Source organism: Clostridium sp. DL1XJH146, from assembly GCF_054819755.1.
The window spans coordinates 173,015-288,357 of record NZ_JBTVVN010000001.1; the positions used below are offsets into that span (position 1 = coordinate 173,015).

At 28.9% G+C, this 115,343-nt stretch carries 111 protein-coding genes and 1 other annotated feature (2 of these 112 running past the window's edge); of the genes, 11 read left to right on the top strand and 100 right to left on the bottom strand.

Annotation, left to right across the window (positions count from 1 at the left end; genetic code table 11):
• The 10 genes from smc to pta all read right to left on the bottom strand — a co-directional run.
• Positions 1-2,624, bottom strand: the 5' portion of a protein-coding gene (smc, locus tag ACVHXK_RS00880) for a chromosome segregation protein SMC (protein ID WP_461204450.1). Its footprint begins 943 nt before the window's first position; 2,624 of the gene's 3,567 nt are visible here — the first part of the coding sequence; it begins with the start codon at positions 2,622-2,624; its stop codon lies off the left edge, out of view.
• 211 nt (positions 2,625-2,835) lie between these two features.
• Complete coding sequence (locus tag ACVHXK_RS00885; RefSeq protein ID WP_461204451.1) at positions 2,836-3,096, bottom strand: stage V sporulation protein S; 261 nt, start codon at positions 3,094-3,096, stop codon at positions 2,836-2,838.
• Positions 3,097-3,194: 98 nt separating this feature from the next.
• Complete coding sequence (locus ACVHXK_RS00890; protein WP_461204452.1) at positions 3,195-4,259, bottom strand: elongator complex protein 3; 1,065 nt, start codon at positions 4,257-4,259, stop codon at positions 3,195-3,197.
• Positions 4,252-4,959 carry a ribonuclease III gene (gene rnc, locus ACVHXK_RS00895; RefSeq protein WP_461204453.1) on the bottom strand — a complete coding sequence of 236 codons (708 nt, stop codon included), beginning with the start codon at positions 4,957-4,959 and terminating at the stop codon, positions 4,252-4,254. The genes ACVHXK_RS00890 and rnc overlap by 8 nt, the downstream gene beginning before the upstream one ends.
• A gap of 50 nt (positions 4,960-5,009) precedes the next feature.
• Positions 5,010-5,243, bottom strand: a complete 234-nt coding sequence (gene acpP, locus ACVHXK_RS00900; protein ID WP_461204454.1) for an acyl carrier protein — start codon at positions 5,241-5,243, stop codon at positions 5,010-5,012.
• Positions 5,244-5,343: 100 nt separating this feature from the next.
• Positions 5,344-6,342 carry a phosphate acyltransferase PlsX gene (gene plsX, locus ACVHXK_RS00905; protein ID WP_461204455.1) on the bottom strand — a complete coding sequence of 333 codons (999 nt, stop codon included), beginning with the start codon at positions 6,340-6,342 and terminating at the stop codon, positions 5,344-5,346.
• Between the two features lie 114 nt (positions 6,343-6,456).
• A complete protein-coding gene (gene rpmF, locus ACVHXK_RS00910; RefSeq protein ID WP_461204456.1) occupies positions 6,457-6,639 on the bottom strand; it encodes a 50S ribosomal protein L32 in 183 nt (60 codons plus the stop codon).
• Between the two features lie 12 nt (positions 6,640-6,651).
• A complete protein-coding gene (locus ACVHXK_RS00915; protein ID WP_461204457.1) occupies positions 6,652-7,149 on the bottom strand; it encodes a YceD family protein in 498 nt (165 codons plus the stop codon).
• A gap of 104 nt (positions 7,150-7,253) precedes the next feature.
• Positions 7,254-8,444, bottom strand: a complete 1,191-nt coding sequence (locus tag ACVHXK_RS00920; protein ID WP_461204458.1) for an acetate kinase — start codon at positions 8,442-8,444, stop codon at positions 7,254-7,256.
• Between the two features lie 21 nt (positions 8,445-8,465).
• Positions 8,466-9,464 (bottom strand): phosphate acetyltransferase, encoded by a 999-nt coding sequence (pta, locus tag ACVHXK_RS00925; protein WP_461204459.1) that lies wholly within the window; start codon positions 9,462-9,464, stop codon positions 8,466-8,468.
• 190 nt (positions 9,465-9,654) lie between these two features.
• Here pta and ACVHXK_RS00930 point away from each other — a divergent pair, with 190 nt between their 5' ends.
• Together ACVHXK_RS00930 and ylbJ are read left to right on the top strand one after the other, a co-directional pair.
• Entirely contained in the window at positions 9,655-10,875 is a 1,221-nt protein-coding gene (locus ACVHXK_RS00930; protein ID WP_461204460.1) for a nucleotidyltransferase, read from the top strand.
• Between the two features lie 53 nt (positions 10,876-10,928).
• Positions 10,929-12,143 (top strand): sporulation integral membrane protein YlbJ, encoded by a 1,215-nt coding sequence (ylbJ, locus tag ACVHXK_RS00935; protein WP_461204461.1) that lies wholly within the window; start codon positions 10,929-10,931, stop codon positions 12,141-12,143.
• Here the strand turns inward: ylbJ and ACVHXK_RS00940 are convergent.
• The 6 genes from ACVHXK_RS00940 to ACVHXK_RS00965 all read right to left on the bottom strand — a co-directional run bounded on the left by ACVHXK_RS00940 (position 12,096) and on the right by ACVHXK_RS00965 (position 17,856).
• Positions 12,096-12,623, bottom strand: coding sequence for an ATPase (locus ACVHXK_RS00940; protein ID WP_461204462.1), 528 nt, complete (start codon positions 12,621-12,623; stop codon positions 12,096-12,098). The genes ylbJ and ACVHXK_RS00940 overlap by 48 nt on opposite strands.
• Positions 12,624-12,632: 9 nt before the next feature.
• Entirely contained in the window at positions 12,633-13,115 is a 483-nt protein-coding gene (gene coaD, locus ACVHXK_RS00945; RefSeq protein ID WP_461204463.1) for a pantetheine-phosphate adenylyltransferase, read from the bottom strand.
• A gap of 1 nt (position 13,116) precedes the next feature.
• On the bottom strand, positions 13,117-13,674 hold the full coding sequence (rsmD, locus tag ACVHXK_RS00950) for a 16S rRNA (guanine(966)-N(2))-methyltransferase RsmD (RefSeq protein WP_461204464.1): 558 nt from the start codon (positions 13,672-13,674) through the stop codon (positions 13,117-13,119).
• Positions 13,675-13,770: 96 nt separating this feature from the next.
• The gene (gene recG / locus ACVHXK_RS00955) at positions 13,771-15,804 is read right to left on the bottom strand and encodes an ATP-dependent DNA helicase RecG (RefSeq protein ID WP_461204465.1); all 2,034 of its coding nucleotides are present in this window, start codon (positions 15,802-15,804) and stop codon (positions 13,771-13,773) included.
• A gap of 46 nt (positions 15,805-15,850) precedes the next feature.
• Positions 15,851-17,491, bottom strand: coding sequence for a DAK2 domain-containing protein (locus ACVHXK_RS00960; RefSeq protein ID WP_461204466.1), 1,641 nt, complete (start codon positions 17,489-17,491; stop codon positions 15,851-15,853).
• Positions 17,492-17,505: 14 nt separating this feature from the next.
• Complete coding sequence (locus tag ACVHXK_RS00965) at positions 17,506-17,856, bottom strand: Asp23/Gls24 family envelope stress response protein (protein WP_461204467.1); 351 nt, start codon at positions 17,854-17,856, stop codon at positions 17,506-17,508.
• A gap of 301 nt (positions 17,857-18,157) precedes the next feature.
• On the opposite strand from ACVHXK_RS00965, the gene rpmB reads away from it, so the two are divergent.
• Positions 18,158-18,349: a 50S ribosomal protein L28 gene (gene rpmB, locus ACVHXK_RS00970; protein ID WP_461204468.1), complete on the top strand. Its 192-nt coding sequence runs from the start codon at positions 18,158-18,160 to the stop codon at positions 18,347-18,349.
• A 193-nt stretch (positions 18,350-18,542) separates the two neighbouring features.
• Here the strand turns inward: rpmB and ACVHXK_RS00975 are convergent, their stop codons facing one another.
• From ACVHXK_RS00975 to ACVHXK_RS01230, 52 genes are all read right to left on the bottom strand, one after another.
• On the bottom strand, positions 18,543-19,181 hold the full coding sequence (locus tag ACVHXK_RS00975; protein ID WP_461204469.1) for a thiamine diphosphokinase: 639 nt from the start codon (positions 19,179-19,181) through the stop codon (positions 18,543-18,545).
• Positions 19,178-19,831, bottom strand: a complete 654-nt coding sequence (rpe, locus tag ACVHXK_RS00980; protein ID WP_461204470.1) for a ribulose-phosphate 3-epimerase — start codon at positions 19,829-19,831, stop codon at positions 19,178-19,180. Before rpe ends, ACVHXK_RS00975 begins: the two co-directional genes overlap by 4 nt.
• Positions 19,825-20,694 (bottom strand): ribosome small subunit-dependent GTPase A, encoded by an 870-nt coding sequence (gene rsgA / locus ACVHXK_RS00985; protein ID WP_461204471.1) that lies wholly within the window; start codon positions 20,692-20,694, stop codon positions 19,825-19,827. Before rsgA ends, rpe begins: the two co-directional genes overlap by 7 nt.
• Positions 20,695-20,831: 137 nt before the next feature.
• On the bottom strand, positions 20,832-22,784 hold the full coding sequence (gene pknB / locus ACVHXK_RS00990; RefSeq protein ID WP_461204472.1) for a Stk1 family PASTA domain-containing Ser/Thr kinase: 1,953 nt from the start codon (positions 22,782-22,784) through the stop codon (positions 20,832-20,834).
• A gap of 2 nt (positions 22,785-22,786) precedes the next feature.
• Entirely contained in the window at positions 22,787-23,536 is a 750-nt protein-coding gene (locus tag ACVHXK_RS00995) for a Stp1/IreP family PP2C-type Ser/Thr phosphatase (RefSeq protein WP_461204473.1), read from the bottom strand.
• Between the two features lie 2 nt (positions 23,537-23,538).
• Positions 23,539-24,585: a dual-specificity RNA methyltransferase RlmN gene (gene rlmN, locus ACVHXK_RS01000; RefSeq protein ID WP_461204474.1), complete on the bottom strand. Its 1,047-nt coding sequence runs from the start codon at positions 24,583-24,585 to the stop codon at positions 23,539-23,541.
• A gap of 5 nt (positions 24,586-24,590) precedes the next feature.
• Complete coding sequence (gene rsmB, locus ACVHXK_RS01005; protein WP_461204475.1) at positions 24,591-25,922, bottom strand: 16S rRNA (cytosine(967)-C(5))-methyltransferase RsmB; 1,332 nt, start codon at positions 25,920-25,922, stop codon at positions 24,591-24,593.
• An 11-nt stretch (positions 25,923-25,933) separates the two neighbouring features.
• Positions 25,934-26,614: a zinc metallopeptidase gene (locus ACVHXK_RS01010; protein WP_461204476.1), complete on the bottom strand. Its 681-nt coding sequence runs from the start codon at positions 26,612-26,614 to the stop codon at positions 25,934-25,936.
• A gap of 12 nt (positions 26,615-26,626) precedes the next feature.
• Entirely contained in the window at positions 26,627-27,556 is a 930-nt protein-coding gene (fmt, locus tag ACVHXK_RS01015) for a methionyl-tRNA formyltransferase (RefSeq protein ID WP_461204477.1), read from the bottom strand.
• Positions 27,557-27,568: 12 nt separating this feature from the next.
• Positions 27,569-28,024 (bottom strand): peptide deformylase, encoded by a 456-nt coding sequence (gene def, locus ACVHXK_RS01020; protein ID WP_461204478.1) that lies wholly within the window; start codon positions 28,022-28,024, stop codon positions 27,569-27,571.
• A 13-nt stretch (positions 28,025-28,037) separates the two neighbouring features.
• On the bottom strand, positions 28,038-30,242 hold the full coding sequence (priA, locus tag ACVHXK_RS01025; protein WP_461204479.1) for a primosomal protein N': 2,205 nt from the start codon (positions 30,240-30,242) through the stop codon (positions 28,038-28,040).
• A 50-nt stretch (positions 30,243-30,292) separates the two neighbouring features.
• Positions 30,293-31,507 (bottom strand): bifunctional phosphopantothenoylcysteine decarboxylase/phosphopantothenate--cysteine ligase CoaBC, encoded by a 1,215-nt coding sequence (gene coaBC, locus ACVHXK_RS01030; protein ID WP_461204480.1) that lies wholly within the window; start codon positions 31,505-31,507, stop codon positions 30,293-30,295.
• Positions 31,467-31,700 carry a DNA-directed RNA polymerase subunit omega gene (gene rpoZ, locus ACVHXK_RS01035; RefSeq protein ID WP_461204481.1) on the bottom strand — a complete coding sequence of 78 codons (234 nt, stop codon included), beginning with the start codon at positions 31,698-31,700 and terminating at the stop codon, positions 31,467-31,469. Before rpoZ ends, coaBC begins: the two co-directional genes overlap by 41 nt.
• On the bottom strand, positions 31,681-32,322 hold the full coding sequence (gmk, locus tag ACVHXK_RS01040; protein WP_461204482.1) for a guanylate kinase: 642 nt from the start codon (positions 32,320-32,322) through the stop codon (positions 31,681-31,683). Before gmk ends, rpoZ begins: the two co-directional genes overlap by 20 nt.
• Positions 32,322-32,594 (bottom strand): extracellular matrix/biofilm regulator RemA, encoded by a 273-nt coding sequence (gene remA / locus ACVHXK_RS01045; RefSeq protein WP_461204483.1) that lies wholly within the window; start codon positions 32,592-32,594, stop codon positions 32,322-32,324. The genes gmk and remA overlap by 1 nt, the downstream gene beginning before the upstream one ends.
• A gap of 15 nt (positions 32,595-32,609) precedes the next feature.
• Positions 32,610-33,491 (bottom strand): YicC/YloC family endoribonuclease, encoded by an 882-nt coding sequence (locus ACVHXK_RS01050; protein ID WP_461204484.1) that lies wholly within the window; start codon positions 33,489-33,491, stop codon positions 32,610-32,612.
• 426 nt (positions 33,492-33,917) lie between these two features.
• The gene (locus ACVHXK_RS01055) at positions 33,918-34,901 is read right to left on the bottom strand and encodes an asparaginase (protein WP_461204485.1); all 984 of its coding nucleotides are present in this window, start codon (positions 34,899-34,901) and stop codon (positions 33,918-33,920) included.
• A 183-nt stretch (positions 34,902-35,084) separates the two neighbouring features.
• Complete coding sequence (gene spoIVA, locus ACVHXK_RS01060; protein ID WP_461204486.1) at positions 35,085-36,563, bottom strand: stage IV sporulation protein A; 1,479 nt, start codon at positions 36,561-36,563, stop codon at positions 35,085-35,087.
• Positions 36,564-36,659: 96 nt separating this feature from the next.
• A complete protein-coding gene (locus tag ACVHXK_RS01065) occupies positions 36,660-37,652 on the bottom strand; it encodes an NAD(P)H-dependent glycerol-3-phosphate dehydrogenase (protein WP_461204487.1) in 993 nt (330 codons plus the stop codon).
• A 1-nt stretch (position 37,653) separates the two neighbouring features.
• A complete protein-coding gene (der, locus tag ACVHXK_RS01070; protein WP_461204488.1) occupies positions 37,654-38,970 on the bottom strand; it encodes a ribosome biogenesis GTPase Der in 1,317 nt (438 codons plus the stop codon).
• A 2-nt stretch (positions 38,971-38,972) separates the two neighbouring features.
• Positions 38,973-40,319: a DUF512 domain-containing protein gene (locus ACVHXK_RS01075; RefSeq protein WP_461204489.1), complete on the bottom strand. Its 1,347-nt coding sequence runs from the start codon at positions 40,317-40,319 to the stop codon at positions 38,973-38,975.
• A gap of 82 nt (positions 40,320-40,401) precedes the next feature.
• Complete coding sequence (gene pnpS, locus ACVHXK_RS01080; protein ID WP_461204490.1) at positions 40,402-42,105, bottom strand: two-component system histidine kinase PnpS; 1,704 nt, start codon at positions 42,103-42,105, stop codon at positions 40,402-40,404.
• A 2-nt stretch (positions 42,106-42,107) separates the two neighbouring features.
• A complete protein-coding gene (locus ACVHXK_RS01085; RefSeq protein ID WP_461204491.1) occupies positions 42,108-42,803 on the bottom strand; it encodes a response regulator in 696 nt (231 codons plus the stop codon).
• Between the two features lie 40 nt (positions 42,804-42,843).
• Positions 42,844-43,311: a transcriptional regulator NrdR gene (nrdR, locus tag ACVHXK_RS01090; protein ID WP_461204492.1), complete on the bottom strand. Its 468-nt coding sequence runs from the start codon at positions 43,309-43,311 to the stop codon at positions 42,844-42,846.
• Between the two features lie 48 nt (positions 43,312-43,359).
• Entirely contained in the window at positions 43,360-43,623 is a 264-nt protein-coding gene (locus tag ACVHXK_RS01095) for a YlmC/YmxH family sporulation protein (RefSeq protein WP_461204493.1), read from the bottom strand.
• A gap of 267 nt (positions 43,624-43,890) precedes the next feature.
• Positions 43,891-44,664, bottom strand: coding sequence for an RNA polymerase sporulation sigma factor SigG (gene sigG, locus ACVHXK_RS01100; RefSeq protein WP_461204494.1), 774 nt, complete (start codon positions 44,662-44,664; stop codon positions 43,891-43,893).
• A 69-nt stretch (positions 44,665-44,733) separates the two neighbouring features.
• Positions 44,734-45,441 (bottom strand): RNA polymerase sporulation sigma factor SigE, encoded by a 708-nt coding sequence (sigE, locus tag ACVHXK_RS01105; RefSeq protein WP_461204495.1) that lies wholly within the window; start codon positions 45,439-45,441, stop codon positions 44,734-44,736.
• Between the two features lie 15 nt (positions 45,442-45,456).
• Entirely contained in the window at positions 45,457-46,260 is an 804-nt protein-coding gene (locus ACVHXK_RS01110; protein ID WP_461204496.1) for a sigma-E processing peptidase SpoIIGA, read from the bottom strand.
• A gap of 145 nt (positions 46,261-46,405) precedes the next feature.
• A complete protein-coding gene (gene ftsZ, locus ACVHXK_RS01115) occupies positions 46,406-47,518 on the bottom strand; it encodes a cell division protein FtsZ (protein WP_461204497.1) in 1,113 nt (370 codons plus the stop codon).
• A gap of 15 nt (positions 47,519-47,533) precedes the next feature.
• Positions 47,534-48,787: a cell division protein FtsA gene (gene ftsA / locus ACVHXK_RS01120; RefSeq protein ID WP_461204498.1), complete on the bottom strand. Its 1,254-nt coding sequence runs from the start codon at positions 48,785-48,787 to the stop codon at positions 47,534-47,536.
• Positions 48,788-48,954: 167 nt separating this feature from the next.
• Positions 48,955-50,013, bottom strand: a complete 1,059-nt coding sequence (locus tag ACVHXK_RS01125) for a type IV pilus twitching motility protein PilT (protein ID WP_461204499.1) — start codon at positions 50,011-50,013, stop codon at positions 48,955-48,957.
• A gap of 118 nt (positions 50,014-50,131) precedes the next feature.
• Positions 50,132-50,839 carry an RNA polymerase sporulation sigma factor SigK gene (gene sigK, locus ACVHXK_RS01130; protein WP_461204500.1) on the bottom strand — a complete coding sequence of 236 codons (708 nt, stop codon included), beginning with the start codon at positions 50,837-50,839 and terminating at the stop codon, positions 50,132-50,134.
• A 65-nt stretch (positions 50,840-50,904) separates the two neighbouring features.
• A complete protein-coding gene (locus tag ACVHXK_RS01135; RefSeq protein WP_461204501.1) occupies positions 50,905-52,596 on the bottom strand; it encodes a penicillin-binding transpeptidase domain-containing protein in 1,692 nt (563 codons plus the stop codon).
• Between the two features lie 47 nt (positions 52,597-52,643).
• Positions 52,644-53,276 carry a uridine kinase gene (udk, locus tag ACVHXK_RS01140; protein WP_461204502.1) on the bottom strand — a complete coding sequence of 211 codons (633 nt, stop codon included), beginning with the start codon at positions 53,274-53,276 and terminating at the stop codon, positions 52,644-52,646.
• The gene (locus ACVHXK_RS01145; RefSeq protein ID WP_461204503.1) at positions 53,276-54,502 is read right to left on the bottom strand and encodes a peptidase U32 family protein; all 1,227 of its coding nucleotides are present in this window, start codon (positions 54,500-54,502) and stop codon (positions 53,276-53,278) included. The genes udk and ACVHXK_RS01145 overlap by 1 nt, the downstream gene beginning before the upstream one ends.
• Positions 54,499-55,152, bottom strand: coding sequence for an O-methyltransferase (locus ACVHXK_RS01150; RefSeq protein WP_461204504.1), 654 nt, complete (start codon positions 55,150-55,152; stop codon positions 54,499-54,501). The genes ACVHXK_RS01145 and ACVHXK_RS01150 overlap by 4 nt, the downstream gene beginning before the upstream one ends.
• Positions 55,153-55,168: 16 nt before the next feature.
• Positions 55,169-56,185, bottom strand: a complete 1,017-nt coding sequence (gene mltG, locus ACVHXK_RS01155) for an endolytic transglycosylase MltG (RefSeq protein ID WP_461204505.1) — start codon at positions 56,183-56,185, stop codon at positions 55,169-55,171.
• A 189-nt stretch (positions 56,186-56,374) separates the two neighbouring features.
• Positions 56,375-58,195 carry a translational GTPase TypA gene (gene typA, locus ACVHXK_RS01160; protein ID WP_461204506.1) on the bottom strand — a complete coding sequence of 607 codons (1,821 nt, stop codon included), beginning with the start codon at positions 58,193-58,195 and terminating at the stop codon, positions 56,375-56,377.
• A 148-nt stretch (positions 58,196-58,343) separates the two neighbouring features.
• Positions 58,344-60,011 (bottom strand): ribonuclease J, encoded by a 1,668-nt coding sequence (locus tag ACVHXK_RS01165; protein ID WP_461204586.1) that lies wholly within the window; start codon positions 60,009-60,011, stop codon positions 58,344-58,346.
• A gap of 13 nt (positions 60,012-60,024) precedes the next feature.
• Complete coding sequence (locus ACVHXK_RS01170) at positions 60,025-60,489, bottom strand: Fur family transcriptional regulator (protein ID WP_461204507.1); 465 nt, start codon at positions 60,487-60,489, stop codon at positions 60,025-60,027.
• A gap of 33 nt (positions 60,490-60,522) precedes the next feature.
• A complete protein-coding gene (locus tag ACVHXK_RS01175; protein WP_461204508.1) occupies positions 60,523-60,774 on the bottom strand; it encodes a DUF1292 domain-containing protein in 252 nt (83 codons plus the stop codon).
• Positions 60,764-61,195: a Holliday junction resolvase RuvX gene (gene ruvX, locus ACVHXK_RS01180; RefSeq protein WP_461204509.1), complete on the bottom strand. Its 432-nt coding sequence runs from the start codon at positions 61,193-61,195 to the stop codon at positions 60,764-60,766. The genes ACVHXK_RS01175 and ruvX overlap by 11 nt, the downstream gene beginning before the upstream one ends.
• A 51-nt stretch (positions 61,196-61,246) precedes the next feature.
• Complete coding sequence (locus tag ACVHXK_RS01185) at positions 61,247-61,495, bottom strand: IreB family regulatory phosphoprotein (protein WP_461204510.1); 249 nt, start codon at positions 61,493-61,495, stop codon at positions 61,247-61,249.
• Positions 61,496-61,570: 75 nt separating this feature from the next.
• Positions 61,571-64,210 carry an alanine--tRNA ligase gene (gene alaS / locus ACVHXK_RS01190; protein ID WP_461204511.1) on the bottom strand — a complete coding sequence of 880 codons (2,640 nt, stop codon included), beginning with the start codon at positions 64,208-64,210 and terminating at the stop codon, positions 61,571-61,573.
• Positions 64,211-64,268: 58 nt separating this feature from the next.
• Positions 64,269-64,495: a binding site (T-box leader), on the bottom strand.
• A 47-nt stretch (positions 64,496-64,542) separates the two neighbouring features.
• Positions 64,543-65,556: an AI-2E family transporter gene (locus ACVHXK_RS01195; RefSeq protein ID WP_461204512.1), complete on the bottom strand. Its 1,014-nt coding sequence runs from the start codon at positions 65,554-65,556 to the stop codon at positions 64,543-64,545.
• Positions 65,553-66,044, bottom strand: a complete 492-nt coding sequence (locus tag ACVHXK_RS01200; RefSeq protein WP_461204513.1) for a PRC-barrel domain-containing protein — start codon at positions 66,042-66,044, stop codon at positions 65,553-65,555. Before ACVHXK_RS01200 ends, ACVHXK_RS01195 begins: the two co-directional genes overlap by 4 nt.
• Before the next feature lie 82 nt (positions 66,045-66,126).
• Positions 66,127-67,173, bottom strand: a complete 1,047-nt coding sequence (gene mnmA / locus ACVHXK_RS01205; RefSeq protein WP_461204514.1) for a tRNA 2-thiouridine(34) synthase MnmA — start codon at positions 67,171-67,173, stop codon at positions 66,127-66,129.
• Between the two features lie 3 nt (positions 67,174-67,176).
• Positions 67,177-67,614, bottom strand: coding sequence for a Fe-S cluster assembly scaffold protein NifU (gene nifU / locus ACVHXK_RS01210; protein ID WP_461204515.1), 438 nt, complete (start codon positions 67,612-67,614; stop codon positions 67,177-67,179).
• 1 nt (position 67,615) lies between these two features.
• Entirely contained in the window at positions 67,616-68,806 is a 1,191-nt protein-coding gene (nifS, locus tag ACVHXK_RS01215) for a cysteine desulfurase NifS (protein ID WP_461204516.1), read from the bottom strand.
• Positions 68,799-69,236 (bottom strand): RrF2 family transcriptional regulator, encoded by a 438-nt coding sequence (locus tag ACVHXK_RS01220; protein ID WP_461204517.1) that lies wholly within the window; start codon positions 69,234-69,236, stop codon positions 68,799-68,801. The genes nifS and ACVHXK_RS01220 overlap by 8 nt, the downstream gene beginning before the upstream one ends.
• Before the next feature lie 124 nt (positions 69,237-69,360).
• Positions 69,361-70,629 carry a replication-associated recombination protein A gene (locus tag ACVHXK_RS01225; RefSeq protein WP_461204518.1) on the bottom strand — a complete coding sequence of 423 codons (1,269 nt, stop codon included), beginning with the start codon at positions 70,627-70,629 and terminating at the stop codon, positions 69,361-69,363.
• A 50-nt stretch (positions 70,630-70,679) separates the two neighbouring features.
• Complete coding sequence (locus tag ACVHXK_RS01230; RefSeq protein WP_461204519.1) at positions 70,680-71,900, bottom strand: EAL domain-containing protein; 1,221 nt, start codon at positions 71,898-71,900, stop codon at positions 70,680-70,682.
• 209 nt (positions 71,901-72,109) lie between these two features.
• Between ACVHXK_RS01230 and ACVHXK_RS01235 the strand changes: the two genes are divergently transcribed.
• The 3 genes from ACVHXK_RS01235 (at position 72,110) to ACVHXK_RS01245 (ending at position 73,775) form a co-directional block, all read left to right on the top strand.
• Positions 72,110-73,186, top strand: a complete 1,077-nt coding sequence (locus tag ACVHXK_RS01235) for an NAD(P)H-dependent flavin oxidoreductase (RefSeq protein ID WP_461204520.1) — start codon at positions 72,110-72,112, stop codon at positions 73,184-73,186.
• Between the two features lie 106 nt (positions 73,187-73,292).
• The gene (locus ACVHXK_RS01240; protein WP_461204521.1) at positions 73,293-73,499 is read left to right on the top strand and encodes a hypothetical protein; all 207 of its coding nucleotides are present in this window, start codon (positions 73,293-73,295) and stop codon (positions 73,497-73,499) included.
• An 18-nt stretch (positions 73,500-73,517) separates the two neighbouring features.
• Positions 73,518-73,775 carry a spore coat protein gene (locus ACVHXK_RS01245; protein WP_461204522.1) on the top strand — a complete coding sequence of 86 codons (258 nt, stop codon included), beginning with the start codon at positions 73,518-73,520 and terminating at the stop codon, positions 73,773-73,775.
• A gap of 24 nt (positions 73,776-73,799) precedes the next feature.
• On the opposite strand, the gene ACVHXK_RS01250 is transcribed toward ACVHXK_RS01245, so the two are convergent.
• From ACVHXK_RS01250 to ACVHXK_RS01270, 5 genes are all read right to left on the bottom strand, one after another.
• Positions 73,800-74,765, bottom strand: a complete 966-nt coding sequence (locus ACVHXK_RS01250) for a YbgA family protein (RefSeq protein ID WP_461204523.1) — start codon at positions 74,763-74,765, stop codon at positions 73,800-73,802.
• Positions 74,766-74,931: 166 nt separating this feature from the next.
• A complete protein-coding gene (locus ACVHXK_RS01255) occupies positions 74,932-75,429 on the bottom strand; it encodes a hypothetical protein (protein WP_461204524.1) in 498 nt (165 codons plus the stop codon).
• A 74-nt stretch (positions 75,430-75,503) separates the two neighbouring features.
• A complete protein-coding gene (locus ACVHXK_RS01260; protein ID WP_461204525.1) occupies positions 75,504-76,139 on the bottom strand; it encodes a CAP domain-containing protein in 636 nt (211 codons plus the stop codon).
• Between the two features lie 110 nt (positions 76,140-76,249).
• On the bottom strand, positions 76,250-76,957 hold the full coding sequence (locus tag ACVHXK_RS01265) for a ribonuclease H-like domain-containing protein (RefSeq protein WP_461204526.1): 708 nt from the start codon (positions 76,955-76,957) through the stop codon (positions 76,250-76,252).
• A 175-nt stretch (positions 76,958-77,132) separates the two neighbouring features.
• The gene (locus ACVHXK_RS01270) at positions 77,133-78,218 is read right to left on the bottom strand and encodes an undecaprenyldiphospho-muramoylpentapeptide beta-N-acetylglucosaminyltransferase (RefSeq protein WP_461204527.1); all 1,086 of its coding nucleotides are present in this window, start codon (positions 78,216-78,218) and stop codon (positions 77,133-77,135) included.
• 213 nt (positions 78,219-78,431) lie between these two features.
• On the opposite strand from ACVHXK_RS01270, the gene ACVHXK_RS01275 reads away from it, so the two are divergent.
• Together ACVHXK_RS01275 and ACVHXK_RS01280 are read left to right on the top strand one after the other, a co-directional pair.
• On the top strand, positions 78,432-78,614 hold the full coding sequence (locus ACVHXK_RS01275; RefSeq protein ID WP_461204528.1) for an alpha/beta-type small acid-soluble spore protein: 183 nt from the start codon (positions 78,432-78,434) through the stop codon (positions 78,612-78,614).
• A gap of 392 nt (positions 78,615-79,006) precedes the next feature.
• Complete coding sequence (locus tag ACVHXK_RS01280; protein WP_461204529.1) at positions 79,007-79,186, top strand: alpha/beta-type small acid-soluble spore protein; 180 nt, start codon at positions 79,007-79,009, stop codon at positions 79,184-79,186.
• Positions 79,187-79,205: 19 nt separating this feature from the next.
• Here the strand turns inward: ACVHXK_RS01280 and recJ are convergent, their stop codons facing one another.
• Both recJ and ACVHXK_RS01290 read right to left on the bottom strand, forming a co-directional pair.
• A complete protein-coding gene (recJ, locus tag ACVHXK_RS01285) occupies positions 79,206-80,990 on the bottom strand; it encodes a single-stranded-DNA-specific exonuclease RecJ (protein WP_461204530.1) in 1,785 nt (594 codons plus the stop codon).
• Between the two features lie 73 nt (positions 80,991-81,063).
• A complete protein-coding gene (locus ACVHXK_RS01290) occupies positions 81,064-82,140 on the bottom strand; it encodes a sensor domain-containing diguanylate cyclase (protein WP_461204531.1) in 1,077 nt (358 codons plus the stop codon).
• Positions 82,141-82,440: 300 nt separating this feature from the next.
• Between ACVHXK_RS01290 and ACVHXK_RS01295 the strand changes: the two genes are divergently transcribed.
• On the top strand, positions 82,441-83,019 hold the full coding sequence (locus tag ACVHXK_RS01295; protein ID WP_461204532.1) for a flavin reductase family protein: 579 nt from the start codon (positions 82,441-82,443) through the stop codon (positions 83,017-83,019).
• Positions 83,020-83,196: 177 nt separating this feature from the next.
• Here the strand turns inward: ACVHXK_RS01295 and ACVHXK_RS01300 are convergent, their stop codons facing one another.
• A complete protein-coding gene (locus ACVHXK_RS01300; protein WP_461204533.1) occupies positions 83,197-84,429 on the bottom strand; it encodes a M16 family metallopeptidase in 1,233 nt (410 codons plus the stop codon).
• 113 nt (positions 84,430-84,542) lie between these two features.
• Here ACVHXK_RS01300 and ACVHXK_RS01305 point away from each other — a divergent pair, with 113 nt between their 5' ends.
• Complete coding sequence (locus tag ACVHXK_RS01305; protein WP_461204534.1) at positions 84,543-84,971, top strand: GtrA family protein; 429 nt, start codon at positions 84,543-84,545, stop codon at positions 84,969-84,971.
• Between the two features lie 37 nt (positions 84,972-85,008).
• Here the strand turns inward: ACVHXK_RS01305 and ACVHXK_RS01310 are convergent, their stop codons facing one another.
• Positions 85,009-87,576: a calcium-translocating P-type ATPase, PMCA-type gene (locus ACVHXK_RS01310; RefSeq protein WP_461204587.1), complete on the bottom strand. Its 2,568-nt coding sequence runs from the start codon at positions 87,574-87,576 to the stop codon at positions 85,009-85,011.
• 138 nt (positions 87,577-87,714) lie between these two features.
• Between ACVHXK_RS01310 and ACVHXK_RS01315 the strand changes: the two genes are divergently transcribed.
• Positions 87,715-89,358, top strand: a complete 1,644-nt coding sequence (locus ACVHXK_RS01315; protein WP_461204535.1) for a putative manganese-dependent inorganic diphosphatase — start codon at positions 87,715-87,717, stop codon at positions 89,356-89,358.
• 36 nt (positions 89,359-89,394) lie between these two features.
• Here ACVHXK_RS01315 and ACVHXK_RS01320 read toward each other — a convergent pair whose 3' ends face one another.
• From ACVHXK_RS01320 to ruvB, 23 genes are all read right to left on the bottom strand, one after another.
• Positions 89,395-90,213, bottom strand: a complete 819-nt coding sequence (locus ACVHXK_RS01320; protein ID WP_461204536.1) for an aminotransferase class IV — start codon at positions 90,211-90,213, stop codon at positions 89,395-89,397.
• Positions 90,214-90,224: 11 nt separating this feature from the next.
• Positions 90,225-90,866, bottom strand: a complete 642-nt coding sequence (locus ACVHXK_RS01325) for an HAD-IB family hydrolase (RefSeq protein ID WP_461204537.1) — start codon at positions 90,864-90,866, stop codon at positions 90,225-90,227.
• Positions 90,867-90,907: 41 nt separating this feature from the next.
• Entirely contained in the window at positions 90,908-91,198 is a 291-nt protein-coding gene (locus ACVHXK_RS01330; protein WP_461204538.1) for a DUF1292 domain-containing protein, read from the bottom strand.
• Between the two features lie 384 nt (positions 91,199-91,582).
• Entirely contained in the window at positions 91,583-95,095 is a 3,513-nt protein-coding gene (gene nifJ / locus ACVHXK_RS01335; RefSeq protein WP_461204539.1) for a pyruvate:ferredoxin (flavodoxin) oxidoreductase, read from the bottom strand.
• Between the two features lie 598 nt (positions 95,096-95,693).
• Positions 95,694-96,965, bottom strand: coding sequence for an ammonium transporter (locus ACVHXK_RS01340; RefSeq protein WP_461204540.1), 1,272 nt, complete (start codon positions 96,963-96,965; stop codon positions 95,694-95,696).
• A 356-nt stretch (positions 96,966-97,321) separates the two neighbouring features.
• Entirely contained in the window at positions 97,322-98,554 is a 1,233-nt protein-coding gene (glyA, locus tag ACVHXK_RS01345; RefSeq protein ID WP_461204541.1) for a serine hydroxymethyltransferase, read from the bottom strand.
• A 123-nt stretch (positions 98,555-98,677) separates the two neighbouring features.
• On the bottom strand, positions 98,678-98,938 hold the full coding sequence (locus ACVHXK_RS01350; protein WP_461204542.1) for a metal-sensitive transcriptional regulator: 261 nt from the start codon (positions 98,936-98,938) through the stop codon (positions 98,678-98,680).
• A gap of 19 nt (positions 98,939-98,957) precedes the next feature.
• Positions 98,958-100,733, bottom strand: coding sequence for an aspartate--tRNA ligase (aspS, locus tag ACVHXK_RS01355; RefSeq protein ID WP_461204543.1), 1,776 nt, complete (start codon positions 100,731-100,733; stop codon positions 98,958-98,960).
• A 27-nt stretch (positions 100,734-100,760) separates the two neighbouring features.
• Complete coding sequence (hisS, locus tag ACVHXK_RS01360) at positions 100,761-102,014, bottom strand: histidine--tRNA ligase (RefSeq protein ID WP_461204544.1); 1,254 nt, start codon at positions 102,012-102,014, stop codon at positions 100,761-100,763.
• A gap of 12 nt (positions 102,015-102,026) precedes the next feature.
• The gene (locus ACVHXK_RS01365) at positions 102,027-103,457 is read right to left on the bottom strand and encodes a coproporphyrinogen III oxidase (RefSeq protein WP_461204588.1); all 1,431 of its coding nucleotides are present in this window, start codon (positions 103,455-103,457) and stop codon (positions 102,027-102,029) included.
• A gap of 15 nt (positions 103,458-103,472) precedes the next feature.
• Entirely contained in the window at positions 103,473-104,081 is a 609-nt protein-coding gene (locus ACVHXK_RS01370) for an MBL fold metallo-hydrolase (protein ID WP_461204545.1), read from the bottom strand.
• A gap of 29 nt (positions 104,082-104,110) precedes the next feature.
• Positions 104,111-104,560, bottom strand: a complete 450-nt coding sequence (gene dtd / locus ACVHXK_RS01375; protein ID WP_461204546.1) for a D-aminoacyl-tRNA deacylase — start codon at positions 104,558-104,560, stop codon at positions 104,111-104,113.
• A 31-nt stretch (positions 104,561-104,591) separates the two neighbouring features.
• A complete protein-coding gene (locus ACVHXK_RS01380; protein ID WP_461204547.1) occupies positions 104,592-106,766 on the bottom strand; it encodes a RelA/SpoT family protein in 2,175 nt (724 codons plus the stop codon).
• Positions 106,767-106,892: 126 nt separating this feature from the next.
• Positions 106,893-107,411, bottom strand: coding sequence for an adenine phosphoribosyltransferase (locus tag ACVHXK_RS01385; RefSeq protein WP_461204548.1), 519 nt, complete (start codon positions 107,409-107,411; stop codon positions 106,893-106,895).
• Between the two features lie 22 nt (positions 107,412-107,433).
• Complete coding sequence (locus tag ACVHXK_RS01390; RefSeq protein ID WP_461204549.1) at positions 107,434-108,282, bottom strand: DHH family phosphoesterase; 849 nt, start codon at positions 108,280-108,282, stop codon at positions 107,434-107,436.
• A 111-nt stretch (positions 108,283-108,393) separates the two neighbouring features.
• Positions 108,394-110,535 carry a protein translocase subunit SecD gene (gene secD / locus ACVHXK_RS01395; RefSeq protein WP_461204550.1) on the bottom strand — a complete coding sequence of 714 codons (2,142 nt, stop codon included), beginning with the start codon at positions 110,533-110,535 and terminating at the stop codon, positions 108,394-108,396.
• Positions 110,536-110,615: 80 nt separating this feature from the next.
• Positions 110,616-111,983: a thioether cross-link-forming SCIFF peptide maturase gene (gene scfB / locus ACVHXK_RS01400; protein WP_461204551.1), complete on the bottom strand. Its 1,368-nt coding sequence runs from the start codon at positions 111,981-111,983 to the stop codon at positions 110,616-110,618.
• Positions 111,984-112,035: 52 nt separating this feature from the next.
• Positions 112,036-112,176 carry a six-cysteine ranthipeptide SCIFF gene (gene scfA / locus ACVHXK_RS01405; protein ID WP_461204552.1) on the bottom strand — a complete coding sequence of 47 codons (141 nt, stop codon included), beginning with the start codon at positions 112,174-112,176 and terminating at the stop codon, positions 112,036-112,038.
• A 64-nt stretch (positions 112,177-112,240) separates the two neighbouring features.
• Positions 112,241-112,606: a TIGR04086 family membrane protein gene (locus ACVHXK_RS01410; RefSeq protein WP_461204553.1), complete on the bottom strand. Its 366-nt coding sequence runs from the start codon at positions 112,604-112,606 to the stop codon at positions 112,241-112,243.
• Between the two features lie 118 nt (positions 112,607-112,724).
• Complete coding sequence (gene yajC / locus ACVHXK_RS01415) at positions 112,725-113,003, bottom strand: preprotein translocase subunit YajC (RefSeq protein ID WP_461204554.1); 279 nt, start codon at positions 113,001-113,003, stop codon at positions 112,725-112,727.
• A 21-nt stretch (positions 113,004-113,024) separates the two neighbouring features.
• Complete coding sequence (gene tgt, locus ACVHXK_RS01420) at positions 113,025-114,155, bottom strand: tRNA guanosine(34) transglycosylase Tgt (RefSeq protein ID WP_461204555.1); 1,131 nt, start codon at positions 114,153-114,155, stop codon at positions 113,025-113,027.
• A gap of 25 nt (positions 114,156-114,180) precedes the next feature.
• Complete coding sequence (queA, locus tag ACVHXK_RS01425) at positions 114,181-115,206, bottom strand: tRNA preQ1(34) S-adenosylmethionine ribosyltransferase-isomerase QueA (RefSeq protein WP_461204556.1); 1,026 nt, start codon at positions 115,204-115,206, stop codon at positions 114,181-114,183.
• Positions 115,207-115,217: 11 nt separating this feature from the next.
• Positions 115,218-115,343 carry the final stretch of a Holliday junction branch migration DNA helicase RuvB gene (gene ruvB / locus ACVHXK_RS01430; protein WP_461204557.1) on the bottom strand. Its footprint extends 876 nt past the window's final position, so the window shows 126 of its 1,002 coding nt (coding positions 877-1,002); its start codon lies beyond the right edge, outside the window; its stop codon occupies positions 115,218-115,220.

Below are 115,343 nucleotides of genomic sequence, written 5' to 3' on the forward strand. Positions count from 1 at the left end.
TCTATGTTTTCTTTAAAAATAAATATTTCATTCTTAAGATTCTTTACTCTCTCTTCTTTTACTTTTGTAAAATTGTTACATTCGTTAATTTCTTTTATTATTCTACTAAAATCATTGTTTTTTCCATTAATAATTTCATCAATTCTAGCTTGCTCTACTCTTTTATTTCCCAATAATAGTCTATCTTCTGAAAGACCACTATTTATTTCATCCATACTTATTTCTGTTTTTTCAATTATTTTCTGACACGAGGATATTTTTTCTTCTATTTCACTGATTTTAATCTCAATGACCTTAGATTCATTTTGGTTATATTTAATAATCTTATTTATTTCTTCAAGTTCTTCTTCCGTAATAGCTACTTCTTTATTGATTTTGCGCTCATCATTTTTTATTAATTCAATTTTTTCTATTATTTTTGTCATTTGAAAATTTTTAATTTTAATTTTATCATTAATTTCCAAGGAAATTTTTCCCAACTTATTAATAAGAAAATTAATTTTTTCACTATCATTTCTCAAGGATTTTAATAACCTGTCATTAAGTGTTATGTCATCTTTTAATTCTTGAATTTTTCTTTTTCTACTCATAATATTTAAGTTTTTACTAAAAGAACTACCACCAGTTAAAGATCCACCTGAATTAATTACTTCGCCTAAAAGAGTAACTATCCTCAAATTGAAATTATTTTTTTTAGCAATTGCTAAAGCATTATCCATATTATCTACAATAACAGTTCTTCCTAGCACGTAATTAATTGCTATTTCATATTTAGGATTGAACTTAATAATTTTTGAAGCTATCCCGATATACCCGTCCATTAATTTTGTTTCTTCATTAACTTTTATAATAGACCCCTTTATTGTATTAAGAGGTAAGAATGTTGCTCTTCCTAGTTTATTATCTCTTAAATATTGGATTAACAGCTTAGCAACATGGTCATTTTTAGTAATAATATTTGAAATGCTACCACCTAGTGCAATTTCAACAGCCACTTCTAAAGTCTTATCAACTTCTATAATATCCCCTAAAATACAGCTGTCATACTCATTAATATGTATTTTTTTATCCTGGATATGTTGCATTAATACCTTAGTAGCTCTATTATACCCTTCATGCTTGTTTTCTAAATCTATTAAAAATCTTAAATTAGCATCATTTTTATTGAGCACACTAATTATTTTTTCACACTTATTATTAATTTCTCTTAGCTCAGTATTTTTATTATTAATTTGCTTTTTTCTGTCTTTTAAATGCTCTTGTAATTGAATTATTTCTTTTTTGCACTGGTTTATTTCAATATTATATTTAATTATTTCAGATTTATTAAATTCAAGATTTTCTACATGATTTTTTATTATTTTCTTTTGCCTATCTAATTTATCCTCCTCATTGAGGATATTATTATTTAGAATTTTTAAATCATTTTTATAATTAGTTGACATACTAATCAAATTAACAATTTTTTCTTTGTTAAAACTTAAAACTTCTTCATTGCTATTAAACTTATAATCTAATTTATGTATTTTAGAACTTAATCTTTGTACTAACTCATCCGTATCTTTCTTTTGTTTGTTTAATTCTAGCAATTCTTTTTCTAGTTTTTTAAATTCTGCTAAAAACATAGCACCTTTTTCTATTTGTTCATCAATTTCTTTTGTAAGACTATTAATTTTATCATGTGAATTACCAATTTTTTCATTTTCTATTTTTATTTCATTCTCTATATTCTGAATCTTTGTTTTTTTATTATAATAATTTTCTTTATCTAAATCTTTTTCTTTTTCTAAAATTTCAATATTATTATTAAAATTATTCAATTCATTTTTTAACTTATCTTTTTCTTTCATAGATATAATTATTTGAGACTCTATTTCTTCTAGCTTTCTTTTAAAAACCTCTATTTTTGATTGTATTTCATCAATAGAATGGATTAATATATTTATTTCTTTATATTCTAATTCTTCTGACAAAATTAAAAATTGCTTTGCTTTTTCACTTTCTTTTTCTAACGGTTCTAGCCTATCTTCATATGTAGAAAAAATATCATTAATTCTTTGAATGTTTTTTAGAGTGTTTTCAAGTTTTCGTTCTGCTTCACTTTTTCTAGCTTTGAATTTAACAATACCAGCAGCTTCTTCTAGTAAACTTCTTCTATCCTCAGGTTTACCACTTAATATAGCCTCAATTTTACCTTGTCCGATAATTGAATACCCTTCCTTACCAATTCCAGTATCCATAAATAATTCATGAACATCTCTTAATCTGCATTTAGTATTATTAATATAATACTCACTGTCCCCAGATCTAAATAACTTCCTTGTTACTTTAACTTCGTCATAATCCATTTGCAACGTTGAATCTGAATTATCTAATGTAAGTGAAACTTGTGCAAGTCCTACTGGTTTTCTATACTGAGTACCAGCAAATATTACATCTTGCATCGTGCCACCTCTTAAATTCTTTACACTTTGCTCTCCTAAAACCCATTTAACTGAATCAGAAATATTACTCTTTCCACTCCCGTTTGGGCCAACAACGCAAGTGATTCCTTCATTGAACTCTATCAAAGTCTTGTCTGCAAAAGATTTAAAGCCTCTTACTTCAAGTGTCTTAAGATGCATATTAATCTCTCCTAGAATATTTTTATATAACTTAACATAGATAATGCAAATATAGCTATCATTATGTATAATGTCCCTTTTACAACTTTTTGTCTAGTATTTTTTTTCAATTTTATCACCCCTTAATGCGCCACCATATAATTTTATATTAATTTATTAAAAATATCAATAAAGAGTATTATTAATAATAAAAAACCGTGTATCACACGGTTTATCTTGGTTCAACAATAAATTTTATTGCCGTTCTTTCATCACCATTTATATTAATTTGAGAAAAAGCCGGAATAGTTACTAAATCAATACCATTTGGGGCTACAAATCCTCTTGTTATTGCTAAGGCTTTAACTGCTTGATTTACTGCCCCCGCACCAATTGCTTGCATTTCTACGCTTCCATTTTCTCTTATAACTGCTGCTAGTGCACCTGCTACAGATTTTGGTTGTGATTTTGCTGATACTTTTAATACTTCCATTTAATTATTCCTCCCTACAAATTTTGCCTTATATATATAAGTATATCTCTATAGGGAATATATTCTATAAAATATGTAAATATCCTTCTTTTCATAATTTAATTATCTGATGAGTTTATACTATTTAGAGATATTCTTTTGCTATTTTCTCCGAATAACAATAAAATTTCGCCTCTTTTTATAGTCGATATTGTTTTAATTATAAATTTTTTACCTTGAGTTCTATTTTTTAGCATTATAAAATATTTTTTCTTATCTGCATATAACTTCGAAATATCTTTTTCATTGAGTAATATTTCAATTTTATCTTCTTTGAAATCACATATTTCATCATATATCATATCATTAATCAAAGAACCTTCTACAAGCTCTCTTATAGCTGGATGAAAAGGACCATCAATTAAATCATACCCTTCAGAAATCTCGTCTGTAGGTTGCAATCCTATTCTAATTATTTTAATGCCATTATCAGCAAATATTTTATATATTTTTTTTGATACTGTAATGGTTTCTTCTAAGGTATATGGTTTATAAATATTATTATATAACATTTTTTCAAGAGGGGTATCTCTAATCACTAATGTAGGATAAATCCTAGCAATCTGAGCCCCCATAGAAACGATTTGTTTTGCTGTTCTAATACTTTTTTCATGAGTATCTCCAGGTAAACCTAACATCATTTGATGCCCTAAAACAAAACCGTAACTTTTAATTAATTTCGATGCTACAGCTACATCTTCAGCAGTATGTCCGCGCCCAGATTTTTTTAATACTTCTTCATCTAAAGATTGAACTCCTAATTCAATTATATCCACTGTATAGTTTTTTAAATATGTAAGTATCTCATCATTGATATAATCAGGCCTTGTAGAAAGATGTATTTTATTAACTTCACCATTATCTTTGTATTTTTTTGCAATAGCAAGAAGATCCTTTTGTTTTTGTTTATCTATAGATGTAAATGTTCCTCCAAAAAAAGATATTTCAATAATTGCATTTTTGTTTTCAATAGTTTTAAGATACAGAGCAATTATTTCATCTGCTTCTTTTGGTGTAACAGTTTTACTTTTACCCGTTATGCTATTTTGGTTGCAAAAAACACATTCATGTGGACATCCTTCATGTGTTACAAAAATAGGTATAATATAATGACTCTTACCCATTATCAACACCTAGCTTTCTTAAAGCTTCTTTAGCAGCATTTTGTTCTGATTCTTTTTTACTATAACCTTCACCTTTACCCGATACAAGAGAACCAACTTGAACTTCTATATAAAACTTTCTTCTATGTGGTGGACCGTCAAATTTTATTAATGAATAATTTATATTAATCTCACCTTGTTTCTGTGCAATTTCCTGAAGTTTCGTTTTATAATCAAGTATTATTTCATTATTGAAGACTTTTTCAATAACTTCTTCAAAATTGCGAAGAATAAACTCCTTTGCAAATTCAAACCCTTTTTCTAAATACACTGCAGCAATTACAGCTTCTACACAATTAGCTAAATTTGAAGTCCTAGTTCGTCCTCCTGTTAATTCTTCACCTTTACTCATTCTAATATATTTTCCTAAATTCCATTTAGTAGCAATAGTAAACAAAGAAGCTCCACAAACTATCAAGGCTCTTTTTTTAGTTAGTGTTCCTTCTGACTCGTTCATTTTAGTTTTAAAAAGATACTCTGTAATGCTTAATTGTAGAACTGAATCTCCTAAAAATTCAAGTCTTTCATTAAATTTTACTCCTTTTATTTCATTTGCATAAGAACTATGAGTTAACGCTATTTCTAAAAGGCCGATATCTTTAAATTCTACTCCTAACTTATCTTGAAATTCAAGTAAAAGCTTATTTGTGTCCTTCAACATTTGTAAACACTCCCAATTAAAAGTAAAGTCCCAAACTATGGGACTTTATTTTATTCTTCAATATTTTCTTTAATATATTCTACAACATCTCCAACAGTAGACATTTTTTCTGCAACTTCCTCTGATATTTCTATTTCATACTCATCTTCTACGGCCATTATTAATTCAACTATGTCCAAAGAATCAGCATCTAAATCTTCTATTAAAGCAGAAGCTTCAGTTATATCATCAATATCAGTACCTAGTTGTTCCGAAATCATTTCTTTTACCTTTTCAAAAATCATATTAATACCTCCCAATTTATAATGTGAATATGATTACAATATGATATTATTATATCTAATAAATATCGTCAATATATTTTTGAATAAATTTATATTTTTTTTAATTATCTTTTGATTCTATATTACTCTTTATCTTTTCAACAATACTATTATCATAAAAACTAATAGATTGTCTTATTGCATTTTTAAACGCTTTTGCATCTGAACTACCATGCGCCTTAATACATATACCATCTACCCCTAAAAATGCAGCCCCACCATATTCTTTATAATCAAAATCTTTTTTAAATTTCTTAAATACTGGCTTTAAGAGCAGTGCGCCTAGTTTTGTCACTATATTTGACATCATTTCTTCTTTTAGTACTTTAAATATATTTTGTGCAACACCTTCATATAACTTTAAAATAACATTTCCTGTAAATCCATCACATACAAGAACTTGTGTTTCGCCTTCCGGTATTTCTCTTGGTTCAACATTTCCTACAAAATTTAAATTTGTTTCTTTTAACAGTTGAAATGTTTCTTTAGTTAATTCATTACCTTTTTCTTCTTCGCTACCAATATTTACAAGCCCTACTTTAGGGTTTTTTATATCCAATATACTTTCGAAATATACACTTCCCATCTCAGCAAATTGAACTAAGTTAATAGGTTTGCAATCTGCATTTGCTCCTACATCAACAACCATAAACGGTCCTGCTTTACTTGGCATAATCGGTGCTAATGCTGGTCTTTTTATTCCTTTAATTCGTCCCACAACTAGTGTACATCCCGCCAAAAAAGCGCCAGTACTTCCAGCAGAAACAATAGCATCTGCTTCCTTTTCTTTTACCATTTTTAAAGCTTTATACAAACTTGAATCTCTTTTTTTTCTAAGGGCACTCACTGGATGCTCATTGTTAGTTATTGTTTCAGTTGTAGGAACAACTATAACTCTTCCTTTATCAAATGCATATTTACCAAGTTCTTTTTCAATTTGTTCTTTATCCCCAGTTATAAAAATCTTTAAATCAGAAGATATCTCTAATGATTGCACACAACCTTTTACTATTTCACCTGGAGCATTATCTCCACCCATTCCATCAACGACTATTTTCATTTGATTACCTCTCTTTTATTATATAAAAATAATTTATTAATTAAATTATAATATAAAAATTACCATTTTAAAATAGTATATAAAACAAAAAAGAAAGTCAAGTGACTTTCTTTTCTATTTCTCAACATTAAGAACTTCTTTACCTTTGTAATAACCACAACTGTCACATATTCTGTGTGCAAGCTTCATTTCATGGCATTGTGGACATTCAACTATCCCTGGAGCACTTAATTTAAAATTCTGAGCTCTTCTTTTATCTCTTCTTGATTTTGAAGTCTTGTGTTTTGGATGTGCCATTTTTTCACCTCCTTAGTTAGCTGAAAAAAAATCTTTAAGTTTTTCAAATCTAGTATCAATTTCGTTTCGTTCACAATTACATTTGCATTTATTCAAATTGCTGCCACATATGGGACATAAACCATTACAATTTTCTTTGCATAATTTTTTGATTGGCAATTCTAGTATAATATTCTTCTCAATAATTTGAGTGAAATCAACATAATTACCTTCAAGTTCAATTATTTCTTCATCAGAAACATCTTCTCTTGAAAAATTTTCAGCAATTGAAACTTGTATAGGATATTCGAATTTTTCTAAACATCGTGAACATGAAAGTATTAATGTAGTTGTAATAACACCTTCAAAAGTTATCAGATTTTCATTAAGTATAAACTCACCCTCAATGAATACTGGTTTTGCAAATTTTATTTCTTCTTTATCATAAATAAAATCTACTGAATCAACATATGTATTTACTTTTTTTGATTCAACTTTCTTTGAAGTTAAATCTGAAATGTCGATTTTCATTGTTACACCTCTATTATTATAAATGGGCTAACAAAAAAACCAAATTTGTTAGCCACAAACTATTATAATAAAAATATCTATTAAAAGTCAAGAATAATTTTATATTATACTAAAGATTTTGTATCTCTTGCTATCATTAATTCTTCATTTGTTGGAACTATAAGCACTTTAACCTTTGAAGTTTCAGTACTTATATCTTTTAATTTACCCCTACATCCATCATTTGCATCTTTATTAAATTCTACACCTAAGAACTCTAATCCATCACAAATTTGCTCTCTTACTTCGCATCCATTCTCACCAATTCCGCCTGTGAATAAAATACAATCAACGCCACCCATAGCTGCAGCATATGAACCTATATATTTTTTCACTCTATAACAGAACATATTTAATGCTAATCGAGCTCTTTTATTACCTTCTTCAGCAGCTCCTTCAAGATCTCTAAAATCAGAACTTATTCCTGAAATACCAAGAACTCCAGATTTTTTATTTAATAATGTATCAACTTCAGTAATATCCATATCTGTTTCTTTGGCAAGATAAGTTACTACAGCTGGATCTAAATCTCCACATCTTGTTCCCATTACTAATCCTGCTAGTGGAGTAAATCCCATACTAGTATCTATACATTTGCCATTCTTAACAGCAGCTACAGAAGCACCATTTCCTAAATGACAAGTAATTATATTAATATCTTTAATATCTTTACCTAAAAACTCTGCAGCTTCCTTTGATACAAATTTATGTGATGTACCGTGGAAACCATATCTTCTAATTTTGTGCTCTTCATATAATTCATAAGGAATTGCATACATGTATGATTCTTCCGGCATTGTTTGATGGAATGCAGTATCAAAAACTGCTACCATTGGTGTCATTGGCATTAATTCTTTACAAGCATTTATTCCTATTAAATTAGGTGGATTATGCAATGGTGCAAGTTTTGCACAATCTTCAATAGCACTAATAACCTCATCATCAATAACAACTGAATCTGCATATTTTTCTCCACCATGAACAACTCTATGTCCAACTGCATTTATTTCATTTACGTCTTTTATTACACCATTTTCTTCATCTAGTAGAGCTTTAATAACTAACTCTATAGCTTTTTTATGGTCTGTCATTTCTTCTTCTATTTTAAATTTTTCGCCATTTACTTTTTGAGTAAGTATTGAACCTTCTATTCCTATTCTCTCAACTAAACCTACAGCTAAAGCATTTTCATTTGTCATATCGATTAATTGATATTTTAAAGATGAACTTCCACAATTTATAACTAATACTTTCATTGTATTATCCTCCTAGAATTATTATTTAACTTGGGCTTGAACTGCTGTTATTGAAACTAGATTAACTATATCTTCTACTGAACATCCTCTTGATAAATCATTTAAAGGTTTTGCAAATCCTTGACATATAGGTCCAATTGCTTTAGCATTTGCAAATCTTTGAACAAGCTTATATCCTATATTACCAGCATTTAAATCAGGGAATATAAGTACATTTGCTTTTCCTGCAACATCACTGCCTGGTGCTTTTAAATCAGCAACTTTGCTAACTATAGCAGCATCTAATTGCATTTCACCATCAATACAAATATCTGGAGATTGCTCTTTTGCTAAACTAGTAGCTTTTTGCACTTTTTCAACTAATTCATGCTTGGCACTTCCCATAGTTGAAAATGATAACATAGCTACTTTCGGCTCCATATCACATAAAACTTTAGCAGAATGAGCAGTAGAAATTGCTATTGATGCAAGTTGTTCTTCTGTTGGATTAGGGTTAACTGCACAATCACCAAATAATAGTAATCCTTCCTTACCATAATTGCAATCAGGAATAATCATCAAAAAGAAACTAGAAACAATTGAAGCACCAGGCGCAGTTTTAATTATTTGTAATCCTGGTCTTAATAAATCTCCTGTTGTATGGATTGCCCCTGAAACAAGACCATCTACATCATCCTCTTTAAGCATCATTGTAGCAAAATAAACTGGATCTGATATAATTTGTTTTGCTTTTTCTATTGTCACTCCTTTTCTTTTTCTCAATTCGAAAAAATTCTCAGTATATTGGTTGAATTTTTCTGATTTTTGAGGTTCAACGATTACAACACCGTCCAAATTAACCTCAAATTTTCTTGCATTTTCTTTTATTACTTCTTCATTACCTACAAGAACTACTTCTGCAATTTTTTCTGCAGATATTATTCCAGCTGCTTTAATATTTCTTTCTTCTTCACCTTCAGGCAATACAATTCTTTTAACATCTGACTTTGCCTTTTCCTTGATAGATTTCATAAATGGCATTTTTATATCTCCTTTCAAATATGTATACAATATTAAATATTATGTAATATAATAAGAACTACACTATATAATATACACTGTTTATGATAGGTTTTTCAATACAAATAATGATTTTTGTATATAAATTAATAATTTTTTGAATTTTATGAGTTTTTATTTTTCTTAGTGTATAATATAACGAGGTGATAAAATGAAAGTAACAGGTATAATTACAGAATATAATCCAATGCATAATGGTCATTTGCATCATTTAAACGCAACACGCGAAAAAACAAATTCAGATGCCATAATATGTGTTATGAGTGGTAATTTTGTACAAAGAGGCCTACCTTCAATATTAGATAAATGGACAAAAGCTAAATTAGCTATCGAAAACGGAGTAGATTTAGTAATAGAACTCCCTACTGTTTATGCGATATCCTCTGCAGAATTCTTTTCCTATGGGGCAGTTTCTTTATTAGATAACTTAAATATTGTAGATAGCATTTGTTTTGGTAGTGAATATGGTGATATTGAGGAACTCAGTATCATCGCGCGTCTTTTAAGTGATGAACCATTAATTTTTAAAAATAGCTTAGATTTATATCTTGAAAAAGGTAATAGTTTTGCAAAAGCTAGAAGTATGGCTTTATGTGATATTTTAAACATAAATAATACAAATATTGACTTTAATACTATAATAAATTCCCCAAATAACATACTAGGTATTGAATACATAAAAAGTTTACAAAAACTAAAAAGCAAAATACAACCATTCACTATTCAAAGAAAAGGTTCCGACTACAACAGTAAATGTATAGAAAATATTTTTTCAAGTGCTACATCAATTAGAAATCATTTAAGAAATAAAAAAGAGCTTGAAGCTCTTAAAACGCAAATACCTTCTAACACGTATAACCAGTTAGAAAGTTTATTATTTAATAACTTTAAATTCCCTGATGAAAATGATTTTTATGAATTTATAAAATATAAAATTTATAGTAATCCTAACTCTTTATTAAATATTCCGGATATTTCAGAGGGCTTACATAACCGAATAATAAAATCAGTTTTAGTATCAAATAATTATCAAGAATTCATATATAATATTAAATCAAAAAGATATGCACTATCAAGAATACAGCGCATAATCTGTCAACTATTAATAGGATTTAATAATTATGATGTAAAGTCCCTTAGAAAAAATCAATGCTCCTACGCTCGTATTTTAGGGTTTAATAATAAAGGTCAGCAACTACTAAGACGCATAAAAAAAGAAAGTTCAATTGATATAATATCCAAACCACCAAAATACCCCAAAACTAATTCTATGAAAATAGACTTGGATTCTACTAAGATATATAGTTTATTTAATGATAATATTAACCCAACCCATGATTATTATACAAAACCAATAATAATTAAAGAATAAATATTTAAATATAAAATATAAATGTAATATTAATAATTAAAGAGAGGTTATTGATGAATATAATTATTCTTATTACATTTTGTTTTATTATTTATTTAATTTATTACGTTGCAAAAAAATATTTTAATTCAAATTACAATAATTTTATAATAACTCTTATGTGTTCATTTTTACTAATATCAATAATCAGCAATCCAGAAAACTCTATTAAAGCAGCCTATGATGGAACAATTTTATTTTTCCAATCTGTTTTTGTCTCATTATTTCCATTTATGATTATAATAAATATTATGATTAGTTATGGTGGTGTAGATATTTATTCAAAATTACTTGGTAAAATAATATGTACGCCTCTTAGACTTCCAACTTGCAGTACTATAGTAATAATTATAAGCATGCTATGTGGATATCCTTTAGGTGCAAAATATGCCGTCAATTTATATGAAAACAAAGCAATTGATTATAATACCTGTGAAAGACTAGTCACTATAGCTTCAAATCCAAGTCCTCTGTTCGTAATTGGAGTACTTGGCGTAAAGTTATTTCAAAATAAATATATTGGATACTTATTACTTTTTTCATGCTATATGACAAGTGTGATAATGTCATTTATTATTCCACCTAAGACAAAACTTAATGATCCAAAACTTTGTCATTATACAGAAATAAAATCTAATAATTTTGGATATGTACTTAAAAATAGCATTAATGGTGCTATATCTTCAAGTCTTAATATAGGTGGTTTTATAATAGTTTTTTCAGTTTTAATAAGTATAATAAAAAACAATACCATAATAGATATTGTTTTAAAGTATATTTCTCATTTTATAAATATTAATTCTACTAGTTTAAAAGCATATATTTTGATACCTATAGAGCTTACTAATGGATGTTCAATAGTAAATACTATGAATATACTAAGCAACACAAAACTTTGCTTTATAAGCTTTATATTGGGGTTTAGCACCTTTTCAATAATTGCACAAGTTTTTTCTTTTACAGGGAAACTAAATTATTCCTTCAAAAAATACATACTAACTAAATTTATCCACGGTACAATTTGTTCATTAGTAACTTATATTGTAATGCAAATTTTTAATTTAAAACAAATAAGCTTTGTTTTTAATCCTAGTAAATCTAATATTATATATACACCAAAAATATATTCAACACAAATAATAGTTTTAATAGCACTTACACTTCCAGTAATATCTAAACCACTATTTAACACTATCTCTAAGTTCTTTAATGTTAGACCTAATAATTGAAGTTATTCCTGATAAATCAGCATTGATAGCTTTAATATAATTATTACTTTCTTCAGTTAAAGATTGTAACATTTTTTCTCCATTTTTAGCCACTTCATTTTCTAACTGACATAAAATCTCATCAGCATATTCTTTTGCACCTAATCGCATGTTTTTAGCTTCTCTACGGGCAGAAGAAATAATTTCTTCTGCTTTTATTGAAGCTTCTTTTATAATGTCATGATTCTCAATTTCTTTTTTTAATAATGCGTAACCTTCTTTTTTTATTGAATTCGATTCTGTTTTTGCTTCTTTTAATATTCTTTCTTTTTCCTGAACAATCCATTGAGATTTTTTGAATTCATCCGGTAAATAATTAACAATTTCTTCAATAACCTCAAGTATTTCTTTTTTGTCAACCACTGCCTTCCCTGTCAAAGGAAGAGTTTGAGAATTTTCAATTATTTCATTTAAATATTCAATTAACTTAATAACTTCCATAATATCACCCTATTTAGATTTTATCTTATTAATAACATCATTTATTATTTTTTCTGGTATCAAATCTTTCAAATCTCCACCAAACATTGCAACCTGCTTTACAGCACTAGAACTTAGATATGAATACTTTGCACTTGTCATCATAAAAAAAGTTTCAATTGTAGGACTTAGTTTTCTATTCATTAATGACATTTGAAATTCGTATTCGAAATCCGTTACAGCTCTCAATCCTTTAATAATTACATCAGCTTCTTTTTCTTTCATATAATGTACTAATAGTCCTTCAAAAGTTTCAACTTCAACATTACCTAAATCATGCGTTACTTTTTCAATCAGTTCTTTTCTTTCATATATGTCAAAAAGCGATTTCTTTTCTGGGTTAATTAAAACTAAAACTATTAACTTATCGAAAATTCTAGATGATCTCCTAATAATATCTAAATGTCCTTCTGTAATAGGATCAAAACTTCCTGGATATACTGCTGTTTTCATTTTAATCCTCCTTGTACATATAAAAACATACTGTTGTGTTTCCGTACTTACGATGGTCTGTTAAAATTATCTTTTCATTGCCTTCATACAATGTTTCACCAGTATCTATTTTGGTTACAATCAACCCATTTTTCTTAAGAAGATTCGTATCTGATATTATTTCAACTGCCGGGGGTATCATTTCTTTTGCATATGGAGGATCAATAAATATCAAATCAAATTCTTCCTTTTTGCTCCCCAAATCTTTTAAAGCTAAATATGAATCTTTATTAACTAAGATACATTCATCTTGAAATTTTAAATTTCGAACATTTTCTGTTAAAAATCCAAAAGTAGTAGGGTGTTTATCTATCAGATAGCATTTTTTAGCACCTCTACTTACAGCCTCTAACCCTAAGCTTCCTGTTCCTGCAAAAACGTCTATTACAACTGAGTCAACAGTTCTAGTCTGTATAATATTAAATATATTTTCTTTTACTCTATCCAAAGTTGGTCTAGTTTGCATCCCATCAGGAGGTAAAAGATTTTTACCTCTGGCTCTTCCTGCGATTACTCTCATTCTTAATAGTCCTCCTAAAAATTAAATATATCGGTTTAATTTTAACACATATTTCATTTTACTACAAAAAAAAGTATAAAAAATAATTATTAATTATCAATTAAAACAAATTAACTGGCTATAACTTTCTAATCTTACCTTAATATAATATAATATTTTATCTTTTTCATTTGAATTTCCTAACATAAACAATCCAGCTTCATTATTTGCTACTTTAAATATGTCACCATCCTCTATAGGATTTGCAAGTAAAAAGTTTTCATCCCCATGCTGCCTTGCACCTAAAAGTTCACCAGTACCTCTCAATTTCAAATCCTGTTCTGAAATAAAAAAACCATCATTGCTTTTTACCATAATATTCATTCTTTCTTTAGTATAATCTTGTTTACAATCAGCTATTAAAAAGCAATATGATTTATTACTTCCTCTCCCTACTCTTCCTCTTAGTTGATGCAATTGTGATAATCCAAATCTTTCAGCATCCTCAATTATCATTATCGATGCATTAGGTACATTAACACCAACTTCAATTACAGTTGTTGAAACTAATATATCAACTTTTCTAGAGAAAAAGTTTTCAATAATTTCATCTTTTTTATCTTGTTTCATTTTCCCATGGAGCTTTTCCACATTAAAATCTTTAAAAATATCTTTGCTTATTTTTTCATAGTGTTCCTCTACTGAAACTAAATTTATATTTTCATTTTCTTCAATCAATGGGCACACTATATATACTTGTCGCCCCTTGTTTAATTCTTCCAAGGCAAAGTGATATACCTTATCTTTTTTATTTTTTTGGACTAAATATGTATCGATTTTTTTTCTTCCAGGAGGTAATTCATCAATAATAGAAATATCTAAATCTCCATACATACATAATGCTAATGTTCTTGGTATTGGCGTTGCACTCATTACCAAAATATCCATATATGTATTCTTGTTAAATAACTTAGCTCTTTGCTCAACACCAAATCTATGCTGCTCATCTGTTACAACTAACCCTAGATTTTCAAAAATAACATCCTCTTGAAATAGTGCATGTGTTCCAATAACTATGTTAATTTCGCCTTTTTGAATTTTTCTTTTAACATCAAGCTTTTTTTTATTAGATACACTGCTAGTAAGAATTTCAATGTTTAAGTTATAAGGACTTAATATGTTTTTTATATCTTCAAAATGCTGTTTTACTAAAATTTCCGTTGGTGCCACCATAACTGCCTGATAGCCATTTTTAACAACATTAAGAATAGCTATAAATGCAATTATTGTTTTACCAGACCCAACATCACCTTGAAGCAATCTATTCATAGGACTGTCTTTCTTTTGGTCAATTAATATTTCTCTAACAGCCTTAGTTTGTGCTTTTGTAAGATTAAAAGGGAGTCTTTCCTTAAAATCGCTTAACTCTCCGGCAATTTTAAAAGCAATACCTTTATTCTGAGTAATCCTAAAATTCTTAATCATAGCAATTTTTAAAGAATACATAAATAATTCTTGAAATTTTATTCTAGTTAAACTTCTTTTAAGACTATTCTCGTTATCAGGATTATGTACATTTTTCAATGCCTCATTTAAGGAAACTAGATTGTATTTTTTAATAATATATTTAGGCATATTTTCTTTAAATTCATGTTGATTTAATATATTATTTATTGTTTTTATAAGTAAATTATTGGTAACTCCTTTTGTTAAAGAATATTTTGGGGTAATATGGTTTTGATTTAAATTATCATCTACCACTGTAGGGCTCTGCAAAACACGATTTTTACCCTTTATCTGTATTTTACCTTTCAAACAGTATTCCTTGCCAATTTGGAAAATCTTTTTTACGAAAGGTTGGTTAAACCACTTTGCAGTAAAAATATTTTCTCCATCTGTTAAGGTAATACTGGATATAATAAGATTTTTTCTAATATATAAATCATTATTTTTCTTAACCACAGTCACTTTTATAATACAAACTTCACCGTCATTTATATTCAAAATATTATTTTCACTTTTAATATACTCGTATTCGTAAGGAAAATATAATACTAGATCTATTAATTTAAATATCCCTAGCTTATTTAAATTATCTTTTGTTTTTTTTCCAACACCTTTTAAATTACTGACATCATCATTTAAATTCATATAATATCCCCATTTTTATAAAATAAAAAAGCCCGCAGGCTTTTTTTTATTCTACAGAAATTATAAAATAATAAAGTGGTTGTTTACCATTGAAGTTTTGAACATCTATTTCATCAAATTTTTCTTCTATGCTATCCACTAAATCATTAACTTTATCTTCATCACAATCTTTTCCAAAATATATTGATATAAGTTCTGAATCTTCATCCGTCATTTCATCAATTAGTTCTTTTGCTACTTGATAAATATCATCACCCACACATGTTATTTTACCTTCGCTAAGCCCTAGTATATTACCTTCTTTAATCTGTTTGCCATCGAATTCAGTATCTCGAACTGCATAAGTTACCGATGAAGTTTTTACATCTTCAATTATATCTTTCATGTTTTCAATATTGTTTTCCACTGAACTATGTTCATTAAAAACCGTTATTGCAGCAATCCCCTGAGGAATAGTTTTAGTTGGAATTACAAAAACATTTTTTTCGGAAATTTCAGCAGCTTGTTCTGCGGCCATAATTATGTTTTTGTTATTTGGAAGGATAAATATATTCTGTGCATTTATCTTTTCAATTTTTTCTAACAAATCTTGGGTGCTAGGGTTCATAGTTTGACCACCTTCAATAACTGCCTTTACTCCTAAATCATTGAATATGTCTTTTAACCCTTCCCCCATAACTACTGAAACAAATGAATATTCTTTTTCTTCTTCTACTAAACTTTTCGCTTCTTCGCTATAGTTAATTCCTAAAGTTTCTCTATGTTCTTCTCTCATATTATCAATTTTAATTTTTGATAATTCTCCATATTTAACTGCTTGTGATAATACCCAACCTGGGTCGTTAGTGTGTATATGTGTTTTTATTATATCCTCCATGCCAATAACAATAATTGAGTCTCCCATAGGAGCTATAGTTTCTCTAAAACTATCAGCACAAGATACAGCTTCTTCTGTTCTTATAAAAAATTCTGTGCAATAGCCAAATTTTATTGTAGCTGGATCAATGCGTTGTTGTACACTATAATCTTGCTTTGCTTCCCCAGATGTATTTTCTTCATACTTAATCTCGGTGAAATCATTCTTTAATACTTCAAGCATTCCTTTGAATAATATCAACAATCCCATACCGCCAGCATCAACAACTTTAGCTTCCTTTAGTGCAGGTAACATATCAGGGGTTTTATTTAAAACCTCTTCACTATAAGCACATACTTTTTCCATCAATATAGTAACATTTGATTCTTCCACTTCCATTGCTTTTTCGCCTGCTGATCTTATAATTGTTAAAATCGTACCCTCAGTGGGCCTCATTACAGCTTTGTATGCATACTTAGAACCCTGTTCAATTGCTTTAGAAAATTGATCAGCATCAACTTCATTAAAGCCTTCAAGCCCTTTTGCAATCCCTCTAAATATTTGTGATAGAATTACCCCTGAATTTCCTCTAGCTCCCATTAGAGCTCCTCTTGAAACAAGTCTAGCAATTTCGCCTATGTTATCAGTATCTTTATCTTTAATCTCATTCACAGCGCTACTGAAAGTCATTGACATATTTGTTCCTGTATCCCCATCAGGTACTGGGAACACATTTAATGAATTGACATACTCCTTTTGTTTTTCCAGATTATTAGAAGCGTGTATTAGCATATCTTTTAGTTTATTTCCGTTCAATCTATATTGTTCCAACTGCTAGTACCTCCTTATACTCTTACCCCTTGAACATTTACTGTAACACTAGATACTTTCAAACCCGTATGTGATTCAACATTATATTTTATCTTTTGTATAATGTTGTTCGCTATAACAGATATCTTAGTTCCATACTCTACAATTATAAATAATTCAATGCTCAGAACATTATTATTATTATTAATTTTTACACCTTTACTAAACTTGTCACCTTTTGTAATCAACTCCCAAAATCCTTCTGATGCATTTTTAGACGCCATACCTACTACCCCATAACATTCCATAGTAGAAAGCCCTACAATATCTGCAAGAACATCTTCTGAGTAATTAATAGCTCCTAAACTGTTAGAAAGTTCCATCATGATAATTTCCTCCTTATCAACTGGTACCATAGTAATTATTGTATATTATAATACTAAATTTATCAAGAATGTATTAAAATATACTTTAAATTGATTTTAATACATATTTGATAGATTAGCAAGAAACAATAACATAATTTATATACTAATGATGTTTTTAAGTACTCTAAATTACACTATATCTAAAAAATATTTTTTTTCATAAAAATGAAATTTACCGTTGCAAAATACCGTTTTTATATGGTACAATATTACTCGGTTACTTTGAAGTCGAACCATCGAAGTTTTAGGAGGTGTTTTTATGGCAAGAAGATGTGAAATATGCGGTAAGGGTGTTGTAGCAGGTGTGCAATATAGCCACTCTCACCGACAAAGTAAAAGAACATGGGCACCAAATTTAAAGAGAGTCAAGGCTGTTGTTAATGGAACACCAAAGAGAATCACTGTTTGTACAAGATGCCTACGTTCTGGAAAAGTCCAACGTGCAGTATAATTATAAACAAGCTAAATAAAAAAATGCAATTGAATTATCAATTGCATTTTTTTATTTTTTGTTTTTAATAAATATTCTAATAATCGAAGAAATAAATCTAGGTACCTTGACAGCAACAATTTTCATATACTCCTCCTAGTACAGATTAACTCTCTACTATGTTATGCGGATATATAAAAAATGTTACTAATTTTTAGTCAATTGAATAAAATACTATTAATACTCCACTTTTAAAACTAATATTTACAGAAGTATTGTTAAATACATTTGATATTGTCATAGCATTGCCTATAGCTAAATCATAGTCTTTTAAACAATATTTAGCTCCAATTATAGACAATCTTTCTACCTTTTCAGTATAAGGCATTAATGAAAAGGTTTTTCCTTTATGCCCCAAAAGTTTAGTATCTTTACTTATCATGAAAATTTCATTATTATCATCAATAATTTTACCTTTAACGTTCTTTTTTAAGCATTTATACAACATAACTAAGTTACCCATTAAATGGTCCACTCTAGTGCCTGTACAACCTATGAAAGCAATTTCATCAGCACCTAAATCAATTGCTCTATTTAAGGCGAGTTCAGTATCTGTAAAATCTTTTTCAGGTGGATATATTTCTATCTTAACTTTCTCATTAAGAGAAAAAAATTCTAGTATATTGTCATCTATAGAGTCCATATCCCCTATTATAAAATCTGGTGTTAATCCGCACTTATAAGCGCAATTAGCACCGCTATCCGCACATATAATATATTTACTCTCTATAAGTTCTCTTTGAATTAAATCAAGAGAGGGACATTCTCCTCCACAAAACACTACTATTTTCATCTTAAAGCCCTTTTTAATTCATCAATATTTTCCCTCATAGCACCATTTTTAAACACTGCAGAGCCCGCCACAATAAGATTTGCACCACAATTTACAACTTCTTTAATATTATGAGATTTAATCCCTCCATCAACTTCAATAATCAAATCAGGATTTGACTTATTTGAATAATCTCTTAATTCCTTTATTTTTTCAGAACAGTATTCAATATATGACTGGCCACCAAATCCAGGATTAACAGACATTATAAGCACTAAGTCCAAGTTTCCTATTAAATGTTTTATAGTATTAACCGGTGTTGCTGGATTAAGAGCTATTCCAGCCTTTATTCCAAAACTTTTTATATAATTTATAGTTCTATCAATATGTCTATCTGTTTCATAGTGGATAGTAATAATGTCCGCTCCAGCATCTACAAATTCTTTAATAAAATTTGACGGATTCTCAATCATAAGATGAACATCAAAAACCATTTTCGTTATAGGTCTCACCGCTTTAATAATAGGAAATCCAAAAGAAATATTAGGAACAAAGTTTCCATCCATAACATCAATATGCAATACCTCAATGTTATTCTTTTCTAATTCTTTTAAATCTTCTCCTAATTTAGTGAAATCTGCTGACAAAATTGATGGTGCAATTCTTACCATTTTTTACACTCCTTTTTAAACTCTTCTAATGTTTTTATATAAAATTCATATCTTGTTAAATTAATTTTTTTTTCTTCAACAGCATTCTTAACTGCACATTTTGGTTCTTTATAATGTAAACATCCTTTATATTTGCACAGGTAATCATATTCGTAAAATTCTGGGAAGCAATCTTGTATCTGCTTTTCTGATTGAAAAGATACGTTTAGATTTGAAAACCCCGGAGTATCAACTACAAATCCGTCACAAGTATGTATCAATTCACTATGCCTAGTTGTATGCTTCCCACGTTTTAGCTTGGCACTTATTTCTCCAGTTTTCATTACTTCTTTTCCAACTAAATTATTCAATATTGTAGATTTCCCAACTCCTGAAGGTCCACAAAAAACACATACGTTATTCTTTATCTTATCATAAATTTTATCCAAACCAATATTCATTTTCCCATTTGCAAATATATACTCATAGTGAATAGATTCTATCATTTTTACAGCCTCTAAATCCATATAATTTTCATTTAAATCAATTTTATTAAAAACTACACAACATTCAATATCGTTTGTCTCACATTGAAGTAAAAACTTATTTAAAAGATCTAAGTTTATTTCAGGACTTTTAACGGCTACAACTATAAAAGCTAGAGTTACATTAGAAACTAATGGTCTAAGTAATAGATTATTTCTTTTCCCAATCGTTTCTATAACTCCTTTACCATCGTTGCTGATTTTAACACTAACGATATCTCCAACTACAGGAGTCAATCCCTTATTTCTGAAATTCCCTCTAGCTTTACACTCAATTATTTCGCCATTATTTTCTACATAGTAAAATCCACCTATGCCTTTTATAATTCTACCTTGCATAAATCCACCTTTACTTTCGTTATGAAGTTTCCAATTTTAAAATCAATCCATACACACAAAACTCAATCATTAATAAGCATTTTGTACATGCATAAAGCCGGTTTCATTTCTGAAACTCTCTAACTTCAATTTTTTTATTAATTTTCTTCTTGTACTACACCTTCATCAATTGTATTTTCTTCAGTTATAATATCTTCTTCTAGTGTAGGCTCTTCTTCAGTTTTATTATTTATAGTATCTTCAGTTTCAACCACAATTTCTGTTCCTTTTTCCACTTTAGTTTCGGAAGAATACGTTTGGGATACGATAATATAGTCATTCTCCCCTTGATAATTAAGTGATAAACCAATTTCATTTACTATATTTAAAGCCTCTTTTACACTCTTACCAACCAAATCAGGAACCTTAACCATGCTAGGGGTATAAATGTAGTATGATACATCTATCTTAGTGTTAGCAGCTATTTCAATATTTTTAGGAATACTTTGTATAGCCACTTTATTTTCTAAGGTACTGTCATTAGTCTCTATTTCATTTACTTTCCCAAGTTTTAGATTTGAATCTTTTAAAGTTTCAATAGCCTTATCATACGTTTGATCCACAATTACTGGCATAATTACATATTTGACACTACTACCATTGCTTACTACCAAATCAAGAGATGTATTGCTATCCACTTGAATTCCTTGCTTGATTTCTTGGCTTATGACAATATTTTTGTCATATAAATCACTATTTATATATTCAACATCTCCAAGTAATAGCCCATTCTCTTCTAACAAAAATTTTGCCGCTTCAAGATTACTATTAACAAGTTCTGGTACTGTAGTATTTGAAGTTCCTTTACTAATCAAAACTCTAATAACATCCACCGAATTCTTATCTATTTTAGATCCCTCATAAGGGTAACATTGAATTACGGAACCCATCTTTTCTGTGCTAGAAATTTCAATAGGAATCATTTCTAATCCATATGAACTCATCAATTTCTCAGCATCTTCTTCCATCATTCCTGATAAACTTGGAATTTCAACCATTTCTACCTTTTTAGTCTTATCAAATGTAAGTTTACCCGTACCAGCCAAATAAGATAGAGAAAAAGTAGCTACGGCTGCAACTATGACGCCTATTATCATTAGATTTCTTTTTTTGTTTGAATTATTATTTTTTTTATCTTTATTATAATTTTCTTCTAATATTCTTTCCTCATTAAATACAGGTATAACCCTTGTTCTTTCCTGTTCACAAGTTACTTTATCTATTCTATAATTGATATCTGAAATTAAATTTTTTATATCATCAATAACTTTGTCAGCATTACAATATCTGTTATATTTTTCCTTCTGAAGAAGTTTAGCTACGAGATTATTAACACTTTTGGGTATACTTTCATTTATATCATTAGGATTGACTATTTCGTCTTGAATATGCATTATAGCAAGCGTTACTGCACTATCTGCATTAAAAGGCAATTTACCAGTAATCATTTCATATAATACAATACCTAAAGAATATAAATCAGATTGTTCATCAACGATATGTCCCTTTGCTTGTTCTGGTGATATATATTGTGCTGACCCTATTATTTTATCAGAGCTTGTTATTGTATCCTGAGATGGAACTTTAGCTATGCCAAAGTCTGTAACTTTAACTAATCCATCATTACTTATAAGAATATTATGAGACTTAATATCTCTATGAATTATTTGATTATTATGAGCATGCTTAAGCGCCATTGCTATTTGAAGGGCAATTTCCAAAGATTCTTCATAATCTAAAGAACGTCTTTCATTAATAATTTGTTTTAAATCTTTTCCCTCAATATACTCCATTACAATATATATAATATTTTGTTCTTCCACAATATCATACACTTTAACAATATTATTATGTGAGAGTCCAGCTACAGCCGTAGCTTCTTTCCTAAAATTTTTGGTGAAATTTTCATCTTTATAATAATTATCTTTAAGTATTTTAATAGTAACATACCTATTTAGAATATTACATTTACCTTTATAAACCTTGGCCATTCCGCCTTCACCAATTTTTTCGATTATTTCATACCTATTCTGAAGTATAGTTCCTATCATAATTAGCACTCTCCTTCAAATATCATTATAGAAATATTGTCTCTACTTCCATTATTAATAGCTTTTTTATACAACAATTCACAAGCATCAGCAATATTATTTTGTAATATTGTGTCTAGAATCATTTCATCATTTACTACATTAGATAATCCATCAGAGCATAAAAAAACATGAGTAATTTCTTTTAAATCAAACTTAAATGTATCTATTTCAACATCATCTGAAATTCCAAGGGCTCTTGTTATAACATTTTTTTGGGGGTGTACTTGTGCCTGTTCATATGTAATTATACCCAAATCAACAAGTTCTTGAACTAAAGAGTGATCTTTTGTGATTTTTAATATCTCTCCATTCTTGATAAAGTAACAAGAACTGTCTCCTACATGAGCAATTATTATATTATTTTCATTAACAACACTTAATGTTAATGTAGTTCCCATACCATCTAACTTTTTATCATCTTTCGAAAGGCGAAAAATTTCTTTATTACTTTTGGTAAATGCTGTTACTAAAATTTCCTCACATAAATATTTTTCTTCATTTTTTTTAATAGAAGCAAAAGTTTGATCAATAGCTAGTTTGCTTGCAATTTCTCCTGCATTATGCCCACCTAATCCATCAGCTACAGCTAAAACAATGTAGTTTTCCTTCTCTAAAACACCTAAATAATCCTGATTATTTATCCTAACAGATCCCTTATCTGACAAATAAGCAATTTTACCTAATTTATGCTCATGTACATTTGCCTTCATAATCAATCAACCCCACTTTTAGTTACCTCTTTTATGTGTTGGCTTCTAAGCTGTCCACAAGCACCACTTATGTCTGTTCCCATTTCTCGTCTAATAGTAGTTTCAATACCCAAATCTAGCATTTTATGCTGAAAGTTTAGAATAGACTCATTGTTTGATTTCTTAAAATTATTTTCCTCTATTTCATTTATAGGTATTAAATTCACATGACAAGGAAACCCTCTAATAATTTTACTTAATAATTCAGCATCTTTTAACGAATCATTCTTACCTTGTATTAACGCATATTCAAAAGATATTCTTCTTTTAGTTTTCTCATAATAATATTTACAACTATCAATTAATTCTAAAAGCGAATATTTCTCTGAAATTGGCATAATTTCATTTCTTTTCTTATCACTTGAAGCATGTAAGGATATAGCTAATGTAATTTGCAATTTTAAATCTGCAAGTTCAATGATTTTTGGTACAATTCCACAAGTGGATAAAGTTATTCTTCTTTGCCCTATATTAACAGTACTCTCACTGTTAATATTACCGATAAAATGAACAATATTATCAAAATTATCTAATGGTTCACCACTGCCCATCAATACAATATTAGAAATCCTAATATCTAAATTATTTTGTACGCATAAAAGTTGAGCTGTAATTTCTCCTGAAGAAAGATTTCTCATAAATCCTCCAATAGTGGAAGCACAAAATTTACAACCCATTTTACATCCAACTTGTGTAGAAACACATATAGAGTATCCATATTTATACTTCATAACTACAGTTTCAATATACTTGCCATCATATAATTTTAATAAAAATTTAGAAGTGCCATCTTTGGATTTTTGAACTTTCACAATTTCCGGTATTTGAATATTCAATTTTTCTTTTAATGTTTTCCGTAAATCTTTTGGTATATTATTCATTTCTTCAAAATCAGTTTTACCCAATTTATACACCCAATCAAAAATTTGCTTTGCTCTAAATTTTTGATATTTGTTTTGCTGTAACCATACTTTAAACTCTTCTATATTATAATCGAGAAAATTATTCATAAATATTACATCCTTCTTTTTAACTTAGCTATATAAAACCCATCCATGTATTTGTTTGGTAAAATTGTTAAAGTTCCTATTTCATCATATATTAAATTGGGAAGATTTCCAACAAAAATCTTTTCTGTAATATAGTTTTTATTATTCTTCAAAAACCATTGAATATTTTTTTCATTCTCATCTTTATTTAAAGTGCATGTAGAATAAATTAAATACCCTCCAACTTTTACATATTGTGCTGCATTTTTAATTATTTTTCTTTGCATCTCAATTAATGTATCAAAGTTTTTATCCATGTTTATATATTTAATTTCTGGTTTTTTACGAATGATACCAATTCCTGAGCAAGGTACATCTACTAGTACTCTATCTCCTCCGTCAATCAAATATGCATTCTGTATTTCTGCATCATGTATTTGTACATCAGTATTAGATATCCCTAATCTTTTTATATTATCATTAATCAATTTAATTTTATGTTTATGGATATCGAAAGCTTTAACTACACCAGTATTATTAAGGAGTTCCGCAATATGAGTCGTTTTTCCTCCAGGTGCGCTACACAAATCAAATACTGTAATATTGTCTCTAACATCAGAAACTAATCCAACTAGCATTGCGCTTTCATCCTGAACTGTTATTTTCCCATCAACAAATGCAGAATTTTTTTCAATACTGCCACCCTTTTCTATATGTATAGCTTCTGGACAAATAAAGCCTTCCTCAATTTCATAACCATCTTTTTTCAGCAAATTAAAAGTATCATCATAATCACCTTTAAGACTATTAACTCTAACAGTAACATTAGGTACTTCATTTAAACCTTCCATAATTTCTTTTGCTCTATCTATCCCATATTGCTGTTTTAATAATTTTACAAACGGCATTGGAAAGGAATACTCAAAACATAATTCATCCATTTTATTTTTAAAAATAACTCTAGATTCTTTTTCTCTTAAATATGACCTTAAAACTCCATTTACTAACTTAGAAAGCGATTTTTTATTTTTTGAAAGTTGGACACCTTCATTCACTACTGCAAATGAAGGTATTTTATCTAAATATTTCAATTGGTATATTGACATTCTTAAAATATTTGCAATAAACGCCTCTTTTTTCTCTAAATCTTTTATTCCTTTCGTTAAGAAACTATCTAGTATTCTATCAATTGTATTTTTATACTTTGTTGTTCCATAAACTATTTGTGTAATTAATGCTCTATCTTTTATATTAATATCTTCATTTCTTAGGACCTTGTTCAAATAGATGTTTGAATAAGCTCCTTCATTAAATATTTTAGTTAATACATCTGTTGCATAGTACCTAGCATTTTTCATTTTTACCATCCTTAGTCTCTGCTTCTACTTAATAAAATTAATCTTACAAGTTGCAAAATAGAAGTTATTGCTGCTGCAACATACGTTAATGCAGCCGCACTTAAAACAGATTTCGCTCCTTTTACCTCATCTCCATACAATATACCTTTTTGTGAAAGAACTCCTAAAGCTCTACTAGATGCATTAAATTCTACTGGAAGAGTTACTATTTGAAACAAAACTACTGCTGAAAAAAGAAGAATCCCTATATTAATAAGTCCTGAACTACTAAATAAAAACCCTATCATTATAATAATCCATGATGCCCTAGAACTAAAATTAACACCAGGTGCTATAGCTCCTCTTATTTTCAAAGGTACATAGTTATTCTTATGCTGTATTGCGTGGCCTGTTTCATGTGCCGCTACCCCAATTGCTGCAATAGAATTACTATTATAAACAGAATCTGACAATCTCATAACTCTTCCTACAGGGTCATAATGGTCTGTAAGAGAACCTCTTATATGTTGGACCTCTATATCAAATAAGCCTTCACTATCTAATAAATTTCTAGCAACTTCTGCACCTGTCAATCCATTTATACTTTTTACTTTAGAATATTTTTTAAAAGTTGATTTCACTTTCATCTGAGCCCATCCTGATAGAATTATAGCAGGAAGTAAAATAATTATTGTATAATCATAAAAAAACATAAACTCACTCCTTTATATCAAAACTTTGCCTTTTTCAACTGAATTACCTTTCAAATAATCTATTACATCTAGAGCTTTTTTTCCTGGGAACTGAATTCTTTTAATTAATAAAGTTCCATTTCCACAAGATACTTCAATTCCATTTTCACTTACAGCTATTATTGTACCCGGCAACTCATTACAGTCTTTTACTAATACTTCTGCTTTAAAAATTTTCATTGTTTTATTATCTAGACTAGTATGAGTTACTGGCCAAGGATTTAATCCTCTGATTAAATTATTAATATCTTCAGCTTTTTTAGTCCAATCAATTTTAGCTAATTCCTTATTGAGCATAGGTGCATAACAACTCATAGTATCATCTTGTTTTGTTGGAATTATTTCGCCATTATATACGCCTTCAATAGTTTTCAATAGAAGTTCTGATCCTTTTTCTTTTAAAATATCATGTAATTCACCAGCAGTCATTTGCTCACTAATGGCAACTTCTTGTTTAAGTAGCATATCTCCTGTATCTAGTCCCACGTCCATCAACATAGACGTATTACCACTAACTTTCTCTCCACTTATTATTGCCCAATTGAGGGGTGCCGCTCCTCTATATTTAGGTAATAAAGAGGCATGCAAATTTATGCAAGCATACTTTGGTATATCTAAAACTTCTTTTGGAAGTATTTGCCCATAAGCTACTACAATAATAAAATCTGGTTTGATTTCTTTTAATTCATCTAAATATTCTATTTCTTTTCTCAGTTTTACTGGTTGATATACTTTTATATTATTTTCTACTGCAACTTCCTTTACTGGTGATACTGCTAATTTTTTTCCTCTGCCTTTTGGCCTATCCGGTTGAGTGAAAACAGCTATAACATCAAATTTATCTATTAACTTTTTTAATGAAGGAACTGCAAACTCTGGTGTACCCATAAAAACAATATTCATCGAATCACCTCTTTACTCATTTATGTTATTATTAACAATTTTATCAATAAATAATACCCCATTTAGATGATCTGTTTCATGGCATATAGCCCTAGCTAAATACCCTTCTGCTTCTAAAGTAAATTCTTGCCCGTTTTCATTTAATGCTTTTAATGTAAGTTTATTAGGTCTATCAACGTCTCCTTGTTCACCAGGAACACTTAAACATCCTTCAGTATCTATTTGACTTCCTTCTTCATTTGTAATTTCCGGATTAATCAATACTAAAGGTCCTTCCCCGATATCTATAACTGCAAGTCTTTTCAAAATCCCTACTTGTGGCGCCGCAAGACCAACTCCATTTGCATCATACATAGTTTCAAACATATCTTTTATAAGTATTTTAATTCTATCATTGACTTCTTTTACTTTTTTACTTTTTTTTCTTAAAACCTCGTCACCATTTTCTCTGATATTTCTTAAAGCCATTACTTTTCCTCCTCTATAATAAATTGCTAGGATTTACATCGATGCTAATTCTAATTTTATTGCCTGATTTTTTTGAATTTTTATATACTATTTCTTTTATTTCATTAGCTATTTTCACAGTGAATTTACCTTTAATAATTATTTGCCACCTAAAAAAATTTTTAATTTTGTTCAATGAACATGGAGATGATCCTAATATAATTATTTTATCATTGTTTAAATATTTTTGCTTTAAAATATTACTAATAAAATGAATATTTTTTATTAATATTTCCTCCTCTTTACTACTTAAATTTATTAATATTAATTTTGAAAAAGGTGGATAATATAAATTCTTTCTCATTTCTATTTCTCTGTTATAAAATGCAATATAATTGTTCTCTATAGCCATCTGAATTGCATAATTCAGTGGGTCATAAGTTTGAATAACTACTTTACCTTGTTTACTTCCTCTTCCTGCTCTCCCACTTACTTGAGTTATAAGTTGAAAAGTCCTTTCTTCAGATCTGTAATCGGGTATATTTAATGAAATATCTGCGGCTAAGATTCCTACTACCGTAAGGTTATCAAAATCTAATCCTTTTGCAATCATTTGCGTCCCTATTAAAATATCCGCTTCTCTATTTTTAAATTTAAAATACAAATCTTCGTAGGAATTTTTTCCTCTAGTGGTATCAAAATCCATTCTGATAGTTCCCGCTTCCGGGAAAATTTTATTTATAATTTTTTCAACTTTTTCAGTACCAGTACCGAAATATTTTACATACTTGCTTCCACATTTAGGACATTTTTTAACAGGTTCATATTTCTTACCACAGTAATGACAATTTAACTTACCAGTATTATGATGATATGTAAGAGAAATATCACAATTGTCGCATTTAAAAACATAACCGCACTCTCTGCAAGAAACAAAAGTAGAAAATCCTCTACGATTTAAAAATAATAATACCTGCTCCTTATTTTCCAATGCAATTTTCATATTCCCATAAAGCTCTCTACTAAGAATAGATTTATTATCTCCTTTTAGTTCCTCTCTCATATCTACTAGTTGTATTTCAGGCATAGAAATATTCTTCACCCTTTTTTTTAATTCATATAGTTTATATTTTCCAATTAAACTTTTGTAATATGTATCAACAGAAGGTGTTGCAGAGCCTGATACAAGTTTACAGTCTGTTAACTCTGTATAAATTTCAGCGATTTCTCTAGCATCATATTTAGGATTACTATCTGATTTATAACTAGTTTCATGCTCTTCATCAATAATTATAAGTCCCAAATTTTTAAATGGAAGAAACAAAGCTGACCTTGCCCCTACCGCAACTCTTACTTCTCCATTTTTAACCCTCATCCATTCATCAAATCGTTGGCCTTCTGATAATTTAGAATGAAATACAGTTATATCTTTCCCAAACCTTCCTTTAAATCGTTCTACCATCTGTGGTGTTAAGCTTATTTCTGGAACTAAAATAATTGAATCCTTTTTTTCTTTAAGCATAATTTCTACTAAATTTAAATATATTTCTGTTTTACCACTACCTGTAACACCATGAACTAATGACATCTTATTATCACTATTTATGATACCGTTAATTATTTCAGTTTGATTTTTATTTAAACTTACTTTTTTATATTCAGTATATTCTCTATCATTATATCTATTATTTATAAATGTTTGCAATCCCAAATATTCATACTTTATTAAAGTATTTACAGATGATGTGGAAAAATTAAAAAGATTTTTAAGAGAATTTCTATTATATTTTCCTTGATTTTTTTCTACTATATTAAAAATTTCAATATATGGTTCTTTGTCAAACTTTCCTTCTAATGGCTTTATGGCAAATACTTTGTTTTCTATTTTATGAGTTTTGTCTTTTAATAATCCTCTAGGGATAAGTACTTTAATGCAATCTAAATAGGTACAAAGATATTTTAGTTTCATTATCTTTATAAGTTTTATATTTTGCATATTTAAAATGGGTTGTTCTTCTTTGATGTCTATTATTTCTTTTATATTTTTTTTATCATATTGTGGTTTTGGATTATATTCTAACACAAAAGCATCAACTGACTTATTATAAATACCAAAAGGAACAAGTATTCTTTGCCCAAGTTTAATTTTATCCAGTAAAGCATCTTTTACTTTATATGTAAATAATTGGTCTGTTTGAACTGATTCATTGTTTACAACAACATTTATATATTTTTTCAATCAAAACACCCTTTTCTCACTATATATAAGAAAAAAGCGCAATTGCGCTTTTATTTACTCATTATTAGGTCAAATAGATTGATTGCTACTTTTCTTTTCTCCATAACCTCAAGGTCTATTTTTGGGCCATTTTTAGATAAAATCGTTACTTTATTTAAATCAGACCTAAAACCTGTTTTATCAGATTTAATATCGTTTGCGACAATAAAATCTAGATTTTTATTAATAAGTTTCTTTTCAGCATTTATAATTAAATCATTACTTTCGGCTGCAAAACCAACTAATATTTGATTTTTCTTATTTTCCCCAAGTAATTTCAAAATATCACTATCTTTAATTAATTTAATAATAAGTTCTTCATTAGCTTTTTTAATTTTTTCGTGTGAATATCTAATCGTTTTGTAATCAGAAACAGCTGCTGCCATTATAGTGATATCAGATTTTTCATAATTATCCAAAACGGCTTTCTTCATTTGTTCATTTGTAGAAACATCTATTACATCAATGCCAAAAGGTTTTTTTAGCGACGAAGCTCCTAAAACAAGTGTAACATTTGCGCCTCTATCTCTAGCCTCCAACGCTATTTCATAACCCATTTTACCAGAAGATTTGTTGGTTATATATCTAACGGGATCAATAGGAGCATTTGTTGGCCCTGCTGAAACAAGAACATTTTTACCTACTAAGTCTTTCTTTGAATACAATTCTTTTAGTACATAATCAGTTATCATATCAGTTGATGCCAATTTTCCAGTGCCTACATCTCCACAAGCTAATCTGCCATCATCTGGTTCAATAAAATCATATCCAAAATTCCTTAATTTATCAATGTTATCTTTTACTATTAAGTTAGTCATCATATTAGTATTCGCTGCAGGTGCAAATATCACTGGCGCTTTTGTTGCCATAATAGTTGTTGTTAGCATATCATCAGCTATGCCATTGGCTACTTTGCCTAATACATTCACCGTTGCAGGACAAACTAAAAACAAATCTGCTTTTTTAGCTAATGATATATGTTCAATTTCCCAATGCTTAGGTTCATCAAACATATCTACCATAACTAAATTTTGACTTAGTGATTGAAATGCCAATGGCGAAACAAATTGAGTAGCATTTTGGGTCATAATTACATAGACATTAATATTTTTCTTTTTTAGTTTACTTATTACATCTAATGTTTTATAAACTGCAATACCACCAGTCACACCAATAACAACTGTTTTATTTTTCATAATCTTCCTTGCCTGTATATGTTGACTCATAAAAAACTCTTCCTTCATTAACTTCATTAATAGCTATTGATAATGGTTTTCTTATTGCTTCTGTTTCTAACAGTGACTTTTCACCTGCAATTATTTGTCTCGCTCTTCTTGATGTAACTGTAATAAGTGTATACCTATTTTCAGCTTTTTTTAAAAGTTCTACTACTGATGGATTAATCATAGAGTTGTTCATGTAACAACCCCTCCTTTGATAATATATTATGTTTCATTCTTTCAACACTACATTTTTCAGCAACCATTATACTATGTATTTTTTCAGCTGCTGCAACTACTTCATCATTGATTACAGCATAATTATATTTTGAAACAAAATTAATCTCTTTATAAGCTGATTTAAATCTTTTTATTAAAGATTCTTCTGTTTCACTTCCTCTTCCAATAATTCTTCTTTTTAACTCTTCCATTGAAGGCGGTAGTATAAAGATAAAAACTCCTTCTGGATAAGTCTCCTTTACACTAAGCGCCCCTTGTATATCAATTTCTAAAATAACATCTTTTCCCTGTTCTAATTTACTAATAACATTACTTCTAGGTGTACCATAATAGTTATCGTAAACTTCCGCATATTCAAGAAATTCACCTTTATGTATTTTTTCAATAAACTCCTCTTTTTTTGTAAAAAAGTAATTTACACCTTCCTTTTCTCCATATCTAGGCTCTCTTGTAGTAGCAGAAACAGATATCCAAAACTCATCATTAGTCTTTGCCAATTCTTTACATATAGTACCTTTTCCAGCTCCTGAAGGACCAGATATAACAAGTAAAAGACCTTTTTTGCTTTCATTATTAAGCATTATACATCGTCCTCATTCATAGGACCATCTTCTTTATTTGAAAGTCTATGCGCTACTGTTTCAGGTTGCACTGCTGAAAGAATTACATGGTCTGAATCTGTAATAATTACTGCCCTTGTTCTTCTACCATAAGTTGCATCAATCAACATTCCTCTTTCTCTCGCTTCTTGAATTATTCTTTTAATTGGTGCAGATTCTGGACTTACAATTGCAATTAGTCTATTTGCAGATACAATGTTTCCAAAACCAATATTGATTAGTTTTATACCCATTTCTTTCCCCCTCTATTATTCAATATTTTGAACTTGTTCTCTTATTTTTTCTATTAGATTTTTTATGTCTATAACACAATTAACAGTTTCTAAATCAGTAGATTTTGAAGCAATTGTATTAGCTTCTCTATTCATTTCTTGAATAACAAAATCTAGTTTTCTTCCAATCGGTTCATCTAACTTTAAAGTTTCTTTTATTTGTATTAAATGAGACCTTAGTCTTACGATTTCTTCATCAATTGAAGCCTTATCAGCAAAAATAGCAACTTCATTTGCAATTCTTGTTTCATCAATATCTTCTTTTTCAACCAATTCTTTTATTCTTTTTTCAAGTTTATTTTTATACTCTATTACTACTAAAGGAGCTTTAGTTTCTATAGTATACAACAATTTAGAAATTGCATCAACTTTTAGAATAACATCTTCTACTAATTTTTCCCCTTCTTCAGCTCTCATTTTAACTATGCCTTTAAGCGCTGTTTCAACAAGACACTTTAGTTCACTCCAAATTTCTTCTATATCATCTTCTTTTTTCTCTAATGATATTATATCTGGGTACCTAGCTATCAAAGAAATTGAAATATCATCCCTTATATCATATCTATCTTTAATAGATTTCAAACATTCAAAATAGTTATCAGCTAATTCTTTATTGAAGGTTAATTCTAAGTCTTCTGTGTTCAATTTATTATAAGACAGGAAAACATCTACTTTTCCTCTTTTTAATTTAGATTTAATCAAATTTCTAATTCTAGTCTCTAATTGAGTATAGTTTCTAGGCAATTTAACATTAATATCTAAATATCTATGATTTACACTTTTTATCTCAATTGTATAACTTTTAGAACAAATATCTTCAGATTCAGCTCTACCAAATCCTGTCATGCTTTTTGACATAAAATCATCCTTTCTAATATGATTATATCCATATCTTATTTATAATAACATATTTCATTTAATATTTAAACATAAGGTTTTTAAAAAGATAACTTTTCTGTTTCAATATTACATAATAAAAAAACAAAGCAAGACATAATATCTCGCTCATTTTGTTCAATTCTATAAAAATTAATATATTATCGTTCTCTACCTGTCAGGAATAATTTAATTATAAATAATATTACTAATATATACATAAGCATAGAAATTTTTGTAATACTTTCCATTATAAAGAAACTAACAATTATTAAAGCAGGTGCAGTTGCACATTCTCGGTGCTTGGTAGTAACCTCTGCCCATTATAGTCAGATTATATTTGCTAATAATTTTTCAACCAAGTGAGCATAACAAAATTATTTTATTGTGTCAATCACCATCATTTTTCTAATAAAACTCTTTTTCAAATAAATTTCTAATTTCTTTATAGTCAGATGTTTTTCCAAGAGCTAGCATCAATTTAATCCTTGCTTTCTGACCCGGAAGGTCATTCCCGAAAATAACACCCATATCTCTTAGCCCCTTACCCCCGCCATAATATCCATATGTACCAAGTACTCTCCCCATAAAGCATCGTGAAACTAAGACAATAATTATCCCTTTATCTAGTGCCTCTTTTATACCGTCAACCATTTTAGGTGGAACATTTCCTCTTCCTAAGGCTTCTATAACAATACCTTTGGTTCCTTTAGATATACAATATCTCAATAGTGAAGAATCCATACCAGCACCACATTTAATTAGTTCTACCTCTTCAGTAATAGTATTAGTTGTTATATAATCTTTATGAAGAGCTTCTCTATAGAAAATAACTTCATTGTTATCAACGATGCCTAAAGGTCCAAATTCCGGGCTTTGAAAAGTATTCAATTGCATTGAGTGAACTTTAGTAACTTCATAAGCTGAATTAAGTTCATCATTAAGGCATACCATAACCCCTTTATTTTTAGATTCATCTGAAATAGCCGTGCAAATCGATGCTGCCAAGTTTCCTGGTCCATCATATCCTAACTCAGAACTATTTCGCATAGCACCTGTAACAATAACAGGTTTAGAAGTATTTATTCTAAGACTAAGTAAATAAGCAGTTTCTTCCAATGTATCTGTACCATGAGTAACAACTACTCCTGATATATCATCCTTATTCATAATTTTAATAATATAGTCAGATAATTCAAACATATCTTTTGGGGTCATGTGTGGACCTGGATTATTTGAAAAAGTATATGTTTCTATTTTTGCAAAATTTTCAATTCCTGTTACCATAGACATCATTTCTTCTCCACTCAATGAAGGAACAGCGGCTTGTATCCTAGGGTCAATTTTCATCGATATAGTTCCACCATTAAATATTACTGCAACTTTTTTCATATATGATACCCACTTTCATTATATTTACTAAATTATTATAAAATCAAGTAAACGTTTTTGTCAATTGTTGATTTGATAAAAAAAGAAACTTTTCAGTCAAATAATTTCCATTATGGAAAAATTTATACCAAAAAATTTCTAATTTATCATCTTTTAAATTTTAAATTTTAGAAATTAAAAAATTTATAAGATTATACAGATTAGCCCACCATTACCCTCATTTATTATCTTTTCAAGGGTTTTTTGAATTTTAAATTGGATGTCATCAGGCATTTTATACAGTTTATTTTGCAAACCATCCTTTACTAATACTTCTAGTGATCTACCAAACATATTACTTTCCCAAATTTTTGATGGATTACTTTCAAATTGCTCTAAAAGTGATTTCACTAATTCTTCACTTTCTCTTTCAGTACCCATTATTGGAGAAATTTCTGTTTGAATATTTGCTTTGATAAAATGTAAACTCGGAGCACTTGCCCTTAATTTAACTCCATACCTTGTTCCTTGTCGAACAATTTCTGGTTCCTCTAATCTCATTTCTGATAATTGGGGCGCTACTAAACCATATCCTCTTTCTTTTACATCAATTAACGCATTTGATATTTTATCATATTCTACTTTTGCGTAATTTAAATCTTTAATAATTTTTAACAACTGACTTTCTCCAATAATTTCTTCGTCACAAACTTCACTTATAATTCTATAGAAAAGCTCCTTTTTAGGATTTAATTCAATATTAGCTGTACCATTACCTAAATTCACTTCTTCAATTTTAGAGTTTTCTAAAAAATCGTAGGAATTAATTCTTGAAAAAAATTTGTTAATATCTCTAATTTTGTCAATGTTTCTACACATATCACTTATAGTACTAAAATAGTTTTCTTTTAACCAATGATTAACCTCTAATTTTTCTATCCATTCTGGAATATTAATGTTAATTTCTTTTACTGGAAACTCCCTTAATATCTTTTGGAACAGATCAGTTATTTTTGTTTCGTCCATGTTTATTACATCGACAATTTCAACTGGGACATCGTATTTTGCTTCCATTTCTAATTTTAACTGTATTGTTTCTTCTTCCTCTGGTCTTGATGTATTAAGTACAATAACAAATGGCTTTTTGATACATTTTAATTCATTTACTACTCTTTCTTCTGCTTCTAAATACTCATCTCTAGCAATGTCCGTAACTGAGCCATCAGTTGTTACTACGAGTCCTATTGTAGAATGCTCATTAATTACCTTTTTTGTACCAATCTCCGCTGCTTCCTCAAAAGGAATTTCATAGTCATACCATGGTGTTGTTACCATTTTGGGTTTGTCTTCTTCACTATATCCAAGCGCACCTTTCACAATATATCCAACACAATCAACCATACGAACTTTAAATTTACTTTTATCACTAATATTAATTTCTACGGCTTCGTTAGGCACAAATTTAGGTTCAGTTGTGTGTATTGATTTTCCAGAAGCACTTTGTGGCAATTCATCTTTTGCTCTCTCTTTCTTATAACTATTTTCTATATTAGGTAAAACCATAAGCTCCATAAACCTTTTTATGAAAGTTGACTTCCCAGTTCTTACAGGTCCTACTACTCCTACATAAATATCACCCTGTGTTCTTTGAGCGATATCTTCATATATATCATAGTTTTCCAATGATATACCCTCCTATTACTATTATTAACAATATATATATACTTTAAAAAAAAGAATTTATGACAAAAAAAAGCTAATTTGAATTTCAAATTAGCTTTATATCTCATCTTTTTTTTCTCTAGACATTAATTCATAAACTGCATATTTGGGGTCTTTCCCCTCAAACAACACTTTATATAAGGCATCAGTAATAGGCATTGATACTTTTAATTCTTCTTTTAATTCATAGAAAGCTTTGCATGCCTTTATTCCTTCAACAACCATACCAATTTCACTAGTGGCTTCTTCATATGAGCTTCCTTTTCCTATTAAAATACCCGCTCTTCTATTTCTAGAATGCATACTTGTGCAAGTAACAATTAAATCACCCATACCTGTTAAACCATAAAAAGTTTCTGGCTTAGCACCTAATGCCATACCAATACGCTTAATTTCACTCATTCCTCTTGTCATTAATGCTGCCTTTGTGTTATCTCCAAATCCAATTCCATCAGAAACACCTGCTGCTAAAGCAATAATATTTTTAACCGCGCCTGCAATTTCTACACCAATAATGTCATCATTTGTGTATACTCTAAACTTATTTGTCATAAATATTTCTTGAATATACATAGAATAAGCTCTATTTCTACTTGAAGCAACAATAGTAGTAGGAAGGTCCATAGCAACTTCTTCAGCATGACTAGGCCCTGATAAAATCACAACATGATTGGAGGGTATTTCTTCCTCTACTATTTGGGATAATCTTTTATGTGAATTTCCATCTATACCTTTGGCTATAACAACAATTATCTGATAATCTTTTACAATCCCTTTAATCTTAGCACTAATGCTCTTAATTGCATGGGAAGGAACAGATAATACTATAACTTTAGACCCTTGTATCACTTCACCTATATTTGATGAAGCACTTACACTAGAAGGAATTATTACGTGAGGCATATATTTAAAATTTTCTCTTTTCAAATTAATATCATCAACGATTTCCTGAGATCTAGCCCACATTTTCACATTGTAACCTTTTTTTGATAGCATAACCGCTAGAGCTGTTGCAAAACTACCACTACCCAGAAAAGAAATTGTCTCCATATTATTCCTTCCTTTCTCTAAATATCAAATTAACTCCAGTACCGCTAAAGTCAAAACTTTCTCTTAATTTATTTTCTAAATATCTTTCATATGAATAATGAACAAGTGTTGGATCATTAACAAAAAATATTATTGTAGGAGGTTTCGATGCTACTTGAGTTGCATAATATATTTTAAGTCTTCTTGTGCCCATGATTGGCGGCTCATTCATCATTAACGCTTGGCTTATTATATCATTTAAAACTCCAGTTTTTATTCTTTTAGAATAATTATCATAGCATTTTTTAGCAGTCTCAAGCACCTTAGTGACTCTTTGACCAGTTTTAGCAGATATATAAATTATTGGTGCATAACCCAAAAATGATATTTGCGACCTTAAATTTTGTGTATATGTTTTAACTGTATTATTATCCTTTTCTATAAGATCCCATTTGTTTACTAAAATAATAATAGCTTTATTTAATTCATGAGCATACCCTATTATTTTTTCATCCTGATCTGCAATACCATCTTCTGCGTCAATTAACAGGATACATACATCGGCCCTTTCAATTGATGCTATAGTTCTAACCGCACTATAGCGCTCTATTTCTTCTTTTATTTTGCTTTTTCTTCGAAGTCCTGCTGTATCTACTAGTGTAAACTTACCATATTCATTTTCCAAATAACTATGTACAGAATCCCTTGTAGTTCCTGGAATTTCGCTTACAATATGTTTTTCTTCACCAAGAATTTTATTTATCAAAGACGATTTTCCAACATTAGGTCTCCCTACAAAAGCAACTTTAACATATTCTTCATCTTCATCATCCATAGGTAAATCTTTGAAATTCTCAACGACTTCATCTAACATATCACCAAGACCTAGTCCTTGAGCAGCTGAAATAGCCAATGGTTCTCCTATACCTAAATTATAAAATTCAAATTTATTATCTTCTAATGTATTTCTATCTATTTTATTTACAACTAAAACCACTGGTTTTTTAGATTTTCTCAAAATCTGAGCTACTTCTCCATCTGAATCTGTCAGTCCTTGTTTCCCATCAACTATAAATATAATAACATCAGCCATTTCAATAGCTATCTGCGCCTGCCTTCTCATTTGTGCTACAATTATATCATCATTTTTAGGTTCTATACCACCTGTATCAATTATTGTGAAATTATTATTAAGCCAATCACTCTCAGCATAAATTCTGTCTCTTGTTACACCCGGTTGGTCATGTACTATTGCTATTCTTTTACCTGCTAACTTGTTAAACAAAGTAGATTTACCAACATTAGGTCTACCCACTATTGCTACTATTGGTTTTGCCATTATTATTCCTCCTCGCTGTAAAAATTAATTTTATCTATTAAATCTCCACCTAAATAATCACATAAAATAATCTTTTTAGCTATTTTTTTTTCTAGTTCTTCGATTGTAAAATCATCTAAAAGTACTTTATCTTTATTATCTGATATCTCATAGCCTTTTCTTATAATATTATCTGGAAGAATAATATGAGAAAAAGCTTTTGTATCTATATTTGATAAACCTTCTACTATGTCTTTGCCTGTAATTAATCCACTAACAGTAATAGTTTCGCCGAAAAATTTATTAATTATTTTTACAATTTTAATATTTATCATATTGTTAGTTTTCATTATAGTATTCGCAGCAGAATTTATTTCTTCATAAGCTGCAGCACCTGTAATAAATATATAACTACCTTTTTGTGTTTTGTCTAAATAAGAAATATTTTGCATCAAATTATCCCTAAATTTTCTTATTACCCCTACTCCATCTTCTAGTTGACCAAAATCACCATAAAAGTCACTTTTAGGTACATCCTTATTAGCAATAATGTAAAACTCATCACCTAAAAATACAAATGCTTCACCTGTATCTTTTACGAACTTTCTTTGAAATTTTTCAATTTGATCAATTGTTTCCTGTGCCAGTATTTCATCAAACAACTTTAGCTGCACCAAATTATTTTTTTCTCTAAATTTAGTAATTCCTATAGGCACTACTACAATCTTTGAAATACTAGGGTAGAGAGGATATAAATCCATAATTGTTCTATTTAACTCTTCCCTATCATTATATCCAGGACATAATACAATCTGACAATTAATTTCTATACCTGCTTTTGCAAGTTTACTTAACCTATCAAAAACATTACCAGCAAATCTATTATGCATCATCTTTATTCTTAATTCTGGATTAGTAGTATGTACTGATACATTTATTGGGCTTATTCTATATCTTATAATTCTATCAATATCTTCCTCTTTCATATTTGTTAGTGTTACAAAATTGCCTTGAAAAAAAGATAATCTTGAATCATCATCTTTAAAATAAAGAGTTTCTCTCATTCCAGCTGGTAATTGATCAATAAAGCAAAAGATACAATTATTATGACAGCTTCTAGGATTATCAAGTATTGGGTCACAAAACTCTATTCCTAAATCCTCATCATATTCTTTTTCAATTTCTATATCCCAAACTTCACCATCTTGTTTTTCTAATTGCAAAGTCATATATTCATCTGTAATCAAATATTTATAATCAATTATATCTTTAATTTCAGTATCATTTATTGATAATAACTTATCACCTTTCTCCATACCTGCCTCTTCAGCAATGCTACCTTTAATTACCACATCAATAACATTAAACATTTTACCCTCCAACTGATTTTTACGCATTTGTAATAATAACACTAAAGCTCTAATTTTACAAGTATAGATATTAAAATCATAGCTACATATGCACTATAGGGACTTCTACAATAAACTCCGTTCCTTCACCAACTTTACTTTCAACGTTTATAGTACCTTCGAAATTGAGTACACTATGTTTAACAATTGCAAGACCTAAACCAGTTCCTCCTCTAGCTCTTGACCTTGCTTTATCAACTCTATAAAACCTCTCAAATAATCTTGGAATATCTTTTTCTGGTATACCACACCCTGTATCTTTAAATCTAATAATCATTTTATTATAATCAGTTTGAGTTTTTATAGTAATCATATCATTATTTTCTGAGTATTTTATAGCATTATCCACAAGGTTTATTATTATTTGCTTAAATGAATCTCTATTTCCTAGCAATATAGGGTCTTTATCAAATTTATAATTCAATTTAATATTTTTCTTCTCAAATGCTGGTTTCATTAATATTAAAACTTCTTCTATACTTGCATTTACTCTAAATTCTGACTTTTCTTTATTTGCATCAAATTGTTCCATATCTGAAAGGATTAAAATATCATTTATAAGTCTAGTTAATCTATCCGCTTCAATATCAATGATATTAAGAAATTTATCTTTAGTTTCTTTGTCTTCAACATATTTCAATGTTTCAGAAAAGCCTTTGATTGATGTTAAAGGAGTTTTTAATTCATGCGAGACATTTGCTACAAATTGAGAACGCATATTTTCTAATTTTTTTATATCCGTTATATCATTTAATACAATTACAGTTCCTATTTTAGTATTTTCACTTATAATTTTTGCTTTTATAACTTTTAGTATTTTTTCACTTGGTAAACTTATAGAAATTTCATTAATTCCTTCTTTTGTATTAATTAAATTATCTATAGCATCTTTATTTAGTATATTTTCGATTTTTCTGCCAATAACATCATATTCTAATTCAAAAATATTTTTTGCATATGGATTAAACATTATAATAAAATTTTCGGTGTCAATAGCTATCACTCCACTATCCATACTTCTAAGAATAGCTTCAAGTTTATTTTGCTTATCATTAGAATCTTTTAATGTATCCTGTAGCTTATTTGCCATTTTATTGAAGGTTACAGCTAACTCCCCTATTTCGTCATCAGAATATTTTTTAGCTCTTTTATCAAAATTACCTTCAGCTATTTCATGAGTTATTTCTTCTAAATCTCTTATAGGCTTAACTACTACATATGTTAATTTAGACGATATTATTATTGAAATTAATAGAACTATTACCAATACTACTAAATAATATTTCGTGTATTTTCCAACAATACCCTTCATTTCATCTAAAGGTAAAGAACTACGAACTACACTTCCATTTTTACATAATGTTGCATAATAAATCATTGTTTTGTTTAAAGTTTCACTGTACCTAATATTAGATCCATTTCCATTAAGTCTAGCTTCAATTACTTCTTTTCTATCATTATGATTTTCCATTGTTTCTGCATCTGAATCTGTTTCTGCAATTACTGTACCATCTTCATCAATAAATGTAGTTCTTATCGAGATATCTTTAGTAAATTGTTTTGATAAAACGTTATTATAATTCACTCCTGAGTCTATTCTGTTTATTACTAATTGATTATTTAATTTTAATTGTTCCTTTACGCCTTCTTCATTTTGAAAATTAACCAAAGCAACGAACAATAAAGTAACAACGAATAAACTTAAGACTACAGTACCTATAAAAGTTACCATTAATTTCTTTTTCATTGTTATTCTCCTACATTAAATCTATAACCGATACCTCTTATTGTTTCAATAAATTTTGGCTTTTTATCATCCGTTTCAATTTTTTTTCTTAAATGTCTAATATGTACATCTATAGTTCTTGTCTCTCCTATATATTCATATCCCCATATCTTTTCTAATAAATACTCTCTTGTTAATACCCTACCTTTATTTTTTATAAATTCACTGAGTAATTCAAATTCTTTAAATGTCAATTCTATTTTTTCATTATTTTTTTTAACCTCATGCTTTTGAAAGTCAATCGTTATTTCTCCAAAGCTATAGTTATCATCAAAATGTTGGATTTTTGTTCTTCTTAAAACAGCTTTAACTCTCGCTATTAGTTCTTTTACAGAAAATGGCTTTGTAATATAATCATCTGCTCCTATTTCTAAACCATGAATTTTGTCACTTTCTTCTCCTTTAGCTGTTATCATGATAATAGGCAAAGTTGTAATACTACTATCTTTTCTAATTTCTTTACAAACTTTATATCCATCCATACCAGGTAACATAACGTCTAATAAAATCAAATCTGGACTAAAATCTTTAACTATTCCAAAAGCTTCTTTACCATCTCCACATGAAACTACATCGTATCCCTGACTCATTAAATTAAATTTAATCAATTCTTGAATATTAATTTCATCATCAACTACTAATATCTTTTCTTTTAACATAGTTTACCTCCTATAGTTGGGTTTCACACAAAAGAAAGTCCTACTCTAAATTAGGACTTTCTTTTTTAGAAATTAATTTCTTAATTTCTTCAATAAACGTGTTAACATCTTTAAATTGTCTATAAACTGATGCAAATCTCACATATGAAACATCGTCAACATCTTTTAATTTATCCATAATCAATTCACCTATAAATTCGCTTTTAACTTCGCTAACCATAGAATTACAAAGATTTCTTTCTACCTCATCAGCAATTAAATCAATTTGCATCCTTGAAACAGGTCTTTTTTGACATGCCTTTATTAGCCCATTAATAACTTTATTTTTGTCAAAATATTCTCTGTTTTGGTCTTTTTTAATAACTAAAATTGGTATGTTATCTACTTTTTCATATGTTGTATATCTCTTTAAGCAATTAGAACATTCTCTACGTCGTCTAATTGCGCTATCTGTAGACCTAGAATCAACTACCTTGCTATCATTATTACCACAAAACGGACACTTCATAATTACACGCCTCTCAAGTTTATTAATTCCATATTATTATACACTTTTTCAAAGAATTTTGCTAGTTTCTAGTCCGTAATTATCATTTTCTAGATCAACAAGGATTACATCTATACCAATTTTAATTATTTTTTCCCATGGTATTTCTATAAATGCTGACTTATTAAACCATGCCTTTTGTTGATATGGTAAAACTATAGAAATTATTTCAAAATTCTCACAATCTATCTTAATATCGGAAATAAATCCTAGTTTTTTTCCATCCAATACATTTATAACTTCCAATGCCTTTATACAATTTAATGAATACATATTATCACCCCATATAATTATATGTACAAGCCTTTTTAAATATTAGTTCTGTTTTATAATACTTTTGGTATTCATATTGTTGTTTTTAAAATAAAATTCTATTTAAATGTAGTGTGAAGAGTGAAATGTGCAGTGTGAAGTTAAGGATGATTTTGCTACATTTTCACACTTCACTCTTCACATTCCACACTTTTATAAAAACAATAATTTATAGAAGAAAAACTTTTTAAAACAAATCCAAAACATTAAAAAAAGAGCCCTAAGGCTCTATACGTATTTTCTCATATGTTTTAGTGCAGTTTTTTCCAATCTTGATACTTGGGCTTGTGATATACCTATTTCTTCAGCTACCTCCATTTGTGTTCTTCCCTTAAAAAATCGCATATTTAAAATCATTTTCTCCCTAACATTTAATTTTTTCATAGCTTCTTTAATTGATATGTTTTTTATCCAACTATCATCCAAATTTTTAGTATCTCCTATTTGGTCCATTACATAAATCGCATCTCCACCATCATGGTATATTGGTTCAAAAAGAGATACAGGATCTTGAATAGCATCTAGTGCAAATACAACATCTTCACGTGGCACATTTAACTCTTTTGCTATTTGTGAAATACTAGGTTCTTTATTATCCTTAGAAACGAGTCTATCTCTTGCCTGTAATGCTTTATACGCAATATCTCTCAAAGAACGACTCACTCTTATGGAATTATTATCTCTTAAATATCTCCTTATTTCACCTATAATCATAGGAACAGCATAAGTAGAGAATCTCACATTTTGACTTAAATCAAAATTATCAATAGCTTTTATTAAGCCAATACATCCAACTTGAAATAAATCATCAACATTTTCACCCCTATTATTAAATCTCTGAATTACTGATAAAACTAAACGTAAATTGCCCCGTATAAATTTTTCTCTTGTTGAATTATCACCATCTCTCATCTGTCTTAACATCTTTTTCATTTCAGCATCTTTAAATACTGGAAGTTTAGATGTATTTACTCCGCAAATTTCAACTTTGTTTACCATCATTTCAAATCAGCTCCCTGAAAATAGTGCCATTAAAATTATTACCAGAAAGCTATTCTTTTATTCATCTATTTAAACCATCTTATTTATTTCTTTTTTTAGTCTATTTATTATTCTTTTCTCCAATCTAGAGATATATGATTGAGAAATTCCAAGCATATCAGCAACTTCCTTTTGAGTTTTTTCTGTTTTACCATTTAAACCAAATCTTAATTTCACAATTTCCTTTTCTCTATTACTTAATGATTTTAATGCAATAAATAATAGTTGCTTATCTACTTCACCTTCTATCATATTATAAACCATATCATTTTCAGTACCAAGAATATCAGAAAGTAATAATTCATTTCCATCCCAATCTGTATTCAATGGTTCATAAAATGAAATTTCAGCTTTAATTTTATTATTTCTTCTCAAATACATTAATATTTCATTTTCAATACACCTAGAAGCATAAGTCGCTAATTTAATATTTTTTGATGGATCAAAAGTATTTACCGCTTTAATCAATCCAATAGTTCCAACTGAAACCAAATCCTCAACCATTATTCCTGAATTTTCAAATTTTTTCGCAATATATACAACTAATCTAAGATTTCGCTCAATAAGTATCGTTCTAACGCTCTCATCACCATTGCTTAGTCTATTAACAACATCTATTTCTTCATCTTTTGTAAGTGGTGGTGGCAAAGTATCATTTCCTCCAATAAAATAAATATCCTTTGCAAACAATCTGAATTTAACTATTAAATTATTAAGTATTGATGAAATAAATTTCATTTAATCCCTCCATATCTAGAATATACCTCTTGATAATAGTGCATTGTAATCATTAAAAGCACTAAGTTTTCTATCACATAACGCAATTATAGCTTTTTGTCGTTTTATACCAGTAATACCACAATCATCAATAATCTCAACATAATCGGGCAAAAAACCTTCGAATTTACTTATTTCTCCATTAATACCTTTATATGGAATTAAATATGTGTTAGGATTATTAATATTAATTTCTTTAAAAACATTCTTTTCAACAATAATTACTGGTAAATTAGTCGACGGTTCTCTTAATTCATTACCTGTATCCATAAAAGCTGTTACTGTTTTCATTGTATTTTTATAATAAATATTCGTTTGAAAAATCAAAACTTTAAGTGATTTTCTATCTCTAATAAAAACAAAAAATCTATTAACAAATAAATAAAAAATTATAAGCGCTAAAATTAGTTTTTTATATGAATAACTTTCTATTGTGGTATGTATAGAGGAATAATTCAAATAATTTAAAGAAATACAAATTCCTGACATTATAAAGGAAATAAAAATAAAGGTAACCAAACCTTTAAAATACAAAATGTATTTTTTCCTATAAAATAATAATATTATCATTAATAATGCAGTAATTAATTTAAAAATAAAGGAATATATAAAATTAAATTTATCATAAAGGCCTATAACCGCTATAAATGATCCTACAGAAGCACTTAAAATTGCATTTTTTATCTTATACCTTAATTCCATAACTTTAGTTGTCATTACTAAAAGAAAATAGTTAATGATAAGATTTTCAATAAATACAATATCAGCAAAAATAACCAATTAATTAACCACCCCCTTATATATATTATAAAGGCTTTCCTATTAAAAATTTGTCATTTTATAATTCAAATAAAATATTTTATAAGCTATAAAATACAGAAATTCAACAAAATTTTTGTATAAAAAAAAGTGCTTAATAAGCACTTTATTTCCTATATTTTCTTAAAAAAGCTGGTATTTCTAAATCTGACTGGTCATATTCAATTTCTTTCTCTACAGTTACTTCTTCTACCTGTTTATCTTCAATAGGTTGTTTGTTTTCATCATTAATTAACTCTTCATTACGCACAACATTTTGTCTATGAGTATCTTCAAAACCGGTCGCTATAACAGTAATCCTTATCTCATCTTTTAAATTCTCATTAACTACAGCTCCAAAAATAATATTTGCATCAGGATCTGCAGCTTCTTGAACTATTGCAGCAGCTTCATTTATTTCAAACAGTCCCATATCAGCTCCACCTGTAACGTTAAGTAATACTCCAGTGGCTCCTACAATTGAAGTTTCGAGTAAAGGACTGGAAATTGCTAGTTTAGCTGCATCTTGAGCTCTATTATCCCCTGTTCCAATACCGACACCCATATGTGCTAATCCACGATTAAGCATAATTGTTCTTACATCTGCAAAATCCAAATTTACTAATCCAGGAATTGTAATCAAGTCAGATATACCTTGTACACCTTGTCTTAAAACATCATCAGCTAGTTTAAATGCTTCTAATAATGGTGTTTTTTTATCAACCATAGTTAATAATTTTTCATTTGGTATTGTAACTAGAGTATCAACTACATCTTTTAATTCTTTAATACCTTGGTCTGCATTAAGCATCCTTTTTCTTCCTTCAAAAGGGAATGGCTTAGTAACAACACCTACAGTTAATATCCCTAATGACTTTGCAATTTCAGCAACTACAGGAGCTGCTCCGGTTCCAGTACCTCCACCCATACCTGCAGTAATAAATACCATATCAGCACCTTTAATAGCACCCATAATTTCATCTTTGCTTTCTTCTGCTGATTTTTTCCCAACTTCAGGATTTCCACCAGCTCCTAAACCTCTTGTCAATTTATCTCCTATTTGAATTTTCTGAGAAGCATGTGACACAGTAAGGGCTTGTTTGTCTGTATTTATTCCGATAAACTCTACATTCTTTAATCCTTCTTTTATCATTCTATTAACTGCATTGTTTCCACCACCACCACAGCCAATAACTTTTATTTGCGCAAATGATTGTACATCAACATCAAAATCTAACACATTTAGACCTCCCTACTAAAAAAAATAATCGCTAAAAAAATTTCTAATTCTATTTATAAATCCTTCTGCTTGTTCACCATTATTCATACCATGTTTTAAACCAAAATTATCTTTTTCATTATCTTGTGATAACTTCATATTCTTACATAACGAATTGTAGACATCAATTATCACTCCAACAGAAAGAGAAAATTTAGGATTTGAAGCCCCAAAAATATCTGGATATCCCACACTAACCTTTTTATTATAAATCATTTTAGAAAACTCCACAATATCACTAAATAAAGCTAAACCCCCACCTACAAAAACAACAGAATTTATATCTTCAAATAATAAATTCTTTTCAAGCTCATTTCTAATAGTATTCAAAATTTCTTCTGCTCTCGCATTAATAATACAATTTATAAATTGCTGTTTATCTTCTTCAGCTTTATAGGAATCAATATTATTAAATTTACTTTCTTTTATAATATCATTACTTATACTTAATTGTCCATATTTGTTTTTTAATTTCTCTGCTTCTTGATGAGAAATCTTCATACAATATGCAATATCTTTAGTAATGCTATTGCCACCCATGCTTATTTGATTGATTAGTATTAATTTACCATTTTTAAATACGGAATAATCCGTTTTATCAAAACCGCAATCAATTAGTAATACAGAAGAACTCTTATCAAAACTATCAATACTAATATGACTTAACGCTTGAGCTGCAGATATTTCTCCTATAATTGAAACGCCCGCTTTTTCTACACTTTTTCTGAAATTACTAATAATATTTGATTTCGCCGTAACCACAAAAGCATCTAATTCTAAGCGAGTTCCACTCATTCCAACTGGTTCATTAATATTTCCAAAACCATCTACTAAATATTGTTCCGGAATTAACCCTACAATTTCTTTTTCAGTAGAAAGTGATAATATTTTAGTTGCGTCTATAACACGATATAAATCTTTCTCTTTAATTTCTTTATCTGAAGATGCAATTGCTATAATTCCTTTGTTCCTTACTATTTCTATGATCCCATTGGATAATGATACAAAAACCTCATCAATTTTAATATCTGTTATTCTCTGTAAATTATCTAGACATTTTATAATCGCTTTAGATGTTTCATCTATATCTATTATTATACCATTTCTTAGTCCATTACACTTAACAGAGTTAATACCTAGGATATGCAATGAGCTTTCTTCATCTATTTTCCCAACAGCACCATATATACTACTTGAACCAATATCAAGTGTTACTATATAGTCATCCATCATATTTCCTCCTTAAAGCTGGATGTATATAGTATTCAACATAAATTTCAATTATCCTTCTAAATTTTAAAACTAATTTATATATTTTAAAACTTAAGTAGTTTTTTTGATTGCATTAAAAATCATTTCACAAACAACAATAAAAAACACACTTTTTATTGTGTGTTTTAAATTGATACTAATCTTTTAAACATTTCCACATCCATGGCATAAGTTAGTGCATCATCATAACTTATCAATCCATCTTTATACAATTCAATTAAACTTGAATCCATTGTTTTCATTCCATATTTTGCTCCTGTTTGAATTGATGATTGTATTTGGTGTGTTTTACCTTCTCTTATTAGATTTTGGATAGCAGGAGTTGTAGTCATTGTTTCAAGTGCAACAACACGACCATCAGCATTTTTCATAGGAATTAATTGTTGTGAAACTATTCCTTGTAATACCGCACCAAGTTGCATTCTAATTTGTTGTTGTTGATATGGTGGAAATACATCAACAATTCTATCTATAGTTTTTGCCGCACCTATTGTATGTAACGTTGACAAAACTAAATGTCCAGTTTCAGCAGCGGTAATAGCAATAGAAATTGTCTCCAAATCTCTCATTTCTCCAACTAAAATTACATCAGGGTCTTCTCTTAACACAGCTCTTAGTGCTGCTCCATAGCTGCTAGAATCTCGACCAATTTCTCTTTGATTAATAATCGATTTATTATGCTTATGCAAAAACTCTATAGGGTCTTCTAATGTAATTATATGATTAGCTCTTGTTGTATTTATTTCATTAATCATTGCCGCAAGTGTAGTACTTTTACCACTACCTGTAGGACCCGTCACAACAACAAGACCTCTCCTTTTTTCTGTAAGCTCTCTTATAATTGATGGCATATCTAGCTTAGTTAATGTAGGTACTTTTAAACCAACTACCCTTATAGCTATAGCTGCACTATCTCTTTGTTTATATACATTAACTCTAAACCTGCCTAATCTAGGAATAGAATAAGATGTATCTACCTCACCCTTTTCTAAATAGCTATTATATTGTTCTCCTAAAATCTCTCTAGAATAAGTTTCAGTTTCTCTAGGTGATAATTTTTTTATTTCCTCTAAAATAACTAATTCTCCATTAACCCTTAGCGTAGGATTAATACCAACAGTTAAATGCAAATCTGAAGCCCCTTTATCAACAGTAAGTTCTAATAATTCATTTAAAGATACCACATTTTTCCTCCTCATGTATGTTTCATGAAAAATCTTATCTATAAAACGTTCTTACTACATTTTATCAAATATATAGTAATAAAAAAAGTATAATTTAAATATTTAATGACAAAGTATTCTAAAAATTTATATTTTTCTTATTAAATTCCTTAAATAATTTTTTTAGAGCTCTTTTTTCAATACGAGAAACATAAGACCTAGAAATATCAAGCATACATGCAATTTCCCTTTGTGTTTTTGAATCTCCATTATAAAGGCCATATCTCAGTTCTATAATGATTCTTTCCCTTTCAGAAAGACATTTTTGAATATTTTGATAAAGCTTACGTATTTCAATTAGGTTTTCAACCTTATCAACTACCGATTCCTCATTACTACTTAGTATATCAATTAATGATATTTCATTCCCTTCTTTATCAATTCCAATTGGATCTTGGAGATATATTTCATTTTTAGTTTTTTTATTGTTTCTTATGAGCATTAGTATTTCATTTTCTATACATCTTGCGGCGTAAGTCGCTAATCTAGTTCCTTTTGTATCGTCAAATGAATCGATAGCTTTAATCAATCCTATAGTACCAATTGAAATGAGATCTTCCACATCTTTATAAGGATAAGAGTACTTTTTAACTATATGTGCTACTAATCTCAGATTTCTTTCAACCAAAACAGTTTTTGCAGATGAATCTCCTGATTTGAGTTTTTCAATAAATATTTTTTCTTCTTGTTCATTAAGTGGTTTAGGAAATGAATTCCCATTACTAACGTAAGCTGTAAAGAATACAACACTACCTAATAGTTGAAATAAGTTTTGAACAATAAACACGTTGCTATTCCTCCAGAGAGTGCTTATTATTATAATATGATATAACATAGTAAATAGTGCATAAATTATTGTAAATATGAATAAAGATTTTCTGCAATATCTTTAAAAATAGGTGCACAAATTTCACTTGCGTAGACTCCAACTTCTTTATCTGGAACAAAAACTATCATACTGTAATTTTTATTATCAATTTCAAAAAAACCTGCAAACCACAAGTCATTGCATTCTATATCATCATAGTCATCCTTATCAGAAATAAATTCTCCTTCCTCTTTTCTACCAGCAGTTCCTGTTTTACCACCTAAATTTATATAGCTTGAATATGCTTTACGGCCAGTTCCATCTTCATCTCTAACAACATCAATCATCTGATTTTTAATAATATTTGCATTTTTTTCTGAAATAATTCTTTCTTCTTCTTTTTCCTTCTGTTCAATAATATTAGAAGAATTATCAGCATAACCTTCAATGATAGTAGGTTTAACATATACTCCACCATTAATAATAGTGTTAGGAATAGAAATAGCTTCTATCGGTGTTATCTGGCTCTTTTTACCTATTGACGTTAGACCCCAGGCATCAGTATCATTATCACAAACCCCCTCTTTTTCTTGAGCAATATTAACTACTTTTTCATATAATCCTTGCTTTTCAGCGTAGCTATTCATTACATCAACCGTTAGTTCCTCACCCACTTGACTAAACAAATTATTACATGACCTAATAAATCCCTCATCTATTTTCATGCTATCCCATTCAAAGTGATCTGTAATACCATTTTCCTCATGTATATATACTTTATTTAAGTCTACTACCTCTTTTTCTAATCCAGCCTCTTCAACTAATATTTTAAAAATCGAACCTGGGCAAAAACTCTCTGTTCCTGTTCCTAGCACGATATTTGCGTCAATAAAATAATCTTTTTGGGCGAGCCCTCGAATTTTACCTGTATCACTTTCCATTACTACTACACCAATTTGTTCATCATCTTTATATTTTTCAGAATTTAGTACTTCTTCAATTTTTAGCTGAATTTCTTTATCTATAGTTAAGACAACATCTAAGTTTTCTTTTGGGATTTCACTACTAATATTTTCTACTGCTCCTGATTCATCTATCTTGAATATATCATTAACATAATCATTATTGGAAGTTTTTTTTATAATTTCGTCTTCTAAAGAACCTTCAGGTTTTTCCGTTTCTACATATTTAATCTCACTATTATCACTAATCCTCTTATAATAAATAGGATTAGTGATAATATTTTCGATACTACTTTCCCTATTCTCACTATCTATATCTTTACAGCTAAACGTATAAACGCCTTTAACTCCTTTAATCTCTCGTAATTCATTATATGTTTTTTCATCAATTTCCCATGTTAATTTTTCATAACTGTCAACATCAATATTCATTAAATTATAATCTTTATTATATTTCTTCAGAATTATATTCATTGCAATTAGATCATCCAATTTTGTATTATAGATATTTTTTGAAAATAAATTTGAATAAACACAAAAATAAAATTTTTCTTTATATTTCAATAAATCTTTCCCATTACAATCAAGAAGATTATAATTAAGTGTCCCTTTTACTTCTTTTATTGTTATTTGTGCATCGGCTATAGCACCCAATTCTTCACTACTCTTATTCATAATAAAATATAGTCTCAAAGCTAAAAAAGACAGTAATAATAATGCAATAACAAATAACCTTTTAATTCTTCTTTTTATAATATATTTATCTTCAAACATAAAAAAACACCTCTTTGAAATTACTTTCCAAAAAAGTGTTTTTTTATTCATTTGAATTTATTTTCTTGCAATACTTGTCTTATTTTTGCTACAATAATATCTATAGCAACTTTGTTATGGCCACCTTCTGGCAAAATAATATCTGCATATCTTTTAGTTGGTTCTGCAAATTGAAGGTGCATAGGTCTTACAACATTTAAATACTGGTCAATAACCGATTCTAATGTTCTTTCTCTTTCTCTCATATCTCTTAATATTCTTCTTATAATTCTTACATCAGCATCAGTATCAACATATATTTTAATATCTAATAAATCTCTAATTCTTTCTTCCTGAAGAATCAAAATACCTTCCAATATTATTATTTCTCTAGGCTCAACTTTAATTGTATTATCAATTCTATTATGAATAGAAAAATCATATATTGGTTTTTCTATAGTCTTTCCATCTATTAGGTCTCTTAATTGATTAACTAACAAATTTGTATCAAAAGCATCTGGATGATCATAATTAGTTTTTGTTCTCTCATCAAAAGTTAAATTACTCTGATCTTTATAATAAGAATCTTGTTCTATTTTTGCAATGCATTTTTTAGTAAAGCTTCTATAGATTTCATTTGCAACAGTACTTTTCCCCGAACCCGTACCACCTGCAATTCCAATTAATACAGGTTTAACCATTACTCATCCCCCTTTTTCAGAATTAGTATATCTTTTTCTTGTAATTCAATATTAACTTCTGCATCAAATATCATAGCAGCTTGATTAGCAGCTTCAATTAATTCACCTGATCCATTTTTAATATTCAACAGCTGTACAGCAAAATCGTCCCCTTGTGGCCTTAAAACTTCAACCTTATCACCACTAAACACCCTGTTCTTCTGTTTTATTACCGCTCTTTTAGTATCTTTATCATAACGCAGCACAATACCAACTACATCATAATCTCGAATATACTCAGATGAAGCTACATTTTGTTTAACTTCTTCATCAAAATAAAAGCCTGTAGTATATACCCTATGACTCGGTTTGTTTAAAAGCTCTTTCCACTCATTTCTTAATACATATTCCTTTGAATTATCAAAATATCTATCTATGGCTTCCCTATAAGCTTTAACAATAGCTGCTACATAAAAAGTACTCTTCATTCTACCTTCTATTTTAAGCGAATTAATACCTGCCTCTATAAGCTCGGGAATATGATCAATCATACATAAATCTTTTGAATTCATTATGTAAGTTCCTTTATCATCTTCAACAATATTGAAGTATTCGCCCGGTCTTTTTTCTTCCATCAAATAATATTTATATCTACAAGGTTGAGCACATCTACCTCTATTGGCATCTCTACCTGTCATATAATTCGATAATAGACATCTCCCTGAATAGGACATACACATTGCCCCATGAACAAAAGTTTCTATTCCGCATTCTTCTGGTAATTTTTTTCTAATGCCTTTTATTTCTTCAAGACTCAATTCTCTAGCAAGAACTATTCTCTTTATTCCATAATTAAACCAAAATTGTGCTGACTTGTAATTTACACTATTAGCTTGAGTGCTAAGATGAAGTTCTAATTCTGGAGCAATTTCTTTTGCAGTCATAATAATCCCTGGATCTGAAACAATAAGAGCATCTATTTTCGCTTCTTTTAATTCCATCAAATATTCTTCCAAACCTACAAAATCCTCTTCATGTGGAAAAACATTTAGTGTTACATAAACTTTTTTCCCTCTTTTATGAGCATATTCTACACCTTTTTTAATATCTTCTATAGAAAAATTATTAGCTAGCGCTCTTAAGTTTAATCGACTTCCGCCTAAATATACTGCATCTGCCCCAAAATCAATTGCAGTAACTAATTTTTCTAAATTACCTGCTGGAGCTAATAATTCAGGTTTATTCATTTATTATTCCTCCTCAAAGTAATAGCAACTCCATCTCCAATAGGTAGAATTGTTGTATTCAAATCTTCTCTTATGCTAATTTCTTCTAGGTATTCTCTCATTCTTTTGACAATGGTAATTTTTCTTCTGATTACAAGGTCATCTGAAGCTACCATCCCTCTAAACAACACATTATCAGATATTATCATACCATCATCTTTTAATAACCTAAGACAATGTGGCAAATAATGATTATAGTGTCCTTTTCCTGCATCAATAAATATTAAATCAAATTTTTGATTTAGAGCTTGAATTACATCTAAACAATCTCCTTTAATTACATTTATTGATTTATCCATATTATATTTTTTAATATTTTCTACAGCAATATCATACATTTTATCGCTACGCTCAATTGTAGTAATTTTACTGTTATTTTTACTTTCAATATTCATAAGTATTGACGAATAACCTATTGCAGTACCAAGTTCTAAAATTTTAATAGGTTTTTTTATACTAATAATAAACCTTATTAAATTTGCAACTTCCTTTTGGACAATAGGTACATTATTAATATGTGCATAGTTTTCTAAATCATCTAAAATATCATCGTTAAAATTTATAAGTGACCTTAGATAATTATCAATATGGTCATAAGTAATTCCGTCCATTGTTTCCTCCAATTTGTTATTTGTTCTCTTTATACCTTTGTTTAGCTTCTAGAAAATCATTATAGTTGTCCGTAAAATAGTGCTTACCTTCATTATCATATACGTAATAAATGTAGTCTGTATCAGCTGGATTTATTGCGGCTTCGATTGATGCCTTGCCGGGATTTGTAATAGGCCCAACAGGTAAACCTTTAATATAATATGTATTATAGGAAGACTCTGTTTTCGTATCTTTTATAAGAATTCCATCTTTATGCTCTCCTAATGCATAAATAACTGTTGCATCTAATTGCAAAGGCATGCCTATGTCAACTCTATTATAAATAACAGATGAAACAAGACTTCTTTCCTCGTCAACTTTTGCCTCTTCTTCAATCATAGAAGCTATAGTTATATATTTATAAATTTCTTCATTTGAGTATTCTTGATTTTTTACTATTTCATCCATAACTTCTTCATATCTATCAATCATTTTACTTGCAATCATTTCTGAAGATGAATTTTCCTTAAACATATATGTATCTGGAAATAAAAATCCTTCTACTTCATATTTAACTTCATCATTGTCCATTTCTATTATCGGATTTTTATATTCACTGCAAAAGCTTAAAAACTCTTCTTTACTTATAACATTTTGCTCCTCTAAAGCTCTAGCTATATCCTCTACGGTATAACCTTCGGGTATAGTAACTTTAATAGAGCCCTCTGCCAAATTACCAACAGAAAGATTTTCAATTAGCTCTTGAAGATTTACATCTCTATTTATCTCATATTCCCCTGCCTTAATTTCAGCATCTATTTCTGTGTATTTAATTGCCAATTTTATTAATAGAGGGTTTTGAATTTTATTTTCATCATCAAGACTTTCTAATAGTGTGTAAAAAGTCATACCTTTTTCAACATTAATAGTTATCGTATCTTCTTTAATAGTTAAAGGATTTTCTATTACATCATTGATTTTATAAAATATAAAAGCTGCTCCACAACCTAAAACAAAGAATAATGTCATTATAATAATAACTACTTTTTTCATATGCAACACCTCTACTTAAATACTTAATTTTAGAAATTCTCACTAGTAATAAATAATTATAATAAATGAAATATGAAATGCAAAATTATCTCCTCTTTTTACAATGCCCATCATTAATGTGACAAATATAAATAATACGAGTTAATCTCACATTCCACATTTCATTTTTAATTTAGATAAAAAACGATCTTATTTTTTTCTTGAAATAGTTCTCTTTCTTTCATTAGGATCCAATAATCTTTTTCTCATTCTAACATTTTTAGGTGTAACTTCTACTAACTCATCGTCAGCAATAAATTCTAAACATTGCTCTAAACTATATTCTAATGCTGATACAAGTTTAAGCGCGTCGTCAGCACCGGATGATCTAGTATTAGTTAAATGTTTTTTCTTACATACATTTACTTCTATATCTCCAGCTCTTGAACATTCTCCAACAACCATACCCTGATAAATTTTAAAACCTGGTTTTATAAATAATCTTCCTCTTTCTTGCGCATTAAACAATCCGTATGCAACTGCATCACCAGTTTCAAACGCCACCAAAGAGCCTCTAGTTCTTCCAGGTATTTCACCTTTGAATTTTTCATACTCTAAGAAAATATGATTCATTATTCCATTTCCTTTTGTATCAGTTAAAAATTCACTTCTAAATCCTATCAATCCTCTAGCAGGAACTTTAAACTCTAATCTTGTATATCCATTTACTGCTGAAGTCATATTTATCATTTCTGCTTTTCTAGGTCCTAATTTTTCAATAACAACACCAGCAAAAGCTTCCGGTACATCTACTGTTAATATTTCAATTGGCTCTAATACTCCATTGCCATCATTATGGAATATAACAGACGGTCTAGATACTTGAAACTCATATCCTTCTCTTCTCATATTTTCAATTAATATTGATAAATGAAGTTCTCCTCTTCCACTAACTTTAAAGCAATCAGCAGAATCTGTTTCCTCTATTTTAAGACTTACATTAGTTTCTAATTCCTTAAATAGTCTTGCTCTTAAATGCCTAGAAGTTACATAATCACCTTCTTGACCCGCAAAAGGAGAATTATTAACAATAAAGTTCATACTCAAAGTAGGTTCATCAATACTTACAAAAGGAAGTGCTTCTGGGTCACTTGGATTTGCAATTGTGTTCCCAATATTAATATCCGATATACCTGCAACAGCAATAATATCACCAAGCTTTGCCTCATTAACTTCTACTTTATTTAATCCATCATAAACAAAAAGTGAAGATATTTTTGCATTTTTTATTTTATTCTCTTCATTTATAACTGAAATAGTTTCATTCTTTTTAATTACGCCTCTTTCAATTTTACCAACAGCAATTCTACCTACATATTCATTATAGTCAATTGTTGTTACTAACATTTGGAAAGGTTTATCTATATCTCCTTCTGGAGGATTTACTTTCTCTAGTATTACATTAAACAATGGATCCATATTCACTTTTTCATCTTCTAATTCCATAATAGCATAACCTTGCTTAGCGGAAGCATAAACAATAGTGAAATCTAATTGCTCATCATTCGCTCCAAGTTCAAGGAAAAGGTCAAACACTTCATCAATAACTTCTTCAGCTCTTGATGCTTGTTTATCTATTTTATTAATAACTACAATAGGTTTCAAATTTAATTCAAGTGCTTTTTTAGTAACAAATTTTGTCTGTGGCATCGGGCCTTCAGCTGCATCTACTACAAGAATAACTGAATCAACCATCATTAATACACGTTCTACTTCTCCACCAAAATCAGCATGACCAGGAGTATCTACAATATTGATTTTAGTATCTTTATACTTTATTGCTGTGTTTTTAGAAAGTATTGTAATACCTCTTTCTCTTTCTAAATCATTTGAATCCATTACCCTTTCTTCAACTTTTTGATTTTCTCTAAAAGTGTGACTCTGCTGCAATAATTCATCAACTAATGTTGTTTTACCATGGTCAACGTGTGCAATTATTGCAATATTCCTTATATCTTCTCTTATGAACATTTTTTTCCTCCAACCCTCTATAAATAAATTTTAACAAGAAAAAATTGGATACTGTTTAGTACCCAATTAAACATAACATATTCATTCTAATGTTTAAAAACTCAAAAGTCAATCATTATTATTTTTATTCTACCTCTATATAATTATTCTACACTTCCATAATTATCGGCAATATCATCGGTTTTCTCATTGTCTGCTCATATAAAAATGATCTTAATGCATCTTTTACTCTAGACTTAATAGAAGACCATTCAGTAATATTTTTTTCTTCACACTCTTTTAAAACATTTCGAACTATTATCCTAGCTTCTTCCATTAAATCTCCTGACTCTCTTACATAAACAAATCCTCTTGAAATAATATCAGGTCCAGCTGCTACTTTCCCAGTTGATTTTTCTAGTGTCATAACCACTGTTAGAATACCGTCTTGAGATAAGTGTCTTCTATCTCTCAATACAATATTTCCAACATCTCCAACACCTAAACCATCAACGAAAACTTGACCAGAAGGTACGTATCCGCTCTTTCTAATAGATTCCTCTGTGATTTCAATTACATCACCATTACTTGCTAATAATACATTTTGACTATCCAATCCTAATTTCATAGCCAAATCAGCATGTCGTTTAAGCATTCTATATTCACCATGAACTGGTATGAAAAATTTTGGTTTTACAAGTGTATGAATTAACTTAAGTTCTTCTTGTTTTGCATGACCTGATACATGTACGTCCTCTAACGCTTCGTATATAACCTCCGCACCCTTTTTAAACAATTCATTTATAACCTTAAAAACAAGGTTCTCATTTCCAGGTATCGGTGTAGCTGATATTATGACCGTATCTCCAACCTCAATACTCAACATACGATGTGCGCTCATAGCCATTCTAGACAAAGCTGACATAGGCTCACCTTGGCTACCTGTTGTTATAATTACAATCTTATCATTAGGATATTTTTTGATTTCATCTAATCCTATTATAACCTTCTTATCCAATGGTAAATACCCTAATTCTGAAGCTACTCTAACATTATTCTCCATACTTCTACCGGACACTGCAACTTTTCTTCCGAATTTGTCTGCTGCTTCCATAATCTGCTGAATTCTATGAATATTTGATGCAAATGTAGCTACTATTATTCTGCCAGTGGCTTTAGCAAATAACCTTTCAAAGGTTTCCCCAACAATACTTTCTGACATCGTATATCCTGGTCTTTCAACATTTGTACTATCTGCTAACATTGCAATTACACCCTGTGTTCCTAACTCAACGAATCGTCTGAAATCAACACCTTTTCCATCTATAGGTGTATAATCTATTTTGAAATCTCCAGTATGTAGAATAACCCCTAAAGGTGTGTGTATAGCTAATGCACTTGCATCTGCAATACTGTGGCAAGTTCTTAAAAATTCAACTGAAATATAGTCCAATTTGATAGTATCTCCAAATTCCACTCTATTTAATTTAGTTGAACTTACTAAATTATGCTCCTTAAGCTTATTCTCAACCAATCCTAAAGTTAATTTCGTCCCATATATAGGAACGTTAATTTCTTTCAATACATATGATAAAGCTCCTATATGGTCCTCATGTCCATGCGTTAGGAAAATTGCCTTGACCTTTTCTTTATTCCTTTGTAAATATGTTATATCAGGAATTACCACATCGATACCAAACATATCATCATCCGGGAATTTAACCCCACAATCTACAATAATAATTTCGTCTCTGTATTCGAATACAGTCATATTTTTACCTATTTCATTAAGACCACCTAGAGGAATTATCTTAATTTTGTCTCTCCTCTTTTTCAATGTCTGTCCTCCTTTATTCAATATCTACCCTCCTTCTCGAATTTCTACAATCTTTACAGATACCAAAGAATTTCACTTTATGATTTTCAATCTTAAAATCATATTCTTTTTCAATACTCTCTTCTATAGTATCCATAAAATCACCTTTAACTTCAATTACTTTTAAACATTTTTTGCAAATTAAATGATGATGCTGATGAATTTCATCTTCATTATTTTTCTCATATCTATAGCAACCGTCATCTAACATAAGTTTGTTTATATATTCAACTTCTTCAAGCATTTGTACAGTTCTGTATACTGTAGCCAACCCAATTTCTGGCGAACTTATTTTTACAGAATCATACAATTGTTCAACCGTTAAATGTTCACCACGATTATTATCAATAGTATTAATTATTGCTTTTCTTTGAGGTGTAAGCTTATAACCTTTTTTTTTCAATTTTTCTCTTAGCATATTCAATTCATTATTATCCATTCTATCAAACCTCTTTCTTTTTTCAAAAATGGTCTAATTTTCTTCTAAACACAAAGTTTCATAAGCTTCTTGTACAGCACTAAACTCAATATCATTATCAATTGTAACAAGAATATCATTATCATCTTCATCTTTAATAATTTTCAAAGCTATAGCTTCCTCATTTTCATCGTCTGTTGCTGTAAGAATCACATATTCATCATCTTCAATTTCAAAATTCATTATTAAATCAAATTCTACTTCTTCACCATTTTCATCTTTTAGAACAATTTTTTCATCTTCCATTGTTTCCTCCCAATCTCACACTATCTAAAAACCCCTGTAATATATACACAGCTGCAACTTTATCAATGACTTTCTTCCTTTTTGCTCTAGAGAAATCAGCCTCTAACAAAGCCCTGTTTGCTGCTTTAGTAGTTAGTCTTTCATCCCAACTCACAACGGGTATACGTGTTCTATTTTCTAATCCTTTTATAAAAACATTTGTTTTTTCACCTTGAATACCTATAGTTCCATCCATATTTTTAGGCATGCCACAAATAATTTTTTCTACTTTATATTCTTCACAAAATTTTAGTACTTGCTTGTAATCCTCTTTTTTATTCTTTCTAATAATAGTTGTAACTCCCTGTGCTATTAATCCAGTAGGGTCACTTATAGCTACCCCAATAGTCTTATCTCCTACATCCAAACCGAGACATCTCATAAACTACTCCTTAGTATGATTTATCAAAATAAAAATGCCCACAGGGCATTTTTATTCATTTGACAGATATGCTTTTAAAACTTCTTCTAAAATATCATCTCTTTCAAGTTTCCTAATTAAAGCTCTTGCACCGTTATAATTCGTTATATATGTTGGATCTCCAGACATCAAGTATCCAACCAATTGATTTATTGGATTATACCCTTTTTCTTGAAGAGATTCATTTACTTGCCTTAAAATAGCTTTTGTTAAATCTTTCTTATTCCTTTGAACATCAAATTGCATAGTATGGTCGTTCATATTACTTCACCCCTTTAGTATGAAGCTATTCTCTATCTTTAAAATAATTATAAACTATATTATAAGAAATGTACACTATTTACTTATATTTTCCATAATATTTTCAATTCTATTAATAGCTTCTTCTACCATATTCCCATTCTTTCCACCGGCTTGAGCCATATCCGGTCTTCCTCCACCGCCACCACCTGCTATTTTTGCAACTTCTTTAACTATTTTACCACAGTGTACTCCTGATTTAACTAAATCCTTCGAAGCCATTGCTATAAATATTGCCTTGCCTTCATAGTTACTTCCTAAAACTACTACTCCACTGACTAATTTATTTTTTATTTTGTCAGCTAGATTTCTTAGTGTATCTCCATCAACACCATTTAAAGCTCCCTTTGCTACTTTAAACCCATTTATTTCTTCTACATTATTCAAAATTTCATCTTCATTGCCAGATGCCAATTTATTATTTAATCTGAAAATTTCTTTTTCTTTTTCTTTTATTTCATCTTGAATATAATTTATTCTACTTACTAATTCTTTTTCATTTGTTTTTAAAGATGAAGTCGCTTCTTTTATTGTATTTTCTTTATCCTTAACATACAAAAGTGCATTTTTCCAAGTATATGCCTCAATTCTTCTTATTCCTGAAGCAATCCCCACTTCTGATATTATTTTGAATAAACCTATTTTCCCACTATTATCAATATGTGTTCCACCACATAGTTCCTTACTGAAACTTCCTATTGAAACCACCCTAACGCTGTCTCCATATTTTTCATCGAACAGAGAAATTGCATCAGATTTTTTAGCTTCATCAATAGACATAATATCAGTATTAATGTTCATTACCTCAGTTATTTTATCGTTCACTAAGTCTTCTATTTTTTCGATTTCCTCATATGTAAGAGCTGTAAAGTGGGTAAAATCAAACCTCAAGCGTTCATCATTAACAAAAGAACCTGATTGATGTACATGTCTACCTAATACAGTCCTTAAAGCTTCATGTAAAATATGAGTAGCACTATGATTCCTAGCTATTTTACCTCTTTTAAGATAATCGACTTTTAAAATCACATTATCTCCAATTTTTGCAGTTCCATCTATAACTTCGACAAAATGAATTATTTTGCCCCCTATATTCTTCTTAGTATTTATTACTTTGCATGTAAAATTATCATTACTTATTTCACCAGTATCTCCAATTTGTCCTCCCATCTCAGGATAAAAGGGTGTTTGGTTAAATACTAATATTCCTTTGCTTCCTTTTTCGATATAATCTTTAACCTCATTTTCATCTACAATAAACTTAATTTCAGATTCTATCATTACTTTATCATAACCCACAAATTCAGTATCTATACTTTCAGGCATTTTATCAATAGTGTCAATGTCTGCCCCCATGTATGTACTACCTTCTCTCGCAGCTCTTGCTCTATTCCTTTGTTTTTCCATTTCCTCATTAAATGCTTTTATATTAACGGACATATCATATTCTTGCGCTATCTCTTCAGTTAATTCTAAAGGGAACCCAAAAGTATCATATAATTTGAATACATTTTCACCAGATAAAGTATTAAATCCTTTATCAATTGCTTCATCTATAAATTCTTTTAATATTGCTATGCCAGAATCTAGTGTTTCATTAAATCTGGTTTCTTCAATTTCTATTACCTTTTTTATATAATCTTTATTCTTTTCAAGTTCTGGGTATGCTTCTTTTGAATTTTCAATAACTACATCTACAATATCCCCTAAAAACTTGTTTTTTATACCTAATAATCTTCCATGTCTCGCTGCTCGTCTTAATAATCTCCTTAATACATACCCCCTTCCTTCATTAGAAGGCAGTATCCCATCACTTATCATAAAAGTTATACTTCTACTATGATCAGTAATAATTCTTAAAGAAACGTCTTTCACAGCGTCTTTTTTATACTCTACTTTTGATAGTTCAGCAACTATATCTAGTATGCTTTTGAATGTATCAACTTCAAAAATAGAATCAACACCTTGCATTATAGTAGCCATTCTTTCCAAACCCATACCAGTATCTATATTTTTATTTTTCAAATCTGAATATGTTCCATCTTCATTTCTATTAAATTGTGTAAATACCAAATTCCAAAACTCAACTGCTAAATCTTTATCACTTTTATCGATAAAATCTTCAACTGTTTCTATCTGTCCTTCTTCTTTATAAAAATGAATTTCTGAACAAGGTCCACAAGGACCTACTCCATGTTCCCAAAAATTATCTTCTTTACCTAATCTGAAAATATGCTTAGGATTAACATCAGTTTTTTGTTTCCAAATCTCTTCTGCCTCTTCATCATCTAAGTAAACAGTAACATATAATTTGTCCTTTGGTATTCCCATTACTTCTGTAACAAATTCCCATGACCAAGGTATTATTTCATCTTTAAAATAATCTCCAAAAGAAAAGTTTCCTAACATTTCAAAAAAAGTTGCGTGCCTAGAGGTTTTACCTACATTCTCAATATCCCCAGTTCTGATGCACTTTTGACAAGTTGTAACTTTATTTCCTGGTACAGTTTTGAGACCTGTGAAGTACGGTTTAAGTGGTGCCATACCAGCATTTATAAGCAATAAACTGTTATCATTCTTAGGCACTAAAGGAAAACTATCCATTTTAACATGCTTTTTATCTACAAAAAAATCCAAATAAGCATTCCTGATATCATTAAGTTTCATGTTTTTCATATTATCCCTCCAAAAGCTATAAATTATCCACCTCAAAAACAAAAGAACTTCCCCCTCTAGAAGGGACGAAAGTTCATTTTCCGCGTTACCACCCTAATTATATATAGTAATACTATATATCACTCTTTACAAAGTTTCCACCCTTACTATAAATTGCTTCCATAGCGAAAACTCTTTTGCTATTGACTAAAAGGTAGCTTCGATAAAATTTTCAAGAAGTTTTCACCAGCCACTTCCTCTCTATTTGAACATCTCTATCTACTAATCCTTTATCACTGTCTTAATATTCACTTCATTCTGATTATATGAAAAAAATAAAAATATGTCAATATTTAATACAAATAGTAATCTATATCATAGATAATTATTTTAATAACCACAGCAATTGGAACTGCTAGAATCATTCCAGTTAATCCCCCAATTTTTTCACTAATTATTAAAATCATTATTACTACTAAAGGGTGAATAAAAATACTATCACCTGTTAATTTTGGTGAAAGTACATTCCCTTCAATAAATTGGATAAAACACAACAAAACAGACACTATAAGTGCTTTATTTGTTGATTCCAATAATGCAATAAATATAGCGGGTAAAGCCCCTATTAATGGCCCAAAATACGGTACTACATTAAAAACCCCATTGATTATTCCTAAAAGGAGTGGATACTTTACATCCATCATTTGTAATGTTGCAAATGTCACCATTGTAATTATTGTAACTAGAATAAACTGACTAATTATATACCTTTTTAGCATTTTATCTGAATCCAAACATATTTTTTCTATAACTGTTCTGAAATCATTCGGAAATATTACCAATATTTTATCCTTAATCAATTGTATATCTACAAATAAATAGTATAGTATTATTGGGATTACAATAATGTCAAAAAAGTTTTCACTAAATTCTCCGATTATTTTAAATATATCATTTGAAATTGCGTAAGATATCTCATATATTTTTTTATTTGCATTTTGTATTAAAACATATAAAATATCATCCTTTTCAATATAATTCTGGATAGTTAATATATCATTAATTTTTCCTTCAATTTCATCGATAGTATTCAATACTGTAGCACTTTCGTTTATTATTATAGGAATTAGTTTTATAGCTATACATATACCTATTAATAATAATACTAGAATAATTAAAATAGCTGAAATTTTTTTCGAATTAATCTTTTTATTTAGATTTTTAAATATAGGATTGAGTATGTAATATATAAGAAAAGATAATATGAAAATTCTTAAAGTACTTTTTAAAAAATCCACATAAAAAAAAAGCAAAAATATAATAACTATTATTAGTATATTAATATATTTAAAATATTTTTTTTTCATAAATATGTACCTTCTTTATGTTTAAAGGAAGGTAGGGAAGAAAATTGGATTTTACTATTATTTTTGATGATAAAATTATAATCTCCTTCAATGACATCATTAACATTAATAATTACCTTACCAGAAAAAATATTTAATAAAAATCCCTTTGACAAAACTATGTAGTTAATACAAAAAGTGTTTGTTTCAAAAATAACATCATTTATGATCCCTAAAACCTTTCCATCACAATCAAATATTTGAAGGCCTTTTATATCTGAAATTTTCAAAGAACTCTTATTATCATATCCATCAATTAGAATAACTTTATTAAAACTAACAATATTTTCAATAGCTATAAATATATTTTTCTTTAAAATGCTACTACTAACAGTAATCAAACCTATAATTTTTCTATTATGAAAATCTATTGCTACATCTTTCACGAATCCAATTTCTTTGCCTTCCATATTAATTACACTTTTAAATATCAAATCTTGTGATTTCAATATATCATCATCTCAATTCACTTTTTAATATTATCTTTTCCAATTGAGTTAATAATATACAAAAATCCCTGCGATGCAGGGATTATAATACGTCTTCGATTATTGCTCCTCCAATAAGCTTTTCATTTTCATAAAAAACTACTGATTGTCCTTTTGTAATCGCCCTTTGTGCTTCATTAAATACAACTTTTATATTGTCGTCATCTATTTGAGTTACTTGCACTAAAGAACGCCTAGCAGAATATCTAATTTTCGCTTCTACAAACAAAGTACCTTCAATTCTATCAAAAGGAATAAAATTGAAATCTTTTGCTAAAAGTATTTCCCTAAATATCAAATTTTCAGGGCCAACAACGACTTCATTTAAATCAGGATTTATATCTACGACAAATATAGGTTTACCCAAAGACAATCCTAATCCTTTTCTTTGACCTATAGTGTACTTAATAATACCATTATGCTCTCCAACTACATTTCCTTCAATATCCTTAAAATAGCCTTTTTTCTGCTTCCGTTTGAGTTTTTTTTCAATATATTCAGAGTGATTATTATCAGGAATAAAGCAGATTTCCATACTATCTTTTTTATTATGCACTTCCATGCCTATTTCTTTAGCAATTTTTCTAATCTCATTCTTAGAATAATCACCATTAGGGAACATAATGTACTTTAATACTTCTTGTTTTAATCCATACATCATATATGTTTGGTCTTTATTAGCATCTTTAGCATTATATATTAAATATCTTCCATTTTCTTCTTTTATATTTGCATAATGGCCTGTTGCAATAAAGTCTGCTCCTAATTCTTTTGCTTTTCGTAGTAATAAACCAAATTTAATTTTCTTATTACATTCAACACAAGGATTAGGTGTTCTTCCAATTGTATATTCATCTGCAAAATGGTTAATTACGCTTTTCTTAAAATCTTCAATCAAATCTATTTTATAAAAAGGTATACCTATCTTATCGGCTATCTCTTTTGCTTCATCAGTAATATCTACTTCATCACAAACTTTCATAGAAATACCAAAAACATCATAACCCTGTTTTTTTAATAAATACGCTGAAACTGAGCTATCAACTCCACCGCTCATAGCTACAGCAACAGTAACATTTTTCTTTGTCAAAAATCAATCTTCCTTTCCGTGAACAGCTTCATGAAGAGAATCATGGTCATGTTCTTCCATATCCCACGCTTCCATTCCATTTGAAACTCTATAATCATTTATAGCTTTATGGATAGCATCCTCTGCTAATACTGAACAGTGCATTTTAACAGGTGGCAATCCATCTAATGCTTCTGCTACAGCTTTATTAGATAACTCCCATGCCTCTTCTACTGTCTTACCTTTAATTAATTCAGTAGCCATACTAGATGAAGCTATTGCAGAACCACACCCAAAAGTTTTAAATTTTACATCTTTAATAATATTATCCTCAACTTGAAGATATATTTTCATTATGTCACCACACTTAGCATTTCCAACTTCACCAACACCATTTGCTTCTTTTATTTCTCCTACATTTCTTGGATTTCTAAAATGGTCCATTACTTTATCACTATACATTTTAATTTTCCCCTCTCTCTTTTAAAAATTCTTCCCAATACGGAGACATTTCTCTTCTTCTTTTGATTATTGCTGGTAATACTTCTATAACATAATCTACTTCTTCTTCAGTAGTATTCTTTCCCAAGCTTAATCTAAGAGAACCATGTGCTACCCCATGAGTTAATCCTATAGCTAATAGAACATGTGATGCTGACAAATCACCTGTTGCACATGCACTTCCTGTTGAACCACAAATATTATGATCCTCTAAATCAAGTAATAATGTTTCTCCCTCTACACCTATGAAACTTATATTCATGTTATTAGGTAATCTATTCTCGCCTGTTGCTCCGTTTAACTTTGAATATGGAATCTTTTCTCTTAAACTTTCTATTAATTTATCTCTTAATTTCGACAATCTTTCTTTTTCTTCATTCATTTCCAACGAAGCTAACTCAATGGCTTTGCCCATACCTACTATTCCAGGTACATTTTCTGTTGTAGCTCTTTTACCTCTTTCTTGTCCACCACCATGTATAAGATTATCAATCTTTATACCTTTTCGAATAAAAAGTGCACCTATTCCTTTTGGCCCATAAAATTTATGTGCTGCCATTGAAAGTAAATCAATATTCATATCTTTAACATCTATAGGAATATGTGCAACGGCTTGAACTGCATCTGTATGAAAAACAATTTTATTTTCTCTACATATTCTACCTATTTCTTTTATCGGTTGGATAGTACCAATCTCATTGTTTGCAAACATTATAGATACTAAAACAGTTGTTTCTTTAATACTATCTTTAAGTTGTTGCAGATTAATCATTCCATACTCATCAACATCTAAATATGTAACTTCATATCCATTTTTCTCTAAAAATTGACAAGTATGTAAAACCGCATGGTGTTCAATTTTTGAAGTTATAATATGATTTCCTTTTTTCTTAAAAGAAGATACTATCCCTTTAATAGCCCAGTTATCTCCTTCCGAACCACCTGCTGTAAAGTAAATTTCTCTACCTTCAGCATTAATAACTTTTGCTATTTTTTCTCTCGCGTCGTTTACAACTCTTTTATTTTTACTTGCAAATTCATAAAAAGATGAAGGGTTTCCAAATTCTTCATTAAAATATGGTAGCATCTCTTCTAAAACTTCCTTTTTTGTAAAAGTTGTTGCTGCATAATCCATGTATACTAATTTATCCATTAATGTCACTCCTATCCTTATTTAAATTATAAAAATCATCAAGCATATCTTGCAATGAAATTGCTTCAGTCACTTCGTCTATGCTTTCCTTAATTCTTCTCCACAAAAGTCTTGATGCACAAAATTCAGTATTGTCACACTCTGTTTTATCTAAACAATTTGATATTTCAACAGGTCCTTCAAGTACATTCATAATACTAGCCACAGTTATCTGTTTTGGTTCTTTTGCTAACACATATCCACCTTGGGCTCCTCGTATACTTTTTACTAATCCTGATTTTCTAAGCAAAGAAAATAGCTGCTCTAGATATGATTCTGAAATTTGTTGTCTCTCTGCTATACTTCTTATTGAAACCGGATTATTTGAACTATTATAAGCTAAATCTAACATGGCTTTAACCCCATATCTTGTTTTTGTAGATAATTTCAATTAATCACCTCTTTAATCCCTAGTGTTTTACTGAGGATTTAAGATTATAATATCAAATCCTACTAAAGTTGTCAACTTTAAATCCGAAAATTGCAGTATTTTTTTCACATTCACTCATAGAATATTATACATATTTTTCTAACGCTTTTAAATAATTTTCTATACTCTTTTCATATTTATTTTTGCCAGCAGTATAATATTTTCTATCTTTAATTTCTTCTGGCAAATATTGTTGCAAAACATAATTATTGGGATAATCATGAGGAAACTTGTATTCAACTCCTCTTCCTAGTTTTACTGCCCCTTTATAGTGTGCATCTTTTAAATGAGAAGGGACCTCACCAATATTTACATTTTCTATATCTTTAAGTGCAGTATCAATTGCTACTATTGCCGAATTAGATTTTGGTGCCGACGCCAACAAAATTGTAGCTTCTGCTAAAGGAATTCTTGCTTCAGGAAATCCTAATTGGTTTGCTGAATCTACACATGCCTTAACAATAGATATTGCATTAGGGTATGCAAGACCTACATCTTCTGCTGAAATAACTAAAAGTCTTCTGCAAATAGAAATTAAATCCCCTGATTTTATAAGTCTAGCTAAATAATGTACAGAAGCATCAACATCGCTACCTCTTATTGATTTTTGAAAAGCACTCAAAGTATCATAATGGCTATCACCATTTTTATCATAATTAATTTTTTTTGTTCCAGAAGCATTTTTTATTGTATCTAATGAAACATAAATTCTATTTTCTGATTGCTCAGCTGTGTAAATAGAAAGTTCAAGGATATTCAAAGCTTTTCTCAAATCTCCATTGCAAATACTAGCTATAAACTCAAGTTTTTCTCTTTCAACAACAATTTCTGCTTCTCTAAATTCCTTTTCTAAAATTTCAATCCCTCTTTTGAGAGCATCTACAATTTCATCATTCATAAGTTCTTTAAATTCAAATATAGTAGATCTACTCAGTATTGCATTATAAACATAAAAAAATGGATTTTCAGTAGTACTAGCGATTAAAGTTATTCTCCCATCTTCTATAAATTCTAATAATGATTGTTGTTGTTTTTTATTGAAATTTTGAATTTCATCGAGATATAAAAGTATGCCATTTAAATTCAATAGTGAATCTAGCTCATTAATTATTTCTTTTACATCTTTTAATGATGCATTAGTTGCATTTAATTTATAAAATCGCTTATTTGAAGCTTTTGCTAAAATATTTGCTAAAGTAGTTTTGCCTGTTCCAGATGGCCCATAAAATATCATATTGGGTATTCTTCCTGAAATAATTATATTATTTATTATTTTGTTCTCTCCAATGATATGTTTTTGACCTACCATATCATTTAGGTCTACAGGCCTAATTTTATCAGCTAAAGGTTGCATTTTATTCATTCTCCTCTACGAAAAAACAGCAGTTTAAAAACTGCTGTTTTTTATATAATATTTAAATTGTTTGGATTAAAATCAATACACAATATATAGTTTTCATCATTAGGAGTGGAAAAAACTTGAGAAACAGTAATGCATAGATTTCCTGTTGCTAATGATATATAAGGTTCTGTAATATATTTTTCAAGCACCATATTCTTTAAAAAATAATAATATTTTTTAAGTGAGTGATTTGTGTTTTTCTCTGCTGGATGGAATATTAGAGCCTTTTGTGATAAAACATCTTTATACTTAGTTAAAGTATCAGTTACTTGTATTCCACTTTCATTCAATACATAAATACATTCAAAATCATTATTTTCTAATATAACTTGTGCAAGTAATTTATCAAACTCGCCTTTTTTTAGTTTTGAAAGCTGATTTTTAATGTTTGTAATTACCTTTTCATATCTTTGATGGTTTATTTTTTCAAAGTTTATTTTATCCTTCATGTACTTTTTATAATTATCAGCTACTTCTTCTATAATTTGTTTTACGTCAATTACAACTTTTTCATCAATTACATCAAATTTACCAATACAATCCCCTTCAAGCATATCAGCTCCTAAATCCATTAGAGTTAATGCCGTTTGAATAGAATTAATACCATCAGCAATTACTAATGCTCCAATATTTTTACTAAGATTCACTAATGATTTAAATACCTCTTGTTTATAATAATCTTCTTCTATGCTTTCTGTAATATTTTTACTTATAATTATTATATCAGGCTCGAAAAAAGAAATCTTATCAAGATTTGCAAATCCAGACCCTATATCACTCAAAGCAATTAAAAATCCAATACTTCTATACTTTATTATAAAATCTTTCAAATCTTCAGTATCATTGAAACCATTCCCCTTTATATTAAGGACAACATTATGAGGTTTTAAATTGTATTTTTCTATTAAATCCAAGATAACTCCAGATCCTAAGAAATGAGAAATAATTCCTAAATTAATATCTAAAAATAACAACTTATTTTTTATATTTTTAATTTCATTTGAGAATATGTAAGCAGATTTCTCTCTATACATTCTATCAATATTAATTAAATCTTCTTTGTTAGATAGTATTCCTATTGTGTCTTCTACAGAAAAATCTTCTCCATCTATAGCAATACCGCAATTAACAGTTTCATAACCGATTATTTTTTTATTAATTACAGAAATAATTGGTTTGATAAATAGATTAATATTTTTTTCATTTATTTCATTAATTCTCATAGTATTCTTACCCACCATTAACACCTACCCACATAAGATTATATAATAGTTTTATTTTACATTTAATAGACCTATATTTCAAGTATTTATAATAATATTTAAAATTATCTTCTAAACTATTTGACAATACTTTTAATTATTACTATACTATCTTTATACTTTGATTATCAAAATATTTGAGTTTCAAACAACTTGAAGGAGTGAAATTTATGAAATTACCTGCATTAAAAATTGGCAATCTAATTGCTAAAATACCAATTATACAAGGTGGAATGGGAATTGGGATTTCTAAATCTAAGTTAGCTTCTGCTGTAGCAAATGAAGGTGCTATTGGTATTATATCAAGTGTACAACTTGGTTATCTAGAAAAGGATTTTGAATCTAATACAGAAGAAGCAAATAAAAGAGGATTAATAAAAGAAATAAAAAAAGCTAGAAAACTAAGTCCAAATGGAATCCTTGGTGTAAATATGTTAGTTGCTGCTAAGAATTACGATGAAATAGTAAAGACTGCAATTTCTGAAAAAATTGATATAATTATTTCTGGCGCTGGTTTACCAACAGATTTACCCAAATTTGTTAAAGGGACAGACACTAAGTGTATTCCGATAGTTTCTTCTGGGAAAGCAGCTCATATAATATCAAAACTATGGATCAAAAAGTATAATTATATCCCAGATGCTTTTATAATTGAAGGTCCTAAAGCAGGTGGCCATTTAGGATTTTCAATGAAAGAAATGATTAATTCTACATATAAAACTTTAGAAGAAATTTTAAAAGAAGTATTAGAAGTAAAATACAAACTCGAGATTGAGTATAATAAATCTATACCTGTAATAGTCGCTGGTGGAATAGATAGTGGAAAACAAATAGCCGATTTCATAAGGCAAGGTGCCTCCGGAGTTCAAATAGCATCTCCATTTGTAACTACAAAGGAATGTGATGCTCATGATAACTTCAAAAAAGCTTATTTAGATGCAAAGAAAGAAAAAGATATTGTAATAATTCAATCTCCTGTAGGTTTGCCTGGCAGAGCAATAAATAATTCATTCGTAAAAACAATAACTACCGATAGAATGAAAATTACTAAATGTTTCAATTGTATTAAAAAATGCAACCCTGCCGAAACTAGATTTTGTATAACTAAAGCTCTTATCAATGCTGTAAATGGTGATATTGAAAACGGACTAATTTTTGCAGGTGCAAATACTTTTAAATTAAATAAAATAATTACTGTTAAGAAATTAATTAACAATCTAATAGAAGAAGCTGAAAAGAATTATTGAAAATCACACAAAATAGTGTGATTTTTTTCTTTTTATTTCCATCTATATATTTAATCATATCGGTAATAATATTAGTGTAAATAAACTGAATGGAGGAAAATTTATTATGAAGCAAGGAACAAAACAAATCCACGAAAACAATCTAAAAGTTATCAAAGATCAAATTGGCTATGAAACTTTACTTTCAAAAAAATATAGCGAATGTGCTCAATCATTTACAGATACAGAATTAAAGAATTTATGTAATCAGGCTTATGACACTCACAGACAAAATTTCACAGAATTAAAAACTTACTTAGATTCACATCAATAGGACATAGGAGGAATAATTATGAAAGAAAAAGATTTAATGCAAGACTTATTAACTACAGAAAAACAAGTAATCAGTGCTTATAGTACTGGTATCACAGAAACATCTTGTCCAAACTTAAGAAACACTCTTGTTAATAATTTAGAGAAGTCACAGAATTGCCAATATCAAATTTTCGATGCTATGAACAAGAAAGGTTGGTACCCAGTAAAAGATGCTACCGATCAAGAAGTCCAAGAGGCAAAAACGCAAGCAAATCAAATGATGAATGAAATATAAAAGAGAAGGATTTCCTTCTCTTTTTTATATCTTTTTTCCTGAATCTCTCATCAATATAAGCTTTCTAGGATATGGATTGAATATTGATTGAATATATAATTCTTTAAGATTAAATCTAATTGCTAATTCTTCTATTAAAGATAATGGATTACTAAAAGCAACTTGATTATTTTTAAATTCATTAATTTTAGTATTAATAAATCTATACTCATCTTCATTTATTTTTTCCGAAAAAATTTGTAATAACTCAATTAAAGTATTTACTTTTGAATCTATCCTTGCATTTTTATTAAATATCTGATTAATAATTTTTTTATATTCAATAAAAATTTGGTTTCCTTGAAAATTCTCAATAGGTGAATTTTCACTGTCACTAATCATTCTATCTAAAATTGTTGTTTTATTTTTATTATACATAGTAAATAAATACTTGTTTTTCTTGTGAAAACACACCAATGATTTAATTTCTGCAGTATTATAAATAGTATTAAACTCATTAAGAACAAAAAGTTTAGTCAAAAATAAATTTCTTATATTAAAATCTTTTAATCTACAGTCATCTTCAATAGGAATTTCATTGAAACGATCCATTACCTTTTCAGAAAACATTCCCATCCCTTTCCTTGACGAGGCCCCTTTTACCCAACTATTATATAGTTTAGCATCTCTCACTCCACAAGTTGGTGACTTACCTTTAAATATACAACCATCTAAATTACAGATATTCTCTATATATTTACGAGAAAATTCATTTATTTCAGAAGTCTTATCTTCTCTACTTTTACTAGTAACTAATCTTTTATTCTCACTAATTTCAATTATTCTAAGTGCTTCTCTTGGTATATTTAACCCTATCTCAACTTCTGGACAAACAGTTACATATTCTACATATTCTCCTAATAGTTTAACGAAGTCATTATTTACCTTTTCTCCATTGTACCTACAATTTTCAAACCCTAAACATTTACTTACCAAAACTTTTGGTTTCATTTATACGCCCTCTCTATCTAATAAGAATATTAATCTATTTTTTCTTAATAATATTATTGTGTTATTAATGAGAGGATAAAAAAATTATGGAAGAACTAAAAAAATCCAGAATAACAAAAAAGCCAACAAAAACATGACTATAACCAAAGCTTAAGAATAGTATTTACTAATAAAGCGCATGAGAATATTCAGGCATTGTCTCAATAAAATACTGCAATATTTCTATGTCTATAGTCTTAAGTTTCTTGATTAATTCATTTATTTTATCGTTTAAAATTAAAGATTCTGCACAGTATTTTTTTGATAAAATATTTATTAATGATTCTATTTGTAATTTAAAAATTTCAACTTCATCAATCACAAAATATAAATCAAAGTATCTTTCAATAAAAGTGACCAAATACAAGCATATTATTTGATCACTTTTAATTTGTTTATTCAAAAATTTTAATTTAAATTTACTATAAATCAATCCGTTATCGTAATTGTATTTCATAAATAATTCTTCAATTTCTTTTTCAATATAGCTGATATCACTTATATTATCAATCTTATCATCGAAGTAATACTTTACACTATCATAATTTTCGTATAAATATATTATTTCATTAACTAGTTGAAGCTGATTTTTTTTTATTAGGTAATGTATTAATCCTTTATCCATATTAATTTACCCCTTTGATTTTATATATTAATTATACATCAACTTGAAAAAATTTTCCAATAAATGTTATTAATTTACCACCCTATAAACATTTGAGTCCAATATTTTCGTCCTGATTGGTCAATTGATAATCCTACTCCTATTTGAGAAAAATTAGAATTAAGTATATTACTTCTATGTCCTTGTGAATTCATCCATCCATTCATTACTTCTTGTGCACTATTCTGCCCATAAGCAATATTTTCACCTGCTGTTCTGTAATTTATACCAAAATCCTTGATCATTTTAAAAGGATCGCCAAAAGTAGGAGATGTGTGTGAAAAATAATTTTTGTTTATCATATCTTGAGACTTATACCTTGCAACTCGTGATAGCTGCCAATTTAATTTTAAAGAAGGCAACCCTTGTTTTGATCTTTCAATATTAACTAGTCTAGCTACCTCATCTTCAAAACTCTTAATTCCAGACATATCTGGTACTTTAACCAATTGTCCTGGATATATTAAATCAGGGTTTGATATTTGAGGGTTAATTTGTAATATCTCTGAACATCCTATTTCATATTTCACGCATATCTTCCATAAAGAATCTCCTGATTTTACTTCATAGTTAAGTGATGGCATAGGAGCTGCAATAGCGCTCATTGTATTGCAAATCATAAAAATAAAAACCAAAAATGTTGCTGATAAAAATTTTCTTAAAGTTTTCATAAAATCTTTCCTCTCTTTTTTTCATTTGTTTGTTCATTCTACATCTATTATTTCCTATTTCGTAATATTTATTTCAATAATATGCAAAATAAAAAAGCCCTTTAGGCTTTTTATTTATCATTTAGTATATTTTGGTTTTCACTCTTTTCTTCCACTTCCTCAATATCTTTCTTTACTACAGCATTCCAATCAACATACATTTTAAATAGACTAACTACATCTTGTTGATTGTATAATAAGATTCTATCTTTTTTCTCTTTAGGCATCCTATTCATATAATCGCTATCCTTCATTACTTTGCAAAATGTTTTTGCTAAATTAGACCCACTTATTATATTAGTTTCTTCCCTATCAACACCAAATTTTTTTTCTAAATTTTTTAATCCAACATTTTTACCAGTAACTTTTTCATATTCTCGTTGAAGGTCAACTTTTTCATAAAAATCCTCAATTATATAATCTATATTATTTTTATTAAATAAATAATTTATAACAGTAAAGTCATTGTTGCCTGAAAAAGTTACAATATATTTTTTATTATATTCATTATGCATTTTGTTAAAATATTCTTTTGCTTTTTCTAAAACGTCCATTATTTCTTTTTTATTCTCTAACATATATTGTGTTACATTAATCTCGTTCTTATCATAATCATAATAACAACACCCGAATACTCCAATACATATAGGAACACGATAAACATAATGTTCTAAATCAAAAAAAATGGCATCCTTAAATATCTCTTTATTTCCATTAATATCAAGAGCATACTTCTTATCGTATTCATCAACATTTACTTTCATTTCCCTAATTATCATTTTTTCACTCTTTCTAATATTTTACACAAATAATAATATCATATATTTAATATTATTATTTATTCTCTATTTATAATATTAGCAGTTTTTTATCAATTTTACAAATTAAATATACTTTTGGGGGTTATATTTAAATAAAAAACAAATAAAAGGCTATATTAAGGCTACTCATATATCACTTATTAGAATTTTCTATTATAACGTCAACTATATTTTTAACACTATCTTTAACTGCACTTTTATTCATTGCTTTTATATATACATTTTTATTATTATTTAATTCATTTATGTGTTGTAACAGTAATTTATCTGTCAATTCTTCTTCTTTAATTACCATACTATAACCACTCTTCTTAAATGATTCAGCATTTAAAATTTGATCTCCCCTGCTAGCTTTCTGTGAAAGTGGTATTAAAATATTAGGTTTCCTTAATGAAAGAATTTCATAAATTGCATTTGCTCCTGCTCTCGAAATAAAAATATCAGCCAAAGCAAATAAATGTGGTAATTCTTTGCTAACATAATCAAATTGCTTGTATCCATCAACATTTATTAAATTATCATTAATATTTCCTTTACCACAAATGTGAATTACATTAAACTCCTTCAACAACTGTTTCAAATTATTTCTAACACAATCATTTAATAATTTAGACCCTAAGCTTCCTCCAATAATAAATATATTATCCTTTTCATTAGAAAAGCCACAAATCTTCTTACCTTTTATTTTACTTCCTTCAAAGATTTCTTTTCTTATAGGAGTCCCTGTCAATACAGCCTTTTTAGGATTTAAAGTATTCAACGACTCTGGAAAAGTTACACATATTTTACTGCAAAATGGAGCAGATATTTTATTTGCTAATCCCGCAGTAATATCAGATTCATGAGCGATTACAGGTATTTTATTCATATGTGCTCCTATTACTACTGGAACAGATACAAATCCTCCCTTTGAGAAAACAACATCAGGCTTTACTTTTTTAATAATATTTTTAGCTTCAAAAACTCCTTTTATTACTTTAAATGGATCAGAAAAATTTTTGACATCAAAATATCTTCTAAGTTTACCACTAGATATAATATGATATTTTATACCTTCATCTTCAATTATTTTTCTTTCTATACCTTCTTTAGTCCCAATATATTCTATCTCATATCCACACTCTTTTAATTTAGGAATCAAAGCAAGATTTGGAGTTACATGTCCAGCCGATCCTCCACCTGTCATTATAATCTTTTTATTCAAACAACCATCTCCCATTCAATTTTATATAATTATAGTTATTGTTGATTTAATATTTCCATATATAATTTTCTAATAATATTACCATATTGTCAATTTATAAATTAAATTTCTTTAATTTTCAAATGTTTGTACTATAAACTAATTCACCCTTTCATTCACTATAATAATTTATGTATGTTGTGTAATACTACTAATGTAACAAAATAAAAAACTCAAGGAGGAAACATAATGGCTCAAAAATTAGTTCCAGAAGCAAAACAAGGATTAGGAAAATTCAAAAATGAAGTAGCAAATGAATTAAATGTGCCATTCACAGATTATAATGGTAACCTTAGTTCTGCACAATGTGGTAGCGTTGGTGGAGAAATGGTTAAAAGAATGGTAGAACAATACGAAAAAAATATTAAATAAAAGTACTAAATAATATTTAAATATAAAAGAGGAAAGAGTAATAAATTATTAATAATTTATTACTCTTTCCTTAGTTTTATTTCCAAATTAAATTTTGCTAATATTATATATACTAATGCTACTTAAATTAAGACCCTCAAAGTCTAACAAATGATTAAATTAAAAAATAAATCAATATTATATTATTTATACTTTTTTATAAATAATATGATAATTAAATAATTTTAGGGTACACTAAAACTTGTAGTTCAAATAAAATTTACTAATATAAATAATAAAAGTATTCAGATCTAAACTTTTTCTTTTTTGCCAGAAGGATGCCATTATATATTTCTGACATTTGGATAAGCTATTAGTGTACCAGAAAAAACAATAAAGAGGAGGAAAAAAGAATGGCAAAAAATTTAATTCCAGAAGCAAAACAAGGATTATCAAATTTCAGAACAGAAGTAGCTCAAGAATTAGGTGTACCATTCACTGAATATAATGGAAACCTTACATCTGCACAATGTGGTAGCGTTGGTGGAGAAATGGTTAAAAGAATGGTAGAACAATACGAAAAAACTTTGTAATAAAACTAAAGGGTGTAGCCTAATTCGCTACACCCTTACTTGATATTCTAAAATCAGTTATCCTTATCTGTTTCTTTTTCTGTCCATTATACTCATTAAACTGAGGTATAAAGACCATATCTAACTTTAACCCATCAGGATTATATAAAACTTTTTCATAGTTTTCATTATATTCATTTTTTATTATATCTATAAAATCTTCAACTCTATTAAAACATATTCCTTCAATCAAATTATCTTGTGAAATCCTACAAGTTAATTTTAAAACATTTTTATTTTCCCCAAGTATTCTTATTGCAGATATAGGGATATTCTTGTCAGCAAATACTGGCGTAGGATTTCCTTTACCAAAGGGCTCTAAATTCGAAATTTCATTGATTAATTCATTAGTTATATAACTTAAATGTAATCTCTTATCAATTTTAATCTTTAAAGCTAAATCCTTCTCAGTCAAACAGCAATTATCGTTCAGATTTCTACGCAAATCACAAATTTTACTTTCTTCTAAAGATAACCCTGCTGCCATAGGATGTCCTCCAAATTTACTCAAAATATCTTTACATTTAAGCAATTCTTCAAACATATTATATTCATCAATAGATCTCCCGGAACCCTTAACTCCTTCTTTTGCTTTTGTAATAATAAATGTTGGAACATTAAATTTCTCACGAACTTTTCCAGCAACTATTCCTGCAATAGATTCATGCACATCCGGTTTATAACAAACTAAAACTTTATCATTTATTAAATCTGAAGCATAAATGGATTCAATTATGCTATCTACATTTTCATTAGTCATTTGTTGTCTCTTTTTATTTAATTCATTAAGAATGTTTGCCAATTCATAAGCTCTTACATTATCTTTAGTTAATAATAATTCTACAGATAAATTTGCTGTATCTAATCGGCCAGTAGCATTTATACAAGGGCCTATCATAAAGCCAATATGGTATGCTTTGATTTCTTGACCTTTTATACCTAATATTTCTATTAATGCTTTTAAACCTAAATTAGACGTATTATTAATGTATTCTAACCCTTTCTTCGCAATAATCCTATTCTCTCCTACTAAATCAACAACATCACAAATTGTTCCAATCCCTGCAATTTCAATCAGATCAGTAATTTCATCCAATGAATATCCTATGCTTTCTAATAATACCTGTGCAAACTTTAAAGCTATCCCTGCTCCACATAAATTTTCATAAGGGTATTCACAGTCTTTTTGTTTTGGATTAATTATTGCATCAGCCTCAGGAACTAAATACTCTCTATCACCATTTTCATTTACAAAAAATCTTAATTCATGGTGATCCGTTACAACAATAGTAAAACCTAACTCTTTTGCAAATTTTATTTCTTCAATTGCACTTATCCCATTATCACAAGTTAGAATCACTTTAACACCATTTTCATGCAATTTCTGAATTCTTGCTATACTCATGCCGTATCCTTCAGTTTCTCTATCTGGAATATAATAATCAACATTTGCATCCAATCGTTTTAGAGCTAAATACAAAATGGAAGTACTTGTAACTCCATCGGCATCATAATCTCCATAAATTATTATTTTTTCCCCCGAATCAATTGCATCCATAATAATTTCAGTTCCTAGTATCATATCCTTCATTAAAAATGGATCATATAAATCAGCTAAAGATGAATTAATAAAACTTTTTACCCCATCTATACTTTTAACTCCTCTATTGGCAATTATTTTAGCTATTGTAGTTGTTACCCCTGTCTCATTTACTATATTGCTTAAATCTGCATCTGTTGTTTTCAATCTCCATTCACGCCTCAAAATATCACCGTCTTTCCATTTTATCAAATAGTAATTATATTTGAAATTTTAATTCACCGCAATGCAAATTATACTACATGTTATTACTTAATTTATACTGGTTTTTACCATTTTTTTTCGCTTCATAAAGTGCTATATCAGCAAAATCAATAATTTGAAATATATCGTTTATTTTTGAATCTTCATCAATTCTAGCTACCCCAAGACTAATTGTAAAACTGCATTCTTTATTTTGTACTTCATAAATTTTTTGTCTGAATGTTCTAATTATTTCATCTGCAGCATCACATATAGATTTATTATCAATATTAGAAAAAACAATAATTATTTCTTCTCCTCCATACCTAAAGGCAGTCCCATCATATTTTTTTGCAACCTCATTAAATAATTCCCCTGTATATTTCAACACAACATCACCAAAAAGATGTCCATATTTATCATTTACTTTTTTAAAATCATCAATATCTGCCATTACAATGCCTACATTGCCTATATTTTCCACTTGATGGTTGCCTATTATTTTATTTAAATATGTCCTGTTATATAATCCCGTTAGATTATCCATTATTGCAGACAGAGAAACACTTTCATAAAGAAATGCATTTTCAACATAAACACCCAATTGAGCTACTATAAGTCTAAATAATTCTATCTTATTTTCTGATATAGTATCGGGATGATCGTAGTAAAGTGAAATAAAACCATATTTTATAGAATTTCTATGTATTTCTAAAGCTATAAAAGAACCTTCTGATAAATTAAACTGTTGATTTACAGAAATATCTTTTATTAATAGTTCTCCATTTCCTTCTTTTATTTTGCTATATATTTCACTTATTAATTTTTCTTTAATAATCGTGCTATCAGCAATCATTGATTTCTCTGTTACTTGCCACTCGGAATCTTTTTTGATACAAATTGAACACGCTGTTACTCCAAGTAATCCCAAAACTACATCAATTATATTTTTTATCGTATCAATCAATTCAAGCGAATTTCCCATATAAAAATTAACTTCTTTTAAAATATTTAAAGTAGCTACTCTTTCTTCAAGTATTTTAATATAATCATCTTTTTCATTGATATCTTTTCTTAATATACTAATGATATCATTTGAATTACTAGTTCTTGACTCTGAATTATTTTGCATGTTTATTCTCCCTCTAATAATTAAATCATTTATTTAAAATAATAATTTTTCATAAATTGTGTTTAGATTAATACATATAATCATTTAATAAACATTTATAATAATTATACCATCTTTAATAGAAAAAATATTCATTTTTTTTAATAACATAATAATATCGTATTTAAATGCATTAATAATGATTTATTGTCCAATATCAACGAATTACATATTCAATATAGATAAAAACATAAGAAACTATGTTTTTTATGTTATAATCATTTGTGAATATAAACAGAATAAAATAAAGTGAGGTTTAAGATGAAAAAAAAGTTTAACGGAAGTGTAATGCTAAATCCCGTTCCATGTGTTTTAGTAACTTCTAGAAATAAAGAGGGGAAAAATAATGTTTTCACCGTAGCATGGGTTGGCACTGTTTGCACTAAACCCCCTGTTATTTCTATAAGTGTAAGACCAGAACGTCTTTCTTATGAATATATTAATAATTCAGGAGAATTCATTATCAATATACCATCTACTAACTTAAATAAAGCCGTAGATTACTGCGGTGTTGTATCTGGTAGAAAAGAAGACAAATTAGCCAAATTAAAATTAAATCTATGCCAAGGCAATTCAGTTAATGTAGGATATATAGATGAGTGTCCGATTTCACTTGAATGCAAAGTAAAACAAGTTATTAAGCTTGGTAGTCATCATATGTTTTTAGCTGATGTAAAAAATGTAAATATAGAAGATGAATTGATTGATGAAAAAGGGAAAATTCATTTTGAAAAAGCAAATTTATTATGCTTCTCTCACGGGGAGTACTTTGGTTTAAGTAAAAAATCCTACGGGTCTTTTGGCTTCTCTGTTAAAAGAAAGAAAAAAAAGAGAACATAATTGCTGGGTGATAATTTTTTCTATTTTATAGGTTATTAGGTCAATATATATCTTTGGGTTTACATATATATATTGACCTTTATTTATATAAATGTGCCAACTAATACTTCAAGTTTCTCTATGCTTATCCTTTTATTTTTCAACTTAAACAAAAATTATCTATATTTAATAATTTTACTATTTCAAGCTTTGGACACTAGCATTCTTAAAAACTTTCTTCAGTACTATTTTTAACAATTCCTTATCAATTAAATTTTTATGTTTAAAAATATTTATAGTCTTATCATAATCATTAAACATTATTTCATTTACAGTAAATTTTATAGCCAATCTTATGGACATCTCATTACTAATTATATTGCTCAATTCTATTGATTTTATTATTTTTTCTATATTTATACCGTCAATAATACTATCATTAAAATAAAATTCATCTAGTACTTTATCAACAGTAGCTAATGCTACTTTTAATTTAGTTAGATTAGTTCCTCCTTTTATTAAAAGATAGTTCATATTTTTTTCATTTTGTATTCTAGAACTTACATCATAAACTAATCCTTTTTCTGTTCTTAATTTTTCATAAAGCAAACTATTTATTCCCATACCTAATTTGTAATTAAGTATTTTTAAAGCCTCATACTCTATATCAGTTAAATTATCTATAGAAAATAAATAGTTGAATTTAGCACCATTAAACTTTTCTTTATTTTCAACAAAAAAACCTGTAATATTACTTTCTTCTAATGAAAAAGTTTTATCGCTATCAGTATCTATATAGCTTTCATCAATTTGCCAAGACAAAAAATACTTTTCAATGATTTCAACTATATAATCAAAACTTAAGGAAGAAACTACTGAAATAACACAATTTTCAGGAATGTAATTTCTTTTATAAAATCTAATTATTTTATCTAACGTTATATCATTAATACTTTCTTTCATCCCTATAATAGGGTATTTAATACGTTTTTCACTATAGGCATTAAACATCAGTAGATCTTCACATAATTGATATGGATCATCCTTCCATTCATTTAACTCCTCTTTAATTATATTTATTTCTTCATCAAATCCTTCCTCTGATAATTTAGGATAAATTATCAGCTGAGAAAACAAAGATATAGCTTTTTCCATATCTTCCTTAAGGCAACTCCCATAATAAATAACATAAGGAAAGTTTGTCATGGCATTATTAAATCCAAAAACGTTCTCAAGTTCATTATTAATCTCTTTTTCAGACAAATCTTTGGTACCCTTATATACTAAATGTTCTAATGCGTGAGCACATCCAACTTCATTTTTGTACTCTGAATTAGCTCCTGCATCTAGACCAATACATATTGATGTTAAATCAATTTGGTTGTTCTTATATATTATTTTTATACCATTACTTAATTTTTTGCTTTTCATTTCATTAGCTCCTATAAAAATTATGTATAATTCTTAAAAGTTTAACATTTTTTATATATAATAATAACATTTTTATGCTATTATTATTTTTAATATTAAATCGGAGGCAACCTATGAATAAAATAGATAATCTAAGACAGAAGGCTTATTTTCAATTTATTATATATTCTTCAATTGGTGGAGTAAATGTTATTCTTGATTTTACTGTTATCAATTTACTAATGGTATTTTTCAACACTTACACCGGCGCCATTTTATTTTTCTATAAAATTATATCTCTTTTTATCTATTCTATCAATGGGTATATAATGAATAAAAAATTTACATTTCAATCAACTACAACAAAAAAATCATATTTCTTTTATATGCTTGTACTAGGAACAGCTGCCATTGCAAATGGACTAATTTTAGTTGCACTAACTTCTATTTCTGTGAATATAAGTCCAGCTCTTTGGGCTAATATTTCTAATTTAGTAGCTTCTATTATAACTGGAACTCTTAGTTTTTTAGTTACTAAATTCTTTGTATTCAAGGCTAAATAAGTCCCCACTCAACTATTGAAGGGACTTATTTTATGAATTATTTTTTATTTTTATTTGCTAACAACAAATATAAGCTATTTGTCATAAATATTACCCCTGAAAAAAACAACACAATAAGCCACTGTCCTGCATCTAATGTAACTGTATGAAATACATTTTGTAAAAATGGTACGTAAATTATACTAATTAACATCGTAATAGATACAGCAACTGAACCAATTAAATACACATTTGAAAATATATTTATTTCAAATATAGAATGATTTTCAGACCTACATTCGAATACGTGAAAAAGTTGTGACATAATAAGCGTTCCTAACGTAATTGTTCTACATTCGATTAAATTCATACCAAAATATTTCCCGAATAAAAATGCTAATATAGTACAAACACCTATTAAGACACCTCTTATAATTATCATTTCTTTAAGTCCTCTAGCAAATATACTCTCATTTTTATTAATTGGCTTGCGTTTCATAATATCTTTATCCGCCGGGTCAACACCTAACGCAATTGCTGGTAATCCATCAGTAGCTAAATTAACAAACAATATTTGTATTGGTAGTAATGGTACATTTATATTGATTATCGATGCAATGAACATAGTTAGTACTTCTCCAATATTGCAAGCAAGCAAATATCTAATAAATTTTCTAATATTATCATATATAACTCTTCCTTCCTCAACAGCTGCTACAATAGTTGAAAAATTATCGTCAAGTAAAATCATAGAAGATGATTCTTTTGTAACATCAGTACCCGATATACCCATTGAAATACCTATATCTGCTTCCTTTACTGCTGGAGCATCATTTACTCCATCACCTGTCATTGCAACAATATTGCCATTTTTCTTAAAAGCACTGACTATTTTTAATTTATGTGCTGGAGTTACTCTTGAAAAAACCGTAATAGTTCTACACTTTTTAGTAAGTTCTGATTCTTTCAATTTATCTAGTTCTTCTCCTGTTATTACTTCATTTTCATTTCTACAAATATTAAGTTCCTTTGCAATAGCGTAAGCAGTATTTTTATGGTCACCTGTAATCATAACTGGTTTTACACCAGCTAGTTTACATTTTAATACTGCATCCTTAACTTCTTTTCTAGGTGGATCCTTCATTCCAGCAAGCCCTATAAAAACTAGATTTTCTTCAAATGATTTCTTGTTTAATCTATTGATATTAGGACTAAACGCTGTACCTAAACATCTTAATGCTTCACTAGACATTTTATTTATTTGGTCTAATATTGCTTTTTTATCCCCTTGATTTATTATTCTATAGCCATTATTCTCCCATATGAACTTACATTTTCCCAATAACTTTTCAGGGGCACCATTTGTATAACCAATTAATTTACCTTTTTCCTTTGTAACCACTGTTTTCATTTTTCTATCTGAATCGAAAGGTATTTCGTATACCCTCTTCCCATTATTCATGAAATTCATCAATCTATTTTTATCAATAAAAAACGCCTTTACAAGAGCAATTTCTGTAGGGTCTCCTTTTAATTCAATTTCTTTTTTGTTTTTTTCTTCAATAGTAAAATCACTACATGAAACAAATGATTTAGCAATTATATCATTGTTTAAATCTAATAGTTTTCTTTTAGTTCTACTATCTACAGAATAATTTTTTCTATCAAAGTATATTTTTTGCACTGTCATCTTATTTTGAGTTAATGTTCCAGTCTTATCGCTACAAATCACTGAAGTACATCCTAACGTTTCTACTGCTGGCAACTTCCTTACCAGTGCATTTCTTTTTAGCATTCTTCCAACACCTAGTGCTAAGGAAACTGTTACAATAGCAGATAAACCTTCTGGAATTGCTGCAACTGCTAAGCTAACCCCCAATAAAAACATTTCATATTTATCATGACCTCTTAATATTCCCATTACAGTTACAACAAAGCAAATAACTAAACAAGCTAAAACTAATATTTTACCTAAGGAATTTAATTTATCCTTAAGTGGCGATTTTTCATCTTCGATACTTTCTATCATTTTTGCGATTTTACCCATTTCAGTATTCATACCAATTGCTATTACTTTTGCCTTAGCAAATCCATTTATAACTGTCGTACCCATGTATATCTTATTGTTTCCATCTTTTAATTCCTTTTGTACTCCTTCAGATTCGCCAGTAAGTAGTGATTCATCTACTTTTAAATTATTTGATTCTATAAGTATACAATCCGAAGAAATCCTATCCCCACTTTCAACAAGCAAAACATCACCAGGTACTAATAATTCTGCCCTGATTACCTTTACTCTATTATTCCTATATACTTTAGCTGTAGGTGATGTTAATTCTTTTAGTGCCTCAAGAGATTTTTCTGTTTTAAACTCTTGTATAAATCCTAAAATAGAATTCATAATTACAATAATTAGTATTGTAATTGCATCTGCCTTTTCTCCCATTGCACCAGAAATAAGTGTTGCTGCTATTAGAACCCAAGTTATGAAATCATTAAATTGTTGCATGAAAATTTTTACTGCTGAAACTTTCTTTCTTTCTCGCAGAATATTATATCCGAATTTTTTTCTTCTATTTTCAACTTCTGCTTCAGTTAGACCAATTCCTTTTTTAATTTCATTAATCACTATACTCCTCCTAAAGATTGTTAATCCTATAGATAAATATATGAATACCTATGGTCAAGTTATGAAAGTTATACTAGAAATTTTTTTTTAAAAAAAGTATAATTATTTAGTAGCAATCACTAGGAGGGAATAATAATGAAAGAAACAATATATATAACTGGTCACAAAAATCCAGATACAGACTCTATTTGTTCTTCAATAGCTTATGCAGATTTTAAAAACAGAGCAGAAAATGTTAACGCTATACCTATAAGACTTGGAGAACTTAATAAAGAAACTCAATTTGTTTTAGATTATTTTGATGTTGAAAAGCCGCGTCTTGTTGAAACAGTAAGACCACAAATAAAAGATTTAGATTTTGATAAAACAGCTCAAATATCACCTGGTATTTCTTTGAAAACTGCGTGGACTATAATGAAAAAAGAAGGCTCTAAAACTCTTCCTGTAGTAGACGGCGAGGAAAAGTTCAAGGGCATAGTGACCCTATCTGACTTAACCAATTCATTTATGGATATATGGAATTCGTACTTAATAGGCAAAAGTAATACAACATTTGAAAATATAATCGATACCCTTTCTGGTAAAATTATTTATAAAAATAAATCAGTAAACCATTTCCCGGGCAAAATATTAGTAATAGCAATGGAGCCAGATAAAGCAAAAGGAAATATTGATGAGGGAGATATTATTATTTGTGGCAACAGAGAAGATACACAAAATATTATTTTAGATAAAAAAGTTTCTCTATTAATAATTACGGGAGGAAACAAACCTTCAGAATCCGTTATTGAAAAAGGCAAGCAAACAGGTACATCAATTATATTGACATCACATGATACATTTACAACATCAAGATTAATAATACAGAGTATCCCAATTAGACACGTTATGTCAACGGAAAATTTAATTAGCTTTAAATCAACAGAATTTGTAGAAGACATTAAAGAAATTATGACTAAAACTAGGTACAGAAGTTATCCTGTTTTAGATACAAACAATAAAATTTTAGGAACAATATCTAGATTCCATTTAATTTCTCAAAACAAGAAGAAAATGATTTTAGTAGATCATAATGAACTTACTCAATCTGTAGATGGAATCTCTCAAGCTGATATACTTGAAATTATAGACCACCACAGAATTGCAGATATTCAAACTGGATTACCTATATATTTTAGAAATGAGCCAGTAGGTAGTACCTCTACCATAATAGCCTCAAAGTTTTTTGAAAGTGGTATAAGACCTTCAAGAAAAATTGCAGGTATACTAGCTTCTGCTATTATCTCAGATACGCTTCTTTTCAGATCCCCTACAGCAACTAGTATTGATAAAATAATATTAAATCGATTAGCTAATATTGCAAATATAGACATTTATGAATTCGCTGATAAAATGTTTAATGCTGGTACTTCTATTGAAGGTAAAACCTCAAAAGATATCTTTAATCAAGATTTTAAAGCTTTTACATTGTTGAGCAAAAAAATAGGAGTTGCACAAATTAATACAATGAATCAAAAAGAATTCGAACCAATAAAAGATGACTTAATAAATTATATGAATACTAAATCTAACAATGAAAATTATAATCTATTAGTACTAATGATAACTGATATTTTTAAAAGTGGTACTAGATTTATTTTTGTAGGTAAAGATAAAGATATATTTAGCAAAGCTTTCAATATTGATATTAACAATCAATGGTACTACGTTGAAAATATACTATCTAGAAAAAAACAGGTAATCCCAATTATAACTACAACAATAGAAAATTTACAGTAATCAAAAATAGAAGTATAAGCGTTAATTCTTATACTTCTATTTTTGAAATTTATATAAATAATTTTCAACCAAATTATCATATTCTCTGATTAAAGTATTTAAGACTTTATTATTAATATCAAAATAGTTTTTTTCAATACTTTTAACCGGCAATACTTTAGTTGATGTGCCTGTTAAAAAAATAGAATCATACTTATTTAAATCTCTTTTATTAATAGTCTTCTCAACTATCTGAATATCGAAAGTCTTACATATTTCATAAATCTTTTGTAAAGTAATTCCTATGAGTACTCTTGTGCTTGGAGCAGAATATATTATATTTTCTTTAATAAAAAAAACGTTAGACCTACTTCCCTCAGTAATATCACCATTTTCATCATAAAGAATAACTTCATAAGTATTAGTTTTTTTTCTATACTCTGTAGTGGTCTTTTTATAATAATTTTTAACTAATTTAATACTAGGATCTTCCCTTTTTAACTGAAGTAAGGATACATCAACTCCACTATAGTACAATTTCATTTGTGGGTAATCGTGTCTTATAAAAAAAGCAAAATACTCTCTATTAATTATATTATATACAATTTTAATATTACCGTCATTAAAATTATTTGCTAAAATAGTTTTAATAATAATACTTTTAAAATATTGTCTATTAGTGTCAATATCAAAATTTCTACCCCTTATGCTTGCTTGAAATCTATCAAAATGACTTTCCCAAAATAACGGAACTCCATTTATTATTCTTATTACCTCGTATACTGAATTATCAGTTAAAATATCTTTTTCACTAATTTGTGTAATCGAATAACTGGTATCGTTCTTTATAATAAATTTTCCTATTGCTTCTCCCACAATTTCACCTCTTAACTCCATTTCAGAGTAACAATTTCCTTATGCTTCTTTTTATAATTAATTAAATATGGATTCCCTACTAGATTAAACAGAGGTAGGTCTGATAATGAATCAGAATACATGAATGAATTCTCAAAATCCACTTTGATTTTTTCTTTATCAATGAATTCTTTCAATCTTCTTACTTTCTCTTCACCTTTACAATTCTCACCATCAATTATATTTCTATATACCCCATTTTCAATAATTAGTTTTGTTCCAATAACTTTATCAACTTGTTTTATATTATAAAATTCATTTAAATACACTTCCGGCGAAGCAGATATTAAATATACTTTATACCCTTTTTCACTAAAATCTCTAAGTGCATTTATTCCATCATTATAAAGAATTTTGCTAAGTCTTTCTTTATAAAAATCTTTTACTATGATATTAAATTCTTCAATTTTAATTCCATCAAAAAATCTCATGAATTTCTCTTTAGACTCTTTCGCATTATAGGCTCCTATGCTATAAAAAATTGCTGATTTAAGACTGTTTGGCATAAATCTTATTAATTTTTTGTTTTTCTTTAACATGTATAAGTATAGCTCTAGTAAGGATTCTCTACTAGTAAGTGTAAAATCCACATCAAATATCGCAAGTTTTTCCATTCTAAAACCTCCAAAAAAGAGACTAATACATCAGTCTCTTTTTATTCCTCTTCAACTAGTTTTTCATAATGAGCAGATGCTTCGTTGAACTCTTCATCATCAGGAACCACCAATTCTGCCTCTTCATCATCGTCCCCTACAACTTTAAACAAATATACTGTATCATTTTCTGAATTTTTCACAATAGCGTATTCATTGCCTTTAAAAGCAAAACCATCAACTATTTCACAAGGAATCATATTGCCATCTTCGTCTTCAATTTCAATAGAAATTGTTTCCTCTTCCATATCATCTAAAATTTGATCTTCTGTTTCAAAATTATTATCATCCATTTTTTTATCCTCCTAAAATTATAATGCTAAAAACAATTTTACCACAAAATTAAAATTTTAAAAGGGGTTATACAAAAAGAGTATGCATTTACATACTCTTTAAAACATTTTTTTTATTCTTTTTGCTGATTTTCTCCATACTTTAGTCATTTTTTTCATTTTTTTCCTACTCAAACCTATATAATCCATCATATCGTTCATAAAAATTCATCTCCTTTTCATCTATTATTTTGCTCAAAAAATGAATTTATAATCTAGTGATATAATACCATTATTATTTCCATTATTAATTATTTTACTATGTTTTGGAAACTAAGCATTATTTTAAATTACTTTATTCTTTTTTAAAAAAAGAGCTTCCTAAAGGAAGCTCTTACTTTTAAATTAATATTGCATTTCTGCTAATCTTTTATAAGATTCAAATCTTTCTTTTGCATCTTTTTCAGTTTTAGCATAGAATTCATCTGCTAACTCTGGACGAACTTTTTGAAGTGATGCGTATCTAACTTCCCCAAGTAAGAATGCTTTGAAATCTCCTTTTGGTTCTTTTTGATCAAGAGTGAAAGGATTCTTTCCAGCATCTTTTAATTCTGGATTAAATCTATATAGATTCCAATATCCGCAATCTACAGCTTTCTTTTCTTGAACTTGGCTTGTTCCCATACCAGATTTTATACCGTGGTTAATACATGGAGCATAACCAATTATTAATGATGGTCCTGGATATGCTTCTGCTTCTTTAATAGCTTTGATAGTTTGATTTTTATCAGCACCCATTGCTATTTGAGCAACATATACGTATCCATAACTCATTGCCATCATACCAAGGTCTTTCTTCTTAGTTCTCTTACCTGCAGCAGCAAATTTAGCAATTGCAGAGAATGGAGTAGCTTTTGAAGCCTGACCACCAGTATTTGAATATACTTCTGTATCAAATACAAATATATTTATATCTTCACCAGATGCAAGTACATGGTCTACACCACCATAACCGATGTCATAAGCCCATCCGTCACCACCAAAGATCCATACTGATCTCTTAACTAAGTAATCTTTTCTTTCTTCTATTTCTTTTATAACTGAATTAGCCTTCTCAGCTTCTAATAATGGCATCAATTTAGCAGCTGTAGCTTTAGAAGCATCACCGTCATTTGAAGCAACTTTCCACTCAGATAATGCTGTTTTTAACTCATCAGATATTGCTTCTTCTTGTGCTTTATCAGCAAGTAATATTAATCTATTTCTTACTTGTTCAACACCCGTGTACATTCCTAAACCGTACTCAGCATTATCTTCAAATAATGAGTTTGCCCAAGCTGGTCCTTGACCTTTTTGGTTTACTGTATATGGAGTTGAAGGAGCTGAACCACCCCAGATTGATGAACAACCTGTAGCATTAGCTATCATCATTCTATCGCCATATAATTGAGTTACAAGTTTAGCATATGGAGTTTCTCCACAACCAGCACAAGCTCCTGAGAATTCAAATAATGGTAATTCAAATTGGCTACCTTTAACTGTATATTTGTTAGTAGGGTTCTCTTTTTTAGGAAGCTTACTTGTATAGTCAAAGCCTTCTTGCTCTTTGTATTGAGTTGCTGCTTGTTTCAAAACTAATGCTTTGTCTTTAGCTGGACAAATATCTGCACAGTTTCCACAACCAGTACAATCATATGCACTTACAGTCATAGCATAGTATGATTTTTCGCCTTTTAATCCTTTAGCTTCTGCAAATTTAAAGCCTTCTGGAGCATTATTTTTTTCTTCTTCAGTTAATAATTGAGGTCTTAGTACTGCATGAGGACATACATAAGAACATTGGTTACATTGGATACAATTTTCTGGTAACCATTCTGGAATATTAACAGCAATTCCTCTTTTTTCATAAGCAGCAGTTCCTGCAGGGAATTGACCATCTTCAATACCTTCGAAAGCACTTACTGGAAGATCGTCACCTTTTTGTGCATTTACAGGTACACATATATCTTCAAAGAATTTAGGTAATTCAACTTTTTCTGCTTCAACATCTTCAGCAGTTTTCCAACTTTCAGGTATATCTATTTTAACAATTGCTTCTAATCCTTTATCAATTGCAGCGTAGTTCATATCAACAACTTTTTGACCTTTTTTACCGTATGATTTAACAACAGCATCTTTAAGATATTTAACTGCTTCATCTATAGGGATAATATTTGCTAACTTAAAGAAACCAGCTTGCATAATCATATTTATTCTTCCACCAAGACCAATTTCTTGAGCTATTTTTATAGCATCAATTGTGTAGAAGTTAATGTTATGATCTGCGATATATCTTTTTAAACTACCTGGTAATTTTTCATCTAGCTCTTCTGGTGTCCAGATACAGTTTAATAAGAAAGTACCATTATCTCTTAATCCAGCTAATAATTCATATTTATCTACGTAAGATTGGTTTTGGCAAGCTACGTAATGAGGTTTATTAATTAAATAAGGAGAGTTAGTAGGGTTTTTACCAAATCTTAAGTGAGAAATTGTTACCCCACCAGATTTTTTAGAATCATATGAGAAGTAACCTTGAGCATACATGTCAGTATTATCTCCGATGATTTTAATTGCGCTTTTATTAGCTCCAACTGTACCATCTGATCCTAATCCCCAGAACTTACAAGCTGTAGTTCCTTCTTTAATTGTATCTATTCCTGCTACATCTTCAAGTGATGTATGAGTAACATCATCGTTTATAGCAATTGTAAATCCATCTTTAGGATTTTCTGATTTTAAGTCTTCAAATACACCAGCTATATGAGAAGGAGTTGTATCTTTAGAACCTAAACCATATCTTCCACCAACAACTAGTGGAGCGCCTTCTTTACCTGAATATAAAGCTTTTACATCTAAGTATAAAGGTTCACCGATAGCACCTGGCTCTTTTGTTCTATCTAAAACAGAAACTTTTTTAACTGTACTTGGCATTGCTTTTAAGAAATGTTCTATAGAGAAAGGTCTATATAATCTAACTTTTAATAAACCATATTTTTCTCCTTTTGCATTGTAGTATTCAACTACTTCTTGTGCAGTATCACAAATAGATCCCATTGCAATAATTACGTATTCAGCATCTTCAGCTCCTACATAATTAAATAATTGATAGTCTCTACCTGTTAATTTATTTATTTCACCCATATAGTCTTCAACTATTGTAGGTATTGCATCATAAAACTTATTAGCTGATTCTCTTGCTTGGAAGAATATATCAGGGTTTTGTGCAGTACCTCTTGTAACAGGATGCTCTGGGTTAAGCGCACTGTCTCTAAATGCTTTTACAGCATCATAGTCAACAAGCTTAGCTAAATCATCATATTCAAGCACTTCAATTTTTTGTATTTCATGAGAAGTTCTGAAACCATCAAAGAAATGAAGGAAAGGAATTCTGCTCTTAATAGCTGCTAAATGGGCAACTCCTGCCAAATCCATAGCTTCTTGAACACCATTAGATGCAATCATCGCGAAACCAGTTTGTCTCGCAGCCATAACATCTGAATGATCTCCAAAAATTGATAACGCATGACTTGCAACTGCTCTAGCACTAACATGGAAAACGCAAGGTAATAATTCTCCTGCAATTTTATACATATTAGGAATCATTAATAATAAACCTTGAGAAGCTGTGTATGTAGTAGTTAATGCTCCACCTTGAAGAGATCCGTGTACTGCACCAGATGCTCCACCTTCTGATTGCATTTCTACAACTTTAACAGTTTGACCAAAAATATTTTTTCTTCCTTCTGCAGCCCATGCATCTACATGTTCTGCCATTGGAGAAGATGGTGTGATTGGGAATATTGCAGCAACATCAGTAAATGCATAAGAAACGTGTGCAGCAGCAGTATTACCATCCATAGTTTTCATTTTGCTCATCTTGTATACCTTCTTTCTATATGTTTTAAACTCGCACAAGGCAAGTTCGAGGGCAATTTACAGTTTTTAGTCTAACCACAAATATAAATGTTTATCCAAAATTAATTATCCAATAACTTGTTTGCAATCTATTATATCACTTGTCCATTTTTTAACAAACATTATAATTTGTACAACTAAAAACACAATTAAATACTTCTCTATGAAAAAATATTAGTAAACAATTTCATTATACACAAAAACATATAAACTATACAATACCTTTATAAGAAATATTTATTACTACATACTTTTTATAACTAATTTTTATGTTTTTATTGTTATTTTAACCAAAGAAATTTTTGCTAATATTCTACATTAATTATTATATCAATATTTTTAAAATTTGTCTGCTACTAAAGCGAAATATTATAAGATATTCGTAATTGTTCAAATTAATTTAATTTTCAGATAATGATTTTTAATATATTTCACCTTCTGAATTTATCCAGAAAAGAAAATTAAAATTTTTGTAACTAAAAACAAGAGCCCATATACCTATGAACTCTTGTTTCTTTGACTTTATTTATTTTTTTTATAATTATACTTTAAAATTATATTATTTATTAGCACTTAATGGAGTATCTCCACCTTTTGCTTTAGTATAGAAACAAGGATAAGCAGATGTTCCATGTTCTCTTAAGTCTAAACCAACAATCTCTTCTTCAGCATCAACTCTTAAACCAACTGTAGCATCAATTGTTTTAAATAATACAAATGCTGTTCCTAATGTCCAAGCAGCTACTGCTAGTACTCCAATTACTTGAATACCAAGCAAACTTGCTCCTCCACCATATAATAGTCCACCATCTAAAGCTAAAAATCCAACTAAGATTGTTCCAAGTGCACCATTAACACCATGAACAGTGATTGCACCAACTGGATCATCTATTTTTAATTTTGACTCTATAAATTCTGCTGCATAAACATTCATAACCCCTGCAAATAAACCAATTACTACTGCACCAACTGCTGAAACTGCATCGCAGCCAGCTGTAATTGCAACAAGCCCTGCTAACGCACCGTTCAAAGTTGCTCCAACTTCTGGTTTACCACTTTTAAACCATGTTACAAACATTGAAACTGTTGCACCCATTGCTGCAGCTAAGTTTGTAGTAACAAAAATATGAGACATTGCATCAACATCCATACCTGTTAAAGTAGAACCTGGGTTAAATCCGAACCATCCAAACCAAAGAATAAATACACCTAAAGCACCTATTGTTATATTATGCGCTGGAATACATTTAGCATTTCCATCTTTATCATATTTACCTATTCTAGGTCCTAATATCCAAGCACCTACTAATGCAGCCCATCCACCTAAAGAGTGAACAACAGTCGAACCAGCGAAATCATGGAAGCCTCTAGTTGCAAGCCAACCGCCACCCCAAATCCAGTGACCAACTATTGGATAAATAAATGCACTAATTACAAAACTATAAATTAAGTATGACTTAAACTTTGTTCTTTCAGCCATAGCACCTGAAACAATTGTTGCAGCTGTAGCACAGAATACTGTTTGGAATATCAAGAAAGCCGGTGTTGGTATATTAAGTCCTAAATCAAAACTAGCAAATAAGCTACCAGTTCCAAACAAACCAAACTTATCATCTCCAAACATTATTGTAAATCCTAAAACCCAAAATATTAAAGTTCCAACTGAAAAATCCATAAGGTTCTTCATTATTATGTTAGAAGCATTTTTAGCTCTAGTAAAACCAGCTTCTACCATAGCAAACCCAGCTTGCATAAAGAATACCAACGTAGTCGCAAATAACACCCAAACCGTATCAACACCTCTAACAACATCTAGTAATTCAAATTCCATAAATAAGTCCCCCTTTAATTTTGTTTTTGTCTTTGCCTTATTAAGTCCCATTTTGTTTCAAAAATTATAATTAGTTTAACTTCCAAACAAGTTTGAACCTAACAGTACTAAAAGTATTAATAAATCAATAATACTGAATTAATAAATGCTTAATATATAATTTCAGTATTTTATTAAATCGATAAGTAAACCGTAAAAAAATTATTAATTTAATATTATTAACTTATAATACATATTATATTCATGAATCGCCTTTTTGTCAATTGTTAATTTAGCAATGAAAATGGTTTCATATTGATTTTTTAATATTTTTTTATGTTTTTTTATAAAAAAAAGAAGATCAATCAATGATCTTCTTAATAAATAGGAAATTTGGAACACAACTTATGGACTCTCTCCATTATTTCTGTTAAACTTCCATCTCGTTTTTCAATAGTTTCGTTAATTAAATATGCTATTTCCTTCATTTCTTCTTCTCCAAAACCTCTTGTTGTAACTGCTGGAGTTCCAATTCTAATACCACTTGTTACAAATGGGCTTCTAGTTTCATATGGAATAGTATTTTTATTTACAGTTATACCAACTGAGTCAAGCAATTTTTCTGCTTCTTTCCCTGTAATTTCTTTATTATTCAAATCTAAAAGTAAAAGATGGTTATCAGTTCCACCTGAAACAATTCTAAAACCATATTTTTTCAACTCAATTTCTAATACTTTTGCGTTCATTTTAATTTTTTTTGCATAGTCAACAAAATCACTTTGTAATGCTTCTCCAAAACACACTGCTTTTGCAGCAATTATATGCATTAGTGGCCCACCTTGAATACCAGGGAAAATAGCCTTATCTATAGCTTTTGCAAATTCACCCTTGCACATTATAGCGCCACCTCTAGGGCCTCTTAATGTTTTATGTGTAGTTGTTGTTACAAACTGTGCATATGGAACAGGTGAAGGATGTTCTCCTGCCGCTACTAAACCAGCTATATGAGCTATATCAACCATCAAATATGCATCCACACTATCTGCTATTTCCCTCAATTTTTTAAAATCGATAAATCTAGAGTAGGCACTTGCTCCTGCAACTAACATTTTTGGCTTATGTTTTTGAGCTAATTCTAATATTTCATCATAATTTAATACCTCTGTATCTTTATCAACCCCATAAGCAACAAAATTATAGAGATTACCTGAAAAATTAACTGGGCTTCCATGAGTTAAATGGCCACCATGAGATAAATTCATTCCCAAAACAGTATCTCCTGGTTTTAGCATTGCAAAATACACTGCCATATTTGCTGAAGAACCTGAATGTGGTTGTACATTAGCATGTTCTGCACCGAATAACTCTTTTAACCTTTCTATAGCTAATTCTTCTGCTTTATCAACTACGTTACATCCGCCATAATACCTTTTACTCGGATAACCTTCTGCATATTTATTCGTTAAATATGACCCCATAGCTTCCATAACAGCCTCACTAGTAAAATTTTCTGAAGCAATTAATTCAATATTATCTTGCTGTCTTTTATTTTCTTCACTAATAATTTCAAAAATTTTGCTATCTTTTTCTTTTAATGCTGAGAAATTCATCAAATCACTCCTTATTTTGCCGTATTTTAAATAAAATTATAAACTTTATCTTAATATTTATCAATAAAAAGTTAAATTTTATAAAAAATAAATAGAGACATACTTTGTCTCTATTTATTAATACTATTTTATAAACATTTTTATTGCAGAAAGTAGCTCATCAACTTTATCTTGATCTTTTTCTTCTAAATCAACAAGACAATTGTTGCTATAATTACTTAAAATTAAAGAACCAACTTTATTTATTGCAGCCCTAATGGCTGCAACTTGAACTAAAATATCTTTACAGCAAGCATCATTTTCAACCATTCTCTCAATACCTTTAACTTGACCCTCAATTCTCCTAAGTCTATTTAAAAGCTCTTTATTATTGTTTTCACTCATGTTTTTGCTCCTTACCAAATTAATCTAGGACTTTTTTAATTTTAAGTTCACCTAACTGCTTTTCATCTACTGAACTAGGAGCCTCTGTTAGTGGACAATATGCATTTTGATTCTTCGGAAAAGCAATAACATCTTTTATATTTTCAGTATTAGCTAAAAACATAACCATTCTATCAAGTCCATAAGCTAATCCACCATGTGGTGGTGGTCCAAATTTAAAAGCATCCAATAAGAACCCAAATCTTTCCCAAGCTCTTTCTTTTGTAAATCCAAGCACTGTAAATATTTTTTCTTGAAGGTTTGTATCATGAATTCTTATACTTCCCCCTCCTAATTCTTCACCATTAAGAACAATATCATATGCTTTTGATCTAACCTTCAAAGGATCAGTATCTAAAAGTTCAATATCTTCATCTAAAGGCATTGTAAAAGGATGATGTTCCGCTTGATATCTATCTTCCTCTTCGTTATATGAAAGTAGTGGGAAATCAGTAACCCATACAAATTTATATATATCCTTATTAATTACTTCTAATTTTTTTGCCATATGCAATCTTAAAGCTCCTAAAGAAGCTAAAACAACCTTATCACTATCTGCTACTATTAATATTAAATCACCTTTAGATGCACCCGCAGTAGTGATTATGCTATTTAGTTCTTCTTCACTAAGGAATTTTGAAATAGGTGATTTTATTTCATCTTCTTTAATAGCAATCCATGCCAACCCTTTGGCTTTATAATCTTTAACAAAGTTTGTCAACTTATCTATTTGCTTTCTTCCCATACTAGCACCATTTGGTATCTTTATACACCTTACACTGCCATTATTATCAATTGCACCCTTAAATACTGCAAATCCAGAATTATTTACACAATCTGATATTTCTACTATTTCCATACCAAATCTCAAGTCCGGCTTATCACTTCCATATTTATTCATCGCTTCTTCATAAGTAATTCTTTGAATAGGCAACTCAACATCTACATTTCCAACCTCTTTAAAGACTTTTTTTATAAATCTTTCATTAATTTCAATTACTTCTTCTAAATCAACAAAAGACATTTCCATATCAATTTGTGTAAATTCAGGTTGTCTATTTGCTCTTAAATCTTCGTCTCTAAAGCATTTAGCAACTTGATAATATCTATCAAATCCTGATACCATTAATAATTGTTTAAATAATTGTGGAGATTGTGGTAATGCATAGAACATCCCAGCATAGTTTCTGCTTGGTACAAGATAATCTCTTGCTCCCTCTGGAGTACTTTTAGTAAGTATTGGAGTTTCTATTTCCAAAAACCCATTTTCATCAAGGAAGTCTCTTGTAACTTTTGCACATTTATTTCTAATAAAAAATATTTTCTGCATATCAGGTCTTCTTAAATCTAAATATCTATATTTCATTCTAATATTTTCATCAGTATCTAAGTTTTCTTTTACAAGTATTGGCGGTGTATCTGATTCTGATAAAATTTTAAGTTCTTTTCCCATTAATTCTATTGCACCTGTTGGAATATTATTATTCGGAGACTGTCTTAGTACTAAATCACCTTTTACAGCAATACAGTATTCTGATTTTAAACTATCTGCTTTTTTGAATGCTTCTCCATCTATCTCTTCTCCAAAAACAACCTGCAGAATACCAGTTCTATCTCTTAAATCTACAAATATTAATCCTCCAAGATTTCTCTTTCTTTGAACCCATCCCATCACTACAGAAGATTCGCCTTCATTTTTTTCTCTTAATTCGCCACACATAGTTGTTCTTTTTAACCCATTTAATGATTCAGCCATACTGTTCCCCACTTTCGCTATTTATTATTAATTGTTTTTGATTTCAGCAACAATTCCATCTATATCATCCAATTTCAATTCACACTTAGAACCATCATCCATTTTTTTAATACTGATTTTATTCTCATCTATTTCATTATCCCCAATTATAACTGTGTAAAGTGCTTCCATTTTATTCGCATATTTCATTTGAGCTTTTACAGATCTATTCATATGATCAATATCACACTTAACACCATTACTTCTTAATTTGTTGGCTAAACTAAGACTATATAATTTGCCTTTTTCACCCAGTGACCCAATATAAAGTTCAATAAAGGCAGGTTTTGGTATTATGTGACCATTTTCTTCTAATGTCATTACCAGCCTTTCAAGTCCCATACCAAACCCAACTGCCGGAGTATCAGGTCCGCCTATTTCTTCAATTAAGCCATTATATCTTCCACCACCGCATACTGTAATATCATTATTAATAATTTCAAAAACAGTTTTGGTATAATAATCAAGACCTCTAACTATATGTGGATCTACTTCATATGTTAAATCTAGAATTTCTAATGTTTTCTTAAACTTATCAAAATGGTTTTCACATTCTTCACAAACATAGTCTAAAATAACTGGTGCATCTTTTATTATTCTCTTACAATTTTTATTTTTACAATCTAATATCCTCATAGGGTTTTTTTCAAATCTAGATTTACACGTGTCACATAAACCATCATAACTTTCCTTCAAATACTGAATCAAAGCTTCATTATATTTACCTCTACATTTAGGACAACCTATATTATTAATTGTCAATTTAAGATTATCAATATTAAAATTTTGAAATACTGCCATTGCAAGACTTATTACTTCAGCATCTAATTCAGGTGCCGAAGATCCAAATACTTCTACGCCAAACTGATGATGCTGCCTAAATCTGCCTTTTTGTACATTTTCATACCTAAAAACAGGTGTGAAATAAAACATCTTCGTTGGTTGAGATGCTGCATATAAGCTATGCTGAATATATGCTCTAACTGAAGGTGCTGTTCCTTCGGCTTTTAACGTCATACTTCTATTTCCTTTATCTAAAAAAGTATACATTTCCTTTTGCACTACATCAGTGGTTTCTCCTACACCTCTTTCAAAAAGTTCTGTTGATTCAAATATAGGAGTTCTTATTTCTCTACATGCATATTCTCCAGCAATAGTTCTCAATTCACTTTCTATGTACTGCCATTTATAAGACTCTTCTGGCAAAAGATCCTTTGTTCCTTTTGGTGCTTGAAGTTTCATTCTTTCTCCTCCTCAACTATTATATACTAAATCTAATTTTTCTTTTTTTTCTTTAATTTTTTCATCTAGTCTAATTATGTATTCACGTACATCCTTAATATTAGGTACTCTATCAATTCGGTTATTCTCTAAATTCACAATTTTAGTAACTGCATCTGCACCTAGCGCTATTATAGTCTGTTTTTCTTCAATTATCTGAATATTATAAATACCTTCTTTACCTTCTTTTGAATACCCTACGTTTTCTCCATCTCCAACCATATTTCTTTGCCTATACATATAATATGGTATCATATCTAATCTATTTGATAAATTATACGTTTCATCGTACATTTTCCAAACTTCTTCATGATTAATTCCATCTTTATTATTAATGACCATTTCTTCATGTAGTTTAGACGCTCTTTTCAAAGCGAGTCCATGTACAGTTATGTTATCTGGGTTTAATTTAATTATTTCATTACAAGTATTTATCACATCAGATATATTTTCTTTCGGCAATCCTATAATTAAATCCATATTTATATTATCAAAACCATAATTTCTTGCCATATAATATTTATTTATAATGTCTTCAACTGTATGATTTCTTCCAATCAACTTTAACGTTTTATCATTCATAGATTGAGGATTAATACTAATTCTACTAACTTCATATTTCTTCATAATTTTGAATTTTTCATCATTAAGGCTATCAGGTCTTCCACATTCAATATTAAATTCTCTAATATTGTGTCCTTCAACAAAATTTTTATATATTGTCTCCAGTAATTCAGAAAAAGAATTATTATCAATAGATGTAGGAGTTCCTCCCCCAAAATATACGCAATCTATTTGTAGTGCTTTTTCTTTTATATATTTTGAAAATTCTTCTATTTCTCGTTTCAATGCTTCAATATACTCAGAAACAAGATTACCTTTTTTAGAAATTGCATTTGAAGCGAAAGAACAATATACACACCTTGACGGGCAAAATGGCATACCTATGTATACACTTATTTTATTCTGATTTGCATTAATAAACTCTCTAGAATTAATAACTGTATCATAGCATAATATTGTTTTTTCTTTTTTTACAAAGTATCTTTCCTCGAAAATGGCAATAATTTCTTGTCTATTTTTCCCTTGATTAATCAGACTATTTGTTATCTTTGTAGGTCTTATTCCTGTTAAAATTCCCCACGGTATTTTTTTGCCTGTTTCCTTTCTGAAAAACAAGAATATGGATCTTTTAATACTTTGTTTATATTTGTTTGCATCTAAAACATATTCCTCTTTAATATTACCATTTTTTCGTATATCAATCGACAATTCTTTAATAATAATTTCATAATCAAATTTTGAGTCTACAAAATCAATTCTTATAAACGGGAAATATACGTTTAGAATAAGATAAACTTCGTATCTATAATCTAAATTATTTAAACATATTTTAATCATTATATAACCCTTCCCTTGCTAATAAACAAAACTACTTTTTTCATGCCCAATTGTAGTTTCAGGTCCATGACCTGGTAATACTTTGATTTCAGAGTCTAAAACAAATAATTTATCCTTAATAGAATTAACTAATGTTTGAAGATCTCCTCCCTCTAAATCACTTCTACCCATTCCTCTGTAAAACAACGTATCTCCTGCTAGTAAATTATCATTTACTAAGAAACACATACCGCCTGGTGTATGTCCTGGTGTACTTATACAACGCATCTTAAAAGTAGAAGTTACAATAATATCTCCATCTTTAATAAAATAATCAATTCTATTATCCTTACCTATTTGAGGAAAAATCCTGTGATTTTTCTCTATCATATTAAAATCTTCTTGACTAATATATATCGGTATATTAAATTCTTCTCTAATTATATCTGCAGCTAAAGTATGATCAAAGTGTCCATGAGTCAATAAAATCAGCTCTGGTTTAAGTCCTAGTCTACTAACAATGTCAATAATTCTGCTCGAATTATCACCTGGGTCAACTATTACAGCTTTTTTTTGTTCGTCATCATACACAATATAACAATTAGTTTGTATTTCCCCAACAATAACTCTTTTTATATTAATACCCATAAAATCACTCCCTCAAATCCTAAAATCCGTTAAAAATCTTTTTTACTATCAATTAATAATGTCACCGGGCCATCATTCATAATAGAAACTTTCATATCAGCTCCAAACTTTCCTGTTTGAACTAAATCTATTTCATTTTTACATCCTTGTACAAAGGATTCATATAAAATTTCTGCTTTATCTCCAGGAAGAGCTTTAACAAAACTAGGTCTTCTCCCCTTTCTACAATCACCATACAAAGTAAATTGTGATATTACTAGAATATCTCCATTTATATCTTTTAATGACTTGTTCAATTTGCCATTATTATCTTCAAATATACGTAAATTTAATATTTTATCTCTTAAATATTTCACATCTTCTTCAGTGTCGTCAATACTTATTCCAATCAAAATATTTAATCCTTTATCGATGCTACCAATAATTTGATTTTCTACCTCTACCGAAGAACATAGAACCCTTTGAACTACAGCTCTCATATTTTAACTCCTTATAAATAAATTAAACAAATTAATTTTTATTTCTATAAACAGAAATTACCCCTTTTATCTTTCTTAATTGTTTCATAATATCCATAAGTTTTTCAATATCAGCAATTCTAACTTTTATTGATATTATTGCGATATTTCTCTTTATAGTTTTAGCATTTAAAGCATGCAGAGATACTTTTTTTGAAGTGATTAATGCAACTACTTCAGAAATTATTCCATCTCTATCTTCAGCTTTAACTTCAATTTGAGTAATATAATCATTTTTCCTAGATTTCTCTTCTTCCCATTCAACTTCAATGACTCTGCTTTTATCCTCATTAATCAAGTTCTTTAGATTGGGGCAATCATGTCTATGAACAGATACGCCTCTTCCTTTTGTTATATATCCAACTATAGTGTCACCTGGAACAGGACTACAGCATTTCGCAAATCTTATAAGAATATTATCTACACCTTTTACGGTAATCCCTGTAGTACTTTTCTTCTTTCTAAAATCGTTCTGCCTTGTAAGTTCCTCTTTCAATTCCTCTATATTTAATTCATCTTTCTTCTCTTTTCCATTAAACTTCAATAATTTATTTATACAAGTTGTAACCGTAAGATTTCCCATCCCTACAGTTAAATACATTTCATCTAAATTATTCAATCCTGTTTTCTTTAAAAAATTATTAAAAGGTTCCCCTTTAATTAGTTCTCCAATGTGAAATCCATGCTTCTTAGCTTCTTTCTCAAGCAACTCTTTACCTTTTTCAATATTTTCTTGTCTCTGCTCTTTCTTAAACCAAGCTTTTATTTTACTTTTAGCTTGATTACTCTTAGTAATATTTAACCAATCTTTACTTGGTCCTTTAGGTGAAGAAGATGTTATTATTTCAACAATTTCACCTGTTCTTAATTTATAATCAATTGGTATTATCTTACCATTTACTTTTGCACCAATACATTTATGCCCAATATCTGTATGAATTCTATATGCAAAATCAATAGGTGTTGATTCATTTGGTAAATTGATAACTTTTCCATTAGGAGTAAAAACAAAGACTTCATCTGAAAACATATCTATTTTAAAATCTTCCATAAATTCTTCTGGGTTTAATGTTTCTCTTTGCCATTCTAATACTTCTCTTAGCCAAGTTAATTTTGTTTCAAAATCTTTGTCACCATTATCGCCTTCTTTATACTTCCAATGTGCTGCGATGCCGAGTTCCGCAGTACTATGCATTTCATAGGTACGAATTTGAATTTCAAAAGGTTTACCCTGAGGTCCAATTACCGTTGTATGAAGTGATTGATACATATTAGGTTTAGGCATTGCTATATAGTCTTTAAATCTACCAGGTATAGGTTTATACATAGTGTGCACTATTCCTAAAACTGCATAACAATCCTTTATATCATCTACTAAAACTCTAATAGCTGTTAAATCAAATATTTGTTCTAATTTTTTATCTTTTACAACCATTTTTCTATAAATGCTATAAAAATGTTTAGGTCTTCCTTCAATATCAGCTTCTATTCCTGCTGATTTTAAATTTTCATTTAGCTGGCCCTCAATCATAGCTATATACAATTCTCTTTCTTCTCTTTTTTCAGATATCTCTTTTACAAGCTGATAATATTCGTCAGGATGCATATACCTTAAAGAAAGATCTTCAAGTTCCCATTTAATTTTAGATATACCCAATCTATGAGCTAAAGGAGCATAGATATCCAATGTTTCCTTAGCTTTTTCTTGTTGTTTTTCTCGTACCATAAATTTAAGAGTTCTCATATTATGCAATCTATCAGCTAATTTAATTAAGATAACTCTAATATCTTTCGTCATAGCAAATAACATCTTTCTTAAATTCTCCGCTTGACGTTCTTCTTTTGTTTGATATTTAATCTTTCCTAACTTTGTAACGCCATCCACTAAATTTGCAACTTCCAAATTAAACATACTTTCAATATCATCAAAAGTATATTCAGTATCTTCAATAACATCATGAAGTAAACTAGCCGCAATTACATTTTCATCCAATCCCATTTCAGCTAAAATCATTGCCACATTTAATGGATGAGAAATATAAGGCTCTCCTGATTCCCTTTTTTGATCTTTGTGAGCTTTTTTTGCAAGGTTATAAGCTTTTATAATAAAATTTTTATCTATATTTTTATTATTTTCATCAATTATCTCTAATAGCTGATTAATCATAATTTTCTCCCAAAATAGAAAGCTGGGTTCAAATCCAGCTTTAGTTTTTTATAAACATTATATAATAGTAATACTATTTTTGCAATATTTAAAAAATCAAAGAAAGGGTTCTAAAGAACCCTTTCTTTATAAATCATATTCAATTAGTGAATTTATATCATAATTTGCTAATTTATCTCTTCCATTTAGTTCTGTAAGTTCAATTAAAAAATTAATAGAAACAACTTCTCCTCCACATTTCTCAATTAGCTTTGCAGCAGAATTAATTGTTCCTCCTGTGGCTAGCAAATCATCTACTATAGCAACTCTTTGCCCAGGCTTAATTGAATCTGAATGAATTTCTAAAGTATCATTCCCATATTCTAAATCATAGTCAACACCAATTGTTTCTGATGGAAGTTTACCTTTCTTTCTAACAGGTACAAATCCTATTCCTAAAGAATATGCTATTGGTGTCCCAAATAAAAACCCTCTTGCCTCAGGACCTACAATTACATCTATTTTCTTATCTTTTAAATTATCAACCATTAAATCAACAGCATATTTAAAGGCCTCACCATCTTGAAGCAAAGTTGTAATATCCTTAAAACTTATACCTTCTTTAGGAAATCCTTCTATTACTCTAATTTTTTCTTTTAGATTCACTTTAATTTCCCCCATAAACATATTATTGTTTTCTTTTATTGATTATGTACTTTGCAATTCTTTTAGCTCTTTCTCTATCATTTGTTGTTAAAAACTCAATTATAATTCTTGTATCATCCATTCTTCCAAAAACATTTTCCTCTGGCAATAGCAAAGAGGATAATTTTTCCATTGTATCTAAGTTAACCTTTTCTATTTTCAGATGATTTTTAAGAGCATTTAATCCATAATTATTAGATTTTTCTAAATATGTCATTCCCTTTTCAACCAACAATAAATTTTCTCCATCCAAAGAAACTTTACTTGCTATAATAGAAATAGCTACAATATCTAAATATTTTTCAATATACGACAAATGATAATAATTCGCTATAGACTGCGCTATTTTATATGCAATACCGCTTAAATTAAGATCTTTAAAAGGATATTTACTTTGGTCAGTATTTGGATTAACTAATATCATACCAGGATAATCTCTAAATTCGTGATTATAGTCAGTAACAATAACATCTATCCCACTATTTTTGCATGTTTCTGCCGTTTCTTTCAACTCTATATTACAGCCCACCGTAATTATTAAATCTGCATTAAATAGTTTAACATGATTCTCTATGATATCTTTTGATAAACTATTAGAGAACTCCTGTCTATCAGGTGTGTAATAATCTACATCAGCATTTAAGTATTCCAAAATAAGCTTCAATAATGAAATTCCAATAATGCCATCTAAATCTGTTCTGCCAAAAATGAATATTTTCTCTCTTTTGTTTACAGCTTTAACTATTCTATTTAAAGCTTCATACATACCCGATATTTGAAAAGGGTTGTAATAAATATTATTATTATAACTTTCATTGTAATGTTTTTCCATAAGTAAGCCTCCAAAAGCAATGGGAAGTAACTTATATTATAAGTAATTTTTTTTAATATTACAAATGGTTTTTTATTTTTTTACTACGCGAGTAAAAAAAAATCTGAAGTATTACTCCAGATTCTTATTTTTTCTACTTTTCAACATTACCCATACTGGGCTAGCTATAAATATTGAAGAATATGCACCTGATATTATTCCTATAATTAATGGAAAAGAAAAATCTCTAACAGCAGGAACTAATATATATACAGCTACTATGGTAAATAAAGTTGTTAAAGAAGTATATATTGACCTTGTAATAGTTTGTGAAATACTAATATTTGTTACTTTCTTAATTTCTTCGCCCTTCATTTTTTTACTATTTTCTCGTATTCTATCAAATACTACAATAGTATCGTTTATTGAATAACCAACAATAGTAAGCATTGCTGCTATGAATGGTGTGTTAATAGGTATATCAAATATTACAAAAACGCTCAAAGTAATTAAAACGTCATGTAATAACGCAATGATAGCTGCCAAACCAAAAGTTAATTCAAATCTTATTGCAATATATATAAGCATAAGAATTGTAGCTACAGCAAGGGCTTTAATTGCCTTTTGTTTTAATTCACTTCCAACAGATGGACCAACTTTACTTTCTGAAAGGAGTGCGTCATCATCTAATCCAAATTCTTCTTTCATACTTTGTAATATTTCACTAACATCCTCTTCTGAAATTGAATTACTTCTAATCTCAATTTGAGTATCATTAGCCATATTAGATGTAGCATTTTCGTCAAATTCCATAATAATTCCATCGATAATTTCTTTATCTTGAGTAGTAACTTCTTCTCCCATTTCTATGGTTGCAAGTGTACCTCCCATAAAATCAATACCAAGATTATATCCTTTTGTAAATGTAAACATAATTCCAATTGCGATAATAATTATAGATATTGTTAACCATACCTTTGTTTTTTCTATTATTTTTAATGGTTTAGAATTCTTCTTTTCATTAATTCCAAAATGAGATTTGCTACTTATAATACCCATTTTAACGCCAAGGTTTAATAACGTTCTTGTAATTGTAAGTGCAGTAAATATACTCCAAACAATACCAATCATAAGAGTAAGTGCAAAACCTTTTACAGAACCCGATCCCATTGAATACAGAACTATACCTGCTATAAAAGTAGTTATATTAGAGTCTAAAATAGATGATAGAGCCCTACTGAAGCCAGAATCAATAGCAGCTCCAATTGTCTTCCCTATTTTAAGTTCTTCTTTTATTCTTTCAAATATTAGGACATTAGCATCAACTGCCATACCTACCGTCAATAAGAAACCAGCTATACCCGAAAGCGTTAAAGTTGCTTCAATAACATTAAAAGTTCCTAAAACTAAAACTATGTATAATACTAGTGCTATACTTGCCATTATTCCAGGTAAACGATAAATAATAAACATAAATAAAAATACTAAAGCAATACCTATTAAACCAGCTTTAACACTTAAAGGCAATGCACTTTGCCCTAAAGTAGCCCCTACAGTTTTATATTCTGCTACTTCTAGTGTAACTGGAAGTGCACCAGATTTAATTATATTTGCTTTTGATTGAGCTTCTTCTAATGACACACTACCATCAATTTGAGCACTGCCACTTCTGATTGCTTCTTTTACTGTAGGACTTGTTAATTCTTCGTCATCCATATAAATAGAAATTGTTTGGCCAACAAACTCTTCAGTTGCTTCTGCAAACTTTACTGCTCCTTCATCATTAAAGTCTAAAATTATAAGTGGTTGATTAAACTCATCTAGTCTCGCGCTAGCGTCTTCAATATCTGTACCTTCAAGTAAAACATTTCCATCAGGGTCTCTAAATTCAAGTTTCCCTGTTCTACCAATGCTATTTAAAACTTTTCCAGAATCAAATTCACCAGGGATTTCAATTCTAATTCTATTTTCGCCTTCTCTTAAAATAGAGACTTCTTTAACCCCTTCTGGATTTATTCTCATATTTAGTAATTCAATAGTCCTAGCTACTGTATCATCGTCTACATCCTCACCTTTAATTTCTTCTAAAACAGAAATACCACCTTGAAGATCCAATCCTTTTTTAATTGTTGCAGATATAGGATTTATTTTATAACCAAATATATTACTAAAACCAAAAGCACTAGTATATGCGAATAAACCTATAAATAATACCAACGCTATAAATATTGAAGTACTCTTAATTTTTACATTACCCTTTTTCGAGCTTTTCATTTTTATCCTCCTTTGTCAATGTTTTTATGCAACTACGAATTTATTATATTCCTTTTATTGTAACCAGTCAATATGATTATCTATTCCTTAGATTGCTTTGATTTTAAGGCTATGGCACATTCAGTTCTTTTCTTAAGTAATTCACAACCAATTTTATATGGAACTTTCATATCACCATTAAAATTATAGTTATTTGCTTGACATCCTCCACTACAATAGAATCTCGCCCAACAATTCCTGCACTCAGGTTTACTATACAAATGTGCTTTTTTAAATTCCGATACAAGTTCATCATTAAAAGTGTTATCATCATAAATATTACCCATCAAGAAATCCTTATTGCCTACAAATTGATGACAAGGATAAATGTCCCCGTCTGGAGTAACTGAAATGTATTCATGTCCTGCACCACATCCTGAAATTCTTTTATAAACACAAGGTCCGCCTTGAAGGTCTATATTAAAATGATAAAAATTAAAGCCTTGCCCATTCTCCCTACGCTTCAACATTTCTCTATAAAGCATTTCATAATTTTCAAATATTTCTTCTAAATCAACTTCTCTCAAAGATAAATTACTTTCGTCCGGAAGTACTACTGGCTCAACTGAAATCTCTTTAAATCCTTGATCTGCTAAATAAATAATATCCTTATAAAAATCTAAATTATCTCTTGTAAATGTACCTCTTACATAATGAGCTTTATCATTATCTCTATGTTCAACCATTTTTTTTATTTTCGGCAAAATTATATCGTGTGTTCCTTTATGGTCAGCATTAAATCTCACGGCATCATTTACTTCTTTTCTTCCATCTATGCTTAAAACAATATTAACCATTTCTTTATTCAAATATTCGATTAATTCGTCATTTAGCAAAGTACAATTTGTCGTCATTGTAAATCTAATGTTTTTCCCACTCTCTTTTTCAATCCCTCTTGCATAATGGATTATTTCTTTTATCTCATCCATAGCAAGTAATGGTTCTCCACCAAATAAATCAATTTCAATGTTCTTCCTAGGTCCAGAATGTTTTATTACATAATTTATAGCCTTTTTCCCAACCTCTGCTGACATTACTTTTCTAACGCCATGATATTTACCTTCGTCAGCAAAACAGTACTTACATCTCAAATTACAGTCATGTGTAACATTTAAGCAAAGAGCTTTTATATAATTAGGACTTTCCTCATAATCTTTAGCTATATGTTCATATAAATCCATTGTATATAAATATTCATCATCAACTAATTCTTTTATTTCATTATAAGCTTCTATAATTTCAGTTTCTTCATATTTACTTTTTAATTTTTCTTTTATTTCGTTTAAAGTTGCAAATTTATCATCATCAAGTATATCGTAAACCAGTTCATCAATTACATGCACTGTGCCTGAATTAACATCAATTACAAAATACTCATTATCTAGCTCAAATTTGTGTATTAATGCCATATAAAAATTTCCTCCTTAAAAAAATAGAAGCAGTAACAAAAGTTACTGCTAATTATTTGTTTTCACAAGCTAAATTTGCAACTGTGCAAGATGTTTTACATGCTGATTGACATGAATTAGCACATTCCTTACATCCAGGCTTTTTTAAGCTTTCTTTAATATTTCTCTTGTTTATAGTTTTAATATGTTTCATTGTAACTCCTCCATTCTTTTCTATCTCGTAAAATTATATCACAATTTTTTCTCTTAATAAAGTATTAATCCATATTTACTGAAAGCATGCCTGAAAACATACCCACTGCAAGTGACAAAATTACTCTTATTATACCAAAAACAGAAAAATCTGCTGCTCTTCCATTTATAACTGAAATTAAATATATAATCACCATATAAACCAGAGCTACAATAATTCCATTAACCCATCCTCTAGTTTTTATTCTAGAAACAGAGAATATTGTAGCATACATAATACTAAGTGCTGTAACAATCACTATGTATACCCCAGCAAAACTCTCTATTACATTAAAATAAGTTGATAATATTGAATAAACGAATAACAATACCATCGTAAGAAAAAAACCTCTTATCACACCTTCTGAAATATAAAAAATATTTTTTTTCATAAATACACCTCCTATCTATACAATATTATGTAGATAGAAGGCACATTATTACTTTACTAAATATTTTACAAGTACAAAAACTCTATTCTAATCCTTTAAATGCAAAATATTAACACTACTATTCTTCTATTGACTTAGATTCTACAACAGAAGCTACTCCATTTTTTTGTAATTTAAATCTAGCTTTATCTGGGCCAGATTCTACAATTACAAAATCTTCTTGAAGATTAGAAATTCTTCCTACAATGCCACCTCTTGTAAGTATTTCATCTCCTACTTTCAAAGAATCTACCATTGTTTGATATTTTTTCTTTCTTTTTCTTTCAGGTAAAAACAAAACAAGATAAAACACTGCTATCATAGCAATAAAAGGTAATAAACTACTTAATTCAGCCATTAATTAAATCCTCCTTATTTTTTATGCTCTCCCATTCCATTGGGTTAGCTTTTGTTTTTTAAATTCGTCAAATCTATTTTCTTCTATAGATTCTCTGATATCATACATTAATTTATTATAAAAATGCAAATTATGAAGAACACATAATCTCATAGCAAGCATTTCTTTTGCTTTGAACAAATGTCTTATATAAGCCCTTGAATAATTCTTACAAGCTGGGCAATCACACCCTTCATCGATAGGTCTATCATCTAATTCAAATTTTGCATTAAACAAATTAATTTTCCCATTCTCAGTAAATACATGGCCATGTCTTCCATTTCTTGCAGGTAAGACGCAATCAAAAAAGTCAACGCCTCTTTCTACTGCTTCTAAAATATTGCTTGGCAATCCAACGCCCATAAGATATCTTGGTTTATCCTTAGGTAAAAATGGTTCAACTGCATCAATAGTACTATACATCTCTTCATGTGTTTCACCAACTGCCAATCCACCTATTGCATATCCATCTAGATTAAGTTCACTTATTCGTTTTGCATGCTCTATTCTAATATCAGAGTAAGTACCTCCTTGATTAATCCCAAATAGCATTTGTTTTTTATTAATAGTTTCCTCTAAATTGTTCAACCTGTCAAGTTCTATTTTACATCTTTCTAACCATCTTGTAGTTCTATCAACTGAATTTACTACATACTCTCTCGTAGAAGGATTAGGAATACATTCATCAAAAGCCATAGCAATAGTTGAAGCTAAATTGCTCTGTATTTGCATACTCTCTTCTGGTCCCATGAATATTTTTCTCCCATCTATGTGTGAGCTAAAATAAACGCCTTCTTCTTTAATCTTCCTCATTTTAGCTAGTGAAAACACTTGAAAACCACCTGAATCAGTTAATATAGGCCTATCCCAATTCATAAATTTATGTAATCCACCTAATTTATTCACAATATCATCTCCTGGTCTTAAATGAAGATGGTATGTATTAGATAACTCAACAAGACATCCAATTTCTTTCAAATCTACTGACGATACCGCCCCTTTTATGGCAGCTAAAGTTCCCACATTCATAAACACAGGTGTTTGAATAACTCCATGTGGTGTATGAAACTCTCCTCTTCTTGCTTTTCCATCAGTATTAAGTAATTTATACAAGCTATTCACCCTTTCAGCATCTGTATCATTTTATTATCATTGCATCCCCAAAACTAAAAAATCTATATTCTTCTTTAACAGCTACCCTATATGCATTCATCATTATTTCACGTTTCGATAATGCGCTCACAAGCATAAGTAAAGTTGATTGTGGTAAATGAAAATTAGTAATTAACTTATCAACGATTTTAAATTTATATCCTGGATATATAAATATATTAGTCCATCCAGATTTTTCTTTTACTAATCCATTTTCATCCCCTATTGATTCAAGAGTTCTTGAAGACGTTGTTCCTACAGATATAATGCTTCCACTATTTTTTTTACACTCATTTATCTTATCAGCATTTTCTTTATCAAGGATATAATATTCCGAGTGCATATCATGTTCTTCAATATTTTCTACCTTAACAGGCCTAAAAGTTCCAAGGCCTACATGAAGAGTAACATAGGCTATTTCAACACCTTTTTTTTCTATTTCTTCTAAAAGTTCTTTTGTGAAATGTAATCCAGCTGTCGGAGCTGCTGCTGACCCAACTTCCTTTGAATATACCGTCTGATATCTTTCTTTGTTTTCTAATCTTTCTGTTATATACGGAGGAAGGGGCATCTGCCCTAATTCGTCTAATATTTCTTCAAATATTCCTGTGAATTCAAATTTGACAATTCTATTACCATCATCTTTAACTTCTTCAATTTCACCAATTAATTTTCCTTCTCCAAAGCTTATTCTAGTTCCAATTTTAGCTCTTTTGCCAGGCTTAACTAAAGTTTCCCATCTATATTTATCTATTCTCTTTAGCAGTAAGAATTCTATCTTAGCTCCTGTGGCCTCTTTAATACCATACAATCTTGCTGGTAAAACTCTAGTATTATTTAAAACCAAACAATCCCCTGGATTCAAATAATCTATTACATTTCTAAATATTCTATGCTCAATTTCGCCATTTTCTTTATTAACAACCATAAGTCTTGAATGATCCCTTTTTTCTGATGGATGCTGTGCTATTAACTTTTGAGGTAAATCAAAGTCAAAATCCTTAACCTTCAATTAATTCACTCCTATTCTTCTTTGTGTAAACTTCTGTTCAAATGTCTATAAGCTTTTTCTGTTGCCTTTCGGCCTCTAGGCAATCTAACAATATATCCTTTTTGAAGCAAATATGGTTCGTATACATCCTGTACTGT

Excerpts from the sequence above, each read along its gene's own strand:
- ACVHXK_RS00885 (WP_461204451.1), bottom strand. The coding sequence starts at position 3,096 with ATGGAAGTATTAAAAGTATCAGCAAAATCACAACCAAAATCTGTAGCA.
- ACVHXK_RS00890 (WP_461204452.1), bottom strand. The coding sequence starts at position 4,259 with ATGGGTAAGAGTCATTATATTATACCTATTTTTGTAACACATGAAGGA.
- rnc (WP_461204453.1), bottom strand. The coding sequence starts at position 4,959 with ATGTTGAAGGACACAAATAAGCTTTTACTTGAATTTCAAGATAAGTTA.
- acpP (WP_461204454.1), bottom strand. The coding sequence starts at position 5,243 with ATGATTTTTGAAAAGGTAAAAGAAATGATTTCGGAACAACTAGGTACT.
- plsX (WP_461204455.1), bottom strand. The coding sequence starts at position 6,342 with ATGAAAATAGTCGTTGATGGAATGGGTGGAGATAATGCTCCAGGTGAA.
- rpmF (WP_461204456.1), bottom strand. The coding sequence starts at position 6,639 with ATGGCACATCCAAAACACAAGACTTCAAAATCAAGAAGAGATAAAAGA.
- ACVHXK_RS00915 (WP_461204457.1), bottom strand. The coding sequence starts at position 7,149 with ATGAAAATCGACATTTCAGATTTAACTTCAAAGAAAGTTGAATCAAAA.
- ACVHXK_RS00920 (WP_461204458.1), bottom strand. The coding sequence starts at position 8,444 with ATGAAAGTATTAGTTATAAATTGTGGAAGTTCATCTTTAAAATATCAA.
- pta (WP_461204459.1), bottom strand. The coding sequence starts at position 9,464 with ATGCCATTTATGAAATCTATCAAGGAAAAGGCAAAGTCAGATGTTAAA.
- ACVHXK_RS00930 (WP_461204460.1), top strand. The coding sequence starts at position 9,655 with ATGAAAGTAACAGGTATAATTACAGAATATAATCCAATGCATAATGGT.
- ylbJ (WP_461204461.1), top strand. The coding sequence starts at position 10,929 with ATGAATATAATTATTCTTATTACATTTTGTTTTATTATTTATTTAATT.
- ACVHXK_RS00940 (WP_461204462.1), bottom strand. The coding sequence starts at position 12,623 with ATGGAAGTTATTAAGTTAATTGAATATTTAAATGAAATAATTGAAAAT.
- coaD (WP_461204463.1), bottom strand. The coding sequence starts at position 13,115 with ATGAAAACAGCAGTATATCCAGGAAGTTTTGATCCTATTACAGAAGGA.
- rsmD (WP_461204464.1), bottom strand. The coding sequence starts at position 13,674 with ATGAGAGTAATCGCAGGAAGAGCCAGAGGTAAAAATCTTTTACCTCCT.
- recG (WP_461204465.1), bottom strand. The coding sequence starts at position 15,804 with ATGAATTTAAATGATGATGTCAGTAATTTAAAAGGTGTTGGAAAAAAA.
- ACVHXK_RS00965 (WP_461204467.1), bottom strand. The coding sequence starts at position 17,856 with ATGATGGAACTTTCTAACAGTTTAGGAGCTATTAATTACTCAGAAGAT.
- rpmB (WP_461204468.1), top strand. The coding sequence starts at position 18,158 with ATGGCAAGAAGATGTGAAATATGCGGTAAGGGTGTTGTAGCAGGTGTG.
- ACVHXK_RS00975 (WP_461204469.1), bottom strand. The coding sequence starts at position 19,181 with ATGAAAATAGTAGTGTTTTGTGGAGGAGAATGTCCCTCTCTTGATTTA.
- rpe (WP_461204470.1), bottom strand. The coding sequence starts at position 19,831 with ATGGTAAGAATTGCACCATCAATTTTGTCAGCAGATTTCACTAAATTA.
- rsgA (WP_461204471.1), bottom strand. The coding sequence starts at position 20,694 with ATGCAAGGTAGAATTATAAAAGGCATAGGTGGATTTTACTATGTAGAA.
- pknB (WP_461204472.1), bottom strand. The coding sequence starts at position 22,784 with ATGATAGGAACTATACTTCAGAATAGGTATGAAATAATCGAAAAAATT.
- ACVHXK_RS00995 (WP_461204473.1), bottom strand. The coding sequence starts at position 23,536 with ATGAAGGCAAATGTACATGAGCATAAATTAGGTAAAATTGCTTATTTG.
- rlmN (WP_461204474.1), bottom strand. The coding sequence starts at position 24,585 with ATGAATAATTTTCTCGATTATAATATAGAAGAGTTTAAAGTATGGTTA.
- rsmB (WP_461204475.1), bottom strand. The coding sequence starts at position 25,922 with ATGAAAAATGCTAGGTACTATGCAACAGATGTATTAACTAAAATATTT.
- ACVHXK_RS01010 (WP_461204476.1), bottom strand. The coding sequence starts at position 26,614 with ATGTTTTTTTATGATTATACAATAATTATTTTACTTCCTGCTATAATT.
- fmt (WP_461204477.1), bottom strand. The coding sequence starts at position 27,556 with ATGAATATTGTTTTTATGGGTACACCAGAGTTTGCAGTTCCTTCATTA.
- def (WP_461204478.1), bottom strand. The coding sequence starts at position 28,024 with ATGGCTTTAAGAAATATCAGAGAAAATGGTGACGAGGTTTTAAGAAAA.
- coaBC (WP_461204480.1), bottom strand. The coding sequence starts at position 31,507 with ATGAGTCAACATATACAGGCAAGGAAGATTATGAAAAATAAAACAGTT.
- rpoZ (WP_461204481.1), bottom strand. The coding sequence starts at position 31,700 with ATGAACAACTCTATGATTAATCCATCAGTAGTAGAACTTTTAAAAAAA.
- gmk (WP_461204482.1), bottom strand. The coding sequence starts at position 32,322 with ATGCTTAATAATGAAAGCAAAAAAGGTCTTTTACTTGTTATATCTGGT.
- remA (WP_461204483.1), bottom strand. The coding sequence starts at position 32,594 with ATGGGTATAAAACTAATCAATATTGGTTTTGGAAACATTGTATCTGCA.
- ACVHXK_RS01050 (WP_461204484.1), bottom strand. The coding sequence starts at position 33,491 with ATGTCAAAAAGCATGACAGGATTTGGTAGAGCTGAATCTGAAGATATT.
- ACVHXK_RS01055 (WP_461204485.1), bottom strand. The coding sequence starts at position 34,901 with ATGAAAAAAGTTGCAGTAATATTTAATGGTGGAACTATATCGATGAAA.
- ACVHXK_RS01065 (WP_461204487.1), bottom strand. The coding sequence starts at position 37,652 with ATGGAGACAATTTCTTTTCTGGGTAGTGGTAGTTTTGCAACAGCTCTA.
- der (WP_461204488.1), bottom strand. The coding sequence starts at position 38,970 with ATGGCAAAACCAATAGTAGCAATAGTGGGTAGACCTAATGTTGGTAAA.
- ACVHXK_RS01075 (WP_461204489.1), bottom strand. The coding sequence starts at position 40,319 with ATGTTTAATGTTATTGATGTGGTAATTAAAGGTAGCATTGCTGAAGAG.
- pnpS (WP_461204490.1), bottom strand. The coding sequence starts at position 42,105 with ATGAAAAAGAAATTAATGGTAACTTTTATAGGTACTGTAGTCTTAAGT.
- ACVHXK_RS01085 (WP_461204491.1), bottom strand. The coding sequence starts at position 42,803 with ATGTTAAAAGAAAAGATATTAGTAGTTGATGATGAAATTAATATTCAA.
- nrdR (WP_461204492.1), bottom strand. The coding sequence starts at position 43,311 with ATGAAGTGTCCGTTTTGTGGTAATAATGATAGCAAGGTAGTTGATTCT.
- ACVHXK_RS01095 (WP_461204493.1), bottom strand. The coding sequence starts at position 43,623 with ATGTATTCATTAAATTGTATAAAGGCATTGGAAGTTATAAATGTATTG.
- sigG (WP_461204494.1), bottom strand. The coding sequence starts at position 44,664 with ATGATGGTAAACAAAGTTGAAATTTGCGGAGTAAATACATCTAAACTT.
- sigE (WP_461204495.1), bottom strand. The coding sequence starts at position 45,441 with ATGAAATTTATTTCATCAATACTTAATAATTTAATAGTTAAATTCAGA.
- ftsA (WP_461204498.1), bottom strand. The coding sequence starts at position 48,787 with ATGGATGACTATATAGTAACACTTGATATTGGTTCAAGTAGTATATAT.
- ACVHXK_RS01135 (WP_461204501.1), bottom strand. The coding sequence starts at position 52,596 with ATGTTTGAAGATAAATATATTATAAAAAGAAGAATTAAAAGGTTATTT.
- udk (WP_461204502.1), bottom strand. The coding sequence starts at position 53,276 with ATGGTTAAACCTGTATTAATTGGAATTGCAGGTGGTACGGGTTCGGGG.
- ACVHXK_RS01145 (WP_461204503.1), bottom strand. The coding sequence starts at position 54,502 with ATGAATAAACCTGAATTATTAGCTCCAGCAGGTAATTTAGAAAAATTA.
- ACVHXK_RS01150 (WP_461204504.1), bottom strand. The coding sequence starts at position 55,152 with ATGGACGGAATTACTTATGACCATATTGATAATTATCTAAGGTCACTT.
- mltG (WP_461204505.1), bottom strand. The coding sequence starts at position 56,185 with ATGAAAAAAGTAGTTATTATTATAATGACATTATTCTTTGTTTTAGGT.
- typA (WP_461204506.1), bottom strand. The coding sequence starts at position 58,195 with ATGTTCATAAGAGAAGATATAAGGAATATTGCAATAATTGCACACGTT.
- ACVHXK_RS01170 (WP_461204507.1), bottom strand. The coding sequence starts at position 60,489 with ATGGATAATAATGAATTGAATATGCTAAGAGAAAAATTGAAAAAAAAA.
- ACVHXK_RS01175 (WP_461204508.1), bottom strand. The coding sequence starts at position 60,774 with ATGGAAGATGAAAAAATTGTTCTAAAAGATGAAAATGGTGAAGAAGTA.
- ruvX (WP_461204509.1), bottom strand. The coding sequence starts at position 61,195 with ATGAGATGTCTCGGTTTGGATGTAGGAGATAAGACTATTGGGGTAGCT.
- ACVHXK_RS01185 (WP_461204510.1), bottom strand. The coding sequence starts at position 61,495 with ATGAACGACCATACTATGCAATTTGATGTTCAAAGGAATAAGAAAGAT.
- alaS (WP_461204511.1), bottom strand. The coding sequence starts at position 64,210 with ATGAAAAACATGAAACTTAATGATATCAGGAATGCTTATTTGGATTTT.
- ACVHXK_RS01195 (WP_461204512.1), bottom strand. The coding sequence starts at position 65,556 with ATGAAAAAAAAATATTTTAAATATATTAATATACTAATAATAGTTATT.
- nifU (WP_461204515.1), bottom strand. The coding sequence starts at position 67,614 with ATGTATAGTGATAAAGTAATGGACCATTTTAGAAATCCAAGAAATGTA.
- nifS (WP_461204516.1), bottom strand. The coding sequence starts at position 68,806 with ATGGATAAATTAGTATACATGGATTATGCAGCAACAACTTTTACAAAA.
- ACVHXK_RS01225 (WP_461204518.1), bottom strand. The coding sequence starts at position 70,629 with ATGCAACCTTTAGCTGATAAAATTAGGCCTGTAGACCTAAATGATATG.
- ACVHXK_RS01230 (WP_461204519.1), bottom strand. The coding sequence starts at position 71,900 with ATGAGAATTAATGAAATAAATGAAAAAAATATTAATCTATTTATCAAA.
- ACVHXK_RS01235 (WP_461204520.1), top strand. The coding sequence starts at position 72,110 with ATGAAATTACCTGCATTAAAAATTGGCAATCTAATTGCTAAAATACCA.
- ACVHXK_RS01240 (WP_461204521.1), top strand. The coding sequence starts at position 73,293 with ATGAAGCAAGGAACAAAACAAATCCACGAAAACAATCTAAAAGTTATC.
- ACVHXK_RS01245 (WP_461204522.1), top strand. The coding sequence starts at position 73,518 with ATGAAAGAAAAAGATTTAATGCAAGACTTATTAACTACAGAAAAACAA.
- ACVHXK_RS01250 (WP_461204523.1), bottom strand. The coding sequence starts at position 74,765 with ATGAAACCAAAAGTTTTGGTAAGTAAATGTTTAGGGTTTGAAAATTGT.
- ACVHXK_RS01255 (WP_461204524.1), bottom strand. The coding sequence starts at position 75,429 with ATGGATAAAGGATTAATACATTACCTAATAAAAAAAAATCAGCTTCAA.
- ACVHXK_RS01260 (WP_461204525.1), bottom strand. The coding sequence starts at position 76,139 with ATGAAAACTTTAAGAAAATTTTTATCAGCAACATTTTTGGTTTTTATT.
- ACVHXK_RS01265 (WP_461204526.1), bottom strand. The coding sequence starts at position 76,957 with ATGATAATTAGGGAAATGAAAGTAAATGTTGATGAATACGATAAGAAG.
- ACVHXK_RS01270 (WP_461204527.1), bottom strand. The coding sequence starts at position 78,218 with ATGGGAGATGGTTGTTTGAATAAAAAGATTATAATGACAGGTGGAGGA.
- ACVHXK_RS01275 (WP_461204528.1), top strand. The coding sequence starts at position 78,432 with ATGGCTCAAAAATTAGTTCCAGAAGCAAAACAAGGATTAGGAAAATTC.
- ACVHXK_RS01280 (WP_461204529.1), top strand. The coding sequence starts at position 79,007 with ATGGCAAAAAATTTAATTCCAGAAGCAAAACAAGGATTATCAAATTTC.
- ACVHXK_RS01290 (WP_461204531.1), bottom strand. The coding sequence starts at position 82,140 with ATGCAAAATAATTCAGAGTCAAGAACTAGTAATTCAAATGATATCATT.
- ACVHXK_RS01295 (WP_461204532.1), top strand. The coding sequence starts at position 82,441 with ATGAAAAAAAAGTTTAACGGAAGTGTAATGCTAAATCCCGTTCCATGT.
- ACVHXK_RS01300 (WP_461204533.1), bottom strand. The coding sequence starts at position 84,429 with ATGAAAAGCAAAAAATTAAGTAATGGTATAAAAATAATATATAAGAAC.
- ACVHXK_RS01305 (WP_461204534.1), top strand. The coding sequence starts at position 84,543 with ATGAATAAAATAGATAATCTAAGACAGAAGGCTTATTTTCAATTTATT.
- ACVHXK_RS01315 (WP_461204535.1), top strand. The coding sequence starts at position 87,715 with ATGAAAGAAACAATATATATAACTGGTCACAAAAATCCAGATACAGAC.
- ACVHXK_RS01325 (WP_461204537.1), bottom strand. The coding sequence starts at position 90,866 with ATGGAAAAACTTGCGATATTTGATGTGGATTTTACACTTACTAGTAGA.
- ACVHXK_RS01330 (WP_461204538.1), bottom strand. The coding sequence starts at position 91,198 with ATGGATGATAATAATTTTGAAACAGAAGATCAAATTTTAGATGATATG.
- nifJ (WP_461204539.1), bottom strand. The coding sequence starts at position 95,095 with ATGAGCAAAATGAAAACTATGGATGGTAATACTGCTGCTGCACACGTT.
- ACVHXK_RS01340 (WP_461204540.1), bottom strand. The coding sequence starts at position 96,965 with ATGGAATTTGAATTACTAGATGTTGTTAGAGGTGTTGATACGGTTTGG.
- glyA (WP_461204541.1), bottom strand. The coding sequence starts at position 98,554 with ATGAATTTCTCAGCATTAAAAGAAAAAGATAGCAAAATTTTTGAAATT.
- ACVHXK_RS01350 (WP_461204542.1), bottom strand. The coding sequence starts at position 98,938 with ATGAGTGAAAACAATAATAAAGAGCTTTTAAATAGACTTAGGAGAATT.
- aspS (WP_461204543.1), bottom strand. The coding sequence starts at position 100,733 with ATGGCTGAATCATTAAATGGGTTAAAAAGAACAACTATGTGTGGCGAA.
- hisS (WP_461204544.1), bottom strand. The coding sequence starts at position 102,014 with ATGAAACTTCAAGCACCAAAAGGAACAAAGGATCTTTTGCCAGAAGAG.
- ACVHXK_RS01370 (WP_461204545.1), bottom strand. The coding sequence starts at position 104,081 with ATGGGTATTAATATAAAAAGAGTTATTGTTGGGGAAATACAAACTAAT.
- dtd (WP_461204546.1), bottom strand. The coding sequence starts at position 104,560 with ATGAGAGCTGTAGTTCAAAGGGTTCTATGTTCTTCGGTAGAGGTAGAA.
- ACVHXK_RS01380 (WP_461204547.1), bottom strand. The coding sequence starts at position 106,766 with ATGATTAATCAGCTATTAGAGATAATTGATGAAAATAATAAAAATATA.
- ACVHXK_RS01390 (WP_461204549.1), bottom strand. The coding sequence starts at position 108,282 with ATGGAAAAACATTACAATGAAAGTTATAATAATAATATTTATTACAAC.
- secD (WP_461204550.1), bottom strand. The coding sequence starts at position 110,535 with ATGAAAAGCTCGAAAAAGGGTAATGTAAAAATTAAGAGTACTTCAATA.
- scfB (WP_461204551.1), bottom strand. The coding sequence starts at position 111,983 with ATGGCATTAATACACAAATTTGAGCTAGATAATGAGTATTTTGTAATT.
- scfA (WP_461204552.1), bottom strand. The coding sequence starts at position 112,176 with ATGAAACATATTAAAACTATAAACAAGAGAAATATTAAAGAAAGCTTA.
- ACVHXK_RS01410 (WP_461204553.1), bottom strand. The coding sequence starts at position 112,606 with ATGAAAAAAAATATTTTTTATATTTCAGAAGGTGTGATAAGAGGTTTT.
- yajC (WP_461204554.1), bottom strand. The coding sequence starts at position 113,003 with ATGGCTGAATTAAGTAGTTTATTACCTTTTATTGCTATGATAGCAGTG.